General features: G+C 69.9%; 112 protein-coding genes (2 of these 112 cut by a window edge). 49 read left to right on the forward strand and 63 right to left on the reverse strand.

From position 1 onward, the window contains the following. The 3 genes from purB to purD all read right to left on the reverse strand — a co-directional run. Window positions 1–210, reverse strand: partial view of an adenylosuccinate lyase gene (gene purB / locus ACQPYZ_RS34030; RefSeq protein ID WP_433163244.1) — the 5' portion only. Its footprint begins 1,227 nt before the window's first position; 210 of the gene's 1,437 nt are visible here — the first part of the coding sequence; the start codon lies at window positions 208–210; its stop codon lies beyond the left edge, outside the window. Window positions 211–402: 192 nt separating this feature from the next. Then, complete coding sequence (locus ACQPYZ_RS34035) at window positions 403–1,158, reverse strand: class I SAM-dependent methyltransferase (RefSeq protein WP_433163246.1); 756 nt, start codon at window positions 1,156–1,158, stop codon at window positions 403–405. 2 nt (window positions 1,159–1,160) lie between these two features. Continuing rightward, a complete protein-coding gene (gene purD, locus ACQPYZ_RS34040; RefSeq protein WP_433163247.1) occupies window positions 1,161–2,438 on the reverse strand; it encodes a phosphoribosylamine--glycine ligase in 1,278 nt (425 codons plus the stop codon). Window positions 2,439–2,517: 79 nt separating this feature from the next. Between purD and ACQPYZ_RS34045 the strand changes: the two genes are divergently transcribed. After that, window positions 2,518–3,363, forward strand: coding sequence for an SMP-30/gluconolactonase/LRE family protein (locus ACQPYZ_RS34045; RefSeq protein WP_433163249.1), 846 nt, complete (start codon window positions 2,518–2,520; stop codon window positions 3,361–3,363). 7 nt (window positions 3,364–3,370) lie between these two features. Here the strand turns inward: ACQPYZ_RS34045 and ACQPYZ_RS34050 are convergent, their stop codons facing one another. Together ACQPYZ_RS34050 and ACQPYZ_RS34055 are read right to left on the reverse strand one after the other, a co-directional pair. Beyond that, window positions 3,371–3,844 carry an NUDIX hydrolase gene (locus ACQPYZ_RS34050; protein WP_433163251.1) on the reverse strand — a complete coding sequence of 158 codons (474 nt, stop codon included), beginning with the start codon at window positions 3,842–3,844 and terminating at the stop codon, window positions 3,371–3,373. Window positions 3,845–3,883: 39 nt separating this feature from the next. Then, window positions 3,884–4,624: a hypothetical protein gene (locus tag ACQPYZ_RS34055; protein ID WP_433163253.1), complete on the reverse strand. Its 741-nt coding sequence runs from the start codon at window positions 4,622–4,624 to the stop codon at window positions 3,884–3,886. A 111-nt stretch (window positions 4,625–4,735) separates the two neighbouring features. Between ACQPYZ_RS34055 and ACQPYZ_RS34060 the strand changes: the two genes are divergently transcribed. From ACQPYZ_RS34060 to ACQPYZ_RS34075, 4 genes are all read left to right on the forward strand, one after another. Further along, a complete protein-coding gene (locus ACQPYZ_RS34060; protein ID WP_433163254.1) occupies window positions 4,736–5,599 on the forward strand; it encodes an alpha/beta fold hydrolase in 864 nt (287 codons plus the stop codon). A 163-nt stretch (window positions 5,600–5,762) separates the two neighbouring features. Then, entirely contained in the window at window positions 5,763–6,227 is a 465-nt protein-coding gene (locus ACQPYZ_RS34065; protein WP_433163255.1) for a hypothetical protein, read from the forward strand. 296 nt (window positions 6,228–6,523) lie between these two features. After that, entirely contained in the window at window positions 6,524–6,895 is a 372-nt protein-coding gene (locus ACQPYZ_RS34070) for an FKBP-type peptidyl-prolyl cis-trans isomerase (RefSeq protein WP_433163257.1), read from the forward strand. 283 nt (window positions 6,896–7,178) lie between these two features. Next, window positions 7,179–7,796: a hypothetical protein gene (locus ACQPYZ_RS34075; RefSeq protein ID WP_433163259.1), complete on the forward strand. Its 618-nt coding sequence runs from the start codon at window positions 7,179–7,181 to the stop codon at window positions 7,794–7,796. A 9-nt stretch (window positions 7,797–7,805) separates the two neighbouring features. Here the strand turns inward: ACQPYZ_RS34075 and ACQPYZ_RS34080 are convergent, their stop codons facing one another. The 3 genes from ACQPYZ_RS34080 to ACQPYZ_RS34090 are packed head-to-tail and all read right to left on the reverse strand — an operon-like array spanning window position 7,806 to window position 10,870. Beyond that, on the reverse strand, window positions 7,806–8,756 hold the full coding sequence (locus ACQPYZ_RS34080; RefSeq protein ID WP_433163261.1) for an ABC transporter ATP-binding protein: 951 nt from the start codon (window positions 8,754–8,756) through the stop codon (window positions 7,806–7,808). 3 nt (window positions 8,757–8,759) lie between these two features. After that, window positions 8,760–9,803, reverse strand: coding sequence for a FecCD family ABC transporter permease (locus tag ACQPYZ_RS34085; RefSeq protein WP_433163262.1), 1,044 nt, complete (start codon window positions 9,801–9,803; stop codon window positions 8,760–8,762). Further along, window positions 9,800–10,870 (reverse strand): FecCD family ABC transporter permease, encoded by a 1,071-nt coding sequence (locus ACQPYZ_RS34090; protein WP_433163263.1) that lies wholly within the window; start codon window positions 10,868–10,870, stop codon window positions 9,800–9,802. Before ACQPYZ_RS34090 ends, ACQPYZ_RS34085 begins: the two co-directional genes overlap by 4 nt. A gap of 113 nt (window positions 10,871–10,983) precedes the next feature. Here ACQPYZ_RS34090 and ACQPYZ_RS34095 point away from each other — a divergent pair, with 113 nt between their 5' ends. Continuing rightward, window positions 10,984–11,811, forward strand: coding sequence for a siderophore-interacting protein (locus ACQPYZ_RS34095; RefSeq protein WP_433163264.1), 828 nt, complete (start codon window positions 10,984–10,986; stop codon window positions 11,809–11,811). 47 nt (window positions 11,812–11,858) lie between these two features. Here the strand turns inward: ACQPYZ_RS34095 and ACQPYZ_RS34100 are convergent, their stop codons facing one another. Further along, window positions 11,859–12,962 carry an alginate lyase family protein gene (locus ACQPYZ_RS34100; RefSeq protein WP_433163266.1) on the reverse strand — a complete coding sequence of 368 codons (1,104 nt, stop codon included), beginning with the start codon at window positions 12,960–12,962 and terminating at the stop codon, window positions 11,859–11,861. 288 nt (window positions 12,963–13,250) lie between these two features. Here ACQPYZ_RS34100 and ACQPYZ_RS34105 point away from each other — a divergent pair, with 288 nt between their 5' ends. Next, complete coding sequence (locus ACQPYZ_RS34105) at window positions 13,251–14,369, forward strand: glycoside hydrolase family 88 protein (protein ID WP_433163268.1); 1,119 nt, start codon at window positions 13,251–13,253, stop codon at window positions 14,367–14,369. A gap of 24 nt (window positions 14,370–14,393) precedes the next feature. On the opposite strand, the gene ACQPYZ_RS34110 is transcribed toward ACQPYZ_RS34105, so the two are convergent. Then, window positions 14,394–14,984, reverse strand: coding sequence for a TetR/AcrR family transcriptional regulator (locus ACQPYZ_RS34110; protein ID WP_433163270.1), 591 nt, complete (start codon window positions 14,982–14,984; stop codon window positions 14,394–14,396). A gap of 91 nt (window positions 14,985–15,075) precedes the next feature. Here ACQPYZ_RS34110 and ACQPYZ_RS34115 point away from each other — a divergent pair, with 91 nt between their 5' ends. Further along, the gene (locus ACQPYZ_RS34115) at window positions 15,076–15,777 is read left to right on the forward strand and encodes an SDR family oxidoreductase (RefSeq protein WP_433163271.1); all 702 of its coding nucleotides are present in this window, start codon (window positions 15,076–15,078) and stop codon (window positions 15,775–15,777) included. Window positions 15,778–15,829: 52 nt separating this feature from the next. Then, entirely contained in the window at window positions 15,830–16,825 is a 996-nt protein-coding gene (locus tag ACQPYZ_RS34120) for a class I SAM-dependent methyltransferase (protein WP_433163273.1), read from the forward strand. A 1-nt stretch (window position 16,826) separates the two neighbouring features. Here the strand turns inward: ACQPYZ_RS34120 and ACQPYZ_RS34125 are convergent, their stop codons facing one another. Beyond that, window positions 16,827–17,429, reverse strand: coding sequence for a DJ-1/PfpI family protein (locus ACQPYZ_RS34125; protein WP_433163275.1), 603 nt, complete (start codon window positions 17,427–17,429; stop codon window positions 16,827–16,829). Window positions 17,430–17,506: 77 nt separating this feature from the next. Next, complete coding sequence (locus ACQPYZ_RS34130) at window positions 17,507–17,827, reverse strand: DUF1330 domain-containing protein (protein ID WP_433163277.1); 321 nt, start codon at window positions 17,825–17,827, stop codon at window positions 17,507–17,509. Window positions 17,828–17,940: 113 nt separating this feature from the next. Between ACQPYZ_RS34130 and ACQPYZ_RS34135 the strand changes: the two genes are divergently transcribed. Continuing rightward, window positions 17,941–20,127, forward strand: coding sequence for a protein kinase domain-containing protein (locus ACQPYZ_RS34135; RefSeq protein ID WP_433163278.1), 2,187 nt, complete (start codon window positions 17,941–17,943; stop codon window positions 20,125–20,127). 40 nt (window positions 20,128–20,167) lie between these two features. Here ACQPYZ_RS34135 and ACQPYZ_RS34140 read toward each other — a convergent pair whose 3' ends face one another. After that, window positions 20,168–21,448, reverse strand: coding sequence for an adenylosuccinate synthase (locus ACQPYZ_RS34140; RefSeq protein WP_433163279.1), 1,281 nt, complete (start codon window positions 21,446–21,448; stop codon window positions 20,168–20,170). Window positions 21,449–21,763: 315 nt separating this feature from the next. Further along, window positions 21,764–22,264: a VOC family protein gene (locus ACQPYZ_RS34145; RefSeq protein WP_433163280.1), complete on the reverse strand. Its 501-nt coding sequence runs from the start codon at window positions 22,262–22,264 to the stop codon at window positions 21,764–21,766. A 57-nt stretch (window positions 22,265–22,321) separates the two neighbouring features. Between ACQPYZ_RS34145 and ACQPYZ_RS34150 the strand changes: the two genes are divergently transcribed. After that, entirely contained in the window at window positions 22,322–23,140 is an 819-nt protein-coding gene (locus ACQPYZ_RS34150) for an AraC family transcriptional regulator (RefSeq protein WP_433163281.1), read from the forward strand. Here ACQPYZ_RS34150 and ACQPYZ_RS34155 read toward each other — a convergent pair. The 3 genes from ACQPYZ_RS34155 to ACQPYZ_RS34165 form a co-directional block, all read right to left on the reverse strand. Then, entirely contained in the window at window positions 23,127–24,332 is a 1,206-nt protein-coding gene (locus ACQPYZ_RS34155; RefSeq protein WP_433163283.1) for an MFS transporter, read from the reverse strand. The two genes, ACQPYZ_RS34150 and ACQPYZ_RS34155, sit on opposite strands and share 14 nt — an antisense overlap. A 152-nt stretch (window positions 24,333–24,484) precedes the next feature. After that, complete coding sequence (locus ACQPYZ_RS34160; protein WP_433163285.1) at window positions 24,485–25,240, reverse strand: 2-phosphosulfolactate phosphatase; 756 nt, start codon at window positions 25,238–25,240, stop codon at window positions 24,485–24,487. A gap of 43 nt (window positions 25,241–25,283) precedes the next feature. Next, complete coding sequence (locus ACQPYZ_RS34165) at window positions 25,284–25,691, reverse strand: DUF3151 domain-containing protein (protein WP_433163287.1); 408 nt, start codon at window positions 25,689–25,691, stop codon at window positions 25,284–25,286. A 144-nt stretch (window positions 25,692–25,835) separates the two neighbouring features. Here ACQPYZ_RS34165 and ACQPYZ_RS34170 point away from each other — a divergent pair, with 144 nt between their 5' ends. Continuing rightward, complete coding sequence (locus ACQPYZ_RS34170; RefSeq protein ID WP_433163289.1) at window positions 25,836–26,285, forward strand: HNH endonuclease; 450 nt, start codon at window positions 25,836–25,838, stop codon at window positions 26,283–26,285. 86 nt (window positions 26,286–26,371) lie between these two features. After that, on the forward strand, window positions 26,372–27,346 hold the full coding sequence (locus ACQPYZ_RS34175) for a type IV toxin-antitoxin system AbiEi family antitoxin domain-containing protein (RefSeq protein WP_433163291.1): 975 nt from the start codon (window positions 26,372–26,374) through the stop codon (window positions 27,344–27,346). 5 nt (window positions 27,347–27,351) lie between these two features. On the opposite strand, the gene ACQPYZ_RS34180 is transcribed toward ACQPYZ_RS34175, so the two are convergent. The 4 genes from ACQPYZ_RS34180 to ACQPYZ_RS34195 form a co-directional block, all read right to left on the reverse strand. Beyond that, complete coding sequence (locus ACQPYZ_RS34180) at window positions 27,352–28,380, reverse strand: methyltransferase (protein ID WP_433163293.1); 1,029 nt, start codon at window positions 28,378–28,380, stop codon at window positions 27,352–27,354. Then, window positions 28,380–29,348, reverse strand: coding sequence for an iron-siderophore ABC transporter substrate-binding protein (locus ACQPYZ_RS34185; RefSeq protein ID WP_433163295.1), 969 nt, complete (start codon window positions 29,346–29,348; stop codon window positions 28,380–28,382). Before ACQPYZ_RS34185 ends, ACQPYZ_RS34180 begins: the two co-directional genes overlap by 1 nt. Window positions 29,349–29,463: 115 nt before the next feature. Further along, on the reverse strand, window positions 29,464–30,489 hold the full coding sequence (fbaA, locus tag ACQPYZ_RS34190) for a class II fructose-bisphosphate aldolase (RefSeq protein WP_433163296.1): 1,026 nt from the start codon (window positions 30,487–30,489) through the stop codon (window positions 29,464–29,466). Between the two features lie 192 nt (window positions 30,490–30,681). After that, a complete protein-coding gene (locus ACQPYZ_RS34195; protein ID WP_132156117.1) occupies window positions 30,682–31,401 on the reverse strand; it encodes a GntR family transcriptional regulator in 720 nt (239 codons plus the stop codon). Between the two features lie 139 nt (window positions 31,402–31,540). Between ACQPYZ_RS34195 and ACQPYZ_RS34200 the strand changes: the two genes are divergently transcribed. Next, on the forward strand, window positions 31,541–32,560 hold the full coding sequence (locus tag ACQPYZ_RS34200) for an SIS domain-containing protein (RefSeq protein WP_433163299.1): 1,020 nt from the start codon (window positions 31,541–31,543) through the stop codon (window positions 32,558–32,560). 93 nt (window positions 32,561–32,653) lie between these two features. Then, window positions 32,654–33,073, forward strand: a complete 420-nt coding sequence (locus ACQPYZ_RS34205) for a VOC family protein (protein WP_433163301.1) — start codon at window positions 32,654–32,656, stop codon at window positions 33,071–33,073. An 87-nt stretch (window positions 33,074–33,160) separates the two neighbouring features. Here the strand turns inward: ACQPYZ_RS34205 and ACQPYZ_RS34210 are convergent, their stop codons facing one another. After that, a complete protein-coding gene (locus ACQPYZ_RS34210) occupies window positions 33,161–33,943 on the reverse strand; it encodes an IclR family transcriptional regulator domain-containing protein (RefSeq protein ID WP_433163303.1) in 783 nt (260 codons plus the stop codon). A gap of 61 nt (window positions 33,944–34,004) precedes the next feature. Here ACQPYZ_RS34210 and ACQPYZ_RS34215 point away from each other — a divergent pair, with 61 nt between their 5' ends. From ACQPYZ_RS34215 to ACQPYZ_RS34240, 6 genes are read left to right on the forward strand one after another with little or no spacing between them, the layout of a single operon-like run. Continuing rightward, window positions 34,005–34,835, forward strand: coding sequence for a CoA transferase subunit A (locus ACQPYZ_RS34215; RefSeq protein WP_433163305.1), 831 nt, complete (start codon window positions 34,005–34,007; stop codon window positions 34,833–34,835). Further along, window positions 34,828–35,694 carry a CoA-transferase subunit beta gene (locus ACQPYZ_RS34220; RefSeq protein WP_433163306.1) on the forward strand — a complete coding sequence of 289 codons (867 nt, stop codon included), beginning with the start codon at window positions 34,828–34,830 and terminating at the stop codon, window positions 35,692–35,694. The genes ACQPYZ_RS34215 and ACQPYZ_RS34220 overlap by 8 nt, the downstream gene beginning before the upstream one ends. After that, window positions 35,687–36,724 (forward strand): maleylacetate reductase, encoded by a 1,038-nt coding sequence (locus tag ACQPYZ_RS34225; protein WP_433163308.1) that lies wholly within the window; start codon window positions 35,687–35,689, stop codon window positions 36,722–36,724. The genes ACQPYZ_RS34220 and ACQPYZ_RS34225 overlap by 8 nt, the downstream gene beginning before the upstream one ends. Continuing rightward, window positions 36,721–37,911 carry a thiolase family protein gene (locus ACQPYZ_RS34230; protein ID WP_433163310.1) on the forward strand — a complete coding sequence of 397 codons (1,191 nt, stop codon included), beginning with the start codon at window positions 36,721–36,723 and terminating at the stop codon, window positions 37,909–37,911. The genes ACQPYZ_RS34225 and ACQPYZ_RS34230 overlap by 4 nt, the downstream gene beginning before the upstream one ends. An 11-nt stretch (window positions 37,912–37,922) precedes the next feature. Further along, complete coding sequence (locus tag ACQPYZ_RS34235) at window positions 37,923–38,792, forward strand: intradiol ring-cleavage dioxygenase (RefSeq protein WP_433163311.1); 870 nt, start codon at window positions 37,923–37,925, stop codon at window positions 38,790–38,792. Further along, window positions 38,789–40,519 (forward strand): FAD-dependent oxidoreductase, encoded by a 1,731-nt coding sequence (locus tag ACQPYZ_RS34240; RefSeq protein ID WP_433163313.1) that lies wholly within the window; start codon window positions 38,789–38,791, stop codon window positions 40,517–40,519. Before ACQPYZ_RS34235 ends, ACQPYZ_RS34240 begins: the two co-directional genes overlap by 4 nt. Here the strand turns inward: ACQPYZ_RS34240 and ACQPYZ_RS34245 are convergent. The 3 genes from ACQPYZ_RS34245 to ACQPYZ_RS34255 form a co-directional block, all read right to left on the reverse strand. Further along, entirely contained in the window at window positions 40,508–40,696 is a 189-nt protein-coding gene (locus ACQPYZ_RS34245; RefSeq protein ID WP_433163315.1) for a hypothetical protein, read from the reverse strand. The genes ACQPYZ_RS34240 and ACQPYZ_RS34245 overlap by 12 nt on opposite strands. Window positions 40,697–40,809: 113 nt before the next feature. Then, window positions 40,810–42,000 (reverse strand): alpha-amylase family protein, encoded by a 1,191-nt coding sequence (locus ACQPYZ_RS34250; protein WP_433163317.1) that lies wholly within the window; start codon window positions 41,998–42,000, stop codon window positions 40,810–40,812. Further along, complete coding sequence (locus ACQPYZ_RS34255; protein ID WP_433169826.1) at window positions 41,997–42,617, reverse strand: TrmH family RNA methyltransferase; 621 nt, start codon at window positions 42,615–42,617, stop codon at window positions 41,997–41,999. The genes ACQPYZ_RS34250 and ACQPYZ_RS34255 overlap by 4 nt, the downstream gene beginning before the upstream one ends. Window positions 42,618–42,689: 72 nt before the next feature. Here ACQPYZ_RS34255 and ACQPYZ_RS34260 point away from each other — a divergent pair, with 72 nt between their 5' ends. Further along, on the forward strand, window positions 42,690–43,430 hold the full coding sequence (locus tag ACQPYZ_RS34260) for a DedA family protein (protein ID WP_433163318.1): 741 nt from the start codon (window positions 42,690–42,692) through the stop codon (window positions 43,428–43,430). Window positions 43,431–43,466: 36 nt separating this feature from the next. On the opposite strand, the gene ACQPYZ_RS34265 is transcribed toward ACQPYZ_RS34260, so the two are convergent. The 5 genes from ACQPYZ_RS34265 to pyrE all read right to left on the reverse strand — a co-directional run bounded on the left by ACQPYZ_RS34265 (window position 43,467) and on the right by pyrE (window position 49,343). Further along, the gene (locus ACQPYZ_RS34265) at window positions 43,467–43,877 is read right to left on the reverse strand and encodes a hypothetical protein (protein ID WP_433163319.1); all 411 of its coding nucleotides are present in this window, start codon (window positions 43,875–43,877) and stop codon (window positions 43,467–43,469) included. 105 nt (window positions 43,878–43,982) lie between these two features. Continuing rightward, window positions 43,983–46,967, reverse strand: coding sequence for a BTAD domain-containing putative transcriptional regulator (locus ACQPYZ_RS34270; RefSeq protein ID WP_433163321.1), 2,985 nt, complete (start codon window positions 46,965–46,967; stop codon window positions 43,983–43,985). A gap of 217 nt (window positions 46,968–47,184) precedes the next feature. Further along, window positions 47,185–48,042 carry a LemA family protein gene (locus tag ACQPYZ_RS34275; protein ID WP_433163324.1) on the reverse strand — a complete coding sequence of 286 codons (858 nt, stop codon included), beginning with the start codon at window positions 48,040–48,042 and terminating at the stop codon, window positions 47,185–47,187. Between the two features lie 39 nt (window positions 48,043–48,081). Beyond that, window positions 48,082–48,798: a hypothetical protein gene (locus ACQPYZ_RS34280; RefSeq protein WP_433163326.1), complete on the reverse strand. Its 717-nt coding sequence runs from the start codon at window positions 48,796–48,798 to the stop codon at window positions 48,082–48,084. Beyond that, complete coding sequence (gene pyrE, locus ACQPYZ_RS34285) at window positions 48,798–49,343, reverse strand: orotate phosphoribosyltransferase (protein ID WP_433163328.1); 546 nt, start codon at window positions 49,341–49,343, stop codon at window positions 48,798–48,800. The genes ACQPYZ_RS34280 and pyrE overlap by 1 nt, the downstream gene beginning before the upstream one ends. A gap of 140 nt (window positions 49,344–49,483) precedes the next feature. Between pyrE and tdh the strand changes: the two genes are divergently transcribed. From tdh to ACQPYZ_RS34315, 6 genes are all read left to right on the forward strand, one after another. After that, the gene (tdh, locus tag ACQPYZ_RS34290) at window positions 49,484–50,533 is read left to right on the forward strand and encodes an L-threonine 3-dehydrogenase (RefSeq protein WP_433163330.1); all 1,050 of its coding nucleotides are present in this window, start codon (window positions 49,484–49,486) and stop codon (window positions 50,531–50,533) included. An 11-nt stretch (window positions 50,534–50,544) separates the two neighbouring features. Further along, window positions 50,545–51,714 carry a glycine C-acetyltransferase gene (locus ACQPYZ_RS34295; RefSeq protein ID WP_433169828.1) on the forward strand — a complete coding sequence of 390 codons (1,170 nt, stop codon included), beginning with the start codon at window positions 50,545–50,547 and terminating at the stop codon, window positions 51,712–51,714. Window positions 51,715–51,761: 47 nt separating this feature from the next. Further along, window positions 51,762–52,037, forward strand: a complete 276-nt coding sequence (locus ACQPYZ_RS34300; protein ID WP_433163332.1) for a ribbon-helix-helix protein, CopG family — start codon at window positions 51,762–51,764, stop codon at window positions 52,035–52,037. Further along, window positions 52,037–52,447: a type II toxin-antitoxin system VapC family toxin gene (locus tag ACQPYZ_RS34305; RefSeq protein ID WP_433163334.1), complete on the forward strand. Its 411-nt coding sequence runs from the start codon at window positions 52,037–52,039 to the stop codon at window positions 52,445–52,447. The genes ACQPYZ_RS34300 and ACQPYZ_RS34305 overlap by 1 nt, the downstream gene beginning before the upstream one ends. A 31-nt stretch (window positions 52,448–52,478) precedes the next feature. Beyond that, on the forward strand, window positions 52,479–53,564 hold the full coding sequence (locus ACQPYZ_RS34310) for a winged helix DNA-binding domain-containing protein (protein WP_433163336.1): 1,086 nt from the start codon (window positions 52,479–52,481) through the stop codon (window positions 53,562–53,564). Between the two features lie 62 nt (window positions 53,565–53,626). After that, window positions 53,627–54,451 carry an aldo/keto reductase gene (locus ACQPYZ_RS34315; protein WP_433163338.1) on the forward strand — a complete coding sequence of 275 codons (825 nt, stop codon included), beginning with the start codon at window positions 53,627–53,629 and terminating at the stop codon, window positions 54,449–54,451. Window positions 54,452–54,507: 56 nt separating this feature from the next. Here the strand turns inward: ACQPYZ_RS34315 and ACQPYZ_RS34320 are convergent, their stop codons facing one another. Further along, a complete protein-coding gene (locus ACQPYZ_RS34320) occupies window positions 54,508–55,401 on the reverse strand; it encodes a LysR family transcriptional regulator (protein ID WP_433163340.1) in 894 nt (297 codons plus the stop codon). Window positions 55,402–55,499: 98 nt separating this feature from the next. Here ACQPYZ_RS34320 and ACQPYZ_RS34325 point away from each other — a divergent pair, with 98 nt between their 5' ends. Further along, window positions 55,500–55,778: a hypothetical protein gene (locus tag ACQPYZ_RS34325; RefSeq protein ID WP_433163342.1), complete on the forward strand. Its 279-nt coding sequence runs from the start codon at window positions 55,500–55,502 to the stop codon at window positions 55,776–55,778. Continuing rightward, window positions 55,735–56,709, forward strand: a complete 975-nt coding sequence (locus tag ACQPYZ_RS34330; protein WP_433163343.1) for a LysR family transcriptional regulator — start codon at window positions 55,735–55,737, stop codon at window positions 56,707–56,709. Before ACQPYZ_RS34325 ends, ACQPYZ_RS34330 begins: the two co-directional genes overlap by 44 nt. 18 nt (window positions 56,710–56,727) lie before the next feature. On the opposite strand, the gene ACQPYZ_RS34335 is transcribed toward ACQPYZ_RS34330, so the two are convergent. Further along, entirely contained in the window at window positions 56,728–57,513 is a 786-nt protein-coding gene (locus tag ACQPYZ_RS34335) for a hypothetical protein (RefSeq protein ID WP_433163345.1), read from the reverse strand. Between the two features lie 71 nt (window positions 57,514–57,584). Continuing rightward, complete coding sequence (locus ACQPYZ_RS34340) at window positions 57,585–58,352, reverse strand: SDR family NAD(P)-dependent oxidoreductase (protein WP_433163347.1); 768 nt, start codon at window positions 58,350–58,352, stop codon at window positions 57,585–57,587. 52 nt (window positions 58,353–58,404) lie between these two features. Between ACQPYZ_RS34340 and ACQPYZ_RS34345 the strand changes: the two genes are divergently transcribed. After that, window positions 58,405–59,094 carry a pyrimidine 5'-nucleotidase gene (locus tag ACQPYZ_RS34345; RefSeq protein WP_433163349.1) on the forward strand — a complete coding sequence of 230 codons (690 nt, stop codon included), beginning with the start codon at window positions 58,405–58,407 and terminating at the stop codon, window positions 59,092–59,094. Here ACQPYZ_RS34345 and ACQPYZ_RS34350 read toward each other — a convergent pair. The 3 genes from ACQPYZ_RS34350 to ACQPYZ_RS34360 are packed head-to-tail and all read right to left on the reverse strand — an operon-like array spanning window position 59,052 to window position 62,165. Further along, the gene (locus ACQPYZ_RS34350) at window positions 59,052–59,888 is read right to left on the reverse strand and encodes a carbohydrate ABC transporter permease (protein WP_433163351.1); all 837 of its coding nucleotides are present in this window, start codon (window positions 59,886–59,888) and stop codon (window positions 59,052–59,054) included. The genes ACQPYZ_RS34345 and ACQPYZ_RS34350 overlap by 43 nt on opposite strands. Next, the gene (locus ACQPYZ_RS34355; RefSeq protein WP_433163353.1) at window positions 59,885–60,847 is read right to left on the reverse strand and encodes a carbohydrate ABC transporter permease; all 963 of its coding nucleotides are present in this window, start codon (window positions 60,845–60,847) and stop codon (window positions 59,885–59,887) included. Before ACQPYZ_RS34355 ends, ACQPYZ_RS34350 begins: the two co-directional genes overlap by 4 nt. 4 nt (window positions 60,848–60,851) lie before the next feature. After that, a complete protein-coding gene (locus ACQPYZ_RS34360) occupies window positions 60,852–62,165 on the reverse strand; it encodes an ABC transporter substrate-binding protein (RefSeq protein WP_433163355.1) in 1,314 nt (437 codons plus the stop codon). Window positions 62,166–62,342: 177 nt separating this feature from the next. On the opposite strand from ACQPYZ_RS34360, the gene ACQPYZ_RS34365 reads away from it, so the two are divergent. The 5 genes from ACQPYZ_RS34365 to ACQPYZ_RS34385 all read left to right on the forward strand — a co-directional run bounded on the left by ACQPYZ_RS34365 (window position 62,343) and on the right by ACQPYZ_RS34385 (window position 67,700). Then, window positions 62,343–63,047 (forward strand): FadR/GntR family transcriptional regulator, encoded by a 705-nt coding sequence (locus tag ACQPYZ_RS34365; protein WP_433163357.1) that lies wholly within the window; start codon window positions 62,343–62,345, stop codon window positions 63,045–63,047. A gap of 93 nt (window positions 63,048–63,140) precedes the next feature. After that, window positions 63,141–65,090 (forward strand): glycosyl hydrolase family 28-related protein, encoded by a 1,950-nt coding sequence (locus tag ACQPYZ_RS34370; protein WP_433163358.1) that lies wholly within the window; start codon window positions 63,141–63,143, stop codon window positions 65,088–65,090. Window positions 65,091–65,160: 70 nt separating this feature from the next. Continuing rightward, window positions 65,161–65,961, forward strand: coding sequence for a response regulator transcription factor (locus ACQPYZ_RS34375; RefSeq protein ID WP_433163360.1), 801 nt, complete (start codon window positions 65,161–65,163; stop codon window positions 65,959–65,961). Between the two features lie 47 nt (window positions 65,962–66,008). Then, window positions 66,009–66,431: a hypothetical protein gene (locus ACQPYZ_RS34380; RefSeq protein ID WP_433163362.1), complete on the forward strand. Its 423-nt coding sequence runs from the start codon at window positions 66,009–66,011 to the stop codon at window positions 66,429–66,431. A 117-nt stretch (window positions 66,432–66,548) separates the two neighbouring features. Then, window positions 66,549–67,700, forward strand: a complete 1,152-nt coding sequence (locus ACQPYZ_RS34385) for a pyridoxal phosphate-dependent aminotransferase (RefSeq protein ID WP_433163364.1) — start codon at window positions 66,549–66,551, stop codon at window positions 67,698–67,700. A 109-nt stretch (window positions 67,701–67,809) separates the two neighbouring features. On the opposite strand, the gene ACQPYZ_RS34390 is transcribed toward ACQPYZ_RS34385, so the two are convergent. The 4 genes from ACQPYZ_RS34390 to clpB all read right to left on the reverse strand — a co-directional run bounded on the left by ACQPYZ_RS34390 (window position 67,810) and on the right by clpB (window position 72,519). After that, window positions 67,810–68,421 (reverse strand): hypothetical protein, encoded by a 612-nt coding sequence (locus tag ACQPYZ_RS34390; protein ID WP_433163365.1) that lies wholly within the window; start codon window positions 68,419–68,421, stop codon window positions 67,810–67,812. Window positions 68,422–68,537: 116 nt separating this feature from the next. Continuing rightward, on the reverse strand, window positions 68,538–69,152 hold the full coding sequence (locus tag ACQPYZ_RS34395) for a hypothetical protein (protein WP_433163367.1): 615 nt from the start codon (window positions 69,150–69,152) through the stop codon (window positions 68,538–68,540). Window positions 69,153–69,215: 63 nt separating this feature from the next. Beyond that, complete coding sequence (locus tag ACQPYZ_RS34400) at window positions 69,216–69,830, reverse strand: hypothetical protein (protein WP_433163369.1); 615 nt, start codon at window positions 69,828–69,830, stop codon at window positions 69,216–69,218. Window positions 69,831–69,936: 106 nt separating this feature from the next. Further along, on the reverse strand, window positions 69,937–72,519 hold the full coding sequence (clpB, locus tag ACQPYZ_RS34405; protein ID WP_433163370.1) for an ATP-dependent chaperone ClpB: 2,583 nt from the start codon (window positions 72,517–72,519) through the stop codon (window positions 69,937–69,939). A 137-nt stretch (window positions 72,520–72,656) separates the two neighbouring features. Here clpB and ACQPYZ_RS34410 point away from each other — a divergent pair, with 137 nt between their 5' ends. Continuing rightward, complete coding sequence (locus tag ACQPYZ_RS34410; RefSeq protein WP_433163372.1) at window positions 72,657–73,796, forward strand: amidase; 1,140 nt, start codon at window positions 72,657–72,659, stop codon at window positions 73,794–73,796. Here ACQPYZ_RS34410 and ACQPYZ_RS34415 read toward each other — a convergent pair. From ACQPYZ_RS34415 to dnaK, 5 genes are all read right to left on the reverse strand, one after another. After that, window positions 73,763–74,299: a GNAT family N-acetyltransferase gene (locus ACQPYZ_RS34415; RefSeq protein ID WP_433163374.1), complete on the reverse strand. Its 537-nt coding sequence runs from the start codon at window positions 74,297–74,299 to the stop codon at window positions 73,763–73,765. The genes ACQPYZ_RS34410 and ACQPYZ_RS34415 overlap by 34 nt on opposite strands. A 303-nt stretch (window positions 74,300–74,602) precedes the next feature. Further along, window positions 74,603–75,058 carry a heat shock protein transcriptional repressor HspR gene (locus ACQPYZ_RS34420; protein ID WP_433163376.1) on the reverse strand — a complete coding sequence of 152 codons (456 nt, stop codon included), beginning with the start codon at window positions 75,056–75,058 and terminating at the stop codon, window positions 74,603–74,605. Beyond that, window positions 75,058–76,227 carry a molecular chaperone DnaJ gene (dnaJ, locus tag ACQPYZ_RS34425; protein WP_433163378.1) on the reverse strand — a complete coding sequence of 390 codons (1,170 nt, stop codon included), beginning with the start codon at window positions 76,225–76,227 and terminating at the stop codon, window positions 75,058–75,060. Before dnaJ ends, ACQPYZ_RS34420 begins: the two co-directional genes overlap by 1 nt. A gap of 27 nt (window positions 76,228–76,254) precedes the next feature. Continuing rightward, a complete protein-coding gene (grpE, locus tag ACQPYZ_RS34430) occupies window positions 76,255–76,980 on the reverse strand; it encodes a nucleotide exchange factor GrpE (protein WP_433163380.1) in 726 nt (241 codons plus the stop codon). Beyond that, window positions 76,977–78,839, reverse strand: a complete 1,863-nt coding sequence (gene dnaK, locus ACQPYZ_RS34435) for a molecular chaperone DnaK (RefSeq protein ID WP_433163381.1) — start codon at window positions 78,837–78,839, stop codon at window positions 76,977–76,979. Before dnaK ends, grpE begins: the two co-directional genes overlap by 4 nt. 268 nt (window positions 78,840–79,107) lie before the next feature. On the opposite strand from dnaK, the gene ACQPYZ_RS34440 reads away from it, so the two are divergent. The 3 genes from ACQPYZ_RS34440 to ACQPYZ_RS34450 all read left to right on the forward strand — a co-directional run bounded on the left by ACQPYZ_RS34440 (window position 79,108) and on the right by ACQPYZ_RS34450 (window position 81,220). Continuing rightward, window positions 79,108–79,578, forward strand: coding sequence for a GNAT family N-acetyltransferase (locus ACQPYZ_RS34440; protein ID WP_433163383.1), 471 nt, complete (start codon window positions 79,108–79,110; stop codon window positions 79,576–79,578). A 190-nt stretch (window positions 79,579–79,768) separates the two neighbouring features. Further along, complete coding sequence (locus tag ACQPYZ_RS34445) at window positions 79,769–80,161, forward strand: phosphoribosyltransferase family protein (RefSeq protein WP_433163385.1); 393 nt, start codon at window positions 79,769–79,771, stop codon at window positions 80,159–80,161. Window positions 80,162–80,305: 144 nt separating this feature from the next. Next, window positions 80,306–81,220, forward strand: coding sequence for a DUF559 domain-containing protein (locus ACQPYZ_RS34450; protein WP_433163386.1), 915 nt, complete (start codon window positions 80,306–80,308; stop codon window positions 81,218–81,220). A gap of 20 nt (window positions 81,221–81,240) precedes the next feature. Here ACQPYZ_RS34450 and hutI read toward each other — a convergent pair whose 3' ends face one another. The 9 genes from hutI to hutH form a co-directional block, all read right to left on the reverse strand. Continuing rightward, window positions 81,241–82,407, reverse strand: coding sequence for an imidazolonepropionase (gene hutI, locus ACQPYZ_RS34455; protein ID WP_433163388.1), 1,167 nt, complete (start codon window positions 82,405–82,407; stop codon window positions 81,241–81,243). After that, window positions 82,404–83,714, reverse strand: coding sequence for a formimidoylglutamate deiminase (locus ACQPYZ_RS34460; RefSeq protein WP_433163390.1), 1,311 nt, complete (start codon window positions 83,712–83,714; stop codon window positions 82,404–82,406). The genes hutI and ACQPYZ_RS34460 overlap by 4 nt, the downstream gene beginning before the upstream one ends. After that, entirely contained in the window at window positions 83,711–84,910 is a 1,200-nt protein-coding gene (locus tag ACQPYZ_RS34465; RefSeq protein ID WP_433163392.1) for an allantoate amidohydrolase, read from the reverse strand. Before ACQPYZ_RS34465 ends, ACQPYZ_RS34460 begins: the two co-directional genes overlap by 4 nt. Next, window positions 84,907–85,836, reverse strand: a complete 930-nt coding sequence (locus ACQPYZ_RS34470; protein WP_433163393.1) for a glycine betaine ABC transporter substrate-binding protein — start codon at window positions 85,834–85,836, stop codon at window positions 84,907–84,909. Before ACQPYZ_RS34470 ends, ACQPYZ_RS34465 begins: the two co-directional genes overlap by 4 nt. 99 nt (window positions 85,837–85,935) lie before the next feature. After that, window positions 85,936–86,586, reverse strand: coding sequence for an ABC transporter permease (locus ACQPYZ_RS34475; RefSeq protein WP_433163395.1), 651 nt, complete (start codon window positions 86,584–86,586; stop codon window positions 85,936–85,938). 1 nt (window position 86,587) lies between these two features. Continuing rightward, window positions 86,588–87,247 carry an ABC transporter permease gene (locus ACQPYZ_RS34480; protein WP_433163397.1) on the reverse strand — a complete coding sequence of 220 codons (660 nt, stop codon included), beginning with the start codon at window positions 87,245–87,247 and terminating at the stop codon, window positions 86,588–86,590. After that, on the reverse strand, window positions 87,244–88,242 hold the full coding sequence (locus ACQPYZ_RS34485; protein ID WP_433163399.1) for an ABC transporter ATP-binding protein: 999 nt from the start codon (window positions 88,240–88,242) through the stop codon (window positions 87,244–87,246). Before ACQPYZ_RS34485 ends, ACQPYZ_RS34480 begins: the two co-directional genes overlap by 4 nt. Window positions 88,243–88,380: 138 nt before the next feature. After that, a complete protein-coding gene (gene hutU / locus ACQPYZ_RS34490) occupies window positions 88,381–90,036 on the reverse strand; it encodes a urocanate hydratase (RefSeq protein ID WP_433163400.1) in 1,656 nt (551 codons plus the stop codon). A gap of 15 nt (window positions 90,037–90,051) precedes the next feature. After that, complete coding sequence (gene hutH / locus ACQPYZ_RS34495) at window positions 90,052–91,599, reverse strand: histidine ammonia-lyase (RefSeq protein ID WP_433163402.1); 1,548 nt, start codon at window positions 91,597–91,599, stop codon at window positions 90,052–90,054. Window positions 91,600–91,698: 99 nt separating this feature from the next. On the opposite strand from hutH, the gene ACQPYZ_RS34500 reads away from it, so the two are divergent. From ACQPYZ_RS34500 to ACQPYZ_RS34515, 4 genes are all read left to right on the forward strand, one after another. Continuing rightward, complete coding sequence (locus ACQPYZ_RS34500) at window positions 91,699–92,595, forward strand: N-acetyltransferase family protein (RefSeq protein ID WP_433163404.1); 897 nt, start codon at window positions 91,699–91,701, stop codon at window positions 92,593–92,595. Beyond that, the gene (locus ACQPYZ_RS34505) at window positions 92,595–92,786 is read left to right on the forward strand and encodes a hypothetical protein (protein ID WP_433163406.1); all 192 of its coding nucleotides are present in this window, start codon (window positions 92,595–92,597) and stop codon (window positions 92,784–92,786) included. Before ACQPYZ_RS34500 ends, ACQPYZ_RS34505 begins: the two co-directional genes overlap by 1 nt. 23 nt (window positions 92,787–92,809) lie before the next feature. Next, entirely contained in the window at window positions 92,810–93,568 is a 759-nt protein-coding gene (locus ACQPYZ_RS34510) for an IclR family transcriptional regulator (protein WP_433163408.1), read from the forward strand. A 187-nt stretch (window positions 93,569–93,755) separates the two neighbouring features. After that, on the forward strand, window positions 93,756–95,153 hold the full coding sequence (locus ACQPYZ_RS34515; RefSeq protein ID WP_433163410.1) for a carboxylesterase/lipase family protein: 1,398 nt from the start codon (window positions 93,756–93,758) through the stop codon (window positions 95,151–95,153). 34 nt (window positions 95,154–95,187) lie between these two features. Here ACQPYZ_RS34515 and rpmG read toward each other — a convergent pair whose 3' ends face one another. Further along, window positions 95,188–95,355: a 50S ribosomal protein L33 gene (gene rpmG / locus ACQPYZ_RS34520; RefSeq protein ID WP_433163412.1), complete on the reverse strand. Its 168-nt coding sequence runs from the start codon at window positions 95,353–95,355 to the stop codon at window positions 95,188–95,190. Between the two features lie 124 nt (window positions 95,356–95,479). Between rpmG and ACQPYZ_RS34525 the strand changes: the two genes are divergently transcribed. From ACQPYZ_RS34525 to ACQPYZ_RS34535, 3 genes are all read left to right on the forward strand, one after another. Continuing rightward, window positions 95,480–96,583 (forward strand): GTP-binding protein, encoded by a 1,104-nt coding sequence (locus ACQPYZ_RS34525; RefSeq protein ID WP_433163414.1) that lies wholly within the window; start codon window positions 95,480–95,482, stop codon window positions 96,581–96,583. Continuing rightward, complete coding sequence (locus ACQPYZ_RS34530) at window positions 96,580–96,825, forward strand: type B 50S ribosomal protein L31 (RefSeq protein ID WP_433163416.1); 246 nt, start codon at window positions 96,580–96,582, stop codon at window positions 96,823–96,825. The genes ACQPYZ_RS34525 and ACQPYZ_RS34530 overlap by 4 nt, the downstream gene beginning before the upstream one ends. A gap of 177 nt (window positions 96,826–97,002) precedes the next feature. Then, on the forward strand, window positions 97,003–98,430 hold the full coding sequence (locus tag ACQPYZ_RS34535) for an aromatic amino acid ammonia-lyase (RefSeq protein ID WP_433163418.1): 1,428 nt from the start codon (window positions 97,003–97,005) through the stop codon (window positions 98,428–98,430). Here the strand turns inward: ACQPYZ_RS34535 and ACQPYZ_RS34540 are convergent. The 7 genes from ACQPYZ_RS34540 to kdpF form a co-directional block, all read right to left on the reverse strand. Next, window positions 98,427–99,269 carry a hypothetical protein gene (locus ACQPYZ_RS34540; RefSeq protein ID WP_433163420.1) on the reverse strand — a complete coding sequence of 281 codons (843 nt, stop codon included), beginning with the start codon at window positions 99,267–99,269 and terminating at the stop codon, window positions 98,427–98,429. The two genes, ACQPYZ_RS34535 and ACQPYZ_RS34540, sit on opposite strands and share 4 nt — an antisense overlap. Window positions 99,270–99,324: 55 nt before the next feature. Next, the gene (locus ACQPYZ_RS34545) at window positions 99,325–100,002 is read right to left on the reverse strand and encodes a response regulator (RefSeq protein ID WP_433163422.1); all 678 of its coding nucleotides are present in this window, start codon (window positions 100,000–100,002) and stop codon (window positions 99,325–99,327) included. Next, window positions 99,999–102,596, reverse strand: coding sequence for a DUF4118 domain-containing protein (locus ACQPYZ_RS34550; RefSeq protein ID WP_433163423.1), 2,598 nt, complete (start codon window positions 102,594–102,596; stop codon window positions 99,999–100,001). Before ACQPYZ_RS34550 ends, ACQPYZ_RS34545 begins: the two co-directional genes overlap by 4 nt. Before the next feature lie 12 nt (window positions 102,597–102,608). Beyond that, a complete protein-coding gene (gene kdpC, locus ACQPYZ_RS34555; RefSeq protein ID WP_433163425.1) occupies window positions 102,609–103,181 on the reverse strand; it encodes a potassium-transporting ATPase subunit KdpC in 573 nt (190 codons plus the stop codon). 7 nt (window positions 103,182–103,188) lie between these two features. Next, the gene (gene kdpB / locus ACQPYZ_RS34560) at window positions 103,189–105,189 is read right to left on the reverse strand and encodes a potassium-transporting ATPase subunit KdpB (protein WP_433169830.1); all 2,001 of its coding nucleotides are present in this window, start codon (window positions 105,187–105,189) and stop codon (window positions 103,189–103,191) included. A gap of 77 nt (window positions 105,190–105,266) precedes the next feature. Beyond that, on the reverse strand, window positions 105,267–106,928 hold the full coding sequence (gene kdpA / locus ACQPYZ_RS34565; protein ID WP_433163427.1) for a potassium-transporting ATPase subunit KdpA: 1,662 nt from the start codon (window positions 106,926–106,928) through the stop codon (window positions 105,267–105,269). Then, window positions 106,928–107,017, reverse strand: coding sequence for a K(+)-transporting ATPase subunit F (gene kdpF, locus ACQPYZ_RS34570; protein WP_130442715.1), 90 nt, complete (start codon window positions 107,015–107,017; stop codon window positions 106,928–106,930). The genes kdpA and kdpF overlap by 1 nt, the downstream gene beginning before the upstream one ends. Window positions 107,018–107,311: 294 nt before the next feature. Here kdpF and ACQPYZ_RS34575 point away from each other — a divergent pair, with 294 nt between their 5' ends. Beyond that, entirely contained in the window at window positions 107,312–107,932 is a 621-nt protein-coding gene (locus ACQPYZ_RS34575) for a hypothetical protein (RefSeq protein ID WP_433163429.1), read from the forward strand. Between the two features lie 52 nt (window positions 107,933–107,984). Here ACQPYZ_RS34575 and ACQPYZ_RS34580 read toward each other — a convergent pair whose 3' ends face one another. After that, window positions 107,985–108,380 (reverse strand): RidA family protein, encoded by a 396-nt coding sequence (locus tag ACQPYZ_RS34580; protein WP_433163430.1) that lies wholly within the window; start codon window positions 108,378–108,380, stop codon window positions 107,985–107,987. Window positions 108,381–108,529: 149 nt separating this feature from the next. Between ACQPYZ_RS34580 and ACQPYZ_RS34585 the strand changes: the two genes are divergently transcribed. Then, window positions 108,530–109,098: the 5' portion of a phosphotransferase family protein gene (locus ACQPYZ_RS34585; RefSeq protein ID WP_433163432.1), read on the forward strand. It continues 478 nt past the right edge of the window; the window shows 569 of its 1,047 coding nt (coding positions 1–569); it begins with the start codon at window positions 108,530–108,532; the stop codon falls past the right edge of the window.

A 109,098-nucleotide genomic window follows, 5' to 3' on the forward strand; every position in this document is an offset into this window, starting at 1 on the left:
CAGGTCGACCTGCTCCAGCACGCGCTCGTAGTCCTCGACGACCCCGTCCGGAACGGCGACCCCGAGCTCCTTCTGCGCCTTCAGCACCGCCACCCACAGCTGCCGCTCGAGCACGATCTTGTACTCCGGCGACCACAGCTGAGCCATCGACAGGCTGGCATAACGCGAGGCGAGAACGTTGGGAATCCGGGGCTTACTCGAGCTGGGCACCTCCCCATTCTCCCAGAACCTCACCGCCCGACAGCCAGCAGTCCACACACTCGCGCGCGGGTTGGGGGTGCTGGTCAGCGTGGGACGGGGTGGAGGTCCCAGGCGATCATCCGGAGACAGTCCTTGGGGTCGGGCCTCGTCTTGCCGACCCAGCGATACAAGGTCCCGTCGAAGGTTCCCGGCGGAACCGGATCAACCGCCGGGCTTACGCGCCTCGAAGAGTCTCCGGGTGCTGTGGGCGACGAACGGTCCCTCGGACTCGATCTGATCGTGCAGCTCGCGGAGGCGGGGCAGATGCTCCGCGACCGTGAAGCCGGGCACGATCCAGATCACCTTGCGGAGGAAATGGACGACCGCCGCGATGTCGTAGAACTCCATCCGCAGCCGTTCCATCCGGACGTCGACGATCTCGAGCCCGGCCACCTCGGCTTCCGCGCGTTCGAGATCCGGGTGCCGGTTGTTCGTCGCGGGCTGCGGACCCAGGAAGTACTCGCTGACCTCGGCAACGCTACGAGGCCCGATGTGCTGCGCGAAGTACGTACCGCCCGGCCGGAGCACCCGGGCGATCTCGTCGAAGTAGGCCCTGACCGGGTGCCTGCTGACCACAAGATCGAACGCGCCGTCGGCGAACGGCAGCGGCGGTTCCTCGGGGTCGGCGACGACGACGGTGCCCAGCGGATGCAGCAGTGCGGTCGCCTTCGCGACGTTCGGCGGCCAGCCCTCGGTTGCCACGCTGAGCGGCGGACGCGTCGGTACGCCGGCCAGCACTTCACCCCCGCCGGTCTGGATGTCCAGCGACGCCGTGGCGCGGGCCATGCGCTCGCCCATCAGTCGCTGGTAGCCCCAGGACGGACGCTCCTCCGTGGCCCGGCCCTCGAACCAGCTGAAGTCCCAGCCTTCGGTCGGGACCGCTTCGCCCTCGGCGACCAGCTCCTCGAAGGAGGCCATCGTCAGACCGTGATCTCGCCGCGGGCGGCCTTCAGGGCGATGTCGGTGCGGTGCTGCGAGCCCTTGATGCGGATCTGGCCGACGGCGGCGTACGCGCGCTGGCGGGCCTCGTCGAGGTCCTTGCCGGTCGCGCTGACCGCGAGTACGCGGCCGCCCGCCGTCACCAGTTCGTCGTCCTCGAGCGCCGTACCGGCGTGGAAGACGCGGACGTCGTCGACCTCGGCCTGGTCGACGCCGCTGATCACGTCACCCTTGCGCGGACTGGCCGGATACTTCTTCGCCGCGACCACGACCGTCACCGCGGCCGCGTTCTTCCAGCTCAGCGACTCGTGATCCGCGAGCTTGCCGGTCGCGGCGGCGTACAGGAGCCGGCCGAGCGGGGTCTTGAGCAACGGCAGCAGCGCCTGCGTCTCCGGGTCGCCGAACCGGCAGTTGAACTCGATCACCCGGACACCCCGGGACGTCAGCGCGAGACCGGCGTACAGCAGGCCGTTGAACGGCGTACCGCGGCGGCGCAGCTCGTCGACGGTGGGCTGGAGCACCTTCTCGGTGATCTCCTCGACCAGGTCTTCCGGTGCCCAGGGCAACGGTGTGTAGGCGCCCATGCCGCCGGTGTTGGGCCCCTCGTCGTCGTCCGCAAGGCGTTTGAAGTCCTGGGCCGGCTGCATCGGCAGCACCGTCGTCCCGTCGGTGATCGCGAACAGCGACACCTCCGGGCCGTCCAGGAACTCCTCGATCAGCACCTGCTCACACCCGGCCGCGTGCGCGAGCGCCTCGTCCCGGTCCGAGGTGACGACGACCCCCTTGCCGGCCGCGAGCCCGTCGTCCTTCACGACGTACGGCGGGCCGAACGCGTCGATCGCCTCGGCCGCCTCCTCGGGCGTCGTACACACGTAGGCGCGGCCGGTCGGCACGCTCGCGGCGGCCATCACGTCCTTGGCGAACGCCTTCGACCCCTCGATCTGCGCGGCGTCCTTGGACGGGCCGAAGACCGCGATCCCGGCCGCACGCAGCGGGTCGGCCAGCCCGGCCACCAGCGGCGCCTCCGGACCGACCACCACCAGGTCGGCGCCCAGCTCGGTCGCCAATGCGACGACCGCATCGTGGTCGGCGATGTCCACGGGACGGCAAACGACCGTTTGGCCGTCGTACGCCGGCGGCAGCACCGCGATACCGGGGTTGCCCGGGGCCGCCACGACCTGCTCGACCTCCGGATCCTGCGTCAGCGCCCAGACCAATGCGTGCTCGCGGCCACCCGAGCCGATCACCAAGACCTTCACGGGCCATCAGCCTAGGGCACCGGGCTGTCGATCCACACATTCGCCGTTCGTGTAATGGATGACGACGGAAGGAGTGGTGATGACCGAGGTACTGCTCGAAGGACTCGTGATCGGGGAGTCGGCGCGCTGGCACGACGGGCGTTTCTGGTGCGCCAACTGGGGAGCGCAGGAGGTGCTCGCGGTGGACGCGTCCGGGAAGCGCGAGGTGATGGCTCGCGTGCCGACGACGATCCCGTTCTCCATCGACTGGCTCCCGGACGGCCGCCTGCTGGTGACGTCCGGTCCTGAGGGTCTGCTGCTGCGGCAGGAGTCCTCCGGCGAGTTGGTGACGCACGCGGACCTGTCGTCGTACGGCGGCCTGAACGAGCTCGTGGTCGACGGGCGCGGCAACGCCTACGTCAACGGCGGCTGCGACTTCCAGCCCGGCCCGGGTGAACGCCCCGGCTTCATCCTGCTGGTGACTCCGGACGGTTCGGTACGCCGGGTGGCCGACGAGCTCGCCTTCCCGAACGGCATGGTGATCACCCCGGACAACTCGACCCTCGTGGTCGCGGAGTCGTTCGGCGGCGTCCTCACGGCGTACGACGTCGCCGACGACGGCAGCCTGTCGAACCGGCGCGTCTGGGCACCGCACCCCGGCGACGGCATGTGCATGGACGCGTCCGGCGCGATCTGGACGCCCGGCTGGACCCCGTCCGGCGAGTCAGCCTGCCTCCGCATCGCCGAAGGCGGCGACATCCTCGACACCGTCCCCTTGGAGCACGCCGGCTTCGCCTGCACCCTCGGCAACGGCACCCTCCACATGCTCACCGCCGACTGGCACCTGGACGAGCCCTTCGACACCAACCTCGACCGCCTTCTCACCACCCCCACCGGCCGCATCCTCACCCACCGAACCTCGACCCCGAAGGCGGGCTACCCGTAGGCGCTTGTCAGCCCAAGTAGGGATGGTCGGCACCGGCGAGGTACCGATCGATGCGCTGTCTCATCGAGGGATGCATGGTGAGCCGGCCGAGGTCGGCGGGATCGACCCACTCGACCATCGACGACTCCGAGCTGGGCGTCGGCTCACCTGCAAGCCGGTCGGCGGTGAACACGATGGAGAACTCCTGCCGAACCTCACCGTTGCTCGTGTACTCGAGTACATGCCGCGGATTCGTGTAGATCCCGACCAGCCCGGTCACCCGGCACCGGACGCCAGTCTCCTCGAGCACCTCCCGCTCGGCCGCCTGGACGATCGTCTCTCCGAGGTCCATCCCGCCACCGGGCAGCGCCCAGTTCCCGTTGTCCGTCCGCCGGATCAGCAGGATCCGTCCCCGGTCGTCGCAGACGACCACATTCGCCGACGGCACCAGGCTGTTCGCCTCCGGCGCATCGGGATCGTCCAGATAGTCAATGCGAGCCACAGGCTCCAGCCTTCCACGTTGGGCTGGGATTCGTGCGGGCTAGTAGTGCCAGTAGTGGCGGCCGTTGGCGTTCCAGGTGACGGGGACGGTGGTGTGGTTGGTGAAGGCCATGCCGAGGCCTCGGGCGAGCTCGACAGTGCGGGAGAGCTGGAGGGCGTACGGGTGCTGGTTGTCGTCCCACCACTGCTCGACCTGAGTGATGCAGGTCTGGCCGCTGTGGTACGGGTTGGCGCAGGGGTGCGGCGGGAGCCACTTCTGCAGGTGCCGGAAGTTGACGGTGGTGGAGCCGTCCGGGGGCTTGATGGTGCCTCGCGCGTCCAGGCAGTAGCCGGTCGTGGGGATGGTCCATCGGACGTAGTGCTGGCGGCCGCCGGCTGACGGGACGTCCTTCAGGTTCTCGCAGTTCGCGTCGCCGATGCGTTCCGACGTGACGCGCTGGATCTGGGTCAGCGGCCGGCCGGCGCCGTCGTTGTAGCCGTCGAGCAGCACCCAGTCGCCGTCGCGGACGAAGCGCTCAGCGGACTTCGGCGGCCATGCCGTCGGATCGCCCCAGGAGATGTCCGACTCGGTGGCGCTGAGCGGCGTCCACGCCCACTGGCCGGCTGCGGACTGGCCTGCCCAGTACTGCCCGGCGGCCTTCTCGAACATGAGCGAGTACTGGCCGTAGTCCTCGGCGGCTCGGGTGGCCTCTGCACGCGGGACCGCGGAGGTGCCGGGAATGTTCGCGGTCAGCAGCAGTGCCGCGAGTGTTGCCGCAAGCAACAGTGGTTTCATCCGCATGGAGTTCCAGATTAGTGCAGGTTGAGGTCCTGGTCCGTTCCCCGTGCCTCGGTCTAGGCTCACGCTCACGAGTCCCGCCGAGGGGGATGAAACGCTCGAGGAGGAGCTGACATGCCGGAGCCCGTCACCAGCACGATCGACCTGCCCGGAGCCACGCTGACGTACGACGTCCGCGGTGATCTCGCCAACCAGCCCGTGGTGCTGCTGATCGGTTCGCCGATGGGGGCGAGCGGCTTTCCGACCCTGGCGTCGTACCTCGAGGACCGGACGGTCGTCACCTACGACCCACGCGGCGTCGAGCGCAGCACCCGCAGCGACGGTGAGGGCGAGCTGTCGCCGGACGACCACGCCGCCGACCTCGCCACCCTGATCGAGACGCTCGACGCGGGCCCGGTCGACATCTTCGCCAGCAGCGGCGGCGCGGTGAACGCGCTCGCCCTGCTCGCGAAGCGCCCCGACCTGGTCCGCACGCTGGTCGCGCACGAGCCGCCGCTGGCCGGGCTCCTGCCGGACGCCAAGGCGGCGACCGCAGCCGTCGAGGACATCTACCAGACCTACCAGCGCGACGGGATGGGCGCCGGGATGGCGAAGTTCATCGCGATCACCAGCTTCAAGGGCGAGATCCCCGACGACTACACCGAGCAGCCGGCGCCCGACCCGGCGATGTTCGGCCTCCCGACCGAGGACGACGGCTCCCGCGGCGACGCCCTGATCGGGCAGAACCTCCGCGGCTGTACGTCGTACCAGCCCGACTTCGACGCCCTCGGCAGGTCGGCCGACCGGCTCGTGGTCGCGGTCGGCGAGGAGTCCGCCGGCGAGCTCGCCCACCGCGGCGGCCTGGTCGTCGCCGAGCGCCTCAGCCTGACGCCGGTGCTGTTCCCGAGCAACCACGGCGGCTTCCTCGGCAACGAGTACGGCATGCCCGGCAAACCCGAAGAGTTCGCCACCAAGCTCCGCGAGGTCCTCCCCCGCTGACTCCAACGGGCCGCTCGATCGCGTCGGGCGCCGTACTCCACTCCACCGGGTACGGCGCTCCGGCAGATTCGTGAAGGCCGATTGAAAGGGCGGTGAAAGTGGGCCCGCCTTGAATGCTGGCGACAGCTCTTCGGAGCCACTCGCTTGTCATTCGGGAGGACCCATGTTCAGCTCAGCCAGAAGTCGATCGACCGGGCGGACCAGACGTGCGCTCACCGCCGTGGGCGCCGTCCTCGGCATCACCGTCGCCGGCGCGATCGCGACCGCACCACCCGCCAGCGCCGAGTCGTGCGGCGCCGGGAACACCTGCTTCTACTGGACGAACACCAACGGCACCAGCACGCTCAAGTACAAGTCCGCGGGCAACGTGAACGGGATCCTGCACCCCGGGCCCCGAGGCGGCTGGGTCTGGAACAACGGCGTGCGCTATCCCGGCGCCGACCACATCACGCTGACGACCAGCATCAACGGCTCCCGCTGGCGGATCTGCCTGCACTACGGTCCGGCCGACTTCAACCTCGGCACCGGCGGGACCACCGCTGCACGCATCGGCCAGGGCGAGATCGTCACCGGCTGGACCTGGCGGGGAGAGTGCGCACCCGGCGAAGACAACTGGCGACGGTACTAGCCGCTGCGCGGGGTCCTCACCCGCTGACTCTCGGCGGCTGCGGGACGAGACGTCGCGGCTGCACGGGTGGGCCTGAACACCTTCTGGGGGCTGTGGACAGGAAACAGCCGGTTGCCGCCCACCACTTCCTGTTCAAGCCACCGGCTGGTGGCTGATGGTTGGTGGTCGGCTCCCACGGCGGGTGGCTGGCGGCACGTGGTCGGCTCCCACCGGCGGGTGGGTGGCGGCTCGTGGTCGGCTCCTACCGGTGGGTGGGTGGCGGCTCGTGGTCGGGTGGGGTCTGGTTAGCTGGGGGTATGACTGAGAAGCCAGAGATCGACTTTCCGGACGGACCGCCGCCGGCGGACCTGGAGATCACCGACATCACCGTCGGTGAGGGTGACGAGGCCAAGGCCGGGTCGCGGGTGAACGTGCACTACGTGGGTGTCGCCCACTCGACCGGCGAGGAGTTCGACGCGTCGTACAACCGGGGCGCGCCGCTGGCCTTCCAGCTCGGCGTCGGCCAGGTCATCCAGGGCTGGGACACCGGTGTGCAGGGTATGAAGGTCGGCGGCCGCCGGCGGCTCGTCATCCCGCCGCACCTCGCGTACGGCGACCGCGGCGCCGGCGGCGCGATCAAGCCCGGCGAAACCCTCATCTTCGTCGTGGACCTCGTCAGCGTCAGCTGACCTCGCCGGCCCGCCCGGCTGCGGACACGGCCTGCGCGCTGCCATCTGCGGACACGGCCTGCGCGTTGCCGGCTGCGGACACCGCCTGCGCGCTGCGGGCTGCGGACACCGTCTGCGCTGCGGACCCGGCCCTGCGGGCTGCGGGACACGGCCTGCGGGCTGCGGTGAGACGCGGGACAACGGCCCCCGGGTGCGTCAGAATGGCGCGTCCGGGGGTTTTGCGTACGTGCTGTCCGTAGTTGTACTCATCCGCCACGCCCAGCGGCTCGTTTGACTGGGAGGCATGACGACGATGGTTGCCACCACGGTTCCCGCCCTGCGGCCGAGCTGGGTTCGGTACGCCGCCCTGGCCACGAAGATCCTGCTGTTCGGCCTGTTGCTCTCGGCCCTGATCTGGCCCGACCTCTCCGGCATCAAGGGCAAGGCGTCGACCGCCCGCCTGGTCGTCTACCCGATCGGCGCGATGGTGCTGCCGTTGTGGTGGTGGGCGTACGGCCGCACCCGCAGCAAGCTGCACCCGAGCTTCCCGTGGCGCGCCGACCTGCTGATCACGCTACCGTGGCTGATCGACCTGATCGGCAACCGGCTCAACCTGTTTGACACCGTGGTCTGGTGGGACGACGCGATGCACCTGATCCTGTGGGGCCTGCTGACTGCCGGTGTGCTGCTCGCGTTCGCACCGCCGACGCTGTCCCGCGGACTGACAGCCTTCGTCGCCCTCGGCTTCGGCGCAACCGCAGCAGTCGTCTGGGAGCTCGGCGAGTACGTCGCGTTCATCCGCAGCTCCCCCGAGCTCCAAACGGCGTACACCGACACCCTGGGCGACCTGGCCCTAGGCACCCTGGGCGCCCTGACAGCCGGCCTCACCATCTACCAGACCCGCGCCCGCCTCAGCAGGTGAGCTGGGCGCTCAGCGATCGGACGGTCGGCAGATGCCGCTGGCGGCCGAGCTGGCCGACAGCGCCTGGGCCGCCAAGCTTCCGCCGGCCAGGTTCAGCACCGCTCCGCCCGAGGCCGCTTCACCGTCCACGTGATCCTGCGGACGGTCGGTGCGGGTGGTGTGGCGGCCCAGCGGGACGACCATCGGGGTTCCGGCGACCGGGTCGGGGATGATGCGAACCGCGAGGCCGAAGATGTCGTGGACGACGTCCTCGGTGACGACCTCGTTCGGGTCGCCCTCGCAGACGATGGCGCCGTCCTTCATCGCGATCAGGTGGTCGGCGAACCGGCAGGCCTGGTTGAGGTCGTGCAGGACGAGGACGATCGTGCGCTCGTCCCGCTTGTTCAGGTCGACCAGCAGGTCGAGGACCTCGAACTGGTGGGTGAGGTCGAGGAACGTCGTCGGCTCGTCGAGCAGCAGGATGTCGGTCTCCTGCGCGAGCGCCATCGCGATCCACACCCGCTGCCGCTGACCACCGGAGAGTTCGTCGATCGGCCGGTCGGCGATCGAGAGTACGTCGGTCGACGTCATCGCGGCCGCGACCGCCTCGTCGTCGGCGCGGGTCCACTGCCGGATCCACCGGGTCCGCGGGTAGCGGCCGCGGCCGACCAGGTCGGCGACGGTGATGCCCTCCGGCGCGGTCGGCGACTGCGGCAGCAGGCCGAGTTTGGTGGCGACCTCGCGGGTCGGGATGGACTGGATGCTCTTGCCGTCCAGCAGCACCGAGCCGCGCGACGGCTTGAGCAGCCGGGCCAGCGTCTTCAGCAGCGTCGACTTGCCGCACGCGTTGGCGCCGACGATGACGGTGATCTTCCCGGTCGGGATCCGTACCGACAGGTCATGGATGATCTCCCGCTGGTCGTACCCGACCGCGAGCTGGTCAGCAGCCAAGCTGTGCGAGGGGTCCACAGGGTTCTCCATCTCTCAGCCACCACTCCCTACCCGGTTGGCCCGGGCCAGCAGGAACATCAGGTACGGCGCGCCGACGACGCCGGTGACGACACCGACCGGCAACTGGGTGTCGCCGAACGCGTGCTGCGCGATCAGGTCCGACACCGCGACCACCAGCGCGCCGAGCAGCGCGGACGCGATCATCGCCGGCCCGGGCGACCGGGTCAGCCGCCGCGCGATCGGCGGCGCGACGAAGGCCACGAAGCCGATCGGTCCGGCGGCGGCGGTCGCGACCGCGGCGAGCAGTACGCCGATGACGATCAGCCCGAGCCGCGAGCTCTCCACCCGCAGCCCCAGCCCGTACGCCGTCTCGTCGCCGAGCTGCAGGATCCGCAGCCGGTGCACCGTGTAGACGATCAGCGGCGTCAGCACGGCCAGCGTGATCCCCATCGACCGGACGTTGGACCAGTCCCGCCCGTTCAGGCTGCCGGTGAGCCAGATCAGCGCCTGCTGGGCGATCTCGACCCTTGCCTTGGTCAACAGGTACGACGTGATGCTGGTGGCGATCGCCCCGATGCCGATCCCGATCAGGATCAGCCGGTAGCTCGAGACCCCCTGCCGCCAGGCGAGCACGTACATGACGAACGCGGTCAGCACCGCGCCCGCGATCGCCAGCGCGGACACCGCGACCCCGGTCAGGCCGAGCGTGACGATGGCGAACACGGCGAACGCGCTGGCGCCGTACGTGACACCGATGATGTCTGGGCTGGCGAGCGGGTTGCGGGCGATGCTCTGGAAGATCGCGCCGGACATGCCGAGTGCGGCCCCGACCATCAGGCCGGTGAGCGCCCTGGGCAACCGAAGCCGGTTGACGATGAACTCGGTCGCCCGGTCGCCGCCGCCGAACAACGTCTTCACCACGTCGATCACCGGGATCTTGAAGTCGCCGAGTGACAGCGAGACGCAGAAGGTCACGAACACCAGGACCGCGAGCACCACGATGACCGCGATCGTGCGCGCCTGCCGGACCGCCCGGGCCCGGGTGATGATCTGGACTGCCTCGGCGGTGGTCGTCACAGGTCCGCCAACTTCCGCCGCCGGACCAGCGCGATGAAGAACGGCGCGCCGATGACCGCGGTGACGATGCCGACCTGCAACTCGCCCGGCTGGGCGACGATCCGGCCGAGGACGTCCGAGCCGAGCAGCAGGATCGGCGCCAGCAGCATCGAGTACGGCAGGATCCAGCGGTAGTCCGGACCGGTGACCAGGCGCGCCACGTGCGGAATGGTGAGCCCGATGAAACCGATCGGTCCCGCGGCCGCGGTGGCGGCACCGCACAGCAGTACGACGACCACCGCGACGAACAGCCGTGCCAGTCCGACCCGCTGCCCGAGCGACTTCGCGACCTCGTCACCCAGCGACAGCGCGTTCAGCACCCGGCCGGAGACCAGCGCCAACCCGATCCCGATCAGGATGAACGGCGCGACCTGCGCGGCGATGTCCGACCCACGGCCGGCCAGCGACCCGACCGCCCAGAACCGGAACTGGTCGAACGTGTCGACGTCCCCGATCAGCAGCGCGGTCGTCAGCGACCCGAGCATCGCCGTCAGCGCCGCGCCCGCCAGCGCCAGCTTCACCGGGGTCGCGCCCTCACGCCCGAGCGACCCGAGCAGGTACACCGCGATCGAGGCGGCGGCCGCGCCGGCGAACGCGAGCCAGACGTACGCCGTCAAGCTCGACAGCCCGAACCAGTAGATGCCCGCGACAACGAAGAGCGCGGCGCCGCCGTTGACACCGAGGATCCCGGGGTCGGCGAGCGGATTCCGGGTGACGCCCTGCATCAGCGCACCCGAGAGGCCCAGAGCGGCTCCGACCAGCAGTCCGATCACCGTCCGCGGAACGCGCAGTGAGTGGATGATCACATGGTCGGTGTTCGTGTCGTCGTACTGGCGCAGGGCGTCGAACACGGTGGCCAGCGGGATCTGCTTCGACCCCACCGCGATGCTCAGCACGGTCACCAAAGCCAGCAGCGCGACACACCCGAGCAGGCCGAGGAGCAGGGTGGCCCGCCGGGTCCGGCGGGGACGCGGCGGCGCGGCGGCACCGGGACCTGCGGCTTCGGCCACAGCAGTGGGCGGGGGCATTGGACTTTGGGATCCTCTTAGGTAAGGCTAACCTCTAGACGCCTCAGAATAACCCGGCCGTCCGCGGGTCCGCATCTGAGTCTCCCCTGGCAGAGTTTATGGAGAAACCAGCGATGACGACTGTGCTCGAGCGGCCGATCGTGTTCGACGCGGTGCTCGCCACCGTGGCCGCGATCGACGACCTCAGCCCGCACCTGCGCCGGGTGACCTTCGTCGCGCCGCGGATCGCGGACGCGGTGACGGCCGGCCCGGACCAGCGGATCAAGGTGCTCCTCGCCCCGCCCGACGGGGGTGCGCTGAAGCTGCCGCAAGGCCCCGACTGGTACACCGAGTGGTGCGCGCAGCCGGCCGACGAGCGGTTCATCATGCGGACCTACACGATCCGGGCCCTGCGCCCCGAGGTCGCCGAGATGGACATCGAGTTCGTCCTGCACGGCGTCAACGGACCGGCCTCCGCGTGGGTCAGCGAGGCCGCGGTCGGGGACGAGCTCGGCCTGATCATCCCGTTCGCGGTCGACACCACCAGCACCAAGGGTCTGCTGCACTCCGGCGTCGACTACGTCCCGCCGGCGACCAGTGTCCGCCGGGTGCTCGTTGCCGACGAGACCGCGCTGCCGGCCCTGGCCGGGATCCTCGAGCAGCTGCCGGCCGACGTCCACGCGACCGTGTTCGTCGAGGTCCCGGACCTCCGCGACATCCGCGCTCTGCCGACTCCCGGCACCGCGGACATCACCTGGGTCACTCCGGCCCCGGACGGCCCCAAGTCGTTGCTCGAGGCCCTCAAAGCGGCCGATCTCCCGTACGACGTCGACTACGCCTGGGTCGCCGGCGAGTCGTCGATGATCAAGGCGGTACGGCGCCACCTGGTCAACGCGGTCGGGATGCCGAAGGCCGCGATCTCCTTCCAGGGCTACTGGAAGCGCGGCGAAGCCCAGATATGAAGACCGCGGCCGGGGACGACAGGCCCCGGCCGCGGTGATTCAGCGGGTCAGGACGGGTTCTCCGCGTGGGTGAGGGTTTCCCAGGCGACGAAGAGGTTGTTGGAGCCGGCCGGCCGGCGGGACTCCGTCAGCGCCTGGGTGTTCGTCATCGCGATCCCCAGCCGGGTGTGCAGGGCGTTGAACCCGACCTCGGTGATCGGCCCCAGCCCGCGGTGCACCGAGCCGTCGCACAGCCACGACGGCACCGGCTCGAGGTTGCGCTCCCAGCGGGACTGGAACCCGAGCGCGTGCCGCAGCCGCTCGCCGAACTCCGGGTAGAGGTCGATGCCCTGGATCCGCGAGGTCTCCAGGACGTGCGAGATCGACGAGATGCCGTACCCGGTGTGGGTGAAGTCGCGGCAGGTCTCCTGCGTCAGCCCGTTGACGAACGTGTCCTGCCCCTGCCAGTACGCGATGATCTTCTCGCGGGTGTTGAGGTTCTGGCTCGGCTTCGTCTTCGGCAGCGGGCCGTCGGACTCCAGGTAGACGAACGCCGGCACCCGGACCCGGTAGAGCGAGATCGCCTTGTCGTACACGGCCCTGTCCTCGAGGAACACGCCGATGCCCTGGATCGCCTCGGTCATGCTCAACTCCCAGTTGCCGTTGGAGTTCGAGCCGTTGATGATCTCGGGCAGGTAGACGTTGCGCAGCATCGTGGCGAACCGGCCGGAGTTCGGCCAGTTGCCGTACGCGTGCTTGATGATCTCGGCGGCCTTCGGCCACGACGACGCCGACCACGCCGTCTGCAGCGGCGCGTTGCTGTTGGTGTGGTCGCGAATGGTGGCCGACCAGGCGTCCATCAGCTGGATCGCCTTCTGCGCGTACCGGTCGTCGCGGGTGATGTACCACAGCAGCGCGTCCGTGTACGCCGCGATCGCGTCCTCACGCTCGTCGGTGCAGCCGTAGTTCGGGTTCGAGTACGAGCCACACTCGACCACCGCACGCGGTTTCGGCGTCCGGGTCAGCGAGCCGTACTTGCTGTTCTTCGCCTGGTTGAAGGCGTTCGTCCAGGGCTGCGCGCCGGCCTGCACCTTGGCCCGGACGAAGTCGAGCTGGGCCCGACTCACACCGACCCCAGGATGGGTGAACACAGCGGGCGCTTGAGGAGCCATGGATTCGACGGTGGACTCGGCTTTCGGAGCGGCGACTGCTGGACTGCTGAGAGATCCGGCGACCAGCGCGGCACACGCGGCCGCAAGGATCAGAGGCTTCTTTCGCATGGCGGATGTCCTGTTCTTCGGGGCGGTAGGACACTGCGTTTCCCCCTATTAGCGCAGGGTCTTTGCGAAAGTTTGACGACGGACGGTGAGCACGTCAATATCCCAGCGTGCAGGAATTTCACCGTGGAACTCCCTGCTCGAAAGTCCCATCGTCCGTGGAACAAAGTGAGGTGTTGTCCCATGAAACGACGCCGGTTCCTGAGTCTCGGTACCGCAGTCATGGCCGCCCCGGCACTACCCTCCGTCACCACCACCGCGACCGCCGCCTTACCACCCGCAACGCTGCCGGCCAGGGGAGAGATCATCCGCGTGGTCCGGCTGGTCGCCGACCACTGGATCGCCACCCACGCCGACTCCGGCGACAACGGCTGGGCCCGGGCCACCTTCTTCAGTGGCCTGATGGCTGCCCACCGGTCGACCGGTGAGGTCCGCTACCTGAACTACGCCCGCGCCTGGGCGGAGAAGCACAACTACGGCATCCCCGGCGGCGTCACCACCCGGCATGCCGACAACCACAACTGCATCCAGACCTATCTCGACCTGTACGAGCTCGAGCCGTCGGCGAACAAGCTGACCGCGGCAACGGACACGTTGCGGCGGATGGTCGACAGCAGCAAGATCGACGACTGGTGGTGGTGCGACGCGCTGCACATGGCGATGCCGCCGTTCGCCCGGATCGGCCGGCTTCGCGGTGAGACGTCGTACTGGACGAAGCTGTACCAGTTGTACAACCACACCAAGCGAACTCGCCGGCTGTGGATCCCGTCGAGTGGGTTGTGGTACCGCGACGAGCGCTTCCGGCCGGACGGGATCCTGTCACCGAACGGGAAGCCGGTCGTCTGGTCGCGCGGCGACGGCTGGGTCGCGGCCGGTCATGTCAAGACCCTGAAGGCGCTGCCGTCGAACCAGTCGGACGTCCCCGAGTACAGGAGCAGCCTGACCCAGCTGGTGTCCTCGCTGCGGCCGATCCAGCGCACGGACGGCTTCTGGAACGTGAACCTCACCGACCCGCAGCACCTCCCCGGCCCGGAGACCAGCGGTACGGCGTTCTTCACGTACGCGGCCGGGTACGCCGTCCGCGCCGGGCTGTTGCCGACCACAACCTATTTGCCGATGGCGGCGACAGCCTGGAACGGGATGGTGGCGACCGCGGTCCATCCCGACGGCTTCCTCGGCTACGTCCAGAAGGTCGGCGACCGGCCCGAGTCGAGCCAACCGGTCACCTACGAGTCCACGGCCGACTTCGGCGTCGGAGCCTTCCTGCTGGCGGGCGCCGAGCTCGCGGCGTTGACCGACTGACGGCGACGGCGGCCCAGGCAGTCGTCAGCCTGCTTGGGTCGCCAGCTCGCCGGTGCGGACGCCGGCGGCGTCCAGGAGCGCGGCGGCGGTGGTCACGCCGATGCCGCCGAGCGTCTGCGCGCGGACGACGGCGCGCGCGCTCGCCCCGTCGAAGATCATCGTCAGCTGGATCGCCAGGGTGCCCGGGTCCTCCGCGCCCGCCTTCACGAGCTCGCGGTGGAAGAAGTCGGTCAGCTGCTGCTTGAAGTGCCGCGCGACCACGGATCCCGGATGCTCCGGGTTCTTCAGCTCGACCGCCGTGCTCACGAAGGGACAGCCGAGATAGTTGCCCTCAGCCACCATCTCGTCCTGCCGCTCGAACACGGCCAGGATCCGCTCCCGGGGCGGCCGGTCCGCTTCCGCCGGCGGGTGCAGCAGCGCCTGGTACGACGGGCCGCGACTGGCCAGACTTTCCGCGATCAGCTCGTCCTTCGAACGGAACAGCTGGTACATCGACTTCTTCGACACCCCGGCCGCTTTGCAGAGCGCGTCCACACCGATGTTGACGCCGTCGCGGTAGAAGAGTTCGCCCGCGGCGTCCAGGAGCCGCTCGCGGGGTGTCGCCGAGGTGGTCATGCACCGAGCGTACCGGCTGGATTTGATTCGGGAAACCGATCGGTTTACTCTTCACGAAACAGATCGGTTTCAACCTCTGAGGAGTTACCCCATGACCACACTCGAAGGCGCCGTCGTCCTGGTCACCGGCGGCCAGCGCGGCATCGGCAAGGCGATTGTCGACAATCTGCTCGACCGTGGCGTCGCGAAGGTCTACGCCACCGCCCGCGACCCCAAGCCGAGCACCGACCCACGCGTGGTGCCGCTGCCGCTCGAGATCACCGACCAGGCCTCGATCGACGCGGTGGTGGCGGCCGTCCCGGACGTCACGGTCCTGATCAACAACGCCGGCGCCAGCTCACCGGACAGCTACCTCGACGCCCCGATCGAGGACGTTCGCGCGGTCTTCGAGGCGAACTTCTTCGGCCCGCTCGCCCTGACGAAGGCGCTCGTCCCGGTGATCGAGCGCAACGGCGGCGGCCACATCCTGAACGCACACTCGGCGCTGTCCTGGGTCGCCCTACACGGCGCCTACGCCGCGACGAAGGCGGCGTTCTGGCTGCAGAGCAACGCCATCCGGCTCGAGCTGCTCGGCCGCGGCATCGGCGTCACCGGCCTGCACATGGGGTACGTCGACACCGACATGGTGACCGCGGTCGACGCGCCGAAGTCGCGCCCGGAGGACATCGCCAAGTCGGCCCTCGACGGGATCGAGGCCGGCGCCCACGAGGTGCTCGCCGACGACACCGCCCGCGGCGCCAAGGCCCTGGTCGCCCAGGACCTGACCGCCGCCTACCCGCAACTCGTCAACTGATCGACATCCGGCCGACACGTTTCGGCAGAGACATTGCGTAAAATGGCCGGCGATGATCGACATCCTCGCCGTTCTCCGTCCGGAAGATGCCGTCACCGATTTCCTGTCCGTCCTCGACCCGGCCCACGGCCGTGAGGTCCACCTGCTCGCGGCCGAGCGTGGCGTCTACCTCAGGCTGCCTGTCGACGTTCCGCTGAAGGCCCGGCTCGCGGCGATCGCGGCGCTGCAGTCCCGCTCCCGGGAGGGCGACACACCGTTCTCACCGGCGACGGCCGCGGCCGCGATCGCCCGCGAGGCGGGCGCCGTCCCGTTCACCGTCTGGACCCACCACCCGTCGGACACCCGCAGCACCCACGGCCGCTGGGCCCTCGACCTCACCACGGTTCTCGAGGGCCCGATCCGGCACACCACGACCACGGTCGTCCCAGCTCCGGCCGAGGCCGCCCCGGTCGGGTCAGCGGTTTCGCCGGTCGAGGCCGAGTCGACGTCGGTCGAGGTCGGGTCGACGTCGGACGCGGCCGCGGTGTCGGCGTACGAGGTCGCGGCCTCGGTGTCGGCGTACGAGCAGGAGCGGTTGGACGCGACCGTCGCGTGGGTACGGCGCCACCTCGATCCGATCGCGGGCCGGGTGATCGAGGTGGGCGCGCACGAAGGCGCCTTGACCCGACGCCTGCTGGCCGACGGGTACACCGTCGACGCGACCGAACCGGACGAGCAATTCCTCGAGCGACTGCGGTCCGGCGTGGGCGGCGACGTACGCATCCACCGGCACAGCTTCGAGGACCTCGCCACCACGGCCCGGCTGACCGGGGCGGCGTACCTGCTGATCGAGGTCCTGTACTACGGCCAGGACTTGAGCCTGCTCGACCGATTCCCGACCGACCGCCTGTTCGTCGCGATGGAGGCCGAGGAACTGGATCGGCAGGCGTGGCCGGCCGCGTGGTCGGTCGAGGACGAGGTCGAGCTGGTCGCACCGCGACTGGAGGAATTGTCGGGCGCGTTGCTGCGCAAGCGCGGCAGTCGGGGCGTCCTGCTCCGCCGTCGCTGATTCAGTTGCCTGCAGCAACTTGATGGAGATCGCGGTCCCGGGTGTACTCGAGGGTGGCCGCGATCCCGTCCGCGATCTCGGCCGAGTACTCGCGCTCGACCAGGTGCAGCGCGAGGTCGATCCCGGAGGTGATGCCGCCGGCGGTGACCAGGTCGCCGTCGTCGACGACCCGGTTCGTCTTCAGGTCGGCGCCGAACGCCTCCAGCTCGGCCCAGGCGCTGCGGTTGGTGGTCGCCGCCCGCCCCTTCACCAACCCGGCCTCGGCCAGCAGCATCGACCCGGTGCACACCGCACTGACGAAGCGGAGCTGGGGCGCGAGCTCGGCGATCCGCGCCGGCATCACCCCACGCCGCGCCTCCGCCCAGGCCCCCTTCTCGGCCCGGTTCATCCAGCCGCCACCGGGCACGAGCAGCGCGTCCGGCGTACCGAGTCCTTCGGGCGCCTTGAACTGCAGTCCGTGGAGCCCGGTCACCTCGGCCGGACCGTCGAGCCCGACCAGCGCCACCTCCAGCTCGGTCCGCTTGGCGGCATGACTCCACACCTCGAACGGCCCGAGCACGTCCAACTCGTCCAGACCTTCGAACACCAGCATCTCGATTCGCATGGCTCAACCCAACCGTCCGCGGCGCCGGCCCACCAGTGACTGACCGGACGCCTTTCCCAAGGATCTGGCCATCGGGATCAGCCCAGTACGTCGGTGGCCTTGTGCCTCCGGTCGACGCCTTCGACGATCATCGCGACCCCGTCGGAGTTGTCCGTCCGCAGGTGCAGGATCCCGCGGTACGCCGCCGAGTCGTACCAGCCACGCGCGCTGTCGTAGTCGGGGAACTCGATCACGATCAGCGCGCCGTCCCACGTGCCCTCGATGAACTCCGGCTCGCCGCCGTGCACGATGAAGTGACCGTCGTACGGCGCCAGCGTGGCGTCGATGCGTTCCAGGTACTCGACGATGCCCGGGCCGAGCCGGACGTTGCGGAGGTTGGCGATCGCGTAGTGCTTCATGAGTGGGTCTCCTCTGTTCGGGTGACTCCAGACTCGGGCACGGGGAGAAGTCGGACGATTACCTCCGACGTCATCACGGTTGATTGGTCTGCTGCCGACGTACCGTAGATGGCATGTCAGTGACAGGGGGACCGCCTTCCTCACCGGTGGAGGAGGTGGAGGAGCGGGTCGGGCCGTACCGGTTGATCCGGCGGCTCGGTCAGGGCGGCATGGGCGTCGTCTACCTGGCCGAGGGGCCCGAGCACCAGGAGGTCGCGCTCAAGGTGCTGCGGCCGCACGTCGCTCACGACCCCATCGCGCGGGCCCGGTTGCAGCGTGAAGCGACCACACTGCAGAAAGTGAGCCACCCCGGTGTGGCCGGCATCCTGGACCACGACCTGGAGGGCGACCAGCCGTACCTTGTGACCCGGTTCGTGCCGGGCCGGCCGCTGGACGAGCAGGTCGACGAGCGCGGACCGCTGACCCCGCGCAAGTGGCTGCCGGTGGCCGGGTGTCTGGCGGAGTCGCTGCAGGCGATCCACCAAGCCGGAGTGATCCACCGCGACCTCAAGCCGGGCAACGTGATGATGTTCAACGGCCGGCCGGTGATGATCGACTTCGGCATCGCCCAGGCCGCCGACGACCTGCGCCTGACGCAGACCGGTCTGGTGATCGGTACGCCGGGCTACCTGGCGCCGGAGCTCATCGAGGGCGAGACGGTGTCGGAGTCCGCGGACTGGTGGGGCTGGGCAGCCACGGTCGCGTTCGCGGCGACCGGACGGCGACCGTTCGGCAAGGGCCCGTTCGAGGCCGTGCTGGCGCGAGTACACAACGGACAGGCCGACCTGGACGGGCTGGACCCGCGGCTGAAGCCACTGCTCGCCGCGGCGCTCTCACCGGCGCGGGGCGACCGCCCGACCCAGGACGAGATCATGACCGGCCTCAACCGGTACGCCGAGGGCCGCGACGCCCTGCCGCCGCGTGACAAGCCCACACTCGTGGTCGCTCCCCCGACCGCCCAACTCAGCGCGCAAACCGCGCAGATGACGCGCGTCATGCCGGAGGACGACGAGCCGGCCCTTGCTGGGCACGGTCCGTCGCCGGCGGATGTGGCGCAACTGGTGCCTCCGGTGATTCCGCCGCTGTCCGCCTTTGCGCCGATCCGCGACAAGCTCCGCGACGCGGCCGCCACCCGGAAGGCAGCCGCGGCTGCCGGAGGAGCGGGTGCTGGGGCTGGGGCTGGTGCCGCTGGTGCTGGCTTCGGCGCTGGGGCTGCGGGCGCTCAGGGCGCTGGGTTTGGCGGTGCTGGTGTCGGTGGTGCTGGTGGTGGGGTTGCCGGGGCTGTGGCTGGGGTGCATCCGGCGACCTACAGTCCGGCACCGAATGCGGCCGCGCCTGCCGCGATGCCGCTGCCATACCAGGGCTCTCCGGGCTACGCGTCCCCATCGACGTCGCCGTACCAGAGCCAGCCGATGCCGTACCACAGTCAGCCAACGCCGGCGCAGTACTCGAACCCAGCGCCGTACCACGATCAGGCGCCGTACCACGGCCAAGCGCCGTACCAGGGCCAAGCGCCGTACCAGAGTCAGCCGCCGGCGCCGTACCGGCAGCCAAGCCCGCCGCAGCAGCAGGAGCGCCGCGACAGTACGCCGTACCAAGCGAAACCAGCCGCCACCGGCAAGCGCACGGCGGTGGTCGTCGGCCTGATGGTCGCGCTGACCGGCCTCGTCGCGCTCTACCCCGGCCTCGGCTCGCTCGTGACCATCGTGCTGTTCGTGATCGCGCGGACGGTCGACCGCTCCAGCACCGCGATGATGCGCCGCCGCCAGCTCCGGGGCCGCGCCGGTCGCTCGGACGGTGTGGTCGCAGCAGCCTCCACGCCGCTGCAACTCGTCACCGCATCCCTGATCACCCTGCCCTGCTTGATCCTCCCGGTGCTCTCGGGCGTGGTCGTCGGTGGCATCGTCACCGGTCTCGCCGCGACCGCCCAGGGCCTCGAGTGGCGCCCGCTGTCCGCCGTCGGCTTCGGCAGCGCCGCCTTCACCGCGCTCTTCTTCGCATGGTGGGGCCCCGGCGGCAGTTCACTTCGACGCGGCGCCCACATCGCCGCCCGCACCGCCTTCCGCCCGCGCTGGCTGGCGGCCACCGTCGCCGCCGTACTCCTGGCCGTCGGCGCCCTGACCTTCTACAACGCCACCCAGGGCGCCGGCTCCACCTGGGCCCGCACCCCTATCCAGACCCCCGACCTCAACAACCGCCCCACCCTCGAAGACCTCCGCGAAGCCCCCTTCATCCGAGACCTCCCCCTCATCGGCCGCTGACACCCTGCCGACCGCGCGAGGCGGCCGGCAGCCGGCGCTGTCAGAGTTGGACTATTTGGGAGCGTTCGGGGCCTACCCCGATGGCGGAGATTCGGGCTCCGCTGTGGGACTCGACGGCGCGGACGTAGGCCTGGGCCTCCTTGGGGAGGTCTTCGAAGGTGCGGCAGCCGGAGATGTCGTCGGACCAGCCGTCGAACTCCTCGTAGACCGGGACCGCGTGGTGGAAGTCGGTCTGGGTCATCGGCATCTCGTCGTGCCGTACGCCGCCGACGTCGTACGCGACGCAGACCGGGATCTTCTCCCGGCCGGTCAGCGTGTCGAGCTTGGTGAGGACGAAGTCGGAGACGCCGTTGACGCGGGCGGCGTACCGGGCGATGACCGCGTCGTACCAACCGCACCGGCGTGGGCGGCCGGTCGTCGTACCGAACTCGGCGCCCTGTTGCCGCAGCCACTCGCCGTCCGCGTCCAGGAGCTCGGTCGGGAACGGACCCTCGCCGACGCGGGTGGTGTACGCCTTCACCACCGCCATCACGCGGTCGATCCGGGTCGGCGGGATGCCGGAGCCGGTGCAGGCACCTGCGGAGATCGCATTCGACGACGTGACGAACGGGTACGTCCCGTGGTCCACATCCAGCAGCGTCGCCTGGCCGGCCTCCATCAGCACGGTCTTGCCGTCGTCCAGCGCCTTGTTCAGCAGCAGGCTGGTGTCGGCCACCAGCGGCTTGAGGCGGTCGGCGTACCCGAGGAGCTCGTCCAGCACCTCGGCGATCTCGACCGCGCGCCGGTTGTACACCTTCACCAGCAGCTGGTTCTTCTGCTCCAGCGCGCCGGTGACCTTCTGCTCGAGGATCTTCTCGTCGTACAGGTCCTGCACCCGGATGCCGATCCGGTTCATCTTGTCCGCGTACGTCGGCCCGATGCCACGGCCCGTGGTGCCGATCTTCCGGCTGCCGAGGAACCGCTCGGTCACCTTGTCGAGCGTCCGGTTGTACGGCGGGATCAGATGAGCGCTCGCGCTGACGACGAGCCGGGACGTGTCCACTCCGCGGGCCTGCAGCGCGTCCAGCTCCTCGAACAGCACACTGAGGTCGACCACGACCCCGTTGCCGATCACCGGCGTCACGCCCGGGGTGAGGATGCCGCTCGGCAGCAGGTGCAGCGCGTACTTCTCGGACCCGATCACGACCGTGTGGCCGGCGTTGTTGCCGCCGTTGAACTTGACCACGTAGTCGATGACCTCGCCGGTGTTGCCGAGCAGATCGGTCGCCTTGCCTTTGCCCTCATCGCCCCACTGGGCGCCGACGAGCACGATTGCGGGCATCTCAGCCCTCCTCTTCACGCGCCGGCCGACGACCTCACGATGCCGCGACGACCGGACGCTGGAAACGGTGAAGCCCGGAGACGTTCACCGGACATTCATCCGGCGACGCATCCGAGCTCTTGCGACCAAAGCCTACCGGAATCCGGTCCACCGGCCCGCTCACCGTCCACAGGGCTGAAGCGCTCACTTGAAGTATAGGTTTCATCACCTAACGGGTTGCCATTTTCCGTGATCGCGTGCACACTCTTAGTCAGCGGCCCGCCGAAACTGCCGCAGGGGACGGTTCCGGCGGGCCGCTTCCTCGTTCCTGCGGGGTTATTGCAGGTCCGAGGGGTTGGACGCGAGCCACTCCTTCACCCGGCGATCCGCCTCTTCGCGGGACACGTCCTCGACCTTCGTCAGGATCGCCCACCGGTGCCCGAACGGGTCGATCACCGTGCCGTACCGGTCGCCGGTCATGAACGTCTGCACCTCCTCCACCGGGGTCGCGCCCGCCTCGACCGCCTTCGCGAAGGTCGCGTCCACGTCCGGCACGTAGTGCACGAGCGACGAGTGCACCCACTCGCCGTTCGGCGCCCGCAGCCCGATCTGCGGCATCTGGTCGCTCAGCTGCAGCATCGAGTTCCCGAACTTCAGCTCCGCCTGTCCGACCCGCCCGTCCGGCAGGTCCTGCCGGCTGATCACCTCGGCCCCGAACACCGACTGGTAGAACTCGATCGCCTTCGGTCCGTCCGGTACGGCGAGGTACGGCGTCAGTGAGTGATAACCGTCGGGGATGGGCCGCACTACAGTGTTTCCGTCCGTGTTCGTCGTCATGCCCTTCAGTCAACGTCCGGGCCGCCGTACCGGTCTTGTAAGAAAGCGACAGCCAGTGTGACCACGCCGTCCGACAGCGAGAAGGGCATCCTGCATCCGCGCGAGCAGGCCCGGCACCGTTCGCTGAGCCGCCTTGCCGCCGGTCCCGAGGTCGGCCGGTTCGTGGAGTGGTACTGGATCGTCGAGTGGGACCTGGACGAGCCGTACACCGCCGAGGTGCTGCCGTTCCCGAGCGTCAACGTGTCCTTCGAGCAGCCGGGCGGCGCGTTCGTGAACGGCGTCTGCACGCGCAAGTTCGAGCGCGAACTGGTCGGTCGGGGGCGGGTGTTCGGGGTGAAGTTCTGGGCGGGCGGGTTCGGCGCGGTCACCGGTCTGGACGTCGCGTCGTTGAGCGACCAGGTGCTGCCGCTGACCGCGGTGTTCCCGGACGGCGAACGGCTCGCGGACCTGATGTTCGCGGAGGAGTCCGACGTACGGCGTCGCGCGGTGTTCGAGGCGTTCCTGCGCGACCACCTCGCGCCGCCGGACCCGTCGTACGAGCTGGTCCGGGAGATCGTCACGACGATGGCGGCGGACCGTTCGGTGGCCCGCGTCGACCAGATCACCGAGCGCTTCGACGTCCCGATCCGCACACTGCAACGGCTCTTCCGGCGGTACGTCGGCGTCGGCCCGAAATGGGTCCTGCGTCGCTACCGCCTCCACGACGGCGCCGAGCTGCTCGCGCAGGGCGAAGCTGCCGAGCTGGCCGAGCTGTCGGCATCACTCGGGTACTTCGACCAGGCGCACTTCTCCAAGGAGTTCAAGCAGCAGATCGGCCTCACGCCGGCCGAGTACGCCGCCCGCGCCGCCGCGGAACGCCAGATCACCTACCGCTGACCTTCACCACCACAGCCGCCGCCGTAGCGACCAGCGTGGCTGCGAGCGCTACTGCGAAGCCGTAGTGGGCCGCGTGCGTGTCAACCACTCGGCCCGCTGCAGCTGCTCCTACCGCGATGCCGGCCGCGCTGCCCGAGTTGATCCAGGTGAACGCCTGAGTGAGGACACTGGATTCGACCTCCGACTCCGCCAGGACTGCTGACAGCGTCTGGATCGGCGCGATGGCCAGCCCCGGCAACGCCAGCGCGATCCCCATGGCCAGAGGCGTTTCGACAGCCAGCAGCGGGATCGTGCTGACCATGAGCGCCGTCAGGGCGAGGACGAACTGACTGCGAGCAGGCAGACGCCAACGCCTGGCCCCGTAGGCGAATCCGGCGACCAGGCCGACCAGACTCGTGACACTGTAGAGCGGTCCGGCCAACGACGGAGTCCCCCGCTCGACGGCGTACGCCGTGACCGCGACCTGCATGCTGCCGAAGAAGATGCCGATCCCGATGTTCGTGGCGACCAGTGCCAGAAAGGCCTTGCGCAGCAGACGTTCCGGACGCTTGGTGTGATCACGCTTGGCCGGCGGTGGCGCCGTACTGCGCTGCACTGCCAACGAGAATCCGCCCACCAGCACCAGGCTCGTCGCCAGCACGGTGCCGACCACCGGGCTGGTGATCGAGCTGACTGTGCCGATGAGCGCCGGACCGACCATGAAGGCAAGGCCGACCCCGAGCGCCTCCAGGGCGAAGGCTGATGAGAGCAGTGGGCTGCCGCGGAGAACATGTGACCAGCGCGCTCCGGTCTGTGCGCCGACCTGTGGGAGTGAAGCGCCTGCCAGCACTCCTGCCGTGACAAGGGTCCACAGTGGCGCGTGAGTGACGGTCACGCCGATCAGCAGCACGACAGAAGCCGCATGGGCCAGGAGCGTGATCGGCAGCATGCGGGTCTGGCCGAAGCGGTCGATGAGTCGGGCGACCTGTGGACCCGCGAGCGCCTCCGCGACCGCAAAGCCACCGGTCACACTGCCGGCCACGGCGTACGAGCCGGTAGAGCCGTGGACCAGCCAGACGATGCCCAGACTGGTCATGGCGAGACCGATGCGAGCCGGTGCGGCCGCCAGGTAGAACTTCCACGCACCGGGAGTACGCAGTACCGCTGCGTAGTTCGTCCTGGGCGCGTTGATCCGTCCGGTGAGAGCCGGCACGGTGAGACCTTCCGCTGCCCGTCGGGGCGGGGACAGACCGTGGGCGTCCAGCTTCACCGGTCCGTCGAAATCCGCCTACAACCGTCCATGTTGGGCAGGAAGCGGGGACGCGCGCCGCCTGCCGGCTCTGTCAACGGGCAGAACCTCGTGGTTCAGGTTGACGGGATCAGCTTACCGTCTCGCAGCACCGGCACGCTGCGGCTCGCGTCCACCTCGGCCGCGATCGTCACATCCTGTGAGAAGCCGTACTGCGTGAGTTCGCGTCCGCCGGCGCAGTCGTGCAGCAGGCGCGGGAGCTCTTCTGCGACCGCGTCGTACGCCGCTGCCGCAGCTCTCGCCTCGGGCGACCTGCTGTCGGTGTCCAGTGCGCTCAGGAAGCCACCGGCTCCCCACAGGTCCTCTACCGCCGGCCGGAGCGAGCCGTCCTTCCAGCGCTCCCCCGCGGCGATCGCGACGACCTTCAGCTCCGGGTCCTCGGCGAGACGCTGGTTGACCCAGTCCGCGGCCGCCTGCCGGTTGCGCAGCGACACTGCTAGGACAGTCGCTCCGCTGTCACTCAACTGCTGGGCGATCGTCGAGCCGTTGGGCGACGGCAGCACCAGGCGCTCGATCCCGTGCGCCTGCCGGATGGTCACCGGCGACAGGCTGACCTCGCCCGGGCCTGCCTCGGACCGGCCGACGGCGAGTGCGGCGTCGTACTGCTTGGCGTAGGCAACGGCCGTCTCGTCGCGCCAGCGGTACGGGTACACCTCGATCCCCAGGTCCGCCGCGACCGTCACCGCGGTCGTGAACGAGAGCACGTCGACGACGGCGACGATGGTGCCGATGGCGCCGCCGACGACCTCGGCGCCGACCGGCCCCCAGTCGAAGCCGGCCCGGAAACCGTCCTGGGCGTAGGGGCTGGTCACCGGACGGATGATGCCGCCCGGCGACCGGCCCGGCAACCCGGTTTCAGCTCAACGCGTCCGCGGCGGTCGCCGACGAGTCGCGAAGGAAGGTCGCGCAGCGCTCGGCCTCGTCCTTCTCGTCGATGATCGCGGCGGCCTTGCCGAGCACGGCCAGGCAGCGCAGGAACCCGCGGTTCGGCTCGTGCTCCCACGGGATCGGGCCGTGCCCCTTCCAGCCGTTGCGGCGGAGCAGGTCCAGGCCGCGGTGGTAGCCCGTCCGGGCGAACGCGTACGCCTCGATCGTCCGGCCGTCGGCGAGCGCGGCCTCGGCCAGCTCGCTCCAGGCCAGCGACGACGTCGGGAACTTGGCCGCGACGTCCACCGCGGCGGCCCCGGCGGCGAGTTCCGCCGCGGCCGGGTCGACGGGGAGTAGTGTCTCGGGTGGACCTGAGAGCAGATTGTTCAATTCCATACGCACATCTTCGCCGATCACGCAGCCGAACCGGCATGTGACCGTCTGGCGAAATCCGTTGACCGTTCACCGATCGGCCACGGATGCTTGAGACCCTGCGTCGAACCGCCGTGGTTCCCAGCTACGGCCGGAAGGAGGCACCGGATGAGCGTCATCGTCCTGAACGCGTCGTACGAACCGCTGCACACCGTGTCGATCCAGCACGCCATCCGGATGCTGGTCCGCGAGGTCGCAGTGGTGGAAGAGGCGCACGGAGAGCGGACCATCGGCCCTTTTCCGGTTCCGCGCGTACTGCGCCTCGTGCGGTACGTGGTGACGCACTGGCGGTACGCGGCCGGCCGGATGAAGTACAGCAAGCACGGTGTGCTCCGGCGGGACAAGTTCCGGTGCGCGTACTGCGGTCTCGAGAACGCCGACACCATGGACCACGTCCAACCCAGGTCCAGAGGCGGCCGCACCGAGTGGCTGAACGCCGTGGCCGCCCATGCCGCCTGTAACGAGCGGAAGGGCAACCGCACCCCCTCCGAGGCCGACATGCCCCTCCTCTGGCAACCCTGGGTCCCAACCCGCGCCGAGCTCGTCATACAAACATGACGAGCTTTTTTCATGCCTCCGTCCGGCTGTCCACAGCTTTGAAGTGAGGCTCGGATCGGGGGGCCGATCGCGGCACTTTCTAGGGCATGAACCCTCAACTCGCCGTGATGGCTGCTGTCCGCGGCGGGGTGTTCACCCGTGCCGATGCGCGCGCGTGTGGCTACCCCGACCCGGAGATCGATTCGTTGCTGGAGACCGGTGCCTGGCGCCGGATCCGGCCGGGCACCTATGCCGCGCACCGGGCGCTGACGCTGGTCACCGATGAAGTGCTGCACCTGCGGAAGGTGTACCGCGTGCTCCGCACCGGGGGCTCCGCGGTCTTCGCGAGCCACCAGTCGGCGGCAGCGCTGCATGCCTTGCCGCTGTGGGGTCTCGACCTCTCGCGCGTGCACGTCACGTCGCCGCAAGGCAGGGGCGGCTGCGTGGGCGGAGTGCACCGGCACATCCGCGACCCAGTCGGCCCCGGCATCCAGATCTGGAACAAGCTGCGGATGGTCTCACCGGCCCGCGCCGTGGTCGAGGTCGCCTCGACCTCACCCGCCGCGCCCGCCGGCGTGCTGACCGACGCGGCCCTGTACGCCGGCTTGGTTACCAACCGCTCGCTGAAACGGGCAGTGTCCGACCACGGCAACGAGCGCGCGGTGGCGACGATCTCCCGAGCCTGCGCGGAGTCCGCCTCGGTCGCCGAGTCCCGCCTCCGGCAACTGCTCGCCGAGGCCGGCCTGCCCACGCCGTCGACCGCACCGCCTCCGGATGTCGATCCCTCGGAGCCGACCAGGCCCGACATCGCGGCGCTGTGGTTCCCGGAGGAGCGGACAGTGGTCGAGTTCGAGCCGCGCTTTCCCTTCTGGTGCGAGGAATCCGAGCCCGACGACGAGGAGCCGGAAGCCGAGGCGCTCCACCCCGATCCGGCTGCGCCCGATCCGCTGGAGACCTGCTGGATCTCCTGGCCCGAGCTCTCCGAGCCTGCGGTTGTCATCGACCGGATCCGCGCGAGCTTTGCCCGAGCGTCGCGCCGTACCGGGGTCAGGCACTTCGACCTCGCCCGGGCCCGGCCATGACGGGCCTACCGCTCGGGGTGCCGCCGGAGTTCGATTGCGGAGAGGCCGTCGAGGATCGGGCGGGTCGACACCAGCGTCAGACCGGCCTGAGTGGCCAACGCGGCGAACTCCTGTTCGCTGCGTTCGCCGGCGCCGAAGAGCACGTGCATCAACAAGTCGATCGCCACGTGGTCGCCGACGTCGCCGGTCAACCGTTCGATCAGGACGATCGGAGCATCACCGGCCGCCTCGGCGACCCTTCGCAGAATCGCGACCGACTCCGCGTCTGGCCAGTCGTGCAGGACCTGCGCGAGCAGGTAGAGCACACCCCCGCTGGGCAGCGGCTCGAAGAAGCTCTGCGCCGCGATCGTGGTCCGCTCGGTCAGTCCGTGCTCGGCGAACAACTGCTCGGCACGCGCGGCGGTCGACGGCAGGTCGACCAGCGTTCCGGTGGTCTCGGGTCTCGCCCGCAGGATCTGAGCCAGCAACCGGCCGATGCCGCCACCGACGTCGACGACGTTGCCTGCGGTGATCGGCAACACCTCGACCGAGGCGACGGCCCAGCGCGCCATCCACTGCGCCAACTGCTCGTCGAACGAGGCGACGAGGGTTTCGTCGGTGGCGAGCTCCGCCCAGAACGACCGGCCGCGGACGTGCTCGAAGCCGGACTTCCCGGTGCGGACGGTGTGCAGCAGACCAGGCCAGCCGTCGTCGATCCGGGAGTAGCCCCGACGGTGGTCGAGGCGCGCGTGCGCGATCCCCTCCAGCAGCACCCACCCGCGAGCGGCCAAGGAGACGGTGTCGTCCTGCAGTTCGAAGAAGCCTTCGTTCGCGAGCACCCGGACGACCTTGTGCACGCCGGCCTGCTGCGCCCCGACGGCCTCGGCCAGCTCCGGAAGCTTGCGCGGGCCGGCCGCGAGTTCCTCGGCCAGCCCGAGGGTCACCGCTGTCCGCAGTGCGTAGGGGACGGTGAGATCTGCAGCGCGCTGGAGCTCACCGAGCATCCGCTCGAGCTCGTCCGGCGGCGGCTTCCCGGCGGTGTTTCCGCTCGTCATCAGCCGGCCTGTAGTGCGGTGGCGAACAGGGGCACGACCTTCTCCAGCGCGAAGCCGACGGACAGGACCGAGTCGGTGGCGAACGCGGAGCTGATCACCTTGTCGTCGAAGATGACCGAGCGGCCGGCCTTCACCGATGGCACAGCACGGTACAGCGGATCCTCGGTGATCTGCCGCGCCGGGACCCCGATCGGCGTCATCACCGTGAGGTCGGCGTTCAGCAGGCCGAGGTTCTCCCGCGAGACCGGCACGGAGAAGTCCTCGGTGGCCTTGGCCTGGATCGCCGGGTTGTTGCGGAAGCCCAGCAGTTCGACGAAGGTCACGCGGCCGGTGCCGCTGACGTACGCGCCGTACCCCTCGCTGGTGCGGGCGCCGAGGGTGATCGTCTTCCCCGCGAACTCGGGGTGCTGGGACTTCGCCTGCTCGAACCTGCGCTCGGTCGCCGCGATGAGCTCGCGGCCCTGGTCCACCCGGCCGAGCGCCGCGGCGACCAGCTCGGTCTGCTGCTTCCAGCTGATCTTGTACGAGTCGCCACCCTCCGGGACGCCGATGGTCGGCGCGATCGCCGTGAGCGTGTCGTACCGGTCCTGCTTGCCGCTGGACTTCACGTCCAGGATCAGGTCCGGCTTCAGCGCGGCGATCTTCTCGTACTCCGGTTCCAGCGTGCCGATCAACTGCGGTGCCTGCTGGTACTTGCCCTTCGCCCACGGACCGACGCCCTCGCCGCCGAACGCGAGCCAGTCGCTCGCGCCGACCGGCTGTACGCCGAGCGCGAGAGCGGTCTCGGCGTCACCCCAGCCCAGCGCGACCACGCGCTTCGGCTCGGCCGGCACCGAGACCTCACCGAACTTCGTCGCCACCTTCGCGAACGGCGCCGCGCCGTCCGCCTCCGCGCCCGCATCGGATCCGCAGGAGGCGACCGCCGTCGCCAGGAGGCACGCCACCGTCACAGCAAGGAGTTTGCGCATGCGTCTAAGGATAGGCTGGCCTAACCAAGCGCTTGACAGGCGGTACCGCCGAACGCAGCGGTCCGGTGATCGACGCGGTGGTCGATCACCGGACCGGCTGGTGCGCTTTCGACCGTCAGGCGTTCAGGGAGGTGCCGGCGGAGCGGAGGCTCTCGCAGGCCTCGGCGACGCGCTTGGCCATGCCCTCCTCGGCCAGCTTGCCCCAGGCGCGCGGGTCGTAGGCCTTCTTGTTGCCGACGTCGCCGTCGACCTTCAGCACACCGTCGTAGTTGGTGAACATGTGCGCCGCGGCCGGCCGGGTGAACGCGTACTGCGTGTCGGTGTCGACGTTCATCTTGATGACGCCGTTGTCGACCGCCGCCCGGATCTCCTCCAGGGTCGAGCCGGAGCCGCCGTGGAAGACCAGGTCGAACGGGCGGTCCTTGCCGACCTTGGCGCCGACCTGGTCCTGGATCTCCTTGAGGATCTCCGGCCGCAGCTTGACCGCGCCCGGCTTGTAGACGCCGTGCACGTTGCCGAAGGTCAGCGCGGTGATGTAGCGGCCGTTCTCGCCGGTGCCGAGCGCCTCGACCGTGGCCAGACCGTCCTCGACGGTGGTGTACAGCTTCTCGTTGATCTCGTTGGCGACGCCGTCCTCCTCACCGCCGACGACACCGACCTCGATCTCGAGCACGATCTTCGCCGCGGCCGCCTTCGCCAGCAAATCCTTGGCGATCTCCAGGTTCTCATCCAGCGGCACGGCCGAGCCGTCCCACATGTGCGACTGGAACAGCGGGTTCTCGCCGCGGGCGACCCGCTCGGCGGAGATCTCCAGCAGCGGCCGGACGAAGCCGTCCAGCTTGTCCTTCGGGCAGTGGTCGGTGTGCAGCGCGATGTTCACACCGAAGTTCTTCGCGACCTCGTGCGCGTACGCCGCCAGCGCGACCGAACCGGTGACCATGTTCTTCACCGTCGAGCCGGACAGGTACTCGGCGCCGCCGGTGGAGACCTGGACGATGCCGTCCGAGCCCGCCTCGGCGAAACCGCGGATCGCGGCGATCAGCGTCTGCGAGGAGCTGACGTTGATGGCCGGGTAGGCGAAGCGGTTCTGCTTGGCCTTGTCCAGCATCTCGGCGTAGACCTCAGGGGTGGCAATAGGCATGTCTCGCGGTACTCCTCACAACACAGTTCATGTGGGTTGAGCTCCAGTATCACCGTCGGGTACTTCGTCGTACCCGGCGGCCCGCCTGCCGGACCGGCCAGGTGGCCGGGGAGTGTTCGGCAGGGATGCAGACCAGTTGATGAACAGGACCGGTCCAGTTGGTGGCGCCCCGATGACGTCCGTGGACCCGGCTCAGGCCGAGCCGGACCTCGGGCCGCGCGGGGTCAGGGCCATGTGCAGCCGGTAGCGGTCGGCCCGGTAGGCCGACCAGGACAGTTCGACGACCTTGCGGCCGGCGAAGGTGGTGCGCTCGAGGACCAGCAGGGGTGCCCGCCTGGCCACGCCGAGGACCCGGGCGACATGACCGTCGGCGTTGTCCGCCCGGACGGTCTGCTCCCCGGAGGTGACGACGACGTCGTACTCGCTGGCGAAGACGTCGTACAGGGTGCCGAGCTCGCGGCCGAGCAGGCCGGGGAAGAGCGCGGACGGGTAGTAGCCGACCTCGTACGCCATCGGCGAGGCATCGGCGGTGCGGAGCCGTTCGACCCGGATCACCTTGGTGCCCTTGGCGACCCGGAGTCCCTTCGCGGTCTCGTCGGAGGCCTCGATCTCGGTGGCCGACAGCACCACCGTGCCGGGTTCCAGGCCGCGGGCGCGCATCTCCCGGGAGAACGAGGTCAGGTGCAACTGGGAGTCGACCTGTGGACCGGTGACGAACGTCCCCTTGCCGTGCACGCGTTCCAGCGCGCCGGACTCGACCAGGTCGCTGATCGCCTGCCGGACGGTCACCCGGGAGACGTTCAACTTGTCCACCAGCGCGCGCTCGGAGGGGATCGGGTCCCCGGGGTGCAGCTCGACATCGATCAGCCGTTCCAGCACCGATCGGACCTGGGCCCGCTTGGTCGCCACCATCGAATCTCGATCCTCCAGACCTGGGCGGGTCTCGGGGGTGCCCCGGGACGTCGCTCACTGCTATCGTGCGCAGCATACCTGTTAAGACCAGATAGGACCAGTGATCGCAGTGGTGTCTGTCCCCGCCGACGAAACCCAGATGGCGCGCGAGATCGCCGAGCAGCCGGCCGCGCTGGCGGCCACGTTCGAGCACGTCCTGCCACTGCGGCACGACATCACCCGGCTGGCGGCGGGGCGCCGGCACGTGATCTTCGTGGCCCGCGGGTCGTCCGACAACGCCGGCGTCTACGGCCGCTACCTGACCGAGATCCACGCCGGCCGGCAGGCGTCGCTGGCCGCGCCGTCGGTGGCCACCCTGTACGGCGCCAACCTCGACCTCTCGAACTCGCTGGTCGTCGCGGTCAGCCAGTCCGGTGCGACCCAGGAGATCGTCGACACCGCGGAGTGGGCCAAGCGCAACGGTGCCGCGATCGTGGGCATCACCAACGACGGCAACAGCCCGCTGGCCTCGACCGCCGACGTCGCGCTGATCACGCAGGCCGGCCAGGAGCTCGCCGTACCGGCGACCAAGACGTACACGACCCAGCTCGCGGCGATCACCGTCGCGGTCGACGCGCTCGCGCAGAAGCCGGGGACGCTGGACGGCGACATCGCCCGCGTTCCGGATGCGGCGTCGCAGATGCTCGAAGGGTCGGTCGAGGAAGCCGCGGAGCTGCTCGCGGCGGCGCACGACGTCCTGGCCAGCGGGCGCGGGCTGACCTTCGGCACCACGCTCGAGGTCGCGCTGAAGCTGGAGGAGACCTGCCTGCAGCCGGTGCGCGGGCTGTCGTACGCCGACCTGAAGCACGGGCCGATCGCGGTCGTCGACGCGGACCTGGTGACGATCCTGGTCGCAGCCGGCGAGGGGCCCGCGCTGCCCGGGATGACCGAGTTGGCCGGTGTCGTCCGCGAGAAGGGCAGCAAGATTCTCGGCATCGGCGGCGACGCCACGTTCGCGAGCCGCTGCGACGTGAACCTGGCCGGCCCGAACCTGCCGGAGACCCTGGCGCCACTGGCCCTGGTGATCCCCGCGCAGCGGGCGATCGAGTCGCTCGCGCGCAAGCTCGGCCTCGACCCGGACGCGCCGCGCGGGCTGCGAAAGGTGACCCAGACGGACTGATTCGACGGGCCGGTCAAAGTGCTCATTCGGTGAGCACTTTGACTGGAATCGTGGTGGTCACCAACCGGGAAACACCGAGGAAGGACCACCGAGATGATGCGAGGATTCGCCACCGTCAGCTTCTACGCCGCCGACCTGAACGCCGCGCGGGACTGGTACACCACCGTGCTCGGCCTCGAGCCGTACTACGCGTTCCCGACCAAGGAGGCACCGGCGTACCTCGAGTGGCGCTTCGGCGATTACGAGTGCGAGCTCGGGATCATCGACGCCCAGTACGCGACCCACCCGGTCGGCAGCCCGGCGGGCGCGGTGATGCAGTGGCACGTCGACGACCTGGAGGGCGAGCTGGACCACCTGCTCGCCCACGGCGCCACCCTGATCGAGCCGATCACCGAACGCGGCGGCGGCGACTCCGGCTTCCGCACCGCCCTGGTGGCCGACCCCTTCGGCAACCTCATCGGCATCATGAACAACCCGCACTACCTCGAGATCCTCGCCAAGCTGAAGCACTGAGCCCGTGCTCAGTCGTGCCCACCTCGACCGCTGCCTGGGATCGCTCGCTCGGCCCGCGCCCGCCCGTGGTGCTCGACCGGAAGCGGGTCAGAGGTGGCCGCGGTGGGTCAGGGCTGTGGTGATGTGGGCGGCGGTCGACTGCAGGTGCGGGAGGACCTCGGTGCGCAGCGAGGTGGCGGTCGAGCGCGAGGCGTGGGCGGAGACGTTGAGAGCGGCGATCGTCCGGCCCCGGGCGTTGCGGATGGGGGCGGCGATGGAGCGGAGGCCGAGCTCGAGCTCCTGGTCGACCAGGGCGTAGCCGTCCACGCGGGCACGATCGACGACCTCGTGAAGCCCGTCCGCGGAGGTGACCGTGCGATCGGTCAGCGGCTCGGCCTTCACCGTGGACAGATAGTCGGTCAGCTCGTCGTCGGGCAGGCCGGCCAGGAGCACGCGGCCCATGGAGGTGGCGTACGCCGGCAGCCGGGCACCGACCCCGAGCGCGACCGTCATGATCCGGCTGGTGGGGACGCGGGCGACGTACACGATGTCGGGCAGGTCGAGGGTGGCTATGGAGCAGGACTCCCGGGTCTTCACGCTCAGCTCCTCCATGAACGGCCCGGCGATCTCGCCGAAGTCCAGTGAGGACAGATAGGCCCAGCCGAGCGCGAGCACCCGCGGGGTGAGGGAGAACCGACGGCCGTCGCTGCGAACGTACCCGAGCTCGGACAGCGTGAGCAGGATCCGGCGCGCCGTCGCCGGGGTGATCCCGACGTCGCGGGCGACCTCGCTCAGCGTCAGCGACGGCGCGTCCGCCGAGAACGCGCGGATCACCGCGAGCCCGCGGTCGAGCCCCTGCAGGAACGTCCCTGTGGACGCCTCACCAACCATCGGCTAGCCTTTTCGTTGAAAGAAGAACTTTTCGCTCAGCGAAATCCTAGCGGAGCAGCGCATGCCCAGTCCAGTTCCACTCGGCGAGGCGATCGCGGCGCACGTGCACGACGGCGACACCGTGGCCCTCGAAGGCTTCACCCACCTCATCCCGTTCGCAGCCGCCCACGAGATCGCCCGGCAGGGCCGCCGGCACCTGACCCTCGTCCGGATGACGCCCGACCTCGTCTACGACCAGCTGATCGGGCTCGGGGTCGCGGACGAGTTGGTGTTCTCGTACGGCGGCAACCCGGGCGTCGGCTCGCTCCACCGGCTCCGCGACGCCGTGGAGCGGCACTGGCCGCACCGGCTCGTCGTCCACGAGCACAGCCACGCCGGCCTCGCCAACGCGTACGTCGCCGGTGCCGCCAGGCTCCCGTTCGCCGTACTCCGGGGATATCGGGGCACCGACCTGGAGGAGCAGCGGGACATCATCAGCCGGGTCACCTGCCCGTTCACGGGTGAGGAGCTGGCCGCGGTGAAGGCGGTGAATCCGGATGTCGCGGTGATCCACGCGCAACTGGCGGATCGGGACGGCAACGTCATGTTGTGGGGCATCACCGGCGTACAGCGGGAAGCTGTGCTGGCGGCGGAGCGGGCGATCGTCACCGTCGAAGAGGTGGTGGACGAGTTCCCGGAGCGGACCGGTGCGGTCGTCCTGCCGAACTGGGTGCTGTCGGCGGTGAGCGTCGTACCGGGTGGGGCGTGGCCGTCGTACGCGGCCGGGTACTCCGTGCGCGACAACGACTTCTACCAGCGGTGGGACACGGTGTCGCGGGACCGCGCGGCGTTCCTCGCGTGGGCCCGGGAGAACGGCCTGCCGGCCGCCGAGGAGGTGAGCGCCCATGCCTGAGACCGCGACAAGCGCACAGACGCCGGACAGCGCCGCGACCCGGGAGCGCGCCGAGACCCAGGACGGCGCCGCGACCCGGGACGGCGCCGCGACCCGGGACGGCGCCGCCAAGACCTGGGACAGCGCCGACATGATGAATGTGGCGGCTGCGCGGGAGCTGCACGACGGGGACGTCTGCCTGGTCGGCGTCGGCCCGCCCAACCTGGCGGCCAACCTGGCTCGGCGGACGCACGCGCCGAACTGCCGGCTCGTATACGAGTCGGGTGCGATCGACGCCAAGCCACGCCGGCTGCCGTTGTCGATCGGCGACGACGACCTCGCCGCCACGGCGACGGCCGTGGTGTCGGTGCCGGAGATGTTCAACTACTGGGTCGGCGCGGGCCGGATCGACGTCGGGTTCCTCGGCGCCGCCCAGCTCGACCGGTACGGCAACCTCAACACGACGGTGATCGGCGACCACGACAATCCCAAGGTCCGCCTGCCCGGCGCGGGCGGCGCGCCGGAGATCGCGGCCGCGGCCGGCCGGGTGATCGTCATCGTCAAGCAGTCGCCGCGGACGTTCGTCGAGCACATCGACTTCGTCAGCTCCGTCGGCTACGGCCCGACCGGACGCGAGCGCAACGCCAGCGGCGCCGGCCCTACGCTGGTGATCACCGACCACGGCGTCCTCGAGCCCGATCCGGAGACCAACGAGCTCACACTCACCAGGCTGCATCCCGGGGTGACCGTCGACCAGGCGAAGCAGGCGACCGGCTGGCCACTGAAGGTTGCCGACAGCATCAAAGAGGTCGATCCGCCGACAGACACGGAGCTCACCGCTCTCCGCAGTCTGCGCAACCGGGAGCCGATCGATGCCTGAGCCGGCGGACGGATTCGTCCACACCTCTCTCCCCGGCCGCGTCTTGCTCGGCGCCGGGACGCTCGACCGCGTGGCCGAGGAGGCCGGACTGCTCGAGGTACGACGAGTGTTGCTGATAGCAACCAGATCAGCCAGGGACGCAGCGGACGTGGTGGAGATCGGTCTCAAGGACCGGTTCGCCGGCCGGATCGACGGGGTGACCCAGCACGTGCCCACCGACGTCGCGGAAAGCGCCCGCGACAAGGCGCGCCAGGTCGAGGCGGACGGCCTGATCGCGATCGGAGGCGGCTCCGCGATCGGGCTGGCCAAGGCGGTCGCGCTGACAACCGGAGTCCCGATCCTCGCAGTACCGACGACGTACGCAGGCTCGGAGATGACACCCGTCTGGGGCGAGACGTCCGCGGACGGGAAGACCACCGGGACCGATCTCAGAGTGCTGCCGAAGACGGTCGTCTACGACCCGGTCCTCACCGAACACCTGCCGATGAAGGTCACGGCCGCGAGCGTGGCGAACGCCCTGGCGCACTGCGTCGAGGCGGTGTGGACGCCCAAGGCTGATCCGATCACCGAGACCACAGCGGTCGAAGGAGCCCGTGCGCTCGCCGCCGGAGTGCGCCAGGTGCTCGAGCAGCCGAGCCTGGAGGCGCGGAGCAACCTGATGTACGGCGCCTGCCTCGCCGGCTCGGCGTTCGCGAGTGCCGGCTCGGACCTGCATCACAAGATCTGCCATCACCTCGGTGGCACGTACAACCTGCCGCACGCCGAGACCCACGCCGTAGTCCTCCCTCAGGTCACCAGGGTTAAGTCGACCGCGGTGCCGCGGGCGAAGGCCCGGCTCGAGCACGCACTCCAGACCGCGGACCTGGCAGCCGGCCTGTACGACCTGGTCGCGAGCACCGGTCTGCCCACCAGTCTCCGTGAGCTGGGCCTGACCGAGGACCAGGCGCGCGCGGCCGGCCGGGTCTTCGACGCCGAAGACATCCTGATCCGCGCCTGGGCAGGCACCAGGCCCGAAGGAGCGACCCGATGAAATCCGCCTACATCCTCGACGCCGTCCGGACACCGGTCGGCAAACTCGGCGGCGTCCTGGCGACCGCACGACCCGACGACCTGGCCGCCGCGACGCTGAAGGAACTCGCGACCCGCGCCGGCCTCGACCCGGCCGAGCTCGACGACATCTTCCTCGGCAACGCGAACGGCGCCGGCGAGGAGAACCGCGACGTCGCCCGGATGGCCGCGCTGCTGGCCGGCTTCCCGACGAGCGTGCCCGGTACGACGGTCAACCGGCTGTGCGGGTCCGGTCTGGAGGCAGCCGTCCAGGCGGCCCGGGCGATCGAGACGAACGACGCCGACCTGGTCATGGCCGGCGGCGTCGAGTCGATGAGCCGCGCACCCTGGGTGCTGCCGAAGCCGGACCGCGCCTTCCCGCACGGCAGCCTGGCCGCGGAGTCGACGTCGCTCGGCTGGCGGCTCGTCAACCCGAAGATGCCCGGGGAATGGACGATCTCGCTCGGCGAGGCGACCGAGCGACTCGCCGAGCTGCACCACATCACGCGTGAGGCGCAGGACCTGTTCGCGCTGGAGAGCCACGACAAGGCGGCCAAGGCGTGGGCAGCCGGTGCGTTCGACGCGGAACTCGTCCCGTGGGAACGCCTCGACGTCGCCGGGCCGCCGCTGACGAGAGACGAGTCGATCCGCGACGGTGGTACGCCGGAGATCATGGCCCGCCTCAAGCCGGCCTTCAGGCCGGACGGCACCGTCACCGCGGGCAACGCCTCCTCCCTGAACGACGGCGCTTCCGCGGTACTGATCGCGGGCGAGCAGGCTGCCGGCCGGCTGGGCATCGAGCCGATGGCCCGGATCGTCAGCCGGGCGGTCCATGCGGTCGATCCGCAGTACTTCGGCATCGGCCCGGTCGAGGCGTCCCGGACGGCGTTGCGCAAGGCCGGGATCGGCTGGGACGACCTGACGCTGGTCGAGCTCAACGAGGCGTACGCCGCGCAGAGCCTGGCCTGTCTCGGTCAGTGGCCCGAGCTGGACCGCGCCAAGGTGAACGTGAACGGCGGCGCGATCGCGCTCGGGCACCCGCTCGGCAGCTCGGGCAGCCGGATTCTCACCACCCTCGTCCACGAGCTCAAGCGGCGCGGCGGCGGCTACGGCCTGGCCACGCTGTGCATCGGTGTGGGCCAGGGCCTCGCGATGGTGATCGAAGCATGAGGAGCAACCAGATGGATCTGCAGGGAGACGACCTCACCGAGGCCGTGGTGGCCAGTTTCGACAACAGCACGGACCAGCGCACCAAGACTCTGCTGACAAGTCTTGTCCGGCATCTGCACGCGTTCGCGCGCGAGGTGGAGCTGACCGAGGACGAGTACTTCGCCGCGATCGACTTCCTCACCCGGACCGGTCAGATCTCCACCGGCACGCGTCAGGAGTTCGTGCTGCTGGCCGACGTACTCGGGCTGTCGATGCTGACCGTGGGGCTGGAGAACCGGAAGCCGCCGGAGGCCACGCAGTCGACCGTGTTCGGGCCGTTCTTCGTCGAGGGATCGCCGGCGGTCGAGATCGGCGGCGACATCGCGAACGGCGCTCCCGGACAGCCCTGCCTGGTGAGTGGGCGCGTCCTGAGCACGAAGGGCGAGCCGATCGCGGGAGCGCTGGTCGAGACCTGGCAGGCCGACGAGGAGGGCTTCTACGACGTCCAGAAGGAGCTCGACGGCCCGCAGAACCGCGGCCACCTGACGACCGATGCCGACGGCAACTATGCGTTCTGGGCGGTCAAGCCGGTCGCCTACCCGATCCCGGACGACGGGCCGGTCGGCGAGCTGCTCCGGGCCGGCGGCCGCGGGCCGATGCGGCCGGCCCACATCCATTTCATGGTCACCGCTGCGGGGTACTCGCGGCTGATCACGCACGTGTTCGCCGCCGGTGACGAGCACCTGGCCGACGACGCGGTCTTCGGCGTCAAGGACTCGCTGATCGCCGAGTTCACCGAGCACCCGGCGGGCACGCCGGCGCCGGACGGCAGGACGCCCGAAGAGACCTACTTCACCGTTCACTACGACTTGGTGCTCGCCACCACCGAGGAGACCCAGTGATCACCACCGACGTACTCATCGTGGGCAGCGGCCCGGCCGGTGGAGCCGCCTCGCTGTTCCTGTCGACGTACGGCGTCGACAACATCGTCCTCACCAGGTACGGCTGGACCGCGAACACCCCACGGGCCCACATCACCAATCAGCGCACGGTCGAGCTCATGCGGGACATGGGCATCGAGGACCAGGTGATCGACCAGGGCACCGAACACGGGCTGATGGGCCAGACCGCGTTCTGCACCAGCCTCGCGGGTGAGGAGATCGGCCGGATCCGCACCTGGGGCACGCATCCGCGCCGGCTGGCCGACTACACCGAGGCGAGCCCGACGCTGCCCTGCGACCTGCCGCAGACGCTGTTCGAGCCGATCCTCCTCAGTACGGCGGCCGGTCGCGGCGCACGTCTTCGCTTCAACACCGAGTACCTGTCGCTGGAGCAGGACGAGGATGGGGTCACCGCGACAGTCCGAGACCGGTTGAGTGATGCGACCTACCAGATCCGGGCGAAGTACCTGATCGGCGCGGACGGCGGACGCAGCAAGGTGGCCCAGGACATCGGGCTGCCGATGGCCGGCTCGATGGACGTCGAGGGGTCGATGAACATCGTCTTCGAGGCCGACCTGTCCCGGTACGTCGCCCATCGCCCGAGCGTCCTGTACTGGGTCTTGCAACCCGGCGCCCAGATCGGCGGGATCGGCGCCGGCCTGGTCCGGATGGTGCGGCCGTGGAACGAGTGGCTGATCGTCTGGGGGTACGACATCACCCAGCCGGCGCCGGTGGTCGACGAGGCGATGGCGACCGAGATCGTGCACAACCTGGTCGGTGACGACACGATCGACGTGAAGCTGAAGAGTACGTCGGTCTGGAGCGTCAACCACATGTACGCCGAGCAGGCGACCGTCGGCCGGGTCTTCTGCATGGGCGACGCGATCCACCGGCACCCGCCGAGCAACGGCCTCGGCTCGAACACGTCGATCCAGGACGCGTACAACCTGGCCTGGAAGCTGTCGCTGGTCCTGAAGGGCCAGGCCTCGCCTAGCCTCCTCGACACCTACGACGAGGAGCGGGTGCCGATCGGCCGGCAGATCGTCGAGCGGGCGAACAAGAGCCGCACCCAGTTCGGCCAGATCTTCCGCGCCCTCGGGATGACGCCGGACGCGCCGCCCGGGCGGACGATCGAGTCCCGCAAGGACGACAGCCCGGAGGGCGCCGCGCAGCGGGCCGAGCTGCGGACCGCGATCGAGCTGAAGGACTACGAGTTCAACGCGCACGGGGTCGAGCTCGGCCAGCGGTACCGCTCGGCCGCCGTCCTCGACGACGGTACGCCGGAACCGTCGTACGACCGGGACCCCGAGCTCTACTACCACCCGACGACCTGGCCGGGCGCGCGCCTCCCGCACTGCTGGCTGACCCGCGGGTCCGAGACCGTGAGCACGCTCGACGTGGTCGGCAAGGGCCGCTTCACCCTGCTCACCGGAATCGGCGGCGAGGCCTGGGTGAAGGCAGCGCGGGCGGTGTCGGAGCACCTCGGCGTACCGGTCGAAGCGTTCGTGATCGGGCCGGGTCACGAGCTCGACGACCTGTACGGCGACTGGGCCCGGGCGCGGGAGATCCCGGACGACGGGTGTCTCCTGGTCCGCCCGGACGCGCACGTCGCCTACCGGTCGTTCGAGCTCCCCGACGACGCCACCGAGGCCCTCCAGCAGGCCATGACCAGGTTGCTAGGCCGCTGATGACTGGTGCGCCTCCTGCAGGATCCTGTCCAGGATCGCCGAGATCTCGGCGGTCTCGGCGTCCAGCAGCGTGATCAGCGCGACCCGGGACGTCTCCGTGCGCGCCTCCAGAGCCGCCGCGCTCAAGGCGCGCACGGTCCCCAGCTCGTAGACCAACTCATCCCACAGAGAACTCATCAACTACCCCCATATCCCGCGCGGACCCGGGCCCCACCTCAGTTTCGGGGTCCGACTCCGGTCGAGAAGCCTCACACGTCCTCACGCTGAACAACGCCGGTGCTCAGCCGAGGTTACGGACTTGTCAGCAATCTCCACTCGTGCGCCGGCACAGGGTCCGGTTCGTCCGGGAAGCTCTGCGCCTCGTCGGAGATGTTGAGCAACAGCCGCACGTGCGCCCCGTCGCCGGTCGTCCGGAGCGCGATCGTCTCGTTGGTCAGGTGCTCGATCGTGGTCCGTCCACGGGTCAGCCACGGGTGGCGTCGCCGTACGTCGATCAGCCGCTGGTGCAGCCGGTACGTCGGCCATCCGTCCGGCGCGAGCTCCGCCGGCGTCTCCGGGAACTCCGGCCGGATGGCGTCGTCACCGCCGATCCGGTCCTCCTTGAGACCGCGGAACGCCTGCTCGTCGCCGTAGTACACACTCGGTACGCCGCCGACCGCGAACAGGATCGCCAGCGCATGACCGAGATGCCGCTCGTCGTCCAGGCGAGTGGCGATCCGGGTCACGTCGTGGTTGCCGACGAAGGTCTGCGGCACGAACGTGTCCAATAGCGCGTCATGCCGTTCCAGCGCGTGCGCGAGCTCGTAGAAGTTGCCGTCGTTCAGCGAGCTCCAGATCGCCTTCCACAGCTCGTACTGCGTGACCGAGTCGAGCCCGCTCGCCTCGACGTAGCCGGCGTAGTCGCCGTGGATGACCTCACCGAAGAACCATGCCTCCGGGAACTCCTCCCGCGGAACCACGGCCCGCCAGAACTCCGGCGGTACGGCGTACGCGACGTCGAGCCGCCACGCGTCGACCCCGCGACCGAGCCAGTGCGCGAGAACCTTCCGCACGTTCTCCGCCACCGCCGGCTGACCGTGGTCCAGCGCGACCAGCTGGTCGTGTCCTTCGAAGGTGTCGAGCGACCCGTCGGCCCGGCGCCGGAACCACTCGGGCGGGGCATCGAACGACCGGGCGACGTGGTTGAACACACCGTCGAGCGCGATCCGCAGCCCGCGCTCCTTCGCCTGCGCGACGAGCCGGTCGAAGTCGGCGTCGTCCCCGAGTCGCGGGTCGATCCGGAAGTGGTCCACGGTGTCGTAGCCGTGCGTCTCGGACGCGAAGATCGGCCCGAGCAGCAGTCCGGAACAGCCGAGCTCGAGCGCGTAGTCGAGCCAGTTGTCCAACCTTCCGAGCCGGTGGACGACCGTCCCCGAGGTCTGCTCCGCGCCGGTGAAGCCGAGCGGATAGACCTGCCACCAGATCGTGTCCTGAATGTTCATGGCTTCTGCCCGAAGGTGTGGCGGCGGATCCAGGCGTGCAGTGCGATCGCGGCCGCGGCACTGGCGTTGATGGACCGGGTGGAGCCGAACTGCGCGATCGACAGGACATCGGTGCAGATCGCGTGCGCGTCCTCGGTCAGGCCCGGCCCTTCCTGCCCGAACAGGAGTACGCATGCAGCAGGTACGTCGTACGTCTCCAGCGGAACCGAGCCGGGCAGGTTGTCGATCCCGATCACGGGCAGTCCGTGCTCGGCGGCGTACGACGCCAGGTCGTCGAGGCGGGGGTGGTGGCGGACGTGCTGGTAGCGGTCGGTGACCATCGCACCCCGGCGGTTCCACTTCCGGTTGCCGACGATGTGCACCTCGGCGGCCAGGAAGGCGTTCGCGGTCCGCACGACCGAGCCGATGTTCAGGTCGTGCTGCCAGTTCTCGATCGCGACGTGGAACGGGTTCCGCTGCCGGTCCAGGTCGGCGACGATCGCCTCGAGCCTCCAGTAGCGGTATCTGTCGACCACGTTCCGTCGATCACCGGTCGCGAGCAGTTCCGGGTCGTACCGCGGGTCGTCCGGCCAGTCCCCCGCCCAGGGACCGACCCCGACCTCGTTCGGACCGACCAGGTCTGCACCGATCAGGTCCCGCTTTGCGTCTCCAGGAAGCTCTTGCACAGGTTGGGACGCTACCCTGTGCGCGTGCTTTCTCTCGTCGCGATGCTGATGCCGAACTGGATGGACCCGGAATACCTGCTGAACTGGCTGGGCGACTGGTCCCTCTGGGGCACCGCCGCGGTCGTGTTCATCGAGTGCGGACTGCTGTTCCCGATCCTGCCCGGTGACTCGCTGCTGTTCGCCGTCGGCCTGTTCATCGCGCACGGCACGATCGACGTACCGCTGTGGCAGGCGTGCGTGATCCTGACGGTGGCGGCGTTCCTCGGCAACGTGTCCGGCTACTACATCGGCCGGGCGCTCGGGACCACGCTGTTCACCAACCCGAACGCGCGCTTCCTGAAGCCGAAGTACATCGAGCAGACGCACGAGTTCTTCGAGAAGTACGGTCCGCGGGCGCTGGTGCTGGCCCGGTTCGTGCCGATCGTCCGCACGTTCATCACGGTGGTGGCCGGCGCGGGCAAGATGGACCCGCGGAAGTTCTTCGTCTGGACCGGTGTCGGCGCGGTGCTGTGGGCCACCGGCCTCACCCTGCTCGGCCACGCGCTCGGCCAGGTGAAGTTCATCCACGAGCACCTGGAGTCGGCGATCCTGCTGATCGTCCTGATCTCGGTGGTGCCGATGTTCGTCGAGTGGATCATGGCGAAGCGCCGCGCCCGGGCGCAGGCCGCCACCATCGGCGTCACCGAAGCGCCCGCCGAGAGCCTGACCGTGGCGGACACCGGCCTGACCGACTCCGCGGCCAGCACCCAGCGCACCTCCGACTGACCTGTCGAACGGGCGCCTTCGCCCGGAGCGGCCGCGTCAGTGGCCGAAGGGGAAGTGCGGGTTCGACCACACCCAGTCGGTGCTGAGGTCGCTGAGCACGGCGACCTCGACCGGTCCGCGCAGCAACGGGCCGACCACCTGACCGGAGCCGAGTGAGCACGCCACCCGGATCCGGTCAGCCGCCTGGTACCAGACCAGCGCCCCCCGTGGCGCCGCCCCCTCCTGCAGCAGGGCGTGATGGTCGAGCCACCGCACCGCGTCACCCGTGTCGTTCCAGCCACTGTCCTGGGCGTAGCCGAAGGCCATCCGCTGGAACTTCAGCGGCCAGTCCTGCCACGCCGTCGACCCCACCCGTTCCAGTTGCCAGTTCAGCGCGGCCTCGGTGTCGCGCGGGTTCGCCACCCGGGCCGCGATCCGGCGCTCCACAACAACCTCCCCCCAGGCCATGGCAATCTCTCCCCGTTTCCCCCGAAACTGCCAGGCCTGTTGCCGTGGCGGGACCGATCCTGTCCCACCGGGATACACCCGCCGTACATTCGCGGTCGGCGAGAATCAGCCCGCGGCGGTGGTGGTGTCGAAGGTCGCGACCGCCCGCCGGCACTCGGCCGCGCGAACGTCGTTCCCGGCCAGTTGCCAGACCCGCGCGGCGCGGTCGAGAGTACGGCGGGCCGAGTCGAGGTTGCCGGTGGACAGGTAGAGCTGTCCGAGGTGCTGCGCGGCCTGTCCCTCGATGCTGCGATCGCCGAGGCGGTGGCCGATGTCGATCGAGTCGAGCAGCATCTTCCGGGCCGCCGCGACCTCGCCGCGCTCCATCAGCGTGTGCCCGAGGTCGGCCCGGGTGTACGCCGCACAGTGGTCGTCGCCCATACCGATGAAGATCCCCAGCGCCGTTCGTAGCTGCCGGACCGCCTGGTCGTAGCGTCCCTGGACGGACCGCAGTGCCGCGATCCGGCGGCGTACCTTGGCCTCGCGGTGGCTGTCGGCCCGGCGTACGGCGAGCAGGAACGCCTCGGCCAGGTAGCGGCCGGCCGTCGCCGTGTCGCCGCGCGACACCCAGATATTCGCGATCGCGGTCCGGGCCAGCGCCTCGGCGTTCGCGTTGCCGACCTCGACGAACGCCTCGACCGCCTTCTCGTACTGCCGTAGCCCCTCGTCGGGTTTGCCGCGCTCACGCAACCAGGTGCCGAGCCCGACCGCGGCGATGCCCTCGCCGAGGCGCTCGCCGACCTCGGCGGCCTGCTGTGCGGCCGCGTCGAGGTGCCGCCAGGCGGCGTCCCAGTCGTCCTGGTACAGCGCGAGCTGGCCGAGGTTCCGGTGCATGATCGCCTCGCCGCGACGGTCGCCACCCGCCATCGCGCTCAGCAGCCCCTGCTGGTGCGAGCTGTTCCAGTCGTCGAAGCCGGCCCGCATGTCCAGGTACGGCGCCCATGCCGACGCGATCCGCCAGGCGTGGTCGTGCAACCCGTTCTGCGCCGCGGCCCGGATCGCCGGCACGAACGTACTGCGCTCGCTGTCGAACCACGCGATCGCATCGGTCTCGGTGAACGGCGACGGATCCGGCCCGGCGACCGGGCCGGTGTGCTCGAGCACGCCGAAGTACTCGAAGGCCAGGGCCGCGTTGGCCCGGCGCATCTTGGTCAGGATCGCGTCCAGCACGGTGGTCACGTCCCGGACCGCCTGCGCCTGCTGCTCCTCGTCACCGACCCCGATCGCGTGCAGCCGGAGCAGGTCGTGCACGCGATAGCGCGCCGTACCGCGGTGGTCGACCGAGCTGATCCGGACCAGGTTGACCTCGATCAGCCGGTCCAGGCTCCGGCGCACGGCGGCCGGGGACGCGACCGCCTCGAGCGCGCGGGCCGAGAACACGCCGACCGCGAAGTGGCCGATCAGCCGGTAGAGCCGCGCCTCCTCCGGGCTGAGCGCGTCGTAGCTGAGGTCCGCACTCGTCCGGACCGCGAGCTCACCGATGCTCAGCTCGTCCAGCCGCGACGTCTCGTCCCGCAGCCGCCGGGCCAGCTCGCCCGGGCTCAGGTCGGGCCGCTGCGCCAGCCGGCTGCCGACGATCCGGATCGCCAGCGGCAGGTTCCCGCACGCGGACAGGATCTCCTCGGCCGCGGACGACGTCCGGTCGACCCGGCCGGCGCCGGCCACCTGCTCGAGCAGCGCGGCCGCGTCGGCGTCGTCGAAGGTGTCCAGCGGCATGCTGTCCGCGCCGGCCAGGTCCATCAGCCGGTTGCGGCTGGTGACGACGACCGCGGACGCGCCCGTGCCCGGCATCAGCGGCGTCACCTGACTCGCCGTCGCGACGTCGTCCAGGATGATCAGCACCCGGCGGCTGGCCAGCTCGGACCGCAGCATCGCCGACCGCCGCTCGGGATCGGTCGGGATCGCGTAGTCGGGCAGGTTCAGGCTGAGCAGCAGATCGGTGAGCGCGGCCGCCGGATCGCGCGGCTGGATCGCGCCGTGCATGTCCAGGTAGATCTGACCGTCCGGGAACGACTCCCGGACCAGGTGTCCCAGCCGGACCGCCAGCGACGTCTTCCCCGTCCCGGGCGCGCCGGAGATGACTGCGATCGGCGGTCGCACAGGATCGCGGCCGCAGACCAGATCACGCAATTGGTCCAGCTGCTCCTGGCGGCCGCTGAAGTCGGACAGGTCGAGCGGCAACTGGCTCGGCGGACGCGGCGGGTCCATCAGCTCCGGCGCCGCCATCGGCCCCGGCTGTACGGCGTCCTGCCCGGAGCGCTCCGCCGTACGCGCCGAAGGGATGCCCGGGTTGGGCCAGTTGGCGGAGCGGCCCTTCTCCGCGCGGGCACCGGCCGCCTCGAGCTCCGGGCCGGGCTTGATGTCGAGCTCGTCGGCGAGCGTCTGCACGGCCTTGGCGTACGCGGCGCGGGCTTCCCCGACCCGGCCGGCGGCCAGGAGCGCGTCGACCAGGCGGCGCCAGAGCTGCTCGTCGTACGGGTCCTCGGTGAGGCGCGCACTGAGCAGAACGGCCGCACCACTCGCGTCGCCGTGCTCCAGCCGCAGGTCGAGAAGTGTGTCGACCAGTCCGCGGTGCTGTGCCTCCAGCCGGGCGAGCGAGCCTTCCCAGGCGGCCGGGATGGTCAGGTCCTCGAGCGGGCGCCCACGCCAGAGCGAGTACGCCCGGGACAGCACCTGCATGGCCTGGCGGCTGTCACCCGCGTGTCGGAGGTGACCACCTTCGGCGAGCAGTGACTCGAACAGGCTGGCGTCGAGCTCGTCGACGCCGACCTCGATGCTGTAGCCGGCGGCCGAGGTGTCGATCGGGGCCGGTAGTCCGGCGTCCTGCAGTACGCCGCGCAACGCCCGGACGTAGGTCCGGATGTTGGCCGTCGCGGAGCGTGGCGGGCTGCTCTCCCAGAGCGCATCGGCGATCAGATCGGTCGAGACGAACCGGTTCGGGTGCAGCAGGAGCGTCGCCAGCAACTGCCGCGGCTTGGCGGCCCGCAGCGGCTGGCCCTGGACGTGAGCGAGGCGCAGAGGTCCGAGGATTTCGTACCTCAGACTGTCCACACGCCTGCCCTCTCATTCTCGGCCGGGCCCCATCGTGGCATCCCCCTACACCCGCCGTGAAGGCCGATGTACGCCGGATGTATCTCACTGCGGCACTGTTGACCCAGGTACTGGGGGGAGGGCAGGCCTGGGAGCGGCGACTGACCGCCGTCGCGCCCGGGCCTGGCACTGGTCGGGAGTTCGGGGTCGGGGGCCCCGGATCACGGGGAACCGGTGCCTAGTGGCCACCGGTGAACGGCGGCTGTCCGTCCTGTGGGCCGGGGGAACCCGCAGGCGGGCCGCCCACCGGTGGCCCGCCCTGGTACTGCCCCTGACCCGGCTGGCCCTGCCCCTGGCTCGGCTGGCCCTGGTACGGCGGCTGGCCCGGCTGCTGCTGGTAGCCGGGGAACTGCGGCTGACCCTGGTAGTTGCCCTGGTCTCCCGGAAGCTGCGGCTGGATCTGACCGGACGAGTGCGGCCCCGGCTGCATCTGCGGCGGCGCCTGCTCACCGGCGACCGAGCCGATCGTGCCGAACGAGACCTGCGGGACCGAGCGCACCTGCTCGTCGTCCACCTCGAAGTAGCCGGCCTTCTCGAACTTGAAGCCGTTCGCGATCAGGTTCGACGGGAAGGCCTCGACCCGGGTGTTGTAGTCCCCCACGTTCGCGTTGAAGAACCGCCGGCCGGCCGCGATCCGGTCCTCGGTGTCGGTCAGCTCGCGCTGCAGGTTGAGGAAGTTCTGGTTCGACTGCAGCTGCGGGTAGGCCTCGACCGAGATCATCATCTGCCGCAGCGCACCGGACAGCTCGGTCTCCGCCGCCGCCCGCTGCTCCGGCGGGGCGCCCTGGACGTTCACCGCCTGGGTGCGCAGCCGGGCGACCTCCTCGAACACGTGCCGCTCGTGCGCGGCGTACGCCCGGACGGTCTCGACCAGGTTCGGGATCAGGTCGTAGCGCCGGTGCAGCTCGACGTCGATCTGCCGCCAGGACTCCTGGATCAGGTTCCGCTGCTTGACGAACCTGTTGTACGACACGATCAGCGCGATTCCCACGATCACGACGACCGCCACGACCGCGATGACGACGAAGGTCAGCATTCCCCTGCTCCCGAGTGTTGGCGATGCTCAGGTGCGACTCTACGGGTGCCGGGGTCCCTGCAGCCGGGGATCCACGCCCGCGTAGTCCTTCCAGACGTACGGCGGGACCTGCGCGACCACCTGCTGCAGCAGGGACAGCCGGTTCATCACCTCGGCCGGCTCGTGCGCGCCCTGATCCCAGCCGATCAGCGAGTTGCCCTCGATCCGCCAGCCGATCTCACCGCGGGCGAGCAGCAGCTCCATCATCCGGGGCGTCACCACCGCGTGCCCGAAGCGCTCGTCGTCGGCCTTCACCCGGAACGTGCGGTTGAACTGGTCGCTCTCGAACTCGAGGTCGCCGAACCCGAACACGTTCGCCACCGCTCCGCCGAAGATGCCCTCGTGCGTGACCTCGAGGTGCGGCAGCGCCCCGGGCAGTTGCAGCACGACCACGCCGAACTTGTGCGTGGTCGTCGTACGCCGGCCCTTCGAGTTGGTCGAGTGCGTCTGGTAGCTGTAGTCGAAGGCAACCATCGGCCGGCCGTCGAACGCCCCGGACAGCACGTTCTTCACCCGCCAGTTGTCACCGGTGCGGAACGGCGTACCCGCCCAGCGGTGGGCCAGGGAGTCGTCGGCCGGCTGGTACGACCAGCCCTGCTGGGCGGCGAACCCGGCGAACAGTTCGCGGCGCTTCTTCGCCGCCAGGTGGTTGAGGTAGAAGACACCGAGGGCGACGACGAACGCGATCGGGACCAGCAGGACCGGGTTGAAGTCCATCAGCCGAGCCCGAGCTCCTCGAGGCCGAACACGGACCGGTACTCCAGCCCCTCCGACTCCACCTTCTCCTGCGCACCGGTCGACCGGTCGACGATCACCGCGACCGCGACCACCTCGGCCCCGGCCGCGCGCAGCGCCTCGACCGCGGTCAGCACCGAGCCGCCGGTGGTCGAGGTGTCCTCGACCGCGAGCACCCGGCGGCCCTTCACGTCCGGGCCCTCGATCCGCCGCTGCAGACCGTGGGTCTTCTCGGCCTTGCGGACGACGAACGCGTCCAGCCGCCGGCCCTGCTGGGCGGCCGCGTGCAGCATCGACATCGCGACCGGGTCCGCGCCGAGCGTGAGGCCGCCGACCGCGTCGTACTCGAGGTCCTCTGTCAGCTCGAGCATCGCCGGGCCGATCAGCGGGGCCGCGTCCGCGTCCAGCGTGATCCGCCGCAGGTCGACGTAGTAGTCGGCCTCCTTCCCCGACGCCAGCGTCACCCGGCCGTGCACGACGGCCTTCGACTTCACCTGCTCCAGCAGCCCGTCCCGGTCGTAGCTCATAGGCGTCGAGCTTAGATCACGGCGCGGTGCAGGCGGACCGGTGTGCAGATCGGCTGCAAAGGCTGTGTACGACGTGTCGATGGACGCGGGTGGTTGCCCGGGACGACGATGTGGACGATCGTCGAAGGTGGAGGTGTGCGGTGAAGGCGCTCGTCAAGGCCGAGGCGAGACCCGGTCTGTGGTTGCAGGACGTCCCCGAGCCCAAGATCGAGGCCGACGAGGTGCTCGTCAAGGTGCTCCGGACCGGGTTGTGCGGCACCGACCTGCACATCCAGAGCTGGGACCCGTGGGCGCGGAAGAACGTGCCGGTCCCGATGGTGACCGGGCACGAGTTCGTCGGCGAGGTGGTCGAGATCGGCGTCGGCGTCCGCGACGTCGCCGTCGGTGACCTGGTCAGCGGCGAGGGTCACCTGGTCTGCGGCCGCTGCCGCAACTGCCGGGCCGGCCGTCGCCACCTGTGCATCAAGACCCGCGGCCTCGGCGTCCACGTCCCGGGCGCGTTCGCGGAGTACGTCGCGCTGCCGGCGGGCAACGCGTGGGTGCACAAGGACCCGGTCGACCTGGACGTGGCTGCGATCTTCGACCCGTTCGGCAACGCCGTCCACACCGCGCTGTCGTTCCCGCTGGTCGGCGAGGACGTGCTGATCACCGGCGCCGGCCCGATCGGGGTGATGGCCGCGGCGGTCGCGTTGCACGCCGGCGCGCGGAACGTGGTGGTCACCGACCTCTCGGAGTACCGGCTGGACCTGGCCCGGAAGATCGGCGTGACCCGGGCGGTGAACGTCCGCGAGGAGTCGATCGCGGACGCGCAGCAGAGTCTCGGTATGCGGGAAGGGTTCGACGTCGGGATGGAGATGTCCGGGCAGCCGGCGGCGCTGCGGGACATGATCGCGAACATGACCCACGGCGGCCGGATCGCGATGCTCGGGCTGCCGGCGGACGAGATCGCGATCGACTGGAGCACGGTGGTGCTCAACATGCTGACGATCAAGGGCATCTACGGCCGGGAGATGTTCGAGACCTGGTACTCGATGTCGGTGATGCTGGAGCGCGGCCTGGACCTCACGCCGGTGATCACCCACCGGTTCGGGTACGGCGACTTCGAGCGCGCCTTCGACGTCGCCCGGAACGGGCAGTGCGGCAAGGTGATCATGGACTGGACGACGGAATCCCTGGAGGAGAAGCACTGATGTTCGGGCGGATGCGGGACGACCTGACGGCGACCATCGGCGAGATCCGGGACGCCGGGCTGTACAAGTCCGAGCGGGTGATCACCTCACCGCAGCAGTCCCTGATCTCGGTTGCTACCGGCAACGAAGTACTGAACTTCTGCGCGAACAACTACCTCGGTCTGGCCGACCACCCCGACGTGATCGCGGCCGCCCGCGCCGCCCTCGACCAGTGGGGCTTCGGGATGGCCTCGGTCCGCTTCATCTGCGGGACCCAGCAGATCCACAAGGACCTGGAAGAGGCCCTGAGCACCTTCCTCGGCAGCGAGGACACCATCCTCTACAGCTCCTGCTTCGACGCCAACGGCGGGTTGTTCGAGACCCTGCTCGGCGCCGAGGACGCGGTCATCTCCGACGAGCTCAACCACGCCAGCATCATCGACGGCATCCGGCTGTCCAAGGCGCGCCGCTTCCGCTACAAGAACCGCGACATGGCCGACCTGGAAGCCCAGCTCAAGGAGGCGGCCGACGCCCGCTACCGGCTGATCGCCACCGACGGCGTCTTCTCCATGGACGGGTACGTCGCCCCGCTCGACGAGATCTGTGACCTGGCCGAGCGGTACGACGCGCTCGTCATGGTCGACGACTCGCACGCCGTCGGCTTCGTCGGCCCGGACGGTGCCGGGACGCCGTCGCTGTTCGGCGTGAAGGACCGCGTCGACGTGATCACCGGCACCCTCGGCAAGGCGCTCGGCGGCGCCTCCGGCGGCTACGTCTCCGGCCGCCGCGAGATCGTCGAGCTGCTCCGCCAGCGCTCCCGCCCGTACCTGTTCTCCAACTCCCTCGCGCCGTCGGTGACCGCCGCGTCGCTGAAGGCCCTCGAGCTGATCGGCGGCTCGAGCGACCTGCGCGACAAGCTCGCCGCCAACACCCGGCTCTTCCGCACCAGGATGACCGAGGCCGGCTTCGACGTACTGCCGGGTGACCACCCCATCTCCCCGGTCATGATCGGCGACGCCGCCGAAGCCGGCCGCCTCGCCGACAAACTCCTCGACCTCGGCGTCTACGTCATCGGCTTCTCCTACCCCGTCGTCCCCCACGGCAAGGCCCGCATCCGAGTCCAACTCTCCGCCGCCCACTCCACCGAAGACGTAGAACGAGCCATCACCGCCTTCACCCAAGCCCGATCCGCCCTGAGCTGACGACTGCATCGGTACCGGCGTGGCACCACTGCCGGTACCATCGGTGCATGGCGATGAATCTCAGGCTCAGTCCGGAGGCGGCCGCCGCCCTTCAGGCAGAGGCTGAACGCACCGGGCGGTCCCAGCAGGAGATCGTCCGGGAAGCCGTCGGCCGCCATCTGCGGCTGATCGAGGAGGACGACCGCGCCAACGACCGGGAGCGGGCGAGGGCGACGCACTCCGTACGTCCGGCTCGGGTGCCCTACCGAAGGGTCACGCCTCGCCTCCGCTTGCCGAAGGGCACCACCAGCCTCGAGTTGCTCGATCGGGACGACCGCTTCTGATGCGGCTGTACTTCGACAGCAGCGCCCTGATCAAGAGAGTCGTCGTCGAGGACGAGTCGGACGCCGTCGTGGACTTCCTGGACACGCACTGGGAGCAGGGCGACCTGCTGGTGTCGTCGTCGCTCGCCTGGGTCGAGGTTTCCCGGGCGGTGCTCGCACGGGTGAAGTCTCCGGCCGGCGCCGGTGACCTGATCGACGCGGCCCTGTCGGGGATCGACGATCACCAACTGACGGCCGAGGTCGTCAGCGTCGCCCGTCGGATCGGACCGCTCGTCCTGCGCAGCCTTGACGGCCTCCACCTGGCGACGGCTGTCCTGGTCGACGCGGACGTCGTCGTCACCTACGACGACCGTCTGGCGGACGCGTGTCGCCGCAACTCGCTCGCCGTCGAGTCGCCTGGTCGCGGCTGACTTTGTCGGTGTGGGCGGGCAGGATGCCTGCATGGTGGTCTTGAGCGGGCGCGCGGTCAATCGGGCGACGTTGGTGCGGCAGATGTTGGTTGGGCGGGTGGATGTGTCCGCGGTGGAGGCCGTGGGGCGGTTGGTGGGGATGCAGGGGCAGGAGGCCAAGCATCCGTACGTCGGGTTGTGGTCGCGGGTGGACGGGTTCGCCGAGGGGGATCTCGATGCGGCGGTCGAGGGGCGGGAGGTTGTCCGGGCCACGCTCTTCCGGGGGACGTTGCACCTGGTGACCGCGGCGGACTACCTGCGGTTCCGGACCACCCTGGCGCCGGTGCTCGAGGCGGGGCTGCGGATGCTGAAGGAACGGGCCGAGGGGCTCGAGCCGGCGAAGGTCGTCAAGGCGGCGGAGAAGCTGCTGGCCAAGGAGCCGTTGACGTTCACCGACGTGCGGGACGGGCTGCAGCAGGAGTTCCCGGACGTGAACGAGCGGGCGCTCGGCTTCTGCACCCGGATGATGGTGCCGCTGGTGATCTACCCGACCGGCACCCGCTGGGGCTGGCCGGCCAACCCGAAGTTCACTCCGGCCGAGGCCTGGCTCGACGGCAAGCTGCACCCCAAGCCCGTCGCCGAGGAGCTGGTCACGAGGTACCTCAGCGCGTTCGGTCCGGCGACCCCGGCCGATTTCCAGACCTGGTCCGGGCTGCCGAAGGCGAAGCCGGTGTTCGACGGGCTCGAGCTCGAGCAGTTCACCGACGAGGCCGGCAAGACGCTGTACGACGTACCGGACGCGCCCCGGCCGGATCCGGACACCCCGGCGCCGGTGCGGTTCCTGCCGGAGTTCGACAACCTGCTGCTCGCACATGCCAAACGCGAGCGGATCATCGCCGACGAGCACAAGCCGGCCGTGTTCACCAAGAATCTCCGGGTCAAGGCGACGTACACGGTCGACGGCCTGGTCGCGGGCCTGTGGACGGCGGCGAAGAAGCGTGGTGTGGCCACTCTCACGCTCACGCCGTTCGGGCGTACGACGAAGAAGACGGCCGCCGAGCTGGAGCGCGAAGGGTCGGGGCTGCTGCGGTTCCTGGAGCCGGAGGCGAAGACCTACGAGGTGGTTACGGGCGGTTAATGAGGTTGTTGTCACACGTCGGATGACTGGGCCGGACCCGTCCGGACCGGTGGAATAGACGAATGAGCACAGTCCCCACCATCACCCTGGACAACGGCGTCGAGATCCCGCAGCTGGGCCTGGGGGTCTGGCAGGTCGAGGACGAGATCGTCACCGACGTCGTCACCGCCGCGTTCGAGACCGGCTACCGGCACATCGACACCGCCGCCGCCTACGGCAACGAGCCCGGCGTCGGCCGCGCGATCGCCGCCTCCGGCCTGCCGCGTGACGACCTCTTCATCACCACCAAGGTGTGGAACGACGACCAGGGGTACGACTCCACGCTGAAGGCGTTCGACCGGAGCCTGGCGAAGCTCGGCCTGGAGTACGTCGACCTGTATCTGATCCACTGGCAGTCGCTGCAGCGCGACCTCTACGTCGACACCTGGAAGGCGTTCGAGAAGCTGTACGACGAGAAGCGGGTCCGCGCGATCGGCGTGTCGAACTTCCACCAGCCGGCCCTGCAGCGGCTGTTCGACGAGTGCACGATCCGCCCGGCGGTCAACCAGATCGAGCTGCACCCGGAGCTGCCGCAGGACGAGCTGCGCGCGTTCAACGCCGAGAACGACATCGTCACCGAGGCGTGGAGCCCGCTGGCGTCCGGCCACCTGCTGGAGAACGCCGTACTCACCGGGATCGGCGAGAAGTACGGCAAGTCGCCGGCCCAGGTGATGATCCGCTGGCACCTGCAGCTCGGCAACGTGGTGATCCCGAAGTCCAAGACGCCGAGCCGGATCCGGGAGAACTTCGAGGTCTTCGACTTCCAGCTCGACAACGACGACATGGCCGCGATCGCCGACCTCGAAACCGGCACCCGCACCGGCGGCGACCCCGACATCTTCGGTTGACCCGCCGTACACCTCCCCACCCGCCCTTCGGACCGCAGGCCGAGCCGGAGCGGGGGTCAGAGCTGGTCCAGGAAGCGGGCCAGCACTGGTGAGCGGTTGTCGGGGGACCAGGCTGCGGAGAGTTGCCAGGGTGGTAGGTCGTCGGACAACTCGCGGTAGACGACCGCGTCGGGGTTGGTCGGCGGGGTCGGGCCGATGAGCAGGGAGACGCCGAGGCCGGCCGCGACCAGGGAGACGATCGTCTGGACGTCGGCCGCCTCCTGCTCGATCCGGGGCGTGTACCCGGCCGCCCGGCAGTAGCCGACGAGCGAGTCGTGAACGGCGGGACCGCTCGCCCGGGTGTAGAAGACGAACGGGTCGTCGGCCAGCTCCGCGAGCCGGATCCGCTTGCGTCGTACCAACCGGTGTCGCGCCGGGAGGACCACCACGAGCGGGTCGTTCGACACCACCCGGGTGAGCAGGCCTTCGGTGCGGGCGGCCGTCGCGCGCGCGCCCTCCGGCGTGGTCGGGCGCATCAGGCCGACGTCGATCCGGCCGTCGCGCAACGCCTCGGTCTGCCGGATGGTGGTGATGCTCTCCAGGTCGAGCACGACCTCCGGGTACGCCTGCCGGAACGTGCTGAGCAGTCGCGGCAGCACCTCGAACGTGGCCGACTGGACGAACCGCAACCGCAGCGTGCCGAGCTCACCGCGCTGCGTCCGCTGCGCCGTACGGACGGCCTCGTCCGATCTCCGCAGCAGGTCCTGCGCGTCGGCGAGGAAGCTCGCCCCGGCGGCGGTCAGCACGAACCGGCGCTTCACCCGGGCGAACAGCTCGACCCCCAGGTCGTGCTCGAGGGCGGCGATCTGCCGGCTGAGCGACGGCTGGGTGAGATGCAGCCGGGTGGCGGCCCGGCCGACGTTCATCTCCTCGGCGACCACGACGAACGATCTGAGCTGGCGCAGTTCCATCCCTCGATCATGCACCAAACACATCAACTCTGCGAGAAGTTTTCATTGGACGCATGACGGGGTGAGTTCCTACCGTCGAAGGGACGAAAGGAAACACCGTGATCTACGTCCCCTACAACGTGCTCAAGACCATCCACGAGGAGACCCACTCGGCCTTCCCGAACGCACCGATCATCCCGCAGGCGCCGCGCCGCCCCCGCCGCCACCCGATCCGCGCCGTACGCCGTCTGCTCCGCAGCCGGACCGCGCAACCGCAGCCCGCTCCGGTGGAGGCGCGGCCGGCGTTGGCGCTGGTGACCGGTGCCGGGCAGGAGCTGTGCGAAGCTGAGGTCCGTGATCGAGGTACGAAGGTTGCGGGTGCTGCGCGCGCTTGCTGATCACGGCACCGTGACCGCGGCCGCCGAGGTGCTGCACCTGACGCCCTCGGCGGTCTCGCAGCAGCTGGCGGCCCTGGAGTCCGAGGTCGGCCAGGAGCTGCTCGAGCGCCGCGGCCGCCGGGTCGCCATCACCTCGGCCGGCCGCCTGCTGCTCGCCCACACCGACACGATCCTGACCGAGGTCGAACGGGCCGAGGACGCGATGCGGCTGCACGCGAACGGCGTCGTCGGCGAGGTCCGGATCACCGCCTTCTCGACCGCGATCAGCCTGCTCGTCGCCCCCGCCCTGGCCAGGCTCCGGGAGACGAGTCCCGGCCTCGACCTCGTCATCCGCGACGCCGAGGGCCATCAGGGCATCACGCAGTTGCTCGACGGCGACGCCGACATCGCGATCGCCGTCGAGCACCGCGGTTCCCCCCGCCCGGACGATCATCGCCTGGTCCGGATCCCCTTGTACGCCGAGCCGTTCGTCGCCGTCCTCCCGCCGACCCACCCGGCCGCAACGGCCGCCACCGGCGCCACGGCGGCCGCGAGCAGTCCGGGCACCGCGAGCACCCCGAGCACCGCGAGCACCGGAGCAGCCGCGGCCGACCAGATCGAGCTGACGGTGCTGGCCGGTGACGACTGGGTGATGCCGTCGCCGGGCAACCCGATCCGCGACGTCGTCCTGCTGGCCTGCGAACAGGCCGGTTTCGAGCCCCGCGTCGTCCACCAGTCCGACGACTTCCACGCGGTCGCCGCCTTGGTCGCGGCGGGCGGCGGCGTCTCCCTGGTCCCCCGCCTCGCCGTCCCCGCGCTTGCCGTCACCCGCCCGCTGACCGAGCCGGTGCCCACCCGCCGCGTGTACGCCGCCGTCCGCCAGAGCCGGGCCGATCACCCGCTCGTCACCGCGACCCTCGCCGTCCTGACCGAGGTCGCGGAGAAGCTCTGACTCGGCTCCGCCGCAGACTCAGCCCAGCCGAGCGCCCGCGGCGCGGGCGAGCTTCTCGAAGTTGGCCGGCTTGACCCCGTCGCCCATCTCGCGGAACGCGAGCACCGAGACCACGGTGCCCTCACGCGTCACGGCGTACGGGAAGCCACCCGGCTCGCTGCCCGGATCGGACGGGAGCGGGTAGTCGTACCAGCGCAGGATCGCGGTCGCGTCGCCGAGCGGCAGCGTCCGGTTCTCCGTCAGCTTGCGTGCGTGCGTCGGCGCGGGATCGAGCGCCTTGCACGACTTGATGGTCGCGACGATCTTCGCGTACGCCGCCTTGGCCGCGCGGACGTCGTCGTACCGGGTGACCCACTGGCCGCCGGACGCGTCCAGCTCGGTGGTGAAGTTGCGGTTCAGGCTGCCGCGGACCCCGTTGCCGCGCGTCGACGACGGACCGCAGATCGGGTCCGCGGACGCTGTGGTGGCGATCCAGCCGCGGCCGGGATCCGCCTTCGCGACCTCGCTCCCGGTCAGCAGCATCGACGTCCGCAGTCGCACCGACGCCGGCTGCGTGGTCGGTGTCGGCGCCATCGTCGGCGTCTTCACCGGCTCCGGAACCGACCGCTCCGGCGTCGGGCCGGCCGACGTACCGGTCGACTCACCCGGCAACACACTCGGCGACGCGCTGGGCGTCGTACTGGGGCTGCTCACCGCGTTGCCCGCCGGCGTCCCGCCGTCCTCGTTGCCGCAGGCCACCAAACCCAGGGCCGCCACGATCAGCCCCGCAGCGGCGGTCGCCCGCCGCATTCCCCGTCCGTACATGTCTCCAACCTTTCCCCCTCGATGTGCACGTTTTGACGCCGGCACACGCGATTTGGTTGGACTGTGATGCGTCAGCCGCGCCGGCGACCGTCGAGGCCGATGGTGGAGACCCGGGCGAGGAGTGTGCGGGGGGTGTAGCGCGCGGCGGCGGCGAGGACCTTGTAGCGCAGGCTCGGGACCGAGATCGACTTGCCGCGCATCAGGTCCTTCCAGGCGGCGTCGACGAGGTCGGTCGCGTCCAGCCACAGGAACGACGGGATGATCGACTTGTCCATCCCCATCCGGTCGTGGAACTCGGTGTGCACCAGCCCCGGGCACAGCGCCATCACCGCGACGCCCTTGGAGTGCAGCTCGATCGCGAGCCCGGCCGAGAAGGTGGTCACCCACGCCTTGTGCGCGCTGTACCGGCCGCGGTGCAGGAAGCCCGCGATCGACGACACGTTGATCACCGCGCCCGACCCGCGCTCGATCATCGGCAGTACGGCGGCGTGCGTCAGCCGCAGCACGACGCGCACGAGCAGGTCGAACTGCTTCTCCTCCACGTCGACCGGGTTCGCCGAGAACGGCTTCTTCTGACCGAAGCCGGCGTTGTTGACCAGGACCTCGATCGGCCCGGTGCGGAACCGTTCCTCGACCCGGGCGAGGTCGTCGGGATCGGTCAGGTCGGCCACGAGCACCTCGCAGGCCACCCCGTGCAGGCGGGTGAGCTCGGCGGCCGTCTCCTTCAGCCGCGCCTCGTCCCGCGACACCAGCACCAGGTCGTACCCTTCCAGCGCCAGCTTGTCCGCGAACGCCCGTCCGATCCCGGTCGCCGGCCCGGTGATGAGCGCAGTCGCCACGTGTCCCGTCCTCCCGTCGATGACAGCACCAGTCTGTCACTACTCTGGACGCGTGCTGGCGGACATCGACACCTGGGTGCTGGATCTCGACAACACGCTCTACCCCGCCGGCTCGGCGCTGGCCGAGCAGCTGACCCACGGCATCCTCTCCTCGGTGGCCACGCTGTACGGCACCGACGTCGTCGACGCCCGCCGGATCCAGGCCGAGCTGGTCGCGCAGTACGGGACGTCGCTGCGCGGCGCGATGACCACCCGCGACATCGACCCGCACGAGTTCCTCAGCTTCGAACGGCGGATCGACTACACCGTGCTGATCCCCAACCCGGACCTCGCCGCGGCCCTCCGGGCCTTACCGGGTCGCCGGTACGTCTACACGAACGGGTCGGCGTACCACGCCGAGCAGGCGCTCCGGCAGCTCGGACTGACCGCGTGCTTCGACGGAATCTTCGACATCCTCGCCGGCGACCTGGTGCCGAAGCCGTACGAGGAGAGCTTCGACGCGTTCCTCACCCGCTTCGGCGTCGACCCCGGCCGGGCCGCGATGTTTGACGACCTGCCGGTCAACCTCGAGGTCCCGTTCGCCCGCGGGATGGCGACGGTCCTGGTCGGCGGCCCGCCGGAGGCGTCGGCTCCGGGCGGGACGCCGTACCAGCAGGTCGGCGACCGGCAGTGGCAGGTGTGGGACCTGCCCGCCTTCCTTCACTCCTTGACAGCGCCGGCGGTCAGGCCCTCGACGATGTAGCGGCTGGCGACCGCGAACAGGACCATCGTCGGCACGATGCTGAGGACGGCGGCGGCCGACATCGAGCCCCAGTCGATGTTGTAGCTGCTGATGAAGCCGTTCAGCGCGGCCGGGATGGTCTTGTTGCTGTCGCTGTTCAGCAGCGTCACCGACAGGAACAACTCGTTCCAGCAGTTGACGAAGTTGAAGATGTACGACGCCGCGATCCCCGGCGTCATCACCGGCACCAGCACGCGGAACAACGCGGACAGCCGCGAGCATCCGTCCACCATCGCGGCCTCCTCGAGCGAGGCCGGCACGTTCTCGAAGAACCCGCGCAGCATCACCGTGCACAGCGGGATCGACATCGCGACGTACACCAGGACCAGGCCCCAGCGGTTGTCGACCAGGTAGAGCCGGGTCATCAGGATGTAGAGCGAGCCGAGCGCGATGAACCCGGGGATCATCTGCGTCACCAGGAACGCGCCCATCACCGCGCCCTTGGAGACGAACTCGAACCGCGCCAGCACGTACGCCGACAGCAGCGAGACCACCGTGGCCAGGGCTGCCGCGACCGTGGACACGATCAGGCTGTTGCCGACGAAGACCCCGAAGTTCGACTGGTCGAACAGGCCGCGGTAGTTCTCCAGCGACCAGGTGTCCGGCCAGTACCTCAACGGATAGGCGAAGATCGTGCCCGGCTCCTTGAAGGACGTGATCAGGATCCAGTACAGCGGGAACACCGTGAAGACCAGGCAGAGGCCGAGCCCGCCGAACTTCACGATCCGGCCGGCCAGGGTCTCCGAGCGGATCATGCGAGCCCCTTACGTGGTCGGATCGCCAGCAGGTAGAAGACCGCGAACAGCATCAGCACGAACACGACCATCACCCCCATCGCGGACGCGCGGCCGTAGTCACCCTCCTGGGTCACCTGGATCATGTGCGAGGTGACGATGTGCGTCTCGTTCGCCGGACCGCCGCCGGTCATGCCGAAGATGAGCTCGGGCGAGTTGAAGATCCAGATCACCCGCAGCAGCACGGTCAGCGCGAGCGTCGTCCGGATCGACGGGATGGTGATGCTGAACAGCGTCCGGACCTTGCCGGCGCCGTCGATCGCGGCCGACTCGTACAGCTCCTCCGGGACGCCCTGCAGGGCGGCGAGGATCATGATCGCGAAGAACGTCACGCCGTACCAGACGTTCGCGACGATGACGGAGAACATCGCGTACCGCGCGTCCGCGAGCCACGGCACCGGGGCGTCGATCAGCTGCGTCTTCATCAGCAGGTCGTTGACCACGCCGAACTCGCCGTTGAACATCCAGCGGAACAGGATGCCGATCAGGAACCCGGACACCGCCCAGGGGAAGAACACCAGCGCCTGGTAGGCCCCGCGGAAGCGGAACCTCCGGCGCAGCCACATCGCCATCGTGAAGCCGATGAGGAACTGCGGAACGAGCGATCCGACCACCCAGACGACGGAGTTCTTCACCGTGCCGCGGAACAACTCGTCGTCCAGCAGGGCGCGGAAGTTGTCCAGGCCGACCCACGAGGTGTCCGACAGGTCGTTCAGATTGTAGTTCCGGAAGGCCATCTGGATGCCGCTGAGCAGCGGGTAGTACGTGAACAGCCCGACGAACACGAGCGCCGGCAGCATGAAGGCGAACAGCACCAGCGCCGTCCGGCCGGTGAACCGCCGCCGGCCACCGGCCGGGCGGGGACGGTTCCCCGCTCCGGCCGGTGCCGATCTCGCCTGATCAGTGGTGGTCAAGGACATCTGTTCAGTTCCCGGCCCACTTCTTGGTCCAGTACGCGTCCCAGTCCTTCAGGATCTCGGCCGGCTGCGCCTTCCCGGTGATCAGCTTCTGGACGTCGGCGTCGGACTTGTTGCCCCACTCCGTCGACCAGGGCACACCGCGCGGCTGGGTGACCACGATGTAGGTGTCGGGCGACTCGTTCATCGCCACGTACGACGCCCACGGGCCGTCCTTGAAGAACGGGTCCTCGGCGGCCGACTTCAGGATCGGGACCAGGCTGTTCTCCTTGGAGAACGTCATCGCGGCGTCGCCGGAGGTCAGGAACTTCACCAGTTCCACCGCCTCCTTCTTGTGTTCACTGCCCTGCGCGACACCCCAGCCCGCGTTCGCGAGCGGCTGTGCGGCCTTGCCGGTCGGGCCGACGGGCAGCGGCGCCGTGCCCCACTGGTCCTCCTTGATCGTCTTGGACTGCTTGACGGTCGCGATCACCTCGGGGTCCTGCAGCAGGAAGCCGGTCGTCCCGGAGGTGAAGCCCTGCACCATCTCCGGGTAGCCCCAGCTCACCGACGACGGCGGCGAGGCGTTCTTGAACAGGTCGACGTACTGCGTGAGCGCGTCGACCGCCTTCGGCGACGAGAAGATCGTCTTGCCGTTGGTCAGCTTGAACGCGTTGTCCCGGTTGATCTCGTCGATCACATAGCCGGAGATGATCGCGATCGCGTTGCCGCCACCGCCGAGTCCGCCGCGGAACGAGTAGCCGTAGACGTTCTTCGACGGGTTGTTGATCTTCTTCGCCTGCTCGATCATCTCCGTCCAGCTCTTCGGCGGGCCGCTGTAGCCGGCCTGCTGGACCAGGTCCTTGCGGTAGAACAACGACAGGCCGTAGAAGCCGTACGGGACCATGTACGACTTGCCGCCCTCCTGGGCGACCTTCAGCGCGTTCGGGGTGAGCGCCTGCAAGCCGTCCCAGCCCTTCAGGTCGGGCGCCATGTCGTAGATCCACTTGTTGGTCGAGAACGGGCCGACGGTGGTGTCGCGGACCTCGAGGACGTCGACGCCCTTGCCGGACTGCAGCATCTGCTGGATCTTCTGGTCCGCCTGGTTGGTCGGCGGCGAGATCAGCTGCACCTTGACGCCGGAGTTCTTCGCCTCGAAGTCGGCGATCAGCTTCTTCAGCAGCGTGGTCCGGGTCGGGTTGGTCAGGCTCTCGACCATCTGCAGCGTGACCTGGCCCTGGGCCTTCTCGGCCGGGCCGGGTCCGCAGGCCGTGAGCAGCAGCGCGGCGGCCGTGGCGGCCGCGGTCAGGGATGCGAACATCGTGCGTGGTCGGTGGGGCACGGCACTTCTCCTCAGGGGATGCAAGCCAGGGGACAGCGCAGATGACATGGGACTGACATCTGATGAATCGGTCGACCGTTCCTCGAACCCTAGCGATCGTTGTGCGGAAACGACAAGGTCTTCATGCCAAGTCATCTGAGGACTTACCCTGTGCCGGGAGATGGAGGAGGTGGCGACATGGCAGCCACGGACAACGCGCTGGCCGGCCTGCGGCAGATGATCGCGTCCGGCGAGCTCGGGCCGGGAGCGAAGTTCCCGCCCGAGCCCGAGCTGTGCGACCACCTCGGCGTGTCCCGCAGTTCGTTGCGGGAGGCGGTCCGGTCGCTGGCGGCACTCGGCGTGATCGAGTCCCGGCACGGTTCCGGCACGTACGTCTCGGCGCTCGACCCGGCCGAGATCATCAGCCGGTTCTCGCTGTCGGTCGAGCTGATCCCGCTCGAAGGCGTGCTCCAGTTGATGGAGGTACGCCGGGTGCTCGAAGCACACGCGACCGCCGCGGCCGCCGCCCGGCAGGAGCCCGGGCTGGGGAAGCGGCTGAGCGAGATCCTCGACCGGCTCGAGGCGACCACCGACGCGACCGAGATCCAGCACCTGGACGCCGAGTTCCACGGCGCGATCTGTGCGGCGGGCGGGAATCCGACGGTCACCGCGCTCACCGGCGTGATCCGCGGCCGCGGCGGCCACTACCGGATCTTCGAGCCGGGCGCGGACTTCGACGCGATCAAACAGACCAGCGACCGCGGCCACCGCGCCATCCTGTCGGCCATCTCCCGCCGCGACCCGGCCGCCGCGGCGACCGCCGCCTCCGCCCACATCGCCCAGACCGAGCTCTGGCTCCGCGCCCTCCGCCCGGAACCGCAAGTGGACCCGCCGTCGGACTGACAAGAAATTTCTCAGCGCTGTCGAGATCTTGCGCACAGATGCTCGGCTGCATACTCTCCAGGCGCCGGTTGTTCGTCTGGAGGGGATCCGCCAATGTCCCAGCGCCTGGTTGCCGTCGCCCTGACGACCGCTCTTCTCGGAACGGTTCTCCCACTTTCCGCCGAGGCCGCCCGCCCGGCGCCACGGATCACCCGCGCCGGCCTCGACCCCGCCCTGGTCGCGGGACGCGGCGCGGACGTCGCGTTCGTCGAGCAGGAGGCTGAAAACGCCTTTCACACTGGCGAAAAGATCGGACCGAGTCGCGAGGCCTACACGCTTCCCGCCGAGGCTTCCGGACGAACCGCCGTGCGGCTGACGTCCAAGCAGTACGTCGAGTTCACACTGACCGAGCCCGCGAACGCGTTGACCCTGCGCTACAGCATCCCGGACGCGCCCGCGGGCGGCGGTATCCAGGCTCCGCTCGACGTAACGGTCAACGGCAAGCACCGGCGGACGATGACGCTGACCTCGGAGTACGCCTGGCTCTACGGGATGTATCCGTTCTCGAACGACCCGAACGTCGACCCGATCCCGGGATGGTGGAAGCCCGAGCCGGACCCGGTCGCCAAGCCGTTCCGGCCGAACCACTTCTACGACGAGCAACGCCTGCTGCTCGGCCGGACGTATCACGCCGGCGACCGGGTCCGGTTCGCCGTACCGCGGCACACACCGGCTGCCTGGTACGTGCTGGACGTCGCCGACTTCGAGTTGGTCGGGGCGCCGAAGCAGCAACCGCGGAAGTCCCTGTCGGTGCAGTGGTTCGGAGCCGACCCGACCGGGCGGCGCGATGCGGCGCCGGCGATCGAGCGGACGATCGCGGCGGCCAAGAAGCTCGGCTGGTCGGTCTACCTGCCGCCCGGCACGTATCAGGTCAACCGGCACATCATCGTCGACCAGGTGACCGTCCGCGGCGCCGGCAACTGGTGGACGATCATCAAGGGCAAGGTCCTGCCGCTCCCCGAGCCCGCGCCGGACAAGTCGGTCCACAGCGCTCCCGGCTTCTACGGCAAGTACGCCGCCGACGGCGGCAGCACCCGGGTCCACCTGGCCGACTTCGCGATCGAGAGCGACGTCCGCGAACGCATCGACACCGACCAGGTGAACGGGATCGGCGGGGCGATCGGCGGCGGCTCGGTCATCGAGAACCTCTACCTGCACCGCACCAAGGTCGGCATCTGGCTGGACGGCCCGATGGACGGGCTGCTGATCCGCAACAACATCATCACCGACGCGATCGCCGACGGGATGAACCTGCACCTCGGCGTCTCCAACGTCCGGGCGACCAACAACTTCGTCCGCAACAGCGGTGACGACGGGCTCGCGATGTGGTCGGAGACCAACCCGGACGGGCTGGTCAACCACGACAACGTCTACGACCACAACACCGTGCAGACGCCCGTACTGGCGAACAACATCGCCATCTACGGCGGTCGCGACAACGCGGTCACCGACAACCTGGTCGCCGACCCGATCCGCGAGGGCAGCACGCTGCACGCCGGCTCGCGGTTCAACTCCACCCCGTTCGAGGGCACGCTAACGTTCGCCCGGAACACCACTGTCCGCGGCGGTCCACGCGACCTCAACTGGAACCTCGGGCTCGGCGCGATCTGGCTGTACGCGTTGCAGTCCACGATGTCGGGCCGGATCGAGATCCGCGACAGCTCGTTCCTGGACTCGACGTACAACGCCCTGCTGTTCGTCGTCGACTGGCCGGTCAAGGACCAGTACGCGATCGAGAACGTTGCTGTGAGCAACATCAAGGTCGACGGCACCGGAACCAACGTGGTCAACGCCCGGGTCGGCGGCTGGGCGACGTTCGAGAACGTCGACGCCCGCAACGTCGGCGCGCCGTTCGTGAACAACTGCGGCACGTTCCAGTTCGACGGTACGCCGGAGTTCGACGTCCGACTGCTGTCCGGCAACGACGGCGGCTGGGACGGCGCGACCTGGTGCGAGGACCGCCCGCCCGTCGTACCCCCGCCACCCCCGTCGCCGTGGAGCTGATCGTGTCGCTGCGGTGACCCGCCGTACATGAGAAGATCCGACCTCAGGGTCTGATCGCCACGGGGGTGGGATGAGTCGCGAAACCTTTCACAGCCGGCAGGTCGTCCTGGACGCCTCGCTCCGGCTCCAGCTGGTGCGGGCACGGCACTGCGACGAGTGGGCGGCGGGGCGCGGAACCGCGGACGTGCACGTGTTCGGCACCGACGTGGTCAGCCTGCGCGACTGGATCCAGGCGCAGCTGAAGAGCTGCGAGGAACTGGTCGCCGTCACCACCACGCGCGGCCAGACGCTCGAACAGTTCGTACCCGCCCACCGCTTCAACCGGTCGCTGGTCGAGCGCGGCGTCCGGATGACGAGCTTCTTCGACGCCAGCGCCTCCTCCAACCAGCTCCGCCACTTCATCATCGCCGCCGACGACATGCCGTACTACCTCGCCTGCGGCACCATGCAGGTCAAGCTGTTCGACGGCGAACGCGTGATGGTCGAAGGACCGCTCGTGGAGGACCGGCGGAGTCTCATGCTGATGCGTGGCACCGAGGCGGTGAACGCCACCCGCCAGTACCTGAAGGCCGTCCGCGACACCGCCGTCCGCGCCTGCGAGTTCCGCGACCGCACCGGCGACCTCACCGCCCGCCAGCACGTGATCGCCCAGCAGCTCGAGGACGGTCTGACCGACGACGAGATCGCGGACCGCCTCGGTCTCAGCGTCCGGACGGTGCGCTACGAGGTCGCCCGGTTGATGGAGGCGTTCGAGGTCGGCACCCGGTTCGCCGCCGGTGTCCGGTACGCGCGCAGGCAGGCCCTGCTCGACGACCCGGTTGCAGGAACCTGCAACGGATTCGCGGCCGAGTCGTCCTCCCGGCGACGCTGAGGCCCGACCGGACCCACCGCCCGGGTCCGGCGAGTCTCAGTGAAGGGATGACCGTGATGCGAATGATGAAGCGTGCCGCCGTCGTACTGGCCGGCTCCGTGGCCCTGGTCCTGCTCGGCACCACCCAGGCCCAGGCCGCCGTGACCTGGTTGTGGGAGCGGGCAGGCGGCAACAACATCGGCACCGCCAGCTACACCGACTCCGGCAACGTGATCAAGGTGGACGACCAGGAGGTCAACGACAAGTCGCTGCTGCTGTTCGTGCACCGCCCGGGCGTCAGCAACGGCTACGCCTGCTGGGACCACGGCGGCGCCGACGGCCCGGGGACGACGTGCAACCTCTCGCAGTACGACGAGAACACGCTGCTCGAGGGCTACCTCTGCCAGGGCGAGTGGGCCAGCAACCCGGCCAACCGGGTCATCTACTGGGGTGGCTGCGACAAGGCGCACGCCAAGACCTTCCGCAAGTAGGGGTGCGGACCTGCACCCGGAGGCCTAGGCCGCTCCGCGAGTAGGCGTCGCGACCGGTCCTCGCCCGAGTTCGCGGTTCGGGCGAGGACCGCCGCCGGACGGGTTAGGGTCGGGGGCATGCGCGAACACGCTCAGCGGCTGACCGGGCTCGGGACCACGATCTTCGCCGAGATGTCGGCCCGCGCGGTGGCGACCAACTCGGTCAACCTCGGCCAGGGCTTCCCGGACCGCGACGGTCCGGACTCGCTGCTCGAGGACGCGATCAGCGCGATCCGGGCCGGCGCCAACCAGTACCCACCGGGTCGCGGCGTACCGGCGCTGCGGCAGGCGATCGCCGACCACCAGAAGCGCTTCTACGACCTGTCGTACGACCCCGACACCGAGGTCCTCGTCACCACCGGCGCCACCGAGGCTGTCGCCGCCGCCCTGCTCGCGTACGTCGAGCCCGGCGACGAGGTGATCGCGCTCGAGCCGTACTACGACTCCTACGCGGCCGGCATCGCCTTCGCCGGCGGCCGGCGCGTCCCGGTCACCCTGCGCGCCCCGGACTTCCGCCTCGACCTCGACGAGCTCCGCGCCGCGGTCACGCCGCGCACCAAGGTCCTGCTGATCAACTCCCCGCACAACCCGACCGGCACCGTCCTCACCGACGACGAGCTCCGCGGCATCAGCGCGGTCGCCGTCGAGCACGACCTGGTCGTCATCACCGACGAGGTCTACGAACACCTCGCGTACGACGGACGCCCGCACCGCCCGCTGGCGTCGTACGACGGGATGGCCGAACGCACCGTCTCGATCAGCAGCGCCGGCAAGACCTTCGCCGTCACCGGCTGGAAGATCGGCTGGGTCACCGGCACCCCGGAGGTCGTCACCGCGGTGACCACGGCCAAGCAGTTCCTCACCTTCACCTCCGGCGCCCCCTTCCAGCCGGCCGTCGCCGGAGCACTTGCCCTGGGCAACGACTACTACGACGCCCTGCGCGCCGACCTGCAGTCCCGCCGCGACCTCCTCTGCGACGGCCTCGAGCAGCTCGGCTTCGGCGTCCACCGGCCCGAAGGCACCTACTTCGTCACCACCGACATCCGCCCCCTCGGCCACACCGACGGCATCGAGTTCTGCCGCATGCTCCCCGAACGCACCGGCGTCGTCGCCATCCCCCACCAGGTCTTCTACGACAACACCGAAGCCGGCCGCCCCCTGGTCCGCTGGGCCTTCTGCAAACAACCCACCCTCCTCCAAGAAGCCCTAACCCGCCTCCAAAAACTCTGACGGCACCACCAGACACCTGTGGCATACTGTCCCTAGCTCCCCAGGCGCTGCTTGGAGAGAAGTGAAGCTGGGACCCCCACCGGAGGATGGGACCCAGCTTTCGCGCTTTCTAGCGCACGTCGACCTCGTGCTGGGTGAGAATCTCGGTCATCACCACCAGCCACCGCGGCTCGCCGAGCCTCGACGCCGTCACCGCGCCGGCCACGGCGTCCGCGATCCACAACATCGGCTCGTCCCGCGGGCGAGCGAATCCGACCTTGAGCCCCTTCGGCATCAGGCCCTTGTCCCGCGCACTGTCGACCAACCGGAGGTCGCGCCGGTCCGGCGTCGCGGTGCGGGACTCCAGGCAGACGTCGGTGACGCCCATCAGACCCAACTCGTAAAGCAGCCGTTCGAGACAGCACCGCCTGGCGCGCTCCTGCTTCGCCCGGTGCACCGGCGATCCGACGGTGACCACCGCAGCCAGATCCAGGGCTGCCACTGACGCGATGATGTGATCGCGACGCTTGGCCGACTCGTCGACCCAGTGCAGCCGTCCTGCCTTGAACAACGTCAAGTCGCGCAACACGTCGCGCATGCCGTCCGCTGCGGCGGTGTCGGTCACCGCCGCGGCCAACGTGTAGCAGCCGTCCGCATGCAGCGGGCCGCCGACGATGACCGACTCGTCCACCCAGGCGGACAAGGTGAAGTCGGTGGTGGGTGGCGACGGGTTCCGGCACATCTGCTGGATTGTTCAGGAAATCTCACCGCAGGGCGTCGCGCCATCCACAGGCTCGGTGGGGCAGCGTGGGGCATCTCGGGGCAGATGGCCGGCGGGGTTGGTTCGAGAGGCTGGGGTCAGCGGGGGTGGAACCAGTGTTTGGTGGGGGGTTGGAGCATGAGGAGGAGGAGGGTGGCGTGGATGGCGAGGCCGAGGATGCTGTTGGGGAGGGCCATCAGGCCGCCGGCGATGCCGATCGCGGCGACGCCGATGAGCATGTAGCGCGCCCAGGGGCGGGCCTTGCGCAGGTAGATCGCCGGGAGGATGTACGCCGCGGCGCAGGCCAGGACCACGGCGACGACGGTGCCCTGGGCGTCCTTGGAGCCGGTGACGATCTCGGCGATCTGTTCGCCCGCGGAGGTGAGGGCGAGGCCGGCGAGGAGCAGGCACAGGGCGCCGAGTCCGATGGAGATCACCGCGGCCACGGTCACCTGCTTGGGCGGTGGGGCGTCCGCAGGGAGGTTGGCGCCGAACGCGCCGCTGTACGCCCCGGGCGCATACGTGTTCCGCGGGTCACCGTACGCATTCCGCGGGTCGCCGTACGAGCCGGGCGAGTGCGGGCCAGGCTGAGGTGAGCTGGGCGGTTGGGAGGCGGGCGGGGGTGGACCTGGGCTGCCGCCGGAGGAGCCGAAGGTGCCTGGGTATGGCGCGGGGCGGTCGTCGCCGGGGTTGTTGCCGGGTTGTTCGGTCATGCCCTGCAGGGTTCCTTCCACCAGGTCACCCCCGATCCTGCCAGATCCCCCAAACCGCACCCCTCAGCCGACGACACGCAGGTCGAGGTGGGGAAAGTTCAGAAACGGCCGAAGCGAGTCGGCGGAGAGCCTGGCACCGGTCAGGTACGCCGGGTCGGGACGGAAGTGGACCGTGGTCCCGGTCGATGGCGTGGGGTCGAGCGGTTTCAAGTCGGTGACCGGGACGCCGTACTCGTAGCGCTGGGTCCAGGAACCGTTGCGGCGGCGGTTCGTGTGCACGAGCCACGAGCTGAGCGCCGCGACCACCGACATCCCGCGCCGGGGATGACCGTCCGGCAGGAGCGGGCTCGCGGGGTCGGCGAAGAAGCGGAGGTCTTGGGTAGCCATGATCGGCTTGCGAATCGGCTGACCGTGTTCGTCGAGCCGGGTGTCGGTCCCCCGCCCGTCGTCCTCGATCGCGACCGAGCCGTCGTTGTGCAGGGTGATCGTGCAGGTGCCGCGCCGGCCGGCGGATTCGGCCTCGTCCGACGGGTAGGCGATGACTTCCAGCACCAAGTGGAGCAGGCCGCCGGCCGCGAACCGCTCAGCATCCGAGCGCACGAGCTCCAGATGCTCCTGGTCGACCGTCCCGGCCCAGTCGTGCGTGGTGTTCACCCAGTCGGCGCGCTGATTCGTCACTTCCCCATTCTCCCGGACCCATCCGACGTACGCACGGCCGCGAAGGATGAAGGGGTGAGGGTAAAAGGTCCGGGCCCCGCGATCCGCGGGGCCCGGTTCCTGAAGGTCAGGCCGCGGCCACGTCCAGGGCGTCCTTGGCCTCGTTGAGGGTGACGTTCACGGTGTCGCCGTCGCGGATCGAGCCGTCCAGCAGTCCACGGGCCAGCTCGTCGCCGATCGCGGACTGCACCAGCCGGCGGAGCGGACGCGCGCCGTACACCGGGTCGTAGCCGGTCAGCGCGAGCCACTCCATCGCGCCCTCGTCGACGGCCAGTGTGATCCGGCGGTCGGTCAGGCGGCGCTGCAGGGCGGTGATCTGCAGGGCGACGATCTGGGTCAGCTCCTCGCTGCCCAGGGCGTCGAACAGCACGATCTCGTCCAGCCGGTTGATGAACTCCGGCTTGAACGACTGCCGTACGACGGCCATCACCTGGTCACGCTTGACGTTGTCGTCCAGCGTGACGTCGGCCAGGTACGCCGAGCCGAGGTTGCTGGTCAGGATCAGGATGACGTTGCGGAAGTCGACCGTACGACCCTGGCCGTCGGTCAGCCGGCCGTCGTCCAGCACCTGCAGCAGGATGTCGAAGACCTCGGGGTGCGCCTTCTCCACCTCGTCGAGCAGGATCACCGAGTACGGGCGCCGGCGGACGGCCTCGGTGAGCTGGCCACCCTCGTCGTACCCGACGTAGCCGGGCGGGGCGCCGACCAGCCGCGAGACGCTGTGCTTCTCGCTGTACTCCGACATGTCGATCCGGACCATGGCGCGCTCGTCGTCGAACAGGAAGTCCGCGAGCGCCTTCGCCAGCTCGGTCTTGCCGACACCGGTCGGACCGAGGAACAGGAACGAGCCGGTCGGCCGGTCCGGGTCGGAGATGCCCGCGCGCGCCCGCCGTACGGCGTCGCTCACGGCCTTGACCGCCTCGCGCTGACCGATCAGCCGGCGGCCGAGCTCGTCCTCCATCCGGAGCAGTTTGCCGGTCTCGCCCTCGAGCAGCCGGCCGGTCGGGATGCCGGTCCACATCGCGATCACCTCGGCGATCTCGGTCGGGCCGACCTCCTCGTTGACCATCGCCTCCGGGCCCTCGGTGGTCTCCTCCTCGGCGTCGGCCTCCTCGAGCTCCTTGGTGAGCTGCGGGATCTCGCCGTACAGCAGCCGGGACGCGGTCTCCAGGTCGCCGTCGCGCTGGGCGCGTTCGGCCTGGCCGCGGAGCTCGTCGATCCGCTCCTTGACCTCACCGACCCGGTTCAGGCCGGACTTCTCCCGCTCCCAGCGGGACTCCAGCGCGCGCAGCTCCTCCTCGCGGTCGGCGAGGTCGGCGCGCAGCCGCTCGAGCCGCTCCTGGCTGGACGGGTCGTCCTCCCGCGACAGCGCGAGCTCCTCCATCTTCAGCCGGTCGACGGTACGCCGGAGCGAGTCGATCTCGACCGGGGACGAGTCGATCTCCATCCGCAGCCGGGACGCGGCCTCGTCGACCAGGTCGATCGCCTTGTCCGGCAGCTGACGGCCGGAGATGTAGCGGTGGGACAGCGTCGCGGCGGCGACCAGGGCACTGTCGGAGATGGCGACCTTGTGGTGCGCCTCGTAGCGCTCCTTGAGACCGCGCAGGATCGCGATCGAGTCCTCGACCGAGGGCTCGCCGACGAACACCTGCTGGAAGCGGCGCTCCAGCGCGGGGTCCTTCTCGATCCGGGTCCGGTACTCGTCCAGGGTGGTGGCGCCGATCATCCGCAGCTCGCCGCGGGCCAGCATCGGCTTCAGCATGTTGCCGGCGTCCATCGAGCTGTCACCGGTGGCGCCGGCGCCGACGACGGTGTGCAACTCGTCGATGAACGTGATGATCTGGCCGTCAGACTCCTTGATCTCGGTCAGCACCGCCTTGAGCCGCTCCTCGAACTCACCGCGGTACTTCGCTCCCGCGACCATCGCGCCGAGGTCGAGGCTGATCAGCCGCCGGCCGCGCAGCGACTCGGGCACGTCGCCGGCCACGATCCGCTGGGCCAGGCCCTCCACGACGGCGGTCTTGCCGACGCCGGGCTCACCGATCAGGACCGGGTTGTTCTTGGTACGCCGGGACAGCACCTGGACGACCCGGCGGATCTCCGAGTCGCGGCCGATCACCGGGTCGAGCTTGCCGTCCTTGGCGCGCTCGGTGAGATCGACGCCGTACTTCTCCAGTGTCTTGGTGGTGCCCTCGGCCTCCGGCGAGGTGATCCGGCGGTTGCCGCGGAGCTGGTCGAACGCCTGCAGCAGCGCGTCCGGGGTCACGCCCAGCACGGTCTTCGCGTTGCCCTCGACGGTGGCCAGCGAGATCAGCAGGTGCTCGGTGGAGACGTACTCGTCCCCGAGCCCGAGAGCCCGCTGCTCAGCCTGGTTCAGTATGTCGCTGGTCTTCGGGGACAGGCTCGGCGCCTGCACGCTCCCGCCGCTCGCCTTGGGCAGGCGGGCGAGAAACTCCGCGGTCCGCCGCCGGACGGCGTCGACGTCGGCGCCGGCGGCCTCGAGGAGACCCAGCGTGGTCCCCTCCGGCTGCGCCAGCAGCGCGGAGAGCAGGTGAATGGGTTCCACGGTCGGGTTGCCCGCCGCGGAGGTCTGACGGATCGCGACCGACAGGGTTTCCCGGGCCAGCGTCGTCAACCGCTGAACGTCCATCTGGTTCCAGCCTTTCGATCTCAATCAACAACAGTCACTGGACACAACCTATCCAAACTTGAGTCCATTCCACTCAACTCTGAGATTTTCTCCGGGAAGATTCAGGGCAACCCCACCCACCAGGCACGCTGGGTAGCGTGAAGGTTGCGGAGTATGAGCAGTGGTCGGCGGCGGAGTTGGCTGGGGCGGTCGGGCGGCGGGAGGTGTCGGCTGGGGAGGTGATCGAGGCGGCGTTGGGGCGGATTCGGGAGGCGGATGTCTGGCTCCGGGCGTTCCGGCAGGTGTGGGCGGAGCGGGCGCGGGCGGCTGCGGCTGCGATCGACCGGGAGCCGACCGCACGGCTCGGACGGCCGCTGCTCGGTGTGCCGATCGCGGTCAAGCATGGAGGTACGGCGTACGTCGGTCCGCTGGTCGCGGCCGGGGCGATCCCGATCGGTACGACGGCCACTCCGGGACCCGGGACCGCCTGGCAAACCTGGGGACAGACCGACCGCGGGCCGACGCTCAACCCCTGGAACCGCGATGTCGTCCCCGGCGGTTCCTCGGCCGGCTCAGCCGTGGCGGTGGCGGCCTCGATGGTGCCGTTGGCGACCGGCACCGACGGCGCCGGATCGATCCGCATCCCGGCCGCGTGGTGCGCAGTACCCGGCCTGAAGCCCACGAACGGCTCGATCCCGACCGCCGACCGGACCGGCCTCGCGGTCGGCGGCGCGATCGCCCGAAACCTCGACGACCTCCGCCTGTACCTGTCCGTGATGACCGGCACCGACGCCCAACCACCGCCAATCCTCCGCGTGACCTGGTCCCCTGACCTCGGTTTCGCCGACACCGACCCGGAGGTGGCGTCGATCGCCCGGACGGCGTTGATGAAACTGCTGGCCCACGACACCTTCGAGGCCGTGGAAGTCCCGGTCGAGATACGCGATCCGGCTGCGGCCTGGATGCTTGTTCGGGCGGGCAGGGCAGACGGCACCGGCGTACGGCAGGCGAACGACGACCGGCTGCGCGAAGTCTTCGCCGTGGTTGACGTCATTGCCACGCCGACGACGCCGAACCTGCCGCACGGGCACGACGGTCCGGGGGACGTGCTGAGTGTGGCGCTCACGTGGGCGTTCAATCTCAGCGGGCATCCGGCCGTGAGTTTGCCTGCCGGGTTTGCGCGGTCGGGGTTGCCGGTCGGGTTGCAGTTGGTCGCTCGGCACCGCGAGGAGGACCGCCTACTGGCGGCGCTGGGCCGGTCGGCTCACGCTTGCAGTTCGGGGAGTCGGATTCGGTAGACCTGCAGCGTCAGGTCGTAGTACTTGTCGGTCTCGCCGACCCACTCCATGCCCAGGCGGCGAGCCGTGGCGATCGCGCGCTCGTTGTGTGGGCGGGCGACGGCGAACAGTTCGTCGATCGCGCCCTCCTTGAACGCCCACCGCATCAGCGCCTTGCTCGCCTCGGTCGCGTACCCGTGGCCCCAGGCGCTCGGCCGCAGCTGCCAGCCGATCTCGAGGTCCTCCTCGTACGGCGGGAGCAGCCGGATCAGCAGCCCGCCGACCACCTCGCCGTCCTCGCGGCGGGTGACCGCCCACCGGCCGGCCGGTGGCACGAAGTTCGGCTGGGCCTCGATCCAGGCGCGCAGGATCGCCCGCATGGTCGGTACGTCGGAAACCTTGTCCATGGCCGGTGAGAGCCAGGGGGCCACGTCGGCGGATCCGTAGATCTCCAGCGCGGCTTCAGCGTCGTCCTCGACCCAGTCGCGGATCAGCAACCGGTCGGTCTGCAGGCTCAGCGTCACCCTGCCAGGGTAGGCCGGGCGCCCAACGAGACCTGCAGGGGTACGGGCCGACAACGAGAACCGCAGGGGTACGGGCCCACAACGAGAACCGCAGGGTGGTCCTGGGGTCGGACCACCCTGCGGGGGCCGAAGGGCGCCGGGGGGAGGCGCGCCTTCGGCGGTGGAGGCGTCGGGGGGACGACAGCCTCCACTCACCGGAGGGTCCGAGGGGGGCGGACACCTCCGGGTCGATGGGCTCGGCACGATGCGGCCGAGCCAAGTTCAGGGGTGGCCTGCGTCCGGTGGGACGCAGGCCGGCCGCTGTCAGCGGGGACCGAGCTCCAAGGGCTGGGTCCTGATCCAGCGGGTGGTGGTCTGCTGCCGGCCCATGGCGATCACGTCACCGGCCGGACCGGCCGAGAAGACGCGGCTGCCGGCGCTCCGCCGGGAGGCACCGACCCCGCGCTGGACCTCGGCCAGCAGTTGGTTGACCCGCTTGCGCAGGTCTTCCACTTCCGACTGTAGCGCGAGGATGTGCCGGATTCCCGCGAGGTTGATGCCTTCCTCCTGTGACAAATGCTGCACGTACCTCAGCTTCGCCACGTCGTACGCCGAGTACCGCCGGCCCCGGCCGGACGCCCGGCTCGGCACCACGAGGCCGAGCCGGTCGTACTGGCGCAGGGTCTGCGGGTGCATGCCGGCCAGCTGGGCCGCCACCGAGATCACGTAGATCGGGGTGCGGTCGTCCCAGGTCGGCACCTGGCTGAACGGGATGCCCATCACGAGCTCCCGAACAACCCGGCCCGCAGGTCCGGCTGGTCCGACGCGGTGCTGAACTCCTGCAGCTTGGCGCGCTGCTCGTCGCTCAGCTCGTGCGGGACCTGCACCTCGATGGTGAGCAGCAGATCGCCCTTGGTGCCGTCCCGGCGGACCGACCCCTTGCCGCGGACGCGCAGCTTGCTGCCGTTCGCCGTACCGGCCGGGATCCGGACCGTGACGGGCAGGCCGTCCAGGGTCGGCACCTTGATCTCCGCGCCCAGCGCCGCCTCGGTGAAGCTCACCGGGACGTTCAGCGTCAGGTGCTCGCCCTGACGGCCGAAGATCCGGTGCGGCCGGACGTGCACGGTGACGTAGAGGTCGCCCGCGGGGCCACCCCGTTCGCCGGCCGCGCCCTTGCCCTTGAGCCGGATCCGCTGGTTGTCCTGCACACCCGCCGGGATGCGCACCTGCATGGTCTTGCTCGACTGGCCGCGGCCGGAGCCGTGGCAGGTCTCGCACGGCTCGTCGACGACCAGACCGCGCCCCTTGCACTCGGTGCACGGCTCGGTCATGGCGAACACGCCGCCCTGGACCGAGGTCTGCATACCCGTGCCCTCGCACTTGAGGCAGACCTTGGGGACCGTGCCGTACTTCGCACCCGTGCCACGACACGTCTTGCACGGCTCGTCGCTGGTCATCCGGAGCGCGACGGTGACACCGTTCACGGCCTCGGCGAACTCGATCGTCGCCTCGGTCTCGATGTCGGCACCGCGCCGCGGCCGCGCCGTCGACGAGGTGGTCGTGGTCCGGCCGCCACCGCCGAACATGCCGCCGAGGATGTCGCCCAGACCACCACCGGCGCCGCCGGCCCCGCCGCGGTTGAACAGGTCACCGACGTCGAAGTTGAAGCCGCCCTGCCCACCGCCGCTGCCCGGCATCCGGAAGCCACCGCTGCCGAACAGCCGCCGGGCCTCGTCGTACTCCTTGCGCTTCTTCGGGTCGCCGACGACGTCGTACGCCTCGGAGACCTCCTTGAACTTCGCCTCCGCGGTCGCGTCGCCGGCGTTGGAGTCCGGGTGGTACTTGCGCGCCAGCTTGCGGTAGGCCTTCTTGATCTCGTCGGAGTCGGCGGTTTTGGAGACGCCGAGAACCTTGTAGAAGTCCTTCTCGAGCCAGTCCTTCGTGCTCATCCGACGCCTCCTCTCCCGCCGTCGCTGTTACTCCGCAGACTTGTCTGCGGGCTGGTCGTCATCAGTGCTCTCCACCGGTACGTCGGCCTTCGCAGCCTCGGCCGGCAGTTGCTCGGTCGGTTCCGACACGGCCACCCGGGCCGGCCGCAGGACCCGCTCGCCGAGGCGGTAGCCGGGCTGCATGACCATGGTCGCGGTCGGGCCGTCCACCTCGTCGGAGTAGTTGTGCAGCAGGGCCTCGTGGATCCGCGGGTCGAAGGGGTCGCCCTTCTCGCCGTACTTCACCAGACCGAGCTTCTCGGTGACCCGCTCGAGCGACTCCGAGACCGCCTTGAACGCGCCCTCCAGCTCGCCCGCCTCCCGGGCCCGGCCGATGTCGTCCAGGATCCCGAGCAGCTCGGTGAGCACCGAGCCGATCACGAGCTCCCGGGACGACTCCCGGTCCCGGTCCACCCGGCGCTTGTAGTTGACGTACTCGGCCTGCAGTCGCTGCAGGTCCGCCGTACGCTCGGCCAGCGCCTCGGTCAACAGTGCCTCCTGTGCGGACGGGCCGATCAGGTCCGACGGGTCCCGCGGCGGCTGCGCGCCCGGGGTGCCCGGCATCCCCGGAGCCGGCCCCGATCCCGGGCCGGCCGCGGGAGGCTCCGACATCGAGGTCTCCCGCAGCTCGCCGGTGTCCGGGTCGATCCGGCGCTTGTCCCGGACGACGGGGTCACCGTCGCCGAACTCGCTGCCCGTCGGTCGATCCGTCACTTGTCCTCCGTCTTGTCCTGCGGGCGGTCCTCGTCCACGATCTCGGCGTCGACCACGTCGTCGTCGTTCGCCGTGGAGCCCTCCGAGGACGTCGCGCCCTCGTCGGCGGACCCGCCGGCGGCCTGGGCGTTCGCGTACATCGCGGCACCCATCTTCTGGCTCGACTGGGCGAGCTTCTCCGACGCGGCCTTGATCGCGTCGGCGTCGTCACCCTCGAGCGCCTTCTTCAGCTCGGCCACGCCGTCCTTGACCTCGGTCTTGACGTCGTCCGGGACCTTGTCCTCGTTCTCCGACAGGAACTTCTCGGTCTGGTAGACGAGACCCTCGGCCTGGTTGCGGGACTCGACGGCCTCGCGGCGCTTGCGGTCCTCCTCGGCGTACTGCTCGGCGTCGCGGACCATCTTGTCGATGTCGTCCTTCGGCAGCGCCGAGCCGCCGGTGACCGTCATCCGCTGCTCCTTGCCGGTGGCCAGGTCCTTGGCGTTGACGTGCACGATGCCGTTCGCGTCGATGTCGAAGGTGACCTCGATCTGCGGCACGTTGCGCGGCGCCGGCGGCAGGCCGGTCAGCTCGAAGTTGCCCAGCGACTTGTTGTCCCGGGCCATCTCCCGCTCGCCCTGGTAGACCTGGATCATCACCGACGGCTGGTTGTCCTCGGCCGTGGTGAAGATCTCCGAGCCCTTGGTCGGGATCGTGGTGTTCCGCTCGATGATCTTGGTGAACACGCCGCCCTTGGTCTCGATCCCGAGGCTTAGCGGGGTCACGTCGAGCAGCAGGACGTCCTTGACCTCACCCTTCAGCACACCGGCCTGCAGGGAGGCGCCGACGGCGACGACCTCGTCCGGGTTCACACCCTTGTTCGGGTCCTTGCCACCGGTCAGCTCCTTGACCAGCTCGGCCACCGCGGGCATCCGGGTCGAACCGCCGACCAGGATCACGTGGTCGATCTTCGCGACGTCGATGCCGGCGTCCTTGATGACGGCCTTGAACGGGGCCCGGGCGCGCTCGAGCAGGTCGTTGGTCATCTTCTGGAACTCGGCCCGGGAGAGCTTCTCCTCCAGGTGCAGCGGGCCGGACTCGGTCAGGCTCAGGTACGGCAGGTGGATCGTCGTCTCGGCCGCGGCGGACAGCTCGATCTTGGCCTTCTCGGCGGCCTCCGTGAGCCGCTGCATGGCCATCTTGTCGCCGGACAGGTCGGTGCCGTTCTTGTTCTTGAACTGGGTCACCAGCCACTGGACGATCCGGTTGTCCCAGTCGTCACCACCGAGGTGGTTGTCACCGCTGGTCGCCTTCACCTCGAAGACGCCGTCGCCGATCTCCAGCAGCGACACGTCGAACGTGCCACCACCGAGGTCGAAGACCAGGATGGTCTGCTCGGTGCCCTTGTCCAGACCGTAGGCGAGCGCGGCCGCGGTCGGCTCGTTGACGATCCGGTGCACCTGCAGGCCGGCGATCTCACCGGCCTCCTTGGTCGCCTGGCGCTGCGCGTCGGAGAAGTACGCCGGCACGGTGATGACCGCGTCGGTGACCTGCTCCCCGAGGTACGCCTCGGCGTCCCGCTTCAGCTTCTGCAGCACGAACGCGCTGATCTGCTGCGGGGTGAACTTCTTGCCGTCGATGTCCACGCTCCAGGCCTCGCCCATGTGGCGCTTGACGGAGCGGATGGTGCGGTCGACGTTCGTGGTGGCCTGGCGCTTCGCCACCTCGCCGACCAGGACCTCGCCGTTCTTGGCGAAGGCCACCACCGAGGGCGTCGTGCGCGCTCCCTCGGCGTTGGGGATGACGGTGGGCTCGCCACCTTCCAGTACGGCGATGACGGAGTTCGTCGTACCGAGATCGATACCGACCGCGCGGGCCATGCTTTACCTCCACACTGAGTGAGTCCGGGGGACGACCCCCGCACCCCCGGAAACTTGAGTGATGCAGACTCAATGTTGCCGTTCGTCCGCCGCGGTTTCAAATCTGCGGCCGGACAAACTTGAGTTCACTTGGCTCAACATTGCACATCGGTCCGGTCATTCCCAAGGCGACCCCCGGTTTTCCGGGGCGGGGCCAGGGTGCACCCAGGGAGACCCCTCCCGGGGCAAGCGCTTACCGTGGGATGGTGTAAAAGTGAAGCTCCGCCCCATGACTTCAGCCGACGACGCGGCGGTGCTCGCCCTGAACGCGGCCGCCGAGGGCCTGGTCGAGCCCCTCGGCCCCGACCGGCTGGACTGGCTCCGCCTGATCGCCGCCCACGCCGCCGTGGTCGAGGTCGACGACGAGGTGGCCGCCTTCGTCCTCACCTTCGCGCCCGGCTCCGCGCACGACGGCCTCGACTTCCAGTGGTTCGGCGAGACGTACGCCGACCGCTTCCTGCACCTGGACCGGATCGTCGTCGCCGAGGACCATCGCCGCCAGGGCATCGCGACCGCGGTCTACCGCGCGGTCGAGCGGTCGGCCAAGCCCTTCGACCGGTTGGTCTGCGGCATCCGCTCCGACCCGCCGGACGTGGCCGGTCTCGCCTTCCACGCCGGCCGCGACTTCGTCGAGGTCGGCAAACTCCGCCGCCCCGACGGCACCACCACGGCCCTGTGCTCGAAGGAGCTCAGCGACTAAATCGCGTGCGCGACCGGTGCCGGACGGTCACCCTGGTGGCATGACCAGGACGATGCAGGAGCGACTCCGCGACACCTTCGTGTGGCGGACGGATCGCGGCGCCTGAAGCAGCTACGCCGACGTCACCGGCTGGTGGCGCGACGCCGAGCTACTGCGCGACCTGGGCCCGGCCCTCGGACGCCTGTACGACGTGACCCCGACGGTCGTGGTCGGTCCGGTCTCGCGCGGATCGATGCTCGGCGCCCTGACCGCGGCCGCGCTGGGCGTCGGCTTCGTCGAGATCCGCAAGGACCGCGGTCCGGCGACCGACAGCGACCGGTGGATCCTCCGGACCACCGGCCCGGACTACCAGGACCGGCACGTCGTCTTCGGCTTCCGGCACAACCTGCTCAAGGCCGGTGACCGAGTCCTGATGGTCGACGACTGGGCGGACACCGGCGCGACCGCCCTGGTCGCCCGCGACCTGGTCCACGCCACCGGCGCCCACTGGATCGGCGCCGCCTGCATCGTCGACGCCCTGACCAACCCCCACCTCCGCCACAACCTCCCCCTCCGCTCCCTGATCAACATCCACCGCCTCTAGACCGGACGTGCAGGCCATCACAACGAACGGCTGAGGTCAGCGCCAGGCGTGCGCTCGGCGCTGACGCCGACGTTGTGATGGCCTGGCGGTCCGCCTGTGGACAACGAACGACGGTCTCGGGCCGAAATCCGTCACCATCGGCCTATGTCCGCGGTCCTCGACGTACTCCAGCGCCGCGCCGGAACGGCGACGTACGGCGAACTGCGAGGTGTCGTCTCGGGCCGCGCCATCCGGGCAGCCTTGGCGGACGGCGCGATCCGGCGCATCGCGAAGGGCGTGTACGCCGTTCCACCGGCAGCGGACCCGCTCGCGGCTGCACGCTCCCAGGGCGGCGTGGTGTCGCACCTGAGCGCCGCCATCCTGCACGGATTCTCTGTGCTGGAGTTGCCGGACAAGCCCCAGATCACCGTGCCCCGCGGGCAGCACCGCCGACTGAGTCCGATCGACTGTGACCTGCACTGGGCCGACGATGTCCCGTCCGACGGTCGATGCACCGGGAAGCTCCGGACGGTGCTGGACTGTGCACGCACGCTGCCGTTCGCCGCGGCTCTCGTCGTCGCGGACTCGGCACTGCGGCTTGGAGCGGTGGATCCATCACAGCTCCGGATCGGCGCCGCCGAGCTGACCGGTCCAGGCTCCCGGCGCGCCCGCCGCGTCGCGGCCGCTGCGGACGGCCGGGCGGAGTCGCCGCTGGAGTCAGCGCTCCGATCCGTGCTGATCGAGGCGGGGATCGAGGGCTTCGAGCCACAGGTCGTGGTGCGGGACTACGACTTCTCGGCCCGCATCGACCTGGGTCATCCGGAGCTGTTGATCGCGCTGGAGGCCGACGGGTTCGCCCACCACGGCACCCGCGCCGCGCTCACCCGGGACTGCCGTCGCCAGGTCAATCTCACCATCCGGGGCTGGCGGCTGCTGCGGTTCTCCTGGGAGGACGTGATGTTCGACCCGGACTGGGTGGTGGCGGCGATCCGGCAGGCGATCGCCGGATCGCCAGGCCATCACAATGCGCATGAAACGGCGGGCCGGACGCTCGACCGGCGTGCTCTCCGGGGATTGTGATGGCCTGGCGGTCCGCGCCGTCAGACCGGGCGGCCGGCTAGGAAGGTTTGGGTGGTGAGGGGGACGCCGGGGCGGTAGGCGAGGTGGAGGTAGGAGGGGGCGTCGAGGACGGCGAGGTCGGCGCGGGCGCCGGGGGTGAGGTGGCCGACGTCGGTACGGCGGAGGGAGGCGGCGCCGCCCGCGGTCGCGGACCAGAGGGCCTCGGCAGGGGTCAGGTGCATCTCACGGACGGCGAGCGCGATGCACAGCGGCATGGAGGACGAGTAGCCGGAGCCCGGGTTGCAGTCGGTGGCCAGCGCGACGGTCACGCCGGCGTCGACCAGGCGGCGGGCGTCCGGGTACGGCGACCGGGTCGAGAACTCGACCGCGGGCAGCAACCCCGCGACCACCCCGGTCGAGGCGAGCGCGTCGACGTCGGCGTCGGTGAGGTAGGTGCAGTGATCGGCGGCGGCCGCCCCGACCTCGCAGGCCAACTGGACGCCGGGACCCTCGCCGAGCTGGTTGGCATGGACCCGGGCGACCAGCCCCTTCGCCTGCCCCGCGGTCAGGATCGCCCGGGCCTGGTCCTCGTCGAAGGCACCCCGCTCGACGAAGACGTCGACCCACCTGGCGTGCTCGGCGACCGCGTCGAGCATCGGCCCGGTCACCAGCGACACGTAGTCCGCCGCCGGGTCGTCGGCGTACTCCGGCGGTACGACGTGCGCCCCCAGGTACGTCGTCTCGTCGGTGAACTGTCCCGCGATCCGCAGCGCCCGCGCCTCGTCCGCGACCGTCAGCCCGTACCCGGACTTGATCTCGACCGTGGTGGTCCCCTGCCGGCGCATCTCGGTCACCAGGCGGCCCACGTTGGCGGTCAGCACCTCGTCGGTGGCCTGCCGGGTCGCCGCCACCGTGGTCCGGATCCCGCCCGCGGAGTACGGCGTACCGGTCATCCGGGCCGCGAACTCCTCGGCGCGGTCGCCGGCGAAGACCAGGTGCGCGTGCGAGTCGACGAACCCCGGGATCACCGCCCGGCCACCGAGGTCCACGGCCCCGTCGGCCGCCGGCGCCTCGGTCCGCGGGCCGACCCAGGCGACCCTGCTGCCTTCCATCACCAGCGCCGCGTCCCGGATCTCCCCGAGCAGGTCGCCGCGGGCCGGGTCGTTGGTCACCAGCGAGCCGATGTTCGTCAGCAGCAGTGAGGTCATCCGGTCACCGCCGCGATCGAGGCCGCCAGCTCGGCGGCGACGTCCAGCTTCACATGATTGCCATCAGCAACCACTTGCCGGCCGCCGACCACCACGTCGATGACGTCGGCGGCGGAGGCCGCGAAGACGGCGGTCTCCACGGTCGCGCCGGTCCCCGCCGTACGCACGCTGTCGAGCCGGAGGGCGACCAGGTCGGCACGCGCACCGACCTCGATCACGCCCGCGTCGGCGTACCCGATCGACCGGTGGCCGTCGGCGGTCGCGGCCTTGTGTAGCTCGGCGGCCGACCAGTGGCCGCGCTCCTGGGAAGCGAGCCGCTCGTTGAGCTCCAGCGCGCGCATCTCCTCGAACAGGTCGATCACCGCGTGGCTGTCCGACCCGAGCGTCAACGGCGACCCGGCGTCGCGCAGGGCGACCGACGGGCCGATGCCGTCGGCCAGATCCCGCTCTGTCGTCGGGCAGAAGCACGAGTACGTCGCCGAGCTGCCGAGCAGACCCACGTCGACGTCGGTGAGATGGGTCGCGTGGACGGCACTCGTCCGCCCGCCGAGGAACCCGGTCTCGTCGAGCACCTGAGCCGGCGTACGACCGTAGGCGTCGAGACAGGCCGCGTTCTCGCCGACCTGCTCGGACAGGTGGATGTGCAGGGGCGCGTCCGGAAACGCCGACGCGACCGCGCCGAGCTGATCCTGGGGCACACCGCGGACGGAATGCGCGGCCGCGCCGATCACGACGTCGTCGGAGCCGGTGAGACCGGCGACCCGGGTGGCCCAGCTCGCGGCGTCGCCGTCGCTGAAGCGCTCCTGGACGGAGTTGAGCGGCTGGTCGATCCCGCCGGCGAGGTAGCAGGTGTCGAGCAGGGTGATCCGGATGCCGGCGTCCCTGGCGGCCGCGATCAGGGCGGCTCCCATGGCGTTCGGGTCGTCGTATCGCCGGCCGCCGGGAGCGTGGTGCACGTAGTGGAACTCGCCGACCGCGGTGATCCCGGTCAGCACCATCTCGCCGTACACGGCCCGGGCGAGCTGGTAGTACGACTCCGGGGTCAGCGCCGACGCGACGGCGTACATCTGCTCGCGCCACGTCCAGAACGTGCCGCGCTCGGTCTGCGTCCGGCCGCGCAGCGCGCGGTGGAAGGCGTGGCTGTGGCAGTTCGCCAGGCCGGGGACGACCAGGCCGGGCAGGCGGATCGCGTCGCCGGGGTCGGCGTCCGGCTCGACCGCGGCGAACCGCCCGTCGGCGATCGTCACCAGCACCCGCTCGGCGACCCCGGTCGGCAGGAGGGCGCTCGAGCACCAGTACGACGTCACGTCGCGAGATCCTTCAGTACGGCGGCCAAGGCGTCCACGCCGGCCAGGCAGTCGTCCGGCTCCGCGAACTCGGCCGGTGAGTGCGAGATGCCGGTCGGGTTGCGGACGAACAGCATCGCGGTCGGGATCCCAGCCGCCGAGAACACGCCGGCGTCGTGCCCGGCGCCGGTCGGCAGAACGGGCGCACCGTCGAGTACGTCGACCAGGCGGTCACGTAACCCGGTGGGGAAGTCGACGACCGGGGAGACGGACTCGGGGACGACGTCGAGCGTCGTACCGTCGCGTTCGGCGCGCTCGGTGGCCTGCTTGGTGATTGCTGCCAGCAACGATTGGAGGGTGGCGTCGTCGGCGGCGCGGGCGTCCAGCCAGGCGGTCACCTGGGACGGGACCGCGTTCGTGCCGTTGGGCTCGACGGAGAGCCGGCCGAAGGTCGCGCGGGCGCCGGCGAGGCGGGCCTGCTTGTTCGCGGCCAGTGCGGTCATCGCGTAGGTGAGCATCGGGTCGTGCCGGTCTTCCATCAGCGTCGTGCCGGCGTGGTTGGCCTCGCCGCGGAAGGTGAACCGGTACCGCCCGTGCGGCCAGATCGAGCTCGCCACTCCCACCGGGGCGGTCAGCCCGCGGCCTTGCTCCACGTGCAACTCGACGAACGTCCCCATCCGCTCGAGCAACGGCGAGCGGGCGACGCCCGCCGGGTCGATTCCCGCCTCCTCCAAAGCAGCTGCCAACGTCACCCCGGCGCGGTCCGTCAACCCCAAGGCCTTCTCCGGTGGCAACACCCCCGCCGCCACCCGGGACCCCAGACAAGGCATCCCGAACCGCGACCCCTCCTCCTCGACGAACGCCCCGATGCCGATGGGCACGGAAGGCACGAACCCCTCGGCCCGCAACACATCCACAGCCGCCAGAGCCGACACCACCCCGAGGGGCCCGTCGAACGCTCCCCCATCGATCACCGAGTCCAGGTGACTTCCGGTCACGATCCCCGGGCGGAAAGCCGGGTCCTGGGGTGGGTTCCACCAGGCGATGAGGTTGCCTATGCCGTCGGATTCTAGGGTGAGGTTGCGGGCGGCGCACTGGTCGGTGAACCAGTGCGTCGCCTCGCGTTCGGTGGGCGTCCAGCCGCCGCGGCGGTAACCGCCGGTGTCGGGGTCACGGCCGATGGCGGACTGGGACGCCCAGAGGGATTCGAAGCTCAAGACAGCGGGTTCTTCGACAGCCAGTCCTTGGCGACCGCGTTCGGCGACTCCTTGCCGACGTCGATCCGCTTGACCATGTCGGTCAGCGCGTCCGTGGTCAGCTTGGCGGACACCGCGTTCAGCGCCGAGGAGACGTCGTCCGACTTGTGGTCGGTCCGGATCAGCGGAACGATGTTGTTCGGCGGCAGGATGTTCTCCGGGTCCTCCAGCATGACCAGGTTGTTGTCCTTGATCAGCGCCTGGGTGGTGAAGAAGTTCGACACCTGGATCTGGTTGTCCAGCAGCGCCTTCAGGCTCAGCGGGCCACCCGCGTCCAGCGTCTTGTACTCCTTGCCGAACTCGACGTCGTACTTCTCCTTCAGCCCCTTCAGCCCGGCGTCGCGGACCTTGAACTCGGAGCTGCCGCCCGCCGCCATGTCCTTGGCGACCGGCTTCAGGTCGGCGAGCGTCTTCAGGCTGTACTTGTCCGCGGTAGCCTTGGTCACCACGATGGTGTCCTCGTCGGCCGCCGGCGACTTGTCCAGCACCTCGAGCCCGGACGGCAGCGACGACTTCAGCGCGTCGTACGTCGCCTGGTCCTCGGTCTCGGTGGCGTCGGCCTTGAAGTAGTGCAGCGCGGCCCCGGTGTACTCCGGCAGCAGGTGGACGGAGCCGTCCTTGATCGCGGCCATGTAGGTCTCACGGTTGCCGATGTTCGGCTTCTGCGTGACCTCGACACCCTTCGCGGCCAGCGCCTGGCCGTAGATCTCCGCCAGCAGCTGGCTCTCGGAGAAGTCGGCCGAGCCGACGGTGATGCTGGTGACCTTGTCGGGCGCGGGCGAGGAGCCCGCGTCGCTGTCGCCCAGCTGGTCGTCCCCACCCCCACAACCGGCCAGGCCGAGCACCGCCACCCCGGCGATCGCAGTACGGACGAGTGTGGATCTCAACACGAGAGCCTCCAGTGTCTGGTCAGCCACCGGCCGTTACCGGTGGATGTTTCGATGGGGCGGTTCGTCAGGTTCATCAGATCAGGCCGCTCCGACACTTCAGTCGGCCTTGAGGCCGTTCGAGACGACGACCCGGCCGAGGACGGCGAACAGGACGTCGAGCAGGATCGCGAGCAGGGCCACCAGCAGCGCGCCGGTGAACATCTGCGGGAAGTCGCGGAGCTTCAGTCCGTCGACCACGTAGCGGCCGAGGCCGCCGAGGGACACCAGCGCGGCGATCGTCGCGGTCGAGACGATCTGCAGGGTCGCGCCGCGCAGACCGGAGATGATCAGCGGCATCGCGATCGGGATCTCCACCTTCGTCAGGATCTCTCGTCCGGTCATCCCCATCCCCCGGGCGGCGTCGATCGTGGCCGGATCGACACCCGACAGGCCGGCGTACGTCGAGGCCAGGATCGGCGGGACGCCGAGCGCGACCAGCGCGATCAGCACCGGCAGGAACCCGATCTGGTCGGTCAGCAGCACAGCCAGCATCAGCAGCCCGAGGCTCGGCAGGGCGCGGGCCGCGTTGCCGAGGTTGATCGCCAGGAAGGCTCCGCGCCGGGTGTGGCCGATCCGCAGGCCGACCGGCAGCGCGATCGCCGCGGAGATGCCGAGGGCGGCGAACGTGTACCAGATGTGCTGCAAGATCCGGGCCCAGATCCCTTCCGGGCCGGACCAGTTGAACGAGTCGGTCAGGTACTCCCACATGTCAGGCCACCTCCACCGGAGGAGTCGAGACCACGCGCGCCCAGGGTGTCAGGACGCGCTGCAACCCGACCAGCACCAGGTCCGCGAGCAGGGCGAGCAGCAGTGACAGCACCACGCCGACGACGACCGGGGTCAGGAAGTCCTTCTGGAAGCCCTGGGTGAACAGCTCTCCCAGGCCACCGATGCCGATCACCGCACCGACGCTCACCATCGAGATGTTCGCGACGGTGACGACGCGGAGCCCGGCGAAGATCACCGGTACGGCGATCGGCAGGTCGACCGCGAACAGCCGGTGCATCGGGCCGTACCCGACCGCGTCCGCCGACTGCCGCACTTCGACGGGCACCGAGCGCAGCCCGTCGATCACGTTCCGGATCAGCAGCGAGACCGTGTAGATGGTGAGCGCCACGACGATGTTCACCGTCGACAGCACCTTGGTGCCCAGGATCGCCGGCAGCACGATGAACAACGCGATCGAGGGCAGCGAGTACAGGACGCCGCCAAACGCGATCAGCGGATTCGCCAGCCAGGAGAACCGGGTGGCGACGTACCCGAGCGGCACCGAGATCAGCAGGCCGAGGACCACCGGCAGGATCGCCAGGTAGAGGTGCTCACGCAACTGCTCCCAGATCAACCCGAGGTTGTCGGCGATCCAGCTCATGAGCGGAGTGCCTCTGCGACCGTGGCCTGGTCGATCACGCCGAGGGCCTTGCCGCTCTCGTCCACGCAGATGCCGCAGCCGGTGGGCGAGGTCAGTACGGCGTCCAGCGCGGCGCGCAACGAGTCACCCTGTTTGAAGACGGCCCCGATCGGCAGCAGCTCGTGGTCGGCGCGCCAGCCGACCGGCGCGCCGGAGTCGTCGAGCACGAGCTCGGACGGCAACGGCTTGATCGGGAGCTCCTCGGGGTGGACGAACGTGAGCGCTCGGTACCCACGGTCCTGGCCGACGAATCCGCGGACGAAGTCGTCGACCGGGTTGGCCAGCAACTCCGACGGCGGCGCGAACTGGGCCAGCTTGCCGCCGACCCGCAGCACCGCCACGTTGTCGCCGAGCTTGATCGCCTCGTCGATGTCGTGGGTGACGAACACGATGGTCTTGCCGATGTCGCGCTGCAGCCGCAGCAGCTCCTCCTGCAACTGGTGGCGGACGATCGGGTCGACCGCGCTGAACGGCTCGTCCATCAGCATGATCGCGGGATCGGCCGCCAGCGCGCGGGCCACCCCGACTCGTTGCTGCTGGCCACCGGACAGCTGGGCCGGATAGCGGTCGGCCAGCTTGAGGTCGAGGCCGACGCGCTCGAGCAGCTCCATCGCGGTGTCGCGGGTCTTGCGCTTGTCCCAGCCCAGCAGCTTCGGCACGGTGGCCACGTTGTCGGCCACAGTCTTGTGCGGGAACAGGCCGGCGTGCTGGATCACGTACCCGATCCCGCGGCGCAGCGTCACCGGGTCCTTGCTGGTGATGTCCTCGCCGTCGATCGAGATCGTCCCGGCGGTCCGCTCGATGGTGCGGTTGATCATCCGCAGCGAGGTGGTCTTGCCGCAGCCCGACGGGCCCACGAACACGGTGATCTGACCGCTCGGGATCCGCAGGGACAGGGAGTCGACGGCGAGTGTGCCGTCCGGATACCGCTTGGTGACGTCCTCGAACTCGATCATGGCGCCCCTTCGCGCTCGTCGTCGGTCGCCCGATCGACCCTAGCGGAACGAGAGACCGAAGCCACGCGATCGGCCGATATCTCGCTCCGCGGGAAAGTGCACCATAGCGGTACAGAATTCCCTGGTCGCACTCGGTGGTCAGGATTCCTGCATCGGAATCCTGACACCCCGGTCGGCGGCAACCTCCGCTGCCTGGTCGTAGCCGGCGTCCACGTGCCGGATGACACCCGTCGCCGGGTCGTTGCTCAGCACCCGCTCCAACTTCCGCCGGGCCAGGTCGGTGCCATCGGCAACCGACACCTGGCCGGCGTGCAGGGACCGGCCGATGCCGACGCCGCCGCCGTGGTGGATCGACACCCAGGACGCGCCGCTGGCCACGTTCACCATCGCGTTCAGCAACGGCCAGTCCGCGATCGCGTCCGAGCCGTCCAGCATGCCTTCGGTCTCCCGGTACGGCGACGCGACGCTGCCCGTGTCCAGGTGGTCTCGGCCGATCACGATCGGTGCCTCGAGCTCACCGGAGGCCACCATCTCGTTGAACCGGACACCGGCCTTGTCCCGCTCCCCCTGGCCGAGCCAGCAGATCCTTGCCGGCAGCCCCTGGTACGCCACCCGCTCGCCGGCCATCCGGATCCACCGGGTCAGGTGCTCGTTGTCTCCGAACAGGTCGAGGATCGCCCGGTCGGTCTTCGCGATGTCGGCCGGGTTGCCCGACAGCGCGGCCCACCGGAACGGACCCTTGCCCTCGCAGAACAACGGCCGGATGTACGCCGGCACGAAGCCCGGGAACTCGAACGCCCGATTGAACCCCGCCTTCCGGGCCTCGTCGCGGATCGAGTTGCCGTAGTCGAACACCTCCGCGCCCGCGTCCTGGAAGCCGACCATCGCGGCCACGTGCCGGGCCATCGAGGCCTGAGCGCGCTCGGTGAACCCGGCCGGGTCCTTCTCCCGGGCCGTCGTCCAGTCGTCGAACTCGATCCCGACCGGCAGGTACATCAGCGGGTCGTGGGCCGAGGTCTGGTCGGTGACGATGTCGATCGGGGCACCCAGCTCCAGCACCTCCGGCACGATCACCGCGGCGTTGCCGAGGACACCGATCGACAGCGGCCGCCGGGCCTTCTTGGCCTCCTCGGCCTGCCGCAGGGCGTCCTCGAGCGAGTCCGCGCGGACGTCGAGGTAACGGTGCTCGATCCGCCGGTCGATCCGGGAGGAGTCGACGTCGATGCAGATCGCCACGCCGTCGTTCATGGTCACGGCCAGCGGTTGCGCACCACCCATTCCGCCAAGCCCGGCGGTCAGCGTGATGGTGCCGGCCAGCGAGCCGCCGAACTTCTTCTCGGCGACCGCGGCGAAGGTCTCGTACGTGCCCTGCAGGATGCCCTGGGTGCCGATGTAGATCCACGAGCCGGCCGTCATCTGGCCGTACATCGTCAGCCCCATCGCCTCCAGCTTCCGGAACTCCTCCCAGGTCGCCCAGTCGCCGACCAGGTTGGAGTTCGCGATCAGCACCCGCGGCGCCCACTCGTGCGTCTGCAGCACCCCGACCGGCCGGCCGGACTGCACCAGCATGGTCTCGTCGTCCTTCAGGGTGGTCAGCGTCCGGACCATCGCGTCGAACGAGTTCCAGTCCCGGGCGGCCTTGCCGGAACCGCCGTACACGACCAGCTCGTCGGGGTGCTCGGCGACCTCGGGGTCGAGGTTGTTCTGCAGCATCCGCAGGGCGGCCTCCTGCTGCCAGCCGCGGGCGGTCAGGGTGGTACCGCGGGGTGCGCGCACGGGACGGGGTCCGGACATGGGTGATCCAGCCTTTCAGGCGAGTGGGCCGGTGACGGCCTCGACAGCGGTCAGGTAGGTGCCGTCAGCAACGAGCTGGACGGAGTGCTCGATCTCGGGGGCGAGGTGCCGGTCGGTGCCCGGTCCCTCGACGTGCTCCCGCAGTACCTCGAGGGCGGCGGCGGTGGCCGGCGCCGGGGCGAGAGGTGCGCGCAGGTCGAGCGCCCGCGCGGCGGTCAGGATCTCGACGGCGAGGACGCGTTCCAGCCCGTCGATCGCCTTCCGGAGCTTGCGGGCGGCCGACCAGCCCATCGAGACGTGGTCCTCCTGCATCGCGCTGCTCGGGATCGAGTCCACACTGGCCGGTACGGCGAGCCGCTTGAGCTCGGACACGATCGCGGCCTGCGTGTACTGCGCGATCATGTGACCACTGTCGACCCCGGGATCGTCGGCCAGGAACGCGTTCAGCCCGTGGTTCCGGGCGACGTCGAGGAAACGGTCGGTACGGCGTTCGCTCATCGAGGCCACGTCCGCGACAGCGATCGCGAGGAAGTCGAGCACGTAGCCGACCGGTGCACCGTGGAAGTTGCCGTTCGACTCGACCCGTCCGTCGGGGAGCACGACCGGGTTGTCGATCGCGGCCGCCAGCTCGTGCTCGGCGACCGTGGCCGCGTGCGCGGCGGTGTCGCGGGCGGCGCCGTGGACCTGCGGTGAGCAGCGCAACGAGTACGCGTCCTGGACCCGGTTGCACTCCGGGCCGCGGTGGCTGGCGACGATCGCGCTGTCGGCGAGGATTGCGCGGAGGTTGGCGGCGGCAGAACGCTGACCCGGATGCGGCCGCAGCGCCTGCAGGTCGTCGGCGAAGACCCGGTCGGTGCCCAACTGGCCCTCGACGCTCATCGCGGCCGCCAGGTCGGCGGTCTTGAACAGCCGGTCGAGGTCGGCGAGGGCGAGCACCAGCATGCCGAGCATGCCGTCAGTGCCGTTGATCAGCGCGAGGCCTTCCTTTTCCGCCAGGACGACCGGCGTCAGGCCGTGGTCGGCCAACGCCTGCCCGGCGTCGAGAAGGTTGCCGTCGGCATCACGGACGAAACCTTCACCCATCACCGCGAGCGCGACGTGGGACAGCGGTGCGAGGTCACCGGAGCAGCCGAGGCTGCCGTACTCGTGCACCACCGGAGTCAGGTCGGCGTTGAGCAGGCCGGCGTACGCCTGGGCCGTCTCGACCTTGACCCCGGTGCGGCCGGTCGCGAGGGTCGACAACCGGAGCAGCGCGAGCGCGCGGACGACCTCGGTCTCCACCTCGGGCCCTGAGCCGGCGGCGTGCGACCGGACCAGGCTGCGCTGCAACTGGGCGCGCAGTTCCGGTGCGATGTGCCGGGTCGCCAGCGCGCCGAAGCCGGTCGAGACGCCGTAGTGCGGGGTGTCCGCGTGGGCCAGCGCCTCGATCGCGGCCCGCGACTTCGCGATCTCCTCGAGCGCCCGGTCGTCGATCCGCACCCGGGCGCCGTGCCGCGCCACCGCCACCACGTCGGCCGCACGCAGCGGTCCGATGCCGACGATCACCTCGTTCTGCTCATCCACGCGTTCATTCCACCGCGCGGCCCGGTGATCCGACAGCAGCGCCGTGCACTTTCTGTCTCGGATCTGAGACGTGGCCCGGTGTGCACCTAGGGTTCAGGAATGGTGTTCGAGATCCGGACGGCGGGGCCGGAGGACGCGGTGGGGATCGCCCGGGTCTGGGCCGCCGCGCTGCCGCAACTGGTGAAGACGGCCCGCGGGATCGAGGCCGAGCTGCGCAACAGCACGCGCCGCATCGCGCTCGTCGCCGTCGACGGTCCCGAGGTCGTCGGCTACGGCAACGTCTTCCTGCCCGATCCCGGCGAACGGTCGCCGCGGGTGCGGATCTCCGTCCAGGTGCCGCCCGCGCTGCGCAGGCGCGGCATCGGCGGTGCGCTGGCCGACGCGATCATCGCGGAAGCGGTGAAGGCCGGGGCGGCCAGTCTGCTGGTCGTGGTCGAGGACAGCGACGAGTCGAAGGCGTTCGCGACCCGGCGCGGGTTCACGATCGGTCGCCGGATGAGCCATTCCCGGGCCGACCTGAGCGCCGTACCGTCGCCGGTCGCGCCACCCGAGGGTCTGCGCGTCGTCGACTTCGACCAGGTGGATCCCGAGCAGGTGTGGCAGGCGGTCGTCGCGGTTGCCAAGGGCGACCCGAGTGGGTTGTCGTTCGCGCCGCCGTACGACGAATGGCTGGCCACCGACTGGGGTCACCCGGACCTGCGGCGCGACCTCAGCGTCGCGGTGCTCGACGGTGACCTGGTCGCGTCGTTCGTGATCACCACGGCCGACCCGGAGCGGCGGGTGATCTGGTCCAACCTGACCGGCACGATCCCGGCACACCGCGGCCGCGGGCTTGCGAAGGTGGTGAAGTCGGCCGCTCTCGCACGCGCCCGGGACGCGGGCTTCGCGCACGCGTACACCGGCAACGACGCGGGGAACGCGCCGATGCTGGCAGTCAACACATGGCTCGGCTACCAGGTGTCGTCGGCCGCCTATACCGCGGAGAAAACCCTCTGATGCGTCTCTTCTTCACGCTCGCGTTCTTCGCGGCGCTCTCGCTGGCCGTGGGGATCATGCTGTCCGGCGACGACCAGGACGTCGACTGGCTGGTGGCCGGCGGACTGTTCGGAGTGGCGCTGGCCGGCGAAGGCGTCCGGCTCTGGTTGCGGCGCGGCCGCGCCCGGTCGCGGGAATCGTCCGGAATCTGAGATATCGCGGCTACGCTGCCGTTGTGAGCGGCAACGTTCCCGCCTCGACCCGCACGCTGCGGGTACTGACGTTCCTGGCCACCCAGCCCGGACCGGTGCCGATGGAGCGCATCGCCTCCGCGGTCGGCCTGCCGCGCTCGTCGACGTACCACTTGCTGCGGGCAATGATCGACGAGGGCTTCGTCGTGCACCTGCCGGAGGAGAAGCGGTACGGGCTCGGGGTGGCCGCGTTCGAGATCGGGTCGGCGTACCTGCGGCACGATCCGCTGGAGCGGCTCGCCCGGCCGCTGCTCGCCCAGTTGGTCGCGGAGGTGGGTCAGACCGCGCACCTCGGCGTACTGCACGGGCGGGAGCTCGTCTACCTGCTGAAGGAGCAGCCGCCGCGGCCGGTCACGCTCGTCACCGACGTCGGCGTACGGCTGCCCGCGACGCTGACCGCATCCGGGCGGGCGCTGCTGGCGGAGCTGCCGGCGGCGCAGGTGCGGGCACTCTTTCCGGGTCCGGAGAGTTTCGTACGGCGGACCGACCACGGACCGCAGACGTTGACGCAACTGCGCCGGTTGCTGGCCGACGAGAAACGCCAAGGCTTCGCGGTCGAGGACTCCTACATCACTCCCGGCGTCTCGTCCGTCGCCAGCGCCGCCGTCGACCACGCCGGCCATCCGGTCGCCGCCATCAGCGTCACCTTCCGCACCGACGCCGTACCCCCACCCGAACGCCGCCTCCTCGCCCACCGAACCCGCCAAGCCGCCACCGCCCTCACCCGCCGCCTCCACGGCTGATCAGGAGTGGACCTAGCACCACCGGAACAGGGGGTGTGGGGTGACTGTTCTGGAGGTGGGTGGGCGGGAGGGTTGAGGCTCCGTCGAGTTCTGGAGGAGCATCGTGGTTCGTGGGTTGGCTGCTGTGGTGGGGGCGTTGGCGCTGGGGGCTGTGGGGGTGGTTCCGGCGGCTGCCGATGACTCGGTCGTGCGGACCGAGAACGGGTTGGTGCGGGGGCTGGTGCAGGACGAGGTGCGGACCTTCCGGGGGATCCCGTACGCCGCCCCGCCCGAGCGCTGGCGGTCACCGCAGCCGGCGAGGAAGTGGTCGGGGGTGCGCGATGGGACGAAGTACGCCGGGAGTTGTGCGCAGGCCGAACACCCGGTCGGTGTGGCCTCGGCCAACGAGGACTGCCTCTACCTGGACGTGACCACACCGGCCCGCGCCGGCAAGAAGCGACCGGTGATCGTGTGGATCCATGGCGGCAGCTTCAAGTACGGCGCGACGAGTCTGTACGGCCCGAATCGGTTCGCGGACCGGGGTGATGTGGTCGTCGTACAGGTGCAGTACCGGCTCGGCGCGTTCGGGTTCCTCGCCAGTCCGTTGCTCGGTCACGGCTCGGGCAACTACGGGCTCGAGGACCAGCAGGCAGCACTGCGCTGGGTCCGGAAGAACGCGGCCGCCTTCGGGGGCGATCCGCGGAACGTCACGCTGATGGGTGAGTCGGCCGGCGCGTACAGCGTCTGCGACCACCTGGCCTCACCGACGGCGGCAGGCCTGTTCGATCGGGCGATCATTCAGAGCGGTCCGTGTGCACAGAAGTACAGCGAGACCAACTACGCGGCACCGCGGCCACGGTCGGTCGCCTACGAGTACAGCCGCCAGCTCGCGACCAGGCTCAACTGCACGAGCGCCGCCTGCCTTCGCGCGATCCCCGCGGACCAGCTGCTCACGGCGACCGAGCCGGACGAGTTCGGCCCGGTCCTCGGCGGACCGGTGCTCCCGCACCATCCCGCCGAGCGCATGGTGAACCGCGTCCCCGTCCTGCACGCGATCAACCACGACGAAGACTCCGGCCGCATCGGCGCGCAGGAGGTCTTCTCCGGCACCCCGATCACCCAGGCCGAGTACGAGACCACAGTCCGTCAGACCTTCGGCCCGGACGCCGACCGCGTGCTCACGGAGTACGCCGACGTACGCCCGGCCGGTCGCGCCCTGGCCACCGTGATGACCGACGCGCAGTGGTCGACGCCGGCGGCGAGGACCAACCGCCTGCTGTCCACGCGCATGCCGACGTACGCCGTCGAGTTTGCCGGGGAGGCCCCGTGGTACGTCGGAGCGGACAAGCCGGCCTGGCCGGTCGGCTCCCACCACCTGAGCGATGTCGCGTACTTCTTCGACCTGGCCGTGTTCGACCCGCCGCACCCGCAGTACTCCGACGAACTGATCGCTAGCTGGGCCGGCTTCGCGAAGACCGGCACCACTCCGTGGCCGCGCACCACCCCGCATGACCGGACGATCCAGTCCCTCAACCAGACCGGCACCACCCGAACCAACTTCGTCGAGGACCACCGCATCCGCTTCTGGATGTCCCTGGACGGCTAGACAGACGACGGCCCGCGCCGAAACGTCTTCGCCATCAGCGCTCTTCGCGGAAGTCCACGTGCTGGCGGATCGCCGGGTCGTACTTGCGCATCAGAAGGCGGTCGGGGTTGTTCCGCCGGTTCTTCCGGGTGATGTAGGTGAAGCCGGTGCCCGCCGTACTGCGGAGCTTGACGATCGGGCGGAGGTCGTTGCGCTTGGCCATACTGTCCTTTCCTGGATCACCTGGCGGGTGACCCTCGCTCAGCAGAACGCGGGCCGGGTGGCCGGTATTCCGTTCCGGAGTGTAGCTTGTACTGGTAATCATTTTCAATAAAACGGGAGTGCCGATGCTACCGGTGACCTTGCTGACCGGTGTCGACGAGCCGTTCCGCGCCGCCGTCGCGGGCGAGCTGCTCGCCGCCGCTCCGGCCGCGGTCCTGGTCGAGTACGACGTCAGCGGCCTCACCGACGGCTCGGTCGTCCGGATCGCGCGGACGACCGAGGGCGTGATCGACCGCGAGGTGATCCGGATGGACCACCCGTGCGTGTCCTGCGCGATGCGCGGTTCGCTGGTCGCCCTGCTCGTCAGCATCGCCGCCGTCGAGCGGTACGACGCCGCGATCGTCTCGGTCCCTGGAGCCGGCGACACGAAGGCGCTGGCCCAGGAGATCGCCCGCGAGGCACCCGAGGAGCTGCGCACCGACACGGTCGTGACCACGATCGACACCGGCAACGTGGTCGACGACCTGACCGGCGACGTACTGATCAGGGACCGCGGCATCGCGACCGCCGCCGAGGACGGCCGGGCGATCGCCGAGGTGGTCGCCCGGCAGCTCGAGTACGCGAACGCGGCCGTCCTGAGCGGCGACGACGAAACGGTCCGGGCCTTGGTCCGGGCGATCAACCCGCAACTGCTCGTTCGCACCACACCCGCCGGCCTGCTCGGCGTACGACGGCACGACCCGGACGCGGCCGAGACCTGGACAGAGCCCGGCTCGATCAGTGCACCCATCGAGGACGGGCCGGTGCGGACGCTCGTCTGGCAGTCGGACCGCCCGTTCCATCCCGAGCGGCTGTACGACGCCCTGGAGGACTTGGTCAGCGGAACGGCGCGCGGGCGCGGGACGCTGTGGATCGCGACCCAGCACCGCAACCGGCTCAGCTGGGACAGCTTCGGGACCAACGTCACCGTCGGCGTCCTCGGGCCGTGGCTGGCCGATCTCCCGGCGGACCGGTGGGCCGGGGTCGGGCAGCAGCACCAGGCCCGGTCGGCCCTCGAGTGGCACCCCGAGCACGGCGACCGGGCGTCGTACCTGTCCTTCACCGGGGTCGGTCTGGACGTGCGGGAATTACGGGACCGCCTCGACGGTTGTGTCCTACGTGCGGACGAAGCGGTTCATCCCCTGACCGACCCGTTCGCCCCTTATCTGGAAGGAAGTACGGCAGCATGAAGAAGGACATCCACCCCGACTACCGGCGGGTCGTGTTCCGGGACAAGTCCGGCGACTTCAGCTTCCTGACCGGTTCGACGCGCGAGAGCACCGAGACCGTCGTCTGGCACGACGGGAACACCTACCCGGTCGTCGACGTCGAGATCTCGTCCGCGACGCACCCGTTCTACACGGGCCAGCAGCGCGTGATGGACACCCAGGGCCGGGTCGAGAAGTTCAAGAAGCGCTACGGCAAGTCGTAGTTCGCCGGGGCCGGCCACAAGCTCTCGGGGCCTGGAACAGGTTATGTCCTGTTCCAGGCCCCGATTTGCTGTTCACAGCCCCGATCGCCGACATGGACCGGTAGGCATGAGTGTCTGGGATCCGAGACAGCGAGGGCTGCGCGGGGGGCGCCAGGGGTGGGGGTGAGGTCGCACACTATGGCTGTGGAACCGGTGGAGCTTTCCGGGGCGGGACTGACGCCGCTGGAGGCCGTCGCGTTGGGTCAGCGGCGGACCGCGGTGCGGCTGAGCGACGACGCCCGGAAGCGGATGAGCGAGTCGGCGGCCGTGGTGGCCGAGGTGGCCCGACGGCGGCCGGTGTACGGGCGGACGACCGGGGTCGGCGCCAACCGTGACGTCCTGACCGCGGACCCCGAGCACGGCGCCCGGCTGCTCGGATCACACTCGACCACCGGGACGACGTCGTACCCGAGGGACGTGGTCCGGCTCGGGCTGCTGATCCGGGTCAACCAGCTCGCCGCCGGCGGATCGGGGCTCGCGCCCGAGGTCGCCGACGCGATCGTTGCCCTGCTCAACGACGACGTCCTGCCCGACCTGCACCGCGGCGGAGCCATCGGGACCGGTGACCTCGGGCCGCTGGCCGAGCTGGGCCTCGTCCTCGGCAACGTCATCGACGGCACCAGTGCGCTGCCGTTGCTGTCCAGCAACGCGGTCACCCTGGCCGAGTGCTGCCTCGCGTACGTCGAGGCCGCCACGCTGATCAACGTCGTACCACTCGTCGGGGCGTTGTCGCACGTCGCGCTGCGCGGCAACGCCGAGGTGTACGACGTTCGCGTGCAGGAGGCTCGTCCGCAGCCGGGTCAGGTCCGGGTCGCGCGCCGGATGCGTGGGCTGCTCGACGACCTGCCGATCCCGCCGGCCCGGGTCCAGGACCCGTTCGGACTGCGCGCGTTCGCGCAGGTTCTCGGCCCGGCCGTCGACCATGTGGAGGCCCTGGGCAACAGTCTGCGGATCGACATCAACGCCTCCGCGGAGAACCCGCTGGTGGCCGGCGACACCGTGCTGCACAACGGCAACTGGCACGCGATGCCGATCGCCCTCGCCCTCGACTCGCTCCGGCTGAGCCTGCACAGCGTGGCCACCCTGTCGACGTCCCGGGTCGCGAACCTGGTCGACTCGGAGTACACCGGGTTGAGCCAGTTCCTCGCGAGCGGTGCGGCCGCGAGCTCGGGCGTGATGATGATCGAGTACGTCGCCCACGACGCGCTGGCCGCGGTCCGTTCGTCGGCGCAACCCGCGACCCTCGGCACGGCGACCCTGTCCCGCGGTGCCGAACACCACGCCAGCTTCGCGCCCCAGGCCGCCGTACTGACGGCTCAGCTGCTCGACGCCCTGCGTGAGGTGCTCGCCAGTGAGCTGGTCACCGCAGTACGGGCGATCCGCCTGGCCGGACTGTCACCGGACGATCTCGCGCCGGCCGCGGTCGGGCCGTGGCTCGCCGACGCGCTGGCCGCACTGCCGGACGATCTGACCGACCGGTCGCTGCGGGAGGACCTGGAGATCGCCCGCGGTCTGCTCACGCAGTGGGGCGACCGCCAGGTCGAGCATCCCGCCGAGTCCGGCTAGAGACGGTTGTAGGCCTTGAGGGTCCGCAGGGCGCCGACGGTGACGATGCCTCGGTAGGCGAGGGTCGAGCTGGTGCCCGGCGGTTCCCAGGTGAGCGCCCAGCCGCCGTCGGACTGCTGGTCGGCGATCAGGCGGTCGAGGTGTGCCTCGAGCTGGGCGTCGTCGAAGAGCGGGCGCCAGGAGCTGTCCGGTGTCGGCGCGAGGTGCAGCGGCGTCACGCCGTACTCGGGGTCGGACGCGTCGGCGCGGAAGTACTTGAGCTTGGGCAGCCAGTCGCGGACCCTGTCGAGGTCCACGTCGTCGGTGTGCTCGAGGAACTCCATCGCCACGTGCGTGCCGTGCGCGTCGTCCGGTAAGCCCTTCGCGAGCTCGGCCGCGCACCAGGCGGCGGCCTTGTCCCGCCACGGGTGCTCGAAGCCGAAGCGGTACAGCTGACCGACCAGGCCGGCCGTCGGGTTGAGGCTGGGCTCGTACGTCCACTCGCTCATGTGCTCGGCCCGCGGGTAGCCCTCGATCGCGGGGCCGCACAGCGGGACCGCACCGTCCGCGGTGGCGATCGAGTCGAGCCAGTCGACGGCCCGCCGGATCAGCTCGTCGTCCCGAGCCCCGGCGGCGAGCAGGGTGTTGAAGGCGACCTGCACGTCCAGCGGGAGACTGTCCGGGCAGCGTTTGTCCGGCTCCAGCCCGTGGCCGAAGCCACCGTCCGCGTTCTGGTAGCCGCGGAGCGCGTCCACGACGCCGCCGGCGTCGGCACCCTCGAAGACCGTGGCGAACAGCCGGCTCTCCACCAGCCGCCCCTCCCGCCGCATGAAATCCCGACCTGCGCTGAAGATGTCCATGCCCCCACCTTGGCGCACCCCGCCGACAGTGTCTTGAACGAAACAGACATCGGGCTCAGGGCTCGAAGCGGTAGCCCATCCCTGGTTCGGTCAGCAGGTGCTTGGGGCGGGCCGGGTCCGGCTCGAGCTTGCGGCGGAGCTGGCCCATGTAGAAGCGCAAGTTGCCGCCGGCGTTCTCGTAGCCGGGGCCCCACACCTCAGTTAGTAACTGGCGTTGCGACATCAACTTGCCCGGGTGCCGGACGAGTACTTCGAGCAGGTGCCACTCGGTCGGCGTGAGCCGGACGTCCTCGCCGGAGGCCAGCGTGACCCGCTTGGCCGCCAGGTCGACGGTCGCGCCGCCGACGGTCACCACCGGCTGGTCCTGGGTGCTGCTGGCGCGACGCAGTACGGCGCGCATCCGGGCGAGCAACTCGTCGATCCCGAACGGTTTGGTCACGTAGTCGTCCGCGCCGGCGTCGAGCGCCTCGACCTTGTCGGTCTGGTCGGTCCGCCCCGACAGCACCAGGATCGGCGCCTCGGTCCAGCCGCGCAGCCCGCGGATCACGTCGACACCGTCGAAGTCCGGCAGGCCGAGGTCGAGGATCACCAGCTCCGGCGGGTGTTGTGCGGCCACCTTCAACGCCGCCGTCCCGGACCCGGCCAGATGCACCTCGTAGCCGCGGGCCCGCAGGTTGATCTGCAGCGCGCGCACGATCTGCGGCTCGTCGTCGACCACGAGGACTCTGGTCACTCCCGCGCCTCCGGCCGCGTCGCCTCGAGCCCCTGTGCCCCCGACCGCTCTCTGGCGCCCGGAACCGGTGCGTCGGCCGCACGCAGTGGCGAGGCCGGGAGCGCAACCACCATCGTCAGCCCACCGCCGGGAGTGTCCTCCGGCTGCAGCGTCCCGTTCATCGCCTCGGCCAGACCGCGTGCCAGCGCCAGCCCGAGCCCGACCCCGACCGTGTTGTCGGTGTCCCCGAGTCGCTGGAACGGCGCGAACACCCGGTCCAGGTCTGCGCGCGGGATCCCCGGCCCGCGGTCGATCACCCGGATCTCCACCGTGTCGCCCAACACGCTCCCGGTCACCAGCGGCGGCCGCTCGGCCGGCGAGTATCGGACCGCGTTCGCGAGCAGGTTGGCGATCACCCGCTCCAGCAGCGCCGGGTCCGCCTCCACCAGCGGCAGCGTGTGCGGGATGTCCACACTCACGCGGTCGCCGTCGTCCCCGAGCTCGGCCAGTACGCCGGGGATCACCTCGTCCACCGCCATCGGCCGGGGGAAGACGGGCAGTACTCCGGCCTGCAGCCGGCTCAGGTCGAGCAGGTTGTCCACGAGTCGCGACAACCGGTCGAGCGACTCGTCCGCGGTCTCCAGCAGCTCCGCCCGCTCGGACTCGCTCCAGTCCACGTCGTCGCTGCGCAGGCTGGTGACCGACGCCTTCGCCGACGCCAGCGGCGACCGGAGATCATGGCCGACGGCCCGGAGCAACGCCGTCCGCAGCCTGTCGGCCTCGGCCAGCGGCTTGGCCTCGGCGGCAGCCTCGCTCAGCCGGGCCTTGTCCACGAGGGCGACCGCATGCGCCGCGAACGCCCCGACCAGCCGGCGCTCGTCCGCGGCCAACTGGTGACCCTGCAGGACGAGGACCAGGTTGTCCCGGCCGGGGATCACCGCGTCGCCGCCCTCGGGCCGGACGCAGGTCGGCGTACCGGCCGAGGCGAGGGGCCGCCAGACGTCGGTCATCGTGTCGTCGTCGACCCGTTCCATCAGCACCGCGCCGGTCATCCCGAAAGCCTCTCGCACGCGTTCGAGGAGCGCGGGCAGCGCGGTCTCGCCACGCAGGACCGTGCCGGCCAGCGTGGCCAGGGTCTCCGACTCCGCGGCCGCCCGGGCCGCCTGTCTGGTGCGTCTGGCCGCCCGGTCGACCACCGAGCTCACGAGCGCCGCGACCAGCACGAAGATGGCCAACGCGAGCGCGTTGTTGATCTCGGCGATCGTGAACGTCCGCGTCGGCGGAGTGAAGAAGTAGTTCAGTACGACGGTGCCGCCGACCGCGGTCAACAACGCCGGCCAGAGCCCTCCGACGAGGGCCACCACGACCACACCCAGCAGGAACGCGAGCACGTTGCTGGTGAAGTTCAGATGGTCGCCACCGACCTCGAGCAGGAGCGCGAGCAGAGGCGGCAGCACGACCGCCAGCACGAACCCCTGGATCTTGCGCCGCCGGGACAGGCTGCCGCGCAACCTGGGCAGCCGGCCGCGGCCCATCTGTGCGTGGGTGACGATGTGTACGTCGATGTCGCCCGAGTCCCGGATCGTGGTGGAGCCGATCCCGGGGCCGGTGAGCATCGAGGACAGCCGCGACCGGCGCGAACCGCCGAGCACCAGCTGGGTCGCGTTCTCCGCCCGGGCGAAGGACAGCAGCGCGGCCGGTACGTCGTCACCGACCACCTGGTGGTAGCTGCCGCCGAGGCTCTCGACCAGGGTCCGCTGCTCGGCCAGCCGGGTCGGGTCGGCACCGGTCAGGCCGTCGGAGCGGGCGACGTGAACGGCGAGCAGGTCGCCACCCGAGGACCGGGCGGCGATCCGGGCCGCCCGACGGATCAGTGTCTCGCCCTCGGGGCCTCCGGTGAGCGCGACGACCACCCGCTCGCGGGCCTCCCAGGTCGAGTCGATGTCGTGCTGGGCGCGGTACTGCTGCAGACCGGCGTCCACCCGGTCCGCGAGCCACAGCAGCGCGAGCTCACGCAGCGCGGACAGGTTGCCGACCCGGAAGTAGTTGCCCAGGGCAGCGTCGATCTTGTCGGCCGCGTACACGTTGCCGTGCGCCATCCGGCGGCGCAACGCCTCCGGGGTCATGTCGACGAGCTCGATCTGGTCGGCCGCCCGGACCACCCGGTCCGGCACGGTCTCCTGCTGGGGTACGCCGGTGATCTTCTCGACCACGTCGTTGATCGACTCCAGGTGCTGGACGTTGACCGTGGAGATCACGTCGATCCCGGCCGCCAGCAGCTCCTCGATGTCCTGCCAGCGCTTCTCGTTCCGGCTGCCCGGAACGTTGGTGTGCGCCAGCTCGTCGACCAGGGCGACATCGGGCCGGCGGGCCAGGACGGCGTCCAGATCCATCTCGGTGAAGCTGGCGCCGCGGTAGTCGAGGATCCGCCGGGGCACCACCTCCAGGCCGGCCAGCATCTCGGCCGTCCGCTCCCGCCCGTGGGTCTCGACGAATCCGACCACCACGTCGGTGCCGCGGGCCAGCCGTCGCTGCGCCTCGCCCAGCATCTTGTAGGTCTTCCCGACGCCGGGCGCGGCACCCAGGTAGATCCGCAGATGCCCGCGCGCGCTCATGCTTCCATGCTCTCAGAGCGCGGCGAGCGCGGCGTTCAGGCTGACCACGTTCACCCGGGGCTCACCGAGGAACCCGAGGGTGCGCCCGTCGGTGTTCTCCTGCACCAGCCGCTGGACCTCGGCCACGGGTCGGCCCTGTGCGCGGGCGACCCGGTTCACTTGCAGAGCGGCGTACGCCGGGCTGATGTGCGGGTCGAGGCCGCTGCCACTGGCCGTCAGCGCGTCCGGCGGGACCTGGGCGGGATCGACGCCCTCCAGCTCCGCCACCGCCTGGCGACGCTCCGCGATCAGGTTGACCAGCTCGGGGTTGTTCGGCCCGTACTGCGAGGCCGCGCTCCCCTTCCCGTCGTAGTCCACGGCCGACGGCCGCGTCTGGAACCATTCGTCGCCGTACTGCTGTCCGATCAGGCTGGACCCGACCTCCTTGCCCTGCACGGTGACGACGGAGCCGTTCGCCTGGTCCGGGAACAGCACCTGCGCCACCCCGGTCATGGTCAGCGGGTAGAGGATCCCGAGGACGGCGGTGAAGAGCACGAGCACCCGGACCGCCACTCCGAACTGACGAATACTGCTTGCCATTGACACTTACCTTTCAGCGGATGCCCGGGATCAGCGAGATCACCAGGTCCAGGAGTTTGATCCCGACGAACGGGGTGATCAGGCCGCCGGCGCCGTACACCAGCAGGTTGCGGCGCAGCATCGCCGACGCCGAGGACGGCTTGTACCGCACTCCGCGCAGCGCCAGCGGGACCAGCGCCACGATCACGAGCGCGTTGAACACGATGGCCGACACGATCGCCGACTCCGGCGAGTGCAGTCCCATGATGTTCAGCTTGTCCAAGCCTGGGTACGCCGCCGCGAACAACGCCGGCAGGATCGCGAAGTACTTGGCCACGTCGTTCGCGATCGAGAACGTGGTCAGCGAGCCGCGGGTGATCAGCAACTGCTTGCCGATCTCGACGATCTCGATCAGCTTGGTCGGGTTGGAGTCGAGGTCGACCATGTTGCCGGCCTCCTTCGCGGCCGACGTCCCGGAGTTCATCGCGACGCCGACGTCGGCCTGCGCGAGCGCGGGCGCGTCGTTGGTGCCGTCACCGGTCATCGCGACCAGGCGGCCGCCCTCCTGCTCCTTCTTGATCAGCGCCATCTTGTCCTCGGGCGTCGCCTCGGCCAGGAAGTCGTCGACCCCGGCCTCGTCCGCGATCGCCTTCGCGGTCAGCGGGTTGTCACCGGTGATCATCACCGTCCGGATGCCCATCGCGCGCATGTGGTCGAACCGCTCGCGCATGCCTTCCTTGACCACGTCCTTGAGGTGGACCACGCCGAGTGCCCGGGCCTTGCCGTCCACGCTCTCGGCGACGACCAGCGGCGTACCGCCCGAGGCCGAGATGCCGTCGACCAGCTCGCCCAGCTTCGGGTCCGCCGTTCCGCCCTGCCGTTGGATCCAGGTGTTCACGGCACCGGCCGCACCCTTGCGGATCTGCCGGCCGTCCACGTCCACGCCGCTCATCCGGGTCTGCGCGGTGAACTCCACGAACGTTGCGTGCGGCAACTCTCCGGTGGTCCGCTCGCGCAACCCGTACCCGGTCTTCGCGAGGACGACGACCGACCGCCCCTCGGGGGTCTCGTCGGCCAGGCTGGACAGCTGCGCCGCGTCCGCGAGCTCGGTGTCCGTGACGCCGTCGACCGGGACAAACTCGGCCGCCTGCCGGTTCCCCAGCGTGATGGTGCCGGTCTTGTCCAGCAGCAGCGTGTTCACGTCACCCGCGGCCTCGACCGCACGACCGGACATCGCCAGCACGTTGCGCTGCACCAAGCGGTCCATACCGGCGATCCCGATCGCGGATAGCAACGCGCCGATCGTAGTCGGGATCAGGCAGACCAGCAGTGCGACCAGGACGACGATGCTCAGGTCGGTGTTCGCGTACGCCGCGAACGTCGGCAACGTCACCGTGGCGACCAGGAAGACGATGGTCAGGCTGGCCAGCAGGATGTTCAGCGCGATCTCGTTCGGCGTCTTCTGCCGGGAGGCGCCCTCGACCAGGGCGATCATCCGGTCGATGAAGCTCTCGCCGGGCTTGGTGGTGATCTTCACGACGATCCGGTCCGACAGCACCTTCGTGCCGCCGGTGACCGCGCTCCGGTCACCGCCGGACTCGCGGATGACCGGCGCGGACTCGCCGGTGATCGCCGACTCGTCGACGCTGGCCACGCCCTCGACGACGTCGCCGTCCCCGGGGATGATCTGACCCGCCTCGACGACCACCAGGTCACCGAGCGTCAGTGCGGTGGCCGGCACCTCCTCCTCGGCGCCGTCGGCGGTCAGCCGGCGGGCGGTGGTCTCGGTCTTGGCCCGCCGCAGCGTCTCCGCCTGCGCCTTGCCCCGGCCCTCGGCGACCGCCTCGGCCAGGTTGGCGAACACGACGGTCAGCCAGAGCCAGACCACGATCCACCAGACGAACACGCTGGAGTCGGTGATCGCGAGGATCGTCGCGGCGACGGCGCCGACCTCGACGACGAACATCACCGGGTTCTTCACCATCACCCGCGGATCCAGCTTGCGCAGCGCGTCCGGGAGCGAGGTGAGCAGCATCTTCGGGTCGAACAGACCCGAGGAGGCCTTCTTGGATACAGCCGCCTGCTGTGGTGCGGGCGGCTTCGACAGCGTGGTCACAGTCCCTCCGCGAGGGGTCCGAGAGTGAGTGCGGGGAAGTAGGTCAGGCCGGTGACGATCAGGACGACGCCGATCAGCAGCGACACGAACAAGGCCTTGTGGGTGGGCAGCGTGCCCTGGGTCACCGGCACCGGCTGCTGCCGGGCGAACGAGCCGGCCAGCGCCAGCACGAGCACGATCGGCACGAACCGGCCGAGCAGCATCACGATTCCGAGAGCGGTGTTGTAGAAGGGGATGTTCGCGCTGATCCCGCCGAACGCGCTGCCGTTGTTGTTGCCGGCCGAGGTGAACGCGTACAGCACCTCGGAGAAGCCGTGCGGACTGTCGGTGTTGAAGATCGACGCCCGGGCCGTTGCCAGGCCCATCGCGATCGACGCGCCGGCCAGCACCAGCGTCGGCGTGGTCAGGATGTAGAGCGAGACCAGCTTCATCTCGCGCGCGGTGATCTTCTTCTTCAGGTACTCCGGGGTCCGGCCGACCATCAGGCCGGCCACGAACACGGCCAGCACCGCGAGCACGAGCATGCCGTACAGACCGGATCCGACGCCGCCGGGAGTCACCTCGCCGAGCATCATGTGGAAGAGCGCCGTACCGCCGCCGAGGGGGGTGAACGAGTCGTGCGCCGAGTTCACCGCGCCGGTCGACGTACCGGTGGTGGAGGACGCGAACAGGGCCGAGGCCCATTCGCCGAAGCGGGTCTCCTTGCCTTCCATCGCGGCGCCGGCCGCCTGGGTCGCCGTCCCGGCGCCCTGGGTCTCGAAGAAGGTGGCGGAGAAGGTGAAGGCGGCCCACAGCGTGCCCATCACGCCGAGGATCGCGTAGCCCTGCCGCTTGTCGCCGACCATCAGGCCGAAGGTGCGGGTGATGCAGACCGGGATCAGCAGCAGGAGGAAGATCTCGAAGAGGTTGGCCAGCGGGTTCGGGTTCTCGAACGGGTGCGCGGAGTTCGCGTTGTAGAAGCCGCCGCCGTTCGTGCCCAGTTCCTTGATCACTTCCTGGCTGGCCACCGGGCCGCCAGGGATCGTCTGGGTCTGGCCGGCCACCGAGGTGACCTCGTGCCCGCCGGAGAAGTTCTGGACGACGCCGGTCGCGACCAGCACCAGGGTGCCGACGATCGCGATCGGCAGCAGGATGCGCACCGTCGTACGGGTCAGGTCGACCCAGAAGTTGCCCAGCCGGTCGGTCTTCGAGCGAGCGAAGCCGCGGATGACCGCGATCGCCACCGAGATGCCGACCGCGGCGGACAGGAAGTTCTGCACCGCGAGGCCGGCGAACTGGACCAGGTGGCCCATCGTCGCCTCGGGCGAGTACGACTGCCAGTTGGTGTTCGCGACGAACGACGCCGCGGTGTTGAAGGCCAGGCCGGACTCGACGTTGGGCAGGCCGAGCGACAGCGGCAGAGAGGACTGCAGGCGCTGGAGCAGGTACAGCAGGACGAGGCCGACCGCGGAGAACGCGATCAGCGACCGGGCGTAGACGGCCCAGGTCTGGTCGGCCTTCGAGTCGACCCCGAGCAGCCGGTAGGCCCCGCGCTCGATCCGCAGGTCCTTGCCGGACGTGAACACGCGGGCCATGTAGCCGCCCAACGGCAGGTACACGGCAGCCAGGAGCGCGATCAGGAGGCCGACCTGGAGCAGGCCGGCGACGGTGTCGGACATCAGAACCTCTCGGGGAAGATCAGCGCGGCGACGAGATAGAGGACCAGCGCCGCCGCCACGACCAGGCCGGCGATGTTTTCGGCGCTCACAACTTCTCCACTCCACGCAGTGCGAACCAGACGGCCGCGAAGACGACGACGGTGACGGTGAGGTAGATGACGTCAGCCATGACGGTCCTGCCTCACGGACGAAGTGCTCATGAGCCCACTGCACACCGCTCGCTGCCCGGTCAGGAGTGTTCTCACAGGCCTCTCACACCGGCCGCGCGAGCTCTCACGGCGTTCTCACGGGCACTCATTCCGGACACGACTTCGCGCTGACGCCGGGAGTCCGCATACTTACGCGTGGCAATCACGGCCCACAGACGAAGGAAAGAACACCCAGTGACCGAATTGGACATCGCTGCCCCGACCGAGCAGTTCTTCTCTGCGCAGACCCGGGAGGCGCTGGCCGAGGCGAGCCGCCGGCTGGCGGAGCGTCTCCAGGCCCACACCGACGCCCTGCTCGCGATGACCGGCGACGAGGAGCAGGCCGCGCTCTACGAGCAGAACGCCGCGCTCGAGGAACTGGTCGAGGGCTGGAACGACGCCGTCTTCGAGCACACCGGTACGGCGCCGCTGCTGCTGGAGGACGGCGCCGACGACGAGGACGACGAGGTCGAGGAGGACCACGTGCTCAGCGTCGTGTCCCGGTTCGACCTGCGCGTGGTCGACCTGGACGCGCTGCTCGAGGCCGGCCGGGCCGCGCAGCAGCGGCACCCGGCCGAGCTGGACGAGGGCGGCGAGCCGGAGCCGGTGGACTCGGCCGAGCAGGCGATCTACGAGATCAGCCGCGAGGTCGGCGAGGCGTGGTTCGAGCTGCCCGGTATCGAGATGGTGGCCGGCGCCCGCGCGTACGTCGTACCCGAGTCGCCGTTCGAGCCGCTGGACGCCGACGCCGAGGACGTCGTCACCGAGCTGATCGCCCCCAACGGCACCGCCACCCACGCGGAGACTTGGGCCTGACGCCGTGGCCTGAGGTCGGAGCCCCGGGTGGACGGTCCGTCCGCCCGGGGCCTCAGGCCATCGCGACCGCTTCGATCTCGAGCAGCCATTCCTCGGCGTAGATGTCGCAGATGATCACGGTGAGCGCGGGTGCGTGCTGGCCGAGGACCTCCTCGCGGATCTTCGAGTTGAGCGCGCGGTACTGCCGGTCCGACAGGTAGGTCGTCACCTTCACCAGGTTGAGCACCCCCATCCCGGCCTCACCGAGCACCGCGAGCACGTTCCGCCAGACCATCCGGCACTGCGCCTCGAAACTCTCCGGCACCCGGCCGTGCTCGTTGCCCCACGGCACCTGACCGCTGACGAACACCATCCGCTGGGCGCCGTCCACCTGCACCCCGTGCGTGTAGTTGCCCGTCGCCGCCGGCAGGATCGCCGGATTCAACGGCACGATCGCAAGCTCCGCCATCGATGAATCCCCTCCACTCCGCCCAGACCCACCCCGAGCGCCAATACCCCACCATGTCTACCCCGCCGACCCCGAACCGCCAACCGCAGACCCGCATCGATGAGGAACCGACAACCAAGCGACACGTCCGCGCAGCTAAGGTCCCTCGAGTGGAACGAACGGTCGAACGCCTCCTGGGAGTCCGCGTCGTCGACCGTGCCGACCTCGGCAGCAGTAACCTCGCCCCGGTCGCCCGCCTCGTCCTCGACCGCGAGTACGACGGCATCGGCCGCACTGTGATCGTGAAGGGCCGCCGCCTGGACAACCTCGCCTGGGGAACCGGCGACGCCTTCCAGCGCAACGAACGCCGAGCGCTCGAACACCTCCAGCCCACCGGCCTTGCACCGAAACTGCTGGCCACCAGTGTCGGCACCGACGAGTACGACCAGGTGCTGGTGCTGTCTGATCTCGGCCCCGGCCCGACCGTCCAGCAGTTGCTGTTCGGCGACGATCCGGAGGCGGCGACCGAGGGCCTGCTCGCGATGGCCCGGCTCGCCGCCGAACTGCACACCGCGGTCGACCCCGACTTCGAGGCGGCTCACGAGATCCAGTTCCTCGACCAGCCCCTGAACCTCTGGCCGCCCCTCGTCGAGGCCGCGGCCGAGCTCGACTTCCCGCCACCGGGCGACGTCGAGCTCCGCCGACTGGCCGACGATCTCCAACGCCGGACCGCCTTCAC

Source organism: Kribbella sp. CA-247076, assembly GCF_050942445.1.
Classification (GTDB): Bacteria; Actinomycetota; Actinomycetes; order Propionibacteriales; family Kribbellaceae; genus Kribbella.

What these genes read in the sequence shown, in the direction of transcription:
- ACQPYZ_RS34135 (WP_433163278.1), top strand. Translation starts at nt 17,941, where the DNA reads ATGTCAGTGACAGGGGGACCGCCTTCCTCACCGGTGGAGGAGGTGGAG.
- ACQPYZ_RS34210 (WP_433163303.1), bottom strand. Translation starts at nt 33,943, where the DNA reads ATGGTTGGTGAGGCGTCCACAGGGACGTTCCTGCAGGGGCTCGACCGC.
- ACQPYZ_RS34505 (WP_433163406.1), top strand. Translation starts at nt 92,595, where the DNA reads ATGCGTCTCTTCTTCACGCTCGCGTTCTTCGCGGCGCTCTCGCTGGCC.
- ACQPYZ_RS34550 (WP_433163423.1), bottom strand. Translation starts at nt 102,596, where the DNA reads ATGAGCGCGCGCGGGCATCTGCGGATCTACCTGGGTGCCGCGCCCGGC.
- ACQPYZ_RS34315 (WP_433163338.1), top strand. Translation starts at nt 53,627, where the DNA reads ATGAGCACAGTCCCCACCATCACCCTGGACAACGGCGTCGAGATCCCG.
- ACQPYZ_RS34420 (WP_433163376.1), bottom strand. Translation starts at nt 75,058, where the DNA reads ATGGGCATCCCGTTCAGCCAGGTGCCGACCTGGGACGACCGCACCCCG.
- ACQPYZ_RS34350 (WP_433163351.1), bottom strand. Translation starts at nt 59,888, where the DNA reads ATGATCCGCTCGGAGACCCTGGCCGGCCGGATCGTGAAGTTCGGCGGG.
- ACQPYZ_RS34180 (WP_433163293.1), bottom strand. Translation starts at nt 28,380, where the DNA reads ATGACGAGCGGAAACACCGCCGGGAAGCCGCCGCCGGACGAGCTCGAG.
- ACQPYZ_RS34205 (WP_433163301.1), top strand. Translation starts at nt 32,654, where the DNA reads ATGATGCGAGGATTCGCCACCGTCAGCTTCTACGCCGCCGACCTGAAC.
- ACQPYZ_RS34480 (WP_433163397.1), bottom strand. Translation starts at nt 87,247, where the DNA reads ATGAGCTGGATCGCCGACAACCTCGGGTTGATCTGGGAGCAGTTGCGT.
- ACQPYZ_RS34335 (WP_433163345.1), bottom strand. Translation starts at nt 57,513, where the DNA reads ATGTACGGACGGGGAATGCGGCGGGCGACCGCCGCTGCGGGGCTGATC.
- ACQPYZ_RS34115 (WP_433163271.1), top strand. Translation starts at nt 15,076, where the DNA reads ATGACCACACTCGAAGGCGCCGTCGTCCTGGTCACCGGCGGCCAGCGC.
- ACQPYZ_RS34110 (WP_433163270.1), bottom strand. Translation starts at nt 14,984, where the DNA reads ATGACCACCTCGGCGACACCCCGCGAGCGGCTCCTGGACGCCGCGGGC.
- ACQPYZ_RS34220 (WP_433163306.1), top strand. Translation starts at nt 34,828, where the DNA reads ATGCCTGAGACCGCGACAAGCGCACAGACGCCGGACAGCGCCGCGACC.
- ACQPYZ_RS34310 (WP_433163336.1), top strand. Translation starts at nt 52,479, where the DNA reads ATGGTGGTCTTGAGCGGGCGCGCGGTCAATCGGGCGACGTTGGTGCGG.
- ACQPYZ_RS34175 (WP_433163291.1), top strand. Translation starts at nt 26,372, where the DNA reads ATGAACCCTCAACTCGCCGTGATGGCTGCTGTCCGCGGCGGGGTGTTC.
- ACQPYZ_RS34225 (WP_433163308.1), top strand. Translation starts at nt 35,687, where the DNA reads ATGCCTGAGCCGGCGGACGGATTCGTCCACACCTCTCTCCCCGGCCGC.
- ACQPYZ_RS34035 (WP_433163246.1), bottom strand. Translation starts at nt 1,158, where the DNA reads ATGGCCTCCTTCGAGGAGCTGGTCGCCGAGGGCGAAGCGGTCCCGACC.
- dnaK (WP_433163381.1), bottom strand. Translation starts at nt 78,839, where the DNA reads ATGGCCCGCGCGGTCGGTATCGATCTCGGTACGACGAACTCCGTCATC.
- ACQPYZ_RS34320 (WP_433163340.1), bottom strand. Translation starts at nt 55,401, where the DNA reads ATGGAACTGCGCCAGCTCAGATCGTTCGTCGTGGTCGCCGAGGAGATG.
- ACQPYZ_RS34145 (WP_433163280.1), bottom strand. Translation starts at nt 22,264, where the DNA reads ATGACGACGAACACGGACGGAAACACTGTAGTGCGGCCCATCCCCGAC.
- rpmG (WP_433163412.1), bottom strand. Translation starts at nt 95,355, where the DNA reads ATGGCCAAGCGCAACGACCTCCGCCCGATCGTCAAGCTCCGCAGTACG.
- ACQPYZ_RS34390 (WP_433163365.1), bottom strand. Translation starts at nt 68,421, where the DNA reads ATGTGCCGGAACCCGTCGCCACCCACCACCGACTTCACCTTGTCCGCC.
- ACQPYZ_RS34060 (WP_433163254.1), top strand. Translation starts at nt 4,736, where the DNA reads ATGCCGGAGCCCGTCACCAGCACGATCGACCTGCCCGGAGCCACGCTG.
- ACQPYZ_RS34200 (WP_433163299.1), top strand. Translation starts at nt 31,541, where the DNA reads ATGGCGCGCGAGATCGCCGAGCAGCCGGCCGCGCTGGCGGCCACGTTC.
- ACQPYZ_RS34065 (WP_433163255.1), top strand. Translation starts at nt 5,763, where the DNA reads ATGTTCAGCTCAGCCAGAAGTCGATCGACCGGGCGGACCAGACGTGCG.
- ACQPYZ_RS34450 (WP_433163386.1), top strand. Translation starts at nt 80,306, where the DNA reads ATGTCCGCGGTCCTCGACGTACTCCAGCGCCGCGCCGGAACGGCGACG.
- ACQPYZ_RS34250 (WP_433163317.1), bottom strand. Translation starts at nt 42,000, where the DNA reads ATGAACATTCAGGACACGATCTGGTGGCAGGTCTATCCGCTCGGCTTC.
- ACQPYZ_RS34535 (WP_433163418.1), top strand. Translation starts at nt 97,003, where the DNA reads ATGGCTGTGGAACCGGTGGAGCTTTCCGGGGCGGGACTGACGCCGCTG.
- ACQPYZ_RS34525 (WP_433163414.1), top strand. Translation starts at nt 95,480, where the DNA reads ATGCTACCGGTGACCTTGCTGACCGGTGTCGACGAGCCGTTCCGCGCC.
- clpB (WP_433163370.1), bottom strand. Translation starts at nt 72,519, where the DNA reads ATGGACGTTCAGCGGTTGACGACGCTGGCCCGGGAAACCCTGTCGGTC.
- hutI (WP_433163388.1), bottom strand. Translation starts at nt 82,407, where the DNA reads ATGACCTCACTGCTGCTGACGAACATCGGCTCGCTGGTGACCAACGAC.
- ACQPYZ_RS34105 (WP_433163268.1), top strand. Translation starts at nt 13,251, where the DNA reads ATGAAACGACGCCGGTTCCTGAGTCTCGGTACCGCAGTCATGGCCGCC.
- ACQPYZ_RS34235 (WP_433163311.1), top strand. Translation starts at nt 37,923, where the DNA reads ATGGATCTGCAGGGAGACGACCTCACCGAGGCCGTGGTGGCCAGTTTC.
- ACQPYZ_RS34370 (WP_433163358.1), top strand. Translation starts at nt 63,141, where the DNA reads ATGTCCCAGCGCCTGGTTGCCGTCGCCCTGACGACCGCTCTTCTCGGA.
- ACQPYZ_RS34045 (WP_433163249.1), top strand. Translation starts at nt 2,518, where the DNA reads ATGACCGAGGTACTGCTCGAAGGACTCGTGATCGGGGAGTCGGCGCGC.
- ACQPYZ_RS34280 (WP_433163326.1), bottom strand. Translation starts at nt 48,798, where the DNA reads ATGGACTTCAACCCGGTCCTGCTGGTCCCGATCGCGTTCGTCGTCGCC.
- ACQPYZ_RS34215 (WP_433163305.1), top strand. Translation starts at nt 34,005, where the DNA reads ATGCCCAGTCCAGTTCCACTCGGCGAGGCGATCGCGGCGCACGTGCAC.
- ACQPYZ_RS34540 (WP_433163420.1), bottom strand. Translation starts at nt 99,269, where the DNA reads ATGGACATCTTCAGCGCAGGTCGGGATTTCATGCGGCGGGAGGGGCGG.
- ACQPYZ_RS34440 (WP_433163383.1), top strand. Translation starts at nt 79,108, where the DNA reads ATGACTTCAGCCGACGACGCGGCGGTGCTCGCCCTGAACGCGGCCGCC.
- ACQPYZ_RS34265 (WP_433163319.1), bottom strand. Translation starts at nt 43,877, where the DNA reads ATGGCCTGGGGGGAGGTTGTTGTGGAGCGCCGGATCGCGGCCCGGGTG.
- ACQPYZ_RS34500 (WP_433163404.1), top strand. Translation starts at nt 91,699, where the DNA reads ATGGTGTTCGAGATCCGGACGGCGGGGCCGGAGGACGCGGTGGGGATC.
- ACQPYZ_RS34075 (WP_433163259.1), top strand. Translation starts at nt 7,179, where the DNA reads ATGACGACGATGGTTGCCACCACGGTTCCCGCCCTGCGGCCGAGCTGG.
- ACQPYZ_RS34295 (WP_433169828.1), top strand. Translation starts at nt 50,545, where the DNA reads ATGCGGGACGACCTGACGGCGACCATCGGCGAGATCCGGGACGCCGGG.
- ACQPYZ_RS34485 (WP_433163399.1), bottom strand. Translation starts at nt 88,242, where the DNA reads ATGATCGAGTTCGAGGACGTCACCAAGCGGTATCCGGACGGCACACTC.
- ACQPYZ_RS34185 (WP_433163295.1), bottom strand. Translation starts at nt 29,348, where the DNA reads ATGCGCAAACTCCTTGCTGTGACGGTGGCGTGCCTCCTGGCGACGGCG.
- ACQPYZ_RS34395 (WP_433163367.1), bottom strand. Translation starts at nt 69,152, where the DNA reads ATGACCGAACAACCCGGCAACAACCCCGGCGACGACCGCCCCGCGCCA.
- ACQPYZ_RS34385 (WP_433163364.1), top strand. Translation starts at nt 66,549, where the DNA reads ATGCGCGAACACGCTCAGCGGCTGACCGGGCTCGGGACCACGATCTTC.
- ACQPYZ_RS34305 (WP_433163334.1), top strand. Translation starts at nt 52,037, where the DNA reads ATGCGGCTGTACTTCGACAGCAGCGCCCTGATCAAGAGAGTCGTCGTC.
- ACQPYZ_RS34195 (WP_132156117.1), bottom strand. Translation starts at nt 31,401, where the DNA reads ATGGTGGCGACCAAGCGGGCCCAGGTCCGATCGGTGCTGGAACGGCTG.
- ACQPYZ_RS34100 (WP_433163266.1), bottom strand. Translation starts at nt 12,962, where the DNA reads ATGGCTCCTCAAGCGCCCGCTGTGTTCACCCATCCTGGGGTCGGTGTG.
- ACQPYZ_RS34580 (WP_433163430.1), bottom strand. Translation starts at nt 108,380, where the DNA reads ATGGCGGAGCTTGCGATCGTGCCGTTGAATCCGGCGATCCTGCCGGCG.
- ACQPYZ_RS34275 (WP_433163324.1), bottom strand. Translation starts at nt 48,042, where the DNA reads ATGCTGACCTTCGTCGTCATCGCGGTCGTGGCGGTCGTCGTGATCGTG.
- fbaA (WP_433163296.1), bottom strand. Translation starts at nt 30,489, where the DNA reads ATGCCTATTGCCACCCCTGAGGTCTACGCCGAGATGCTGGACAAGGCC.
- kdpB (WP_433169830.1), bottom strand. Translation starts at nt 105,189, where the DNA reads ATGCTGCTCACCTCGCTCCCGGACGCGCTGCGCAAGCTGGATCCGCGG.
- ACQPYZ_RS34090 (WP_433163263.1), bottom strand. Translation starts at nt 10,870, where the DNA reads ATGCCCCCGCCCACTGCTGTGGCCGAAGCCGCAGGTCCCGGTGCCGCC.
- ACQPYZ_RS34530 (WP_433163416.1), top strand. Translation starts at nt 96,580, where the DNA reads ATGAAGAAGGACATCCACCCCGACTACCGGCGGGTCGTGTTCCGGGAC.
- ACQPYZ_RS34380 (WP_433163362.1), top strand. Translation starts at nt 66,009, where the DNA reads ATGACCGTGATGCGAATGATGAAGCGTGCCGCCGTCGTACTGGCCGGC.
- ACQPYZ_RS34300 (WP_433163332.1), top strand. Translation starts at nt 51,762, where the DNA reads ATGGCGATGAATCTCAGGCTCAGTCCGGAGGCGGCCGCCGCCCTTCAG.
- ACQPYZ_RS34070 (WP_433163257.1), top strand. Translation starts at nt 6,524, where the DNA reads ATGACTGAGAAGCCAGAGATCGACTTTCCGGACGGACCGCCGCCGGCG.
- ACQPYZ_RS34475 (WP_433163395.1), bottom strand. Translation starts at nt 86,586, where the DNA reads ATGTGGGAGTACCTGACCGACTCGTTCAACTGGTCCGGCCCGGAAGGG.
- ACQPYZ_RS34230 (WP_433163310.1), top strand. Translation starts at nt 36,721, where the DNA reads ATGAAATCCGCCTACATCCTCGACGCCGTCCGGACACCGGTCGGCAAA.
- ACQPYZ_RS34170 (WP_433163289.1), top strand. Translation starts at nt 25,836, where the DNA reads ATGAGCGTCATCGTCCTGAACGCGTCGTACGAACCGCTGCACACCGTG.
- ACQPYZ_RS34165 (WP_433163287.1), bottom strand. Translation starts at nt 25,691, where the DNA reads ATGGAATTGAACAATCTGCTCTCAGGTCCACCCGAGACACTACTCCCC.
- kdpA (WP_433163427.1), bottom strand. Translation starts at nt 106,928, where the DNA reads ATGTCCGACACCGTCGCCGGCCTGCTCCAGGTCGGCCTCCTGATCGCG.
- ACQPYZ_RS34140 (WP_433163279.1), bottom strand. Translation starts at nt 21,448, where the DNA reads ATGCCCGCAATCGTGCTCGTCGGCGCCCAGTGGGGCGATGAGGGCAAA.
- ACQPYZ_RS34055 (WP_433163253.1), bottom strand. Translation starts at nt 4,624, where the DNA reads ATGCGGATGAAACCACTGTTGCTTGCGGCAACACTCGCGGCACTGCTG.
- ACQPYZ_RS34125 (WP_433163275.1), bottom strand. Translation starts at nt 17,429, where the DNA reads ATGCGAATCGAGATGCTGGTGTTCGAAGGTCTGGACGAGTTGGACGTG.
- dnaJ (WP_433163378.1), bottom strand. Translation starts at nt 76,227, where the DNA reads ATGAGCACGAAGGACTGGCTCGAGAAGGACTTCTACAAGGTTCTCGGC.
- pyrE (WP_433163328.1), bottom strand. Translation starts at nt 49,343, where the DNA reads ATGAGCTACGACCGGGACGGGCTGCTGGAGCAGGTGAAGTCGAAGGCC.
- ACQPYZ_RS34080 (WP_433163261.1), bottom strand. Translation starts at nt 8,756, where the DNA reads ATGGAGAACCCTGTGGACCCCTCGCACAGCTTGGCTGCTGACCAGCTC.
- ACQPYZ_RS34130 (WP_433163277.1), bottom strand. Translation starts at nt 17,827, where the DNA reads ATGAAGCACTACGCGATCGCCAACCTCCGCAACGTCCGGCTCGGCCCG.
- hutU (WP_433163400.1), bottom strand. Translation starts at nt 90,036, where the DNA reads ATGTCCGGACCCCGTCCCGTGCGCGCACCCCGCGGTACCACCCTGACC.
- ACQPYZ_RS34355 (WP_433163353.1), bottom strand. Translation starts at nt 60,847, where the DNA reads ATGTCCTTGACCACCACTGATCAGGCGAGATCGGCACCGGCCGGAGCG.
- ACQPYZ_RS34375 (WP_433163360.1), top strand. Translation starts at nt 65,161, where the DNA reads ATGAGTCGCGAAACCTTTCACAGCCGGCAGGTCGTCCTGGACGCCTCG.
- ACQPYZ_RS34120 (WP_433163273.1), top strand. Translation starts at nt 15,830, where the DNA reads ATGATCGACATCCTCGCCGTTCTCCGTCCGGAAGATGCCGTCACCGAT.
- ACQPYZ_RS34365 (WP_433163357.1), top strand. Translation starts at nt 62,343, where the DNA reads ATGGCAGCCACGGACAACGCGCTGGCCGGCCTGCGGCAGATGATCGCG.
- ACQPYZ_RS34095 (WP_433163264.1), top strand. Translation starts at nt 10,984, where the DNA reads ATGACGACTGTGCTCGAGCGGCCGATCGTGTTCGACGCGGTGCTCGCC.
- ACQPYZ_RS34245 (WP_433163315.1), bottom strand. Translation starts at nt 40,696, where the DNA reads ATGAGTTCTCTGTGGGATGAGTTGGTCTACGAGCTGGGGACCGTGCGC.